Below are 114561 nucleotides of genomic sequence, written 5' to 3'. Positions count from 1 at the left end.
CGGCAACGCGCAGGCGGCCCTGCGCGTCCTTGCAGGCGAGCGGATGGGCGACCGCCTTCTCCATGTCCTTGACGGTGATCAGGCCGACGCAGCGATATTGCTCATCGACCACGAGCAGCTTCTCGATGCGATGCTGGTGCAGCATCCGCCGCGCCTCGTCCTGGCTGACATTCTCGCGCACCGTGACGAGACCTTCATGCGTCATCAGCTCGGAGACTTTTTGCCGGCGATCGGTCGCAAACCGCACGTCGCGGTTGGTGAGGATGCCGACCAGCTTGCCCGGCGTGGACTTGCCGGCGCCGGTGACGACGGGAATGCCGGAGATGCCGTGATCGCTCATCAGCTTGAGCGCGTCGTCGAGGCTGGCTTCGGGACTGATGGTGAGCGGGTTCACCACCATGCCCGACTCGTAGCGCTTGACCTGCCGCACCTGCGCGGCCTGCCCTTCAGGGTCGAAATTGCGGTGGATGACGCCGAGGCCGCCGGCCTGCGCCATGGCGATCGCCATGCGCGCTTCGGTGACTGTGTCCATGGCGGAGGCCATGATCGGGATGTTGAGGGGAATGGCGCGGGTGACGCGGGAACGGATGTCGACCTCGCCCGGCATGACGTCCGACAGGCCCGGCTTCAACAGCACGTCGTCGAACGTGAGGGCTTCGCGAATGCCTTGAAGTTGCACCGTGGCCATCTTGCCAACTCCTTCCAGCGGCCCTGCCGCAAATAGCTATGGATGAGCGCCGCCCTCGGCGTACCTTGCGGCAACGCCGGAGAATCGGAGCCCATCGGTGGGGTTGACGCGGGTCGATAGCACGGCTGAGCGACGAATCAAAGCAAATCGGACCGCTGGCCAGCCATGCACAGGCATTTTGGGTAAATCAGCGTGGATTGCCCGGCGGCAGGCCGTGCCGGCGGATCGCATCCACGACCTCCCGGTGACGCCGATCCTCCCGCTTCATGTGCACCGCGATGAGGGCGTGGGCCGACGGCACCGGAAGCAGGACGTGGAAGACCAGGCCCAAAATCGCGCAGACGACGCACAGCACGAGGTTGAGGATCGCCCCGAACGGCTGTCCGTTCAGGAGCAGCCCGATAGGCGGCAGCAGCGCGGCAAGCAGGTAGATCATCGCGCCGTCTCCGGCGCGGCGCGACGCCCCTGGGGGTCACACCGTTGTTACGCGGGATTTAGGTGCTATGCGTTGAACCGCAATGGTCCCGGGTCAGTGGTGGTGATAAGCCGCAATTCTCGCCATTCCTCCTGCTCTCCATTAACAATCCGTCATGGTCGACAAGCAACGCATCATTCCGCTGATCGTGGCCACTGCTCTCTTTATGGAGAACATGGACTCGACGGTGATCGCCACCTCGCTGCCGGCGATCGCGGCCGACATCGGCACCAGCCCGCTGACGCTCAAGCTAGCGATCACCTCCTATCTGCTGTCGCTTGCAGTGTTCATCCCGGCGAGCGGCTGGACCGCCGACCGGTTTGGCGCGCGCATGGTGTTCGCGATTGCCGTCGGGGTGTTCATGGTCGGCTCGGTCGGCTGCGCGCTGTCGACCTCGGTCACCGATTTCGTGTTCGCGCGGATCCTGCAAGGCATGGGCGGGGCGATGATGACGCCGGTCGGGCGCCTCGTGCTGCTGCGCTCGGTCGACAAGAGCGCGCTGGTCAACGCCATGGCGTGGGTGACGGTCCCTGCCCTGATCGGCCCCGTGATCGGCCCCCCGCTCGGCGGCTTCATCACCACTTACGCGTCCTGGCACTGGATCTTCCTGATCAACATCCCGATCGGACTGCTCGGCATCTTCATGGCCTTGCGCTTCATCGATCCCATCAAGAGCGAAGAACGGGAGCCGTTCGATCTCTATGGCATGGTGCTGGCGGGCATGGGACTTGCCGGCATTGCGTTCGGCCTCTCGGTCGCCGGTCTCAACCTGCTGCCCTGGAGCACGGTCGCCGCGCTGGTCGTCGGCGGATCGATCTCGATGACGCTGTATGTCCTGCACGCCCGGCGGACGGGATCGCCGGTGCTGGACTTTTCCCTGCTGAAGCTGCCGACGCTGCGCGCGGCCATTTTCGGCGGTTTCATGTTCCGGCTTGGCATCGGCGCGCTGCCGTTCCTGCTGCCGCTCCTGATGCAGATCGGTTTCGGGCTGTCGCCGTTCAAATCCGGTCTCGTGACCTTTAGCTCCTCGCTCGGCGCCATGGGCATGAAGGCGCTGGCGGCGCGCCTCATCCGGACCTTCGGCTTCCGCAATCTGATGACGGTGAACGCGATCGTCAGCGCATTCTTCCTCGCCGCCTGTGCGCTGTTCACGGTGACGACCCCGCTGCTCATCATCATGATCATCCTGGTGGTCGGAGGCTTTTTCCGCTCGCTCGAGTTCACCGCGATCAACACGGTGGCCTATGCCGACGTCGAGCCCCCGCAGATGAGCCGCGCCACCACGCTCGTCAGCGTCAACCAGCAGCTCGCGGTCTCCGCCGGCGTCGCCGTCGGCGCAGCGTCGGTGGAGACGACGATGTGGTTCAGCCATGTCAGCGAGCTCAACGCGACGGTGTTCGCGCCGGCCTTCATCGTGGTCGCGCTGACCTCGGCGGCATCGAGCTGGTTCTTCTGGCAGATGCCCGATGATGCCGGCCACGAGATCTCCGGCCGCAAGGCGGTGGAGATCGCGAGCCGCAAGGGTGCCGCAAAGAGCGCGGCAAGTGCCGCCGTCAAAACCGCAACCGAGGATACCCAGGACGCCCGCGACCAGCGGCTGGGTTAGTCCCACCTCGTCGTCGCGAGAGCTCCTCGCAATGACGACGTTTGCGGCTACGTTTCCGCACCACCCCGAAATCCCGTCGCCAGCACGTAGCGCTCCGACGAATCCTGCCGGCTCGCGGCGGGCTTGACGTGACGCACCGTCGCAAAGTCGCGCTTGAGCTGGGCGAGCAGATCGGCGTCGGCGCCGCTCTGGAACGCTTTGGCCAGGAACGTCCCTCCGGGCTTGAGCACGTCGCAGGCGAAGGCGGCCGCGGTCTCGATCAGGCCGACGATGCGGAGCTGGTCGGTCTTGCGGTGACCGGTGGTGTTGGCGGCCATGTCGGACATCACAAAGTCGGCGCCGCCGCCGAGCATGGCCTTGAGCTTTTCCGGGGCGTCGTTGTCCATGAAGTCGAGCTGGGCGAACTCAACGCCGGCAATCTCGGGCATCTCCAGCAGGTCGATCGCGACGACCTTGCCTTTTCCATCGACCGAGCCGACGCGCTTGGCGGCGATCTGGCTCCAGCCGCCCGGCGCGGCGCCGAGATCGACCACCGCCATGCCGTGTTTCAGCAAACGATATTTGTCGTCGATCTCGAGCAGCTTGAAGGCGGCGCGCGAGCGATAGCCCAGCGACTTCGCCTTCACCACATAGGGGTCGTTGAGCTGCCGCTCCAGCCAGAGCTTCGACGACAATTTGCGCTTGCCGCCGGTCTTGACCTGGACATGCAAGCGGCCGGTGGTGTCTTTCGCCATCTCACCAGCTCCTGAGCGCGCCGTCCTCGCGCATCATCTCGACCAGCATGCCCTCGCGCAGGCCCCGGTCGGCGACGCGCAGGCGTGGCAGCGGAAAGGCGCGGCGGATCGCGTCGAGAATGGCGCAGCCGGCCAGAACGAGATCGGCGCGCTCGACGCTGATGCAGTTGTTGTTCGCGCGCTCCTCGTAACTCATGCCGAGCAGCTTGCTGATGGTCGCGGTGAGGTCGGAATCGTTCATCCAGACGCTGTCGATCCGGCGGCGGTCGTAGCGCGCGAGGTTGAGATGGATGCCGGCGAGCGTCGTCACCGTGCCCGAGGTGCCGAGCAGATGCATGTCGGCGAGATCGCCGCCATGCTGTTCGGCGAAGGGGGCGATGTGTTGGGCGACCTCGTGCTCCATCGCGGCATAGATCTCCGGCGTCACGTCACGGCCACCGAACTGCTCTGCGAGCGTGACCACGCCGAACGGGATCGACATCCAGGCCTTGATGCGCGGCTCCGGATTTGCGGCGTCCCGCTCGATCCGCACCAGCTCGGTCGAACCGCCGCCGATGTCGAACAGGATCGCGCCGCGCCCCCTCGGATCGACCAGCGGCGAGCAGCCGAGCACGGCGAGCGCAGCCTCGGTCTCGCGGTCGATCACCTCGAGCTCGATGCCGGTCTCGGCCGCGACGCGGCTGCGAAAACCCTCGGCGTTCGAGGCCGCGCGGCAGGCCTCGGTCGCGATCAGCCGCAGCCGCCGCGCCTTTCTCAAATTGATCTTGTCGCGGCAGATGCTGAGCGCGGCAATGGCGCGCTCGATCGCGGCCTCGCTGATGCACCCCGTCGCCGAGACGCCCTCGCCGAGCCGGATGATGCGCGAGAAGGAATCGACCACGCGAAAACCGTCTTGGGTCGGGCAGGCGATCAGGAGCCTGCAATTGTTGGTGCCGAGGTCCAGCGCCGCGTAGACGCCGGTTCCCGGCGCTAGCGCGGCGACGGCCGGTTCGGGGGCCAACGCCACCGCCGCCATCGACCCCTCGAGCTCACTGTGCGGCGCATGGCCGTCGCGGAGCCGCGTGTGGTCATTCATACAAACTTTCTTTCCGCGGCCCAAGGGGCCGATCTGGAATTGCTTTTTCGCCTGAAACATTAGCAGCGCGGCAGGTCTGCGCAACAACGCATCACATAGGACCATGCCCATTCGTGCGTTGTCGTGAACGGGGTGGTGGGTTATTTTTGGAGGGTCCGGTCCTCTAGGCGCCCCCCAAACCGCGCAATTGCCGGCTTTTCAGGTCAATTCCATGCAAGAACACACCAAATCGTCCACGCTCGAAAACGCTATTGCACTGCAAAAATATGGTGTCGGACAACCGGTCCGCCGCAAGGAGGACGACACGCTGGTGCGCGGCAAAGGCCGCTACACCGACGATTTCAACCTGCCGGGCCAGGCCCATGCCGCGATCGTCCGCTCGACCCATGCCCATGGGGTGATCCGCGGCATCGGCCTTGATGCCGCCAAGGCGATGCCGGGCGTGCTGGGGGTATGGACCGGGAAAGACCTCGATGCCGCCGGCTACGGTCCCTTCACCTGCGGCCTGCCGCTGAAGAACCGCGACGGCTCGCCCCTGCTCCAGACCAACCGCCAGCCGCTCACAACCGACAAGGTCCGCTTCGTCGGCGATCCCGTCGCCTTCGTGGTGGCGGATACCCTGGCCCAGGCGCGCGACGCGGCCGAGGCCGTCGAGCTCGATATCGAACCGCTGCCGGCGGTGACGGATCCCGAGGAAGCCGCCCAGCCCGGCGCGCCGCAGCTTTACGACCACATCCCGAACAATGTCGCGCTCGACTACCATTATGGCGACATGGACAAGGTGAACGCAGCCTTCGCCAGCGCCGCCCATGTCACCAGGATCGACATCGAGAACACCCGTGTCGCCGTGGTCTCGATGGAGCCGCGCGTCGGCCTTGCCTCCTACGACAAGAAGACCGAGCGCTACACCATCCAGATGCCGACGCAGGGCGTCGCGGGCAACCGCGCCAACCTCGCCAAGAACCTGAAGGTGCCGAACGAGAAGGTGCGCATCCTCACCGCCAATGTCGGTGGTTCCTTCGGCATGAAGAACGTCAACTATCCCGAATACATGTGCATCCTGTACGCGGCCAAGGAACTCGGCCGCCCGGTGAAGTGGCTGGACGAGCGCTCGACCGCCTTCCTCTCCGACAGCCACGGCCGCGCGCAGAAGATTCATGCCGAGCTGGCGCTCGATGCCGAGGGGCATTTCCTCGCGGCGAAGCTGTCGGGCTACGGCAATCTCGGAGCCTACATCACCGGCGTTGCGCCCGGCCCGCTTTCGCTCAACACCGGCAAGAACTTTTCCAGCGTCTACCGTACGCCGCTGATGGGCGTCGACATCAAGACGGTCTTGACCAACACCACGCTGATGGGCGCCTATCGCGGCGCCGGCCGGCCCGAGGCGAACTACTACATGGAGCGGCTGATCGACCGCGCCGCCGACGAGATGGGCATCAACCGGCTGACGCTGCGCAAGCGCAATTTCATCAAGCAGAGCCAGATGCCGTTCCCGGCCTCCTCCGGCGTCACCTATGACAGCGGCGACTTCCAGGCGGTGTTCAACAAGGCGCTCGACATCTCCGACCACGAGAATTTTGCCAAGCGCAAGAAGGAGAGCAAGAAGGCCGGCAAGCTGCGCGGCATCGCGGTCGGCTCCTACCTCGAGGTCACCGCGCCGCCGAGCCCCGAGCTCGGCAAGATCGTGTTCGATCCCGATGGCTCGGTGCAGCTCATCACCGGTACGCTCGATTACGGCCAGGGCCATGCCACGCCGTTCGCGCAGGTGCTGTGCGAGCAGTTAGGGGTGCCCTTCGACAGCGTCAAGCTGGTGCAGGGCGACAGCGACATCGTCCACACCGGCAACGGCACCGGCGGTTCGCGCTCGATCACCGCAAGCGGCATGGCGATCGTGGGCGCCGCCAAGCTCGTGATCGAAAAGGGCAAGCGCGCCGCCGCGCACATGCTGGAGGCCTCCGAGGCCGACATCGAATTCGAAGGCGGCAGCTTTACGATCGCCGGCACCGATCGCAGCATCGACATCATGGAACTCGCCAAGCGCATGCACGACGGCAAGATGCCGGAGGGCGTGCCCGACAGCCTCGACGTCGACCACACCAGCGAGCCGGTGCCCTCCGCCTTCCCGAACGGCTGCCACGTCGCCGAGGTCGAGATCGACCCGGACACCGGCGTCGTGCAGATCGTGCGCTACAGCGCGGTCAACGATTTCGGCACGGTGATCAATCCGCTGCTGGTCGCGGGCCAGCTCCATGGCGGCGTCGTCCAGGGAATCGGCCAGGCGCTGATGGAGCAAATCCGCTACGACGAGAGCGGCCAGCCGATCACGGGCTCGCTGATGGACTACGCGCTGCCGCGCGCCGAGGACGTGCCGAACATGACGGTAGGCGACCACCCGGTGCCGGCCACGACCAATCCGCTCGGCAGCAAGGGCTGCGGCGAAGCCGGCTGCGCCGGCAGCCTGTCGACGGTCGTGAACGCCGTGATCGACGCGCTCTCCGACTACGGCATCAAGCACATCGACATGCCGCTGACGCCCGAGCGCGTCTGGCGCGCGATCCAGGACGCGAAGGGGGCGGCGTAAGACTGCTATTCACCTCTCCCCGCAAGCGGGGCGAGGTGAGGAAACTACGCCGCCGCCTGCTCGCGCGGCTGGTAGATCGCGGTGTGCTGGCAATGCGCCAGCGGCGTCGTGCCGTTGGCGACGACCAGCGCGTCGAACTCGACGAAGCGGTGACCCTTCTTCTCGTAATTCGCCGTGACCCTGGCCCGCGCAGTGATCTCATCGCCGGTGCGCGCGGCTGACAGCAGCTGCATGCGGCTGCCGACATGGATCCACGGCCCCAGGATGGTGTTGTCCACCAGCACGCGGTTCATCACGCGCTGGATCAGGCCGGGATGGCCGAGCCCCTCGCGCGCGAAGATCGGATCGGTCTCCCTGATGTCGGCGAGATAGCCGGCCGCGTCCTGTCCGGCCCAGCGGCGCGGTGTCGTTCCGAACCATTTGCCAGTCTCGAACGTCGCCGGGCTGACCGGCTTGCGCTCGGCGATAGCGGGAACATCGACATAGTCGCTCAGCGAAACCACGGGCGCGACCGCCGGCAGCGACGCCGTCCCGGTGGCGCAGAGCTCAGTACGGCTGAACACTTCGATCGTGAGCAGGCCGTTGTGCTCGGTGGCGTCGACGTCGGCGGTCTCGCCGTCATAGACCGGCTTGATGAAGCGGGCCTCGACCAGCCCGCGCGTCAGGAAATCGCGGCCCCGGCGAGCCAGCGGCACGTGCATCATGTAGGCGAAGACGTCGACGCCCGGGACCAGTCCGCCGGAAAAGCCGAAGCGGCGCGCCACCCTGTCGTCATGCATCTTGTTTTCTGATTGTTTCGCGGTGTTGTAGGCCTCGACGCGCCAGGTTTCGAGCCGGTTCGGCATGGCTTGGCTTTCCCCAAATTCTTGTTGCTTCGGGCCGATCGTAGGCCCCAGGGAACACCGGTCAATCCCCTCGCCTTTGCGGCCCGAATGGGGTACCACGCGGCGAATGACCGACACGACCACCCGCATCTATGTCGACGCCGACGCCTGTCCGGTGAAGGACGAGATCTACCGCGTTGCCAGCCGCCACGGCGTGCCCGTGAGCGTGGTTGCCGGCAATTTCATCCGGGTGCCGCAGGACCCGATGATCGAGCGCATCGCCGCCGGTGCCGGCATGGACGCTGCCGACGACTGGATCGCCGAGCGGGCCAGGCCGGGCGACGTGGTCGTGACATCGGACATTCCGCTCGCCAGCCGCTGCGTGAAGGCGGGTGCCGACGTGATCGCGCCGAACGGAAAACCGTTCACGGAAGAATCGATCGGAATGACGCTGGCGGTCCGCAATTTGATGACGGATTTGCGCTCGGCCGGCGAAGTCACCGGCGGCCCGCGATCGTTCGCGCCACGCGACCGCTCGACGTTTCTCTCTGCGCTCGACCAGACGCTGCGCCGGATCCAGCGTCGCCGCGCCGATCAGGCCGCAACGAGCCAGAATTCGAGTCAAGGCTGACATGGCGCCGCCGCTGATCCAACTCAAGGACATCAAGCTCACCTTCGGTGGCACACCGTTGCTGAACGGCGTCGAACTCAACGTCGCGACTGGCGAGCGGGTCTGCCTGATCGGCCGCAACGGCTCGGGCAAGTCGACGCTGCTGAAGATCGCGGCCGGCATCGTCGAACCCGACGGCGGCACGCGGTTTGTCCAGCCCGGCGCGACCGTGCGCTATTTGCAGCAGGAGCCGGATTTCGGCGAACACAAGACCACGCTCGCCTATGTCGAGGCGGGCCTCGCGCCGGGTGACGATCCCTACCAGGCACGCTATCTGCTCGAGCAGCTAGAGCTCACCGGTAACGAAAACCCCGAAAACCTCTCCGGCGGCGAGGCGCGTCGCGCGGCGCTGGCGAGCGTATTGGCGCCCTCGCCCGACATCCTGCTGCTGGACGAGCCGACCAACCATCTCGACCTCTCCACCATCGAGTGGCTGGAAAAGGAGCTAGACAGCCGGCGCAGCGCGCTGGTGCTGATCAGCCATGACCGCCGCTTTCTCACCAATCTATCGCGCTCGACGGCGTGGCTCGATCGCGGCCGGATCAAGCAGATCGATCGCGGCTTTGCGTCGTTCGAGACCTGGCGCGACGAGGTGCTCGCCGAGGAAGAGCGCGACCAGCACAAGCTCGACCGCAAGATCGTCGACGAGGAGCACTGGCTGCGCTACGGCGTCTCCGGCCGGCGCAAGCGCAACGTCAAGCGGCTCGGCAATCTGCACGCGTTGCGCGACCAGCGGCGCAATTATCGCGGCACCGCAGGCAGTGCCAGTCTCGCCGCCGCCGAGGCCGAGCAATCCGGCAAGCTGGTGATCGAGGCGAAGGGCGTCACGAAAGCCTATGGCGAGCGCAAGATCGTCGAGAATTTTTCGACCCGCATCCAGCGCGGCGACCGGCTCGGCATCATCGGACCGAACGGCGCCGGCAAGACCACGCTGGTCAATCTTTTGACCGGCGGCGCACAGCCCGACTCCGGCACCATTCGGCTCGGCGCCAATCTTGAGATAGCGACCCTCGACCAGCACCGCGAAAGCCTCGATCCCAAATCGACGCTGGCCGAAGCGCTCACCGGCGGCCGCGGCGACCAGATCATGGTCGGCGGCAAGCCGAAGCATGTCGTCGGCTACATGAAGGACTTCCTGTTCGCACAGGAGCAACGCGGCACGCCGGTCGAGGTGCTCTCGGGCGGCGAGCGCGGCCGGCTGATGCTGGCGCGCGCGCTGGCGAAACCGTCGAACCTTCTGGTGCTGGACGAGCCGACCAACGATCTCGATCTCGAAACACTCGACGTGCTCGAAGACATGCTCGGCGACTACGAGGGCACCGTGATCCTGATCAGCCACGACCGCGACTTCCTCGACCGTGTCGTCACCTCGGTGTTCGCGCCTGAGGGTAGCGGCAAATGGACCGAATATGCCGGCGGCTACAGCGACATGCTCGCGCAGCGCGGCGCTGACCTCAAGCGCGAGACGGCGAAGGCGCAAGCCCCGGCGGAGAAGAAAGAGGATCGGCTCGCAGCACCCGCCTCTGCGCCCAAGCGGCGCTTGAGCTTCAACGAGAAGCACGCGCTGGAAACGCTGCCGAAGATGATGGAAAAATTGCAGGCCGATATTGCAAAATTGCAGCGGGTGCTCGACGATCCAAACTTGTACGCCAAGGATCGCAAAAAATTCGACGACACGTCCGCCGCCATCGCCAAGGCGCATGACGAAATGTCCGCCGCGGAAGAGCGCTGGCTCGAACTAGAGATGCTTCGCGAAGAAATTGAACAGGCCTGACCCATGACAACTCCCCTCGCCGCAAAGATCGCCCGCGAATACGGCACGCCCTGCGCCGTCATCGACATGGACAAGGTCGAGCGCAACATCGCGCGGATCCAGAAGGCCTGCGACGACGCCGGCGTCGCGAGCCGACCCCACATCAAGACGCACAAGAATCCGACGATCGCGAAGATGCAGGTCGCGGCCGGCGCCAAGGGCATCACCTGCCAGAAGCTCGGCGAGGCCGAGATCATGGCCAATGCCGGCATCGACGACATCCTGATCAGCTACAATCTCCTCGGCGAAGAGAAGATGGCGCGGCTCGGCGCGCTGCAGGCCAGGGCCAACATGACGGTGGCCGCGGACAATTCGACGGTCGTCGCCGGCTTGCCCAGGGCCGCGGCGGCGTCGGGCCGTCCGCTCTCGGTCGTGGTCGAATGCGATACGGGACGCAAGCGCGCCGGCGTAGAGACCCCAACGCAGGCGATTGCGCTGGCGCGCGAGATCGCTGCGTCCAAGGGGCTGCACTTCGCGGGATTCATGCTCTATCCGACCGAGACCGGCTGGGCCGACGCCCAAAAGTTCTACGACGAGGCGCTGGCCGGCGTGCGCGCACACGGGCTGGACGCCAAGATCGTCTCCACCGGAGGCACGCCGAACCTGAAGAATCTCGGCAAGCTCAATGGCGGCACCGAGCATCGCTTCGGGACCTATATCTATAACGACCGCATGCAGGTCGCCGCCGGCGTCGCCACCTGGGACGACTGCGCGCTGCATATCTATTCAACCGTGGTGAGCCGCGCCGCGCCCGAGCGCGGCATTCTCGACGCCGGCTCCAAGACGCTGACATCCGACACCGGCGGGCTCGACGGCCACGGCCTGATCCTAGAGCATCCCGAAGCCAAGATCGCGCGCTTCGCCGAGGAGCACGGTTTTCTCGACCTCTCCCGCAGCAACACCAGGCCCAATGTCGGCGACGTCGTCCGCATCGTTCCCAACCATGTCTGCGTCGTCGTCAACATGATGGACGAAGTCGTGATGGTGCGCGGAGAAGAGATCATCGGCACGCTGCCGGTGGCGGCGCGCGGGAAATTGCGGTAGGCGCGGCCTCCTCAATCGTTATTGCGAGGAACGAAGCGATGAAGCAATCCAGATTGTCACCGCGGAAAGACTCTGGATTGCTGCGCTGCGCTCGCAATGACGGCAGTTAGCACTTCAGCCACTCCAGCACGCCCCTGCCCGCGGCAGCTCCCGTCGCGAACGATGCCTGGAGCAGATAGCCGCCGGTCGGCGCTTCCCAGTCCAGCATCTCGCCGGCGGCGAATACGCCTGGCAATTTGCGCAGCATGAAGCGTTGGTCGAGCTCATCGAAGGCAATCCCGCCTGCGGTCGAGATCGCGCGATCGATCGGGGCAACGCCGGTGAGCTGAACCGGAATTGCATTGATCAGATGGGCGAGATCGGCCGGCGAGAACGATGCCAGCGGCCGGCCGGATGCAATGGCGGCCTCCTGCATCAGGCCGATGCCGACCGGCGACACTTGCGCCGCCTTGCGCAGGAAGTTCGCGAGCGATTGCTTGCCGCGCGTGCCCGACAGTCGCTTGGTCAGCGCGGCAGCGTCGAGGTCGGGCCGGAGTGCGATCGTCAGCGTCGCCTGCCCGAGACCCAGCACCGCCTCACGCAGCTCCGCCGACAGCGCGTAGATCGCGCCACCTTCGATGCCGTTGCGCGTGATCATGGCTTCGCCGCGCACCGCGTGTGCACGAACAGTCAGCGCCACGCCCTTGAGCGGCTGGCCCTCGAAACGATCGCGGAACAATTCGGACCATGCGACGGTGAAGCCGGAATTCGCCGGCCGCAGTTTTGAGACGGCAATGCCTTTTGCTGCGAGGACACCGACCCAGCTGCCGTCCGAGCCGAGCCGCGGCCAGCTTGCGCCGCCGAGCGCGAACACGGCGGCATCGGCCGCGATGGCAAGCGCGCCCTCAGGCGTTTGAAACTGTAGCCGCCCCTCATCATCCCATCCGGTCCAGCGGTGCCGAAAGGCAAACCTTACGCCGCCAGCATCGAGACGCCGCAGCCAGGCCCGCAGCAAGGGCGAGGCCTTGAAAGCCTTCGGAAACACGCGCCCGCTGCTGCCGACGAAAGTCGGCTCGCCAAGGGCCTCGCTCCAGGCGCGCAGCGCATCCGGTGAAAATGCGTCGATCGCAGCTTGCAGCCTTGGCGCGGCCTCACGGTAGCGCGCCATGAACTGCGGCAGCGGCTCGCTGTGGGTGAGGTTGAGCCCGCCCCGGCCCGCCATCAGGAATTTGCGGCCCGCGGACGGCATCGCATCGTGCACGGTGACGCGGGCGCCGCCTTGCGCCAGCACCTCCGCCGCCATCAAGCCAGCGGGGCCGGCGCCGATGACGGCGACGGCCGTCAGAGCTTTACCCCGGCTCGCGCTGCAGCCTGCGCCACATATTTCTGCGTCTGCTCGAACGCCCCTTGCAGCGCCCTCGCCTTCGACATGTCGCTGATCTCGGCAAAATGCGCCGCGATCGCATCCGGCGTCCACTCGGCCTCGGGCAGGTTGATACCTTCGCTCTCCAATATCTTGATCACGGCGAAGGAGCCGGCACCGGCGCCCATGATGGTGCGGGTCGGCGCGTCCTCGCTGAGCATGTACTCGACCGCGGGCGTGATCGCGTTCGGCTTCATCAATTGCAGTGCCTGCGGCGGCAGCAGTTCCTCGGTCATGCGGGTCGCCGCCGTCGGCGAGATGATGTTGACTCGGATGTTGATCTTGCGGCCTTCTTCCGCCAGCACGTTCATCAGGCCGACCATGCCGGACTTGGCCGCGCCGTAATTGGCCTGGCCGAAATTGCCGTAGAGGCCGGAGGACGACGTCGTCAGCACGATGCGGCCGTAGTTGCGGTCGCGCATGCCGGCCCAAACCGCCTTGCAGCAGTAGAAAGTGCCGACGAGGTGCACATCGAGCACCTTCTGGAAGTCGGCGGCTTCCATCTTGCCGAACGACTTGTCGCGCAGGATGCCGGCGTTGGCGCACATCAGATCGACGCTGCCCCACTCCCTGGTGGCGCGCTCGACCATGGCCGTGACCTGCTCGAAATTGGAGACGTCGGCGCCGTCGGCCATCGCGGTGCCGCCGGTTTTACGGATCTCCTCGACCACGGTCTCCGCTGGCGACAGCGAGCCGCCGCTGCCGTCACGCGCGCCGCCGAAATCATTCACAACCACCTTGGCGCCGCGGCTGGCCAATCCCAGCGCATGCGCGCGTCCCAGGCCATTGCCCGCGCCGGTGACGATGGCGACGCGTCCGTCGAACCTGATTGCCATGAGTAAAGTCCTGTTCTTCCCTTTCCTTCTCCCCGTGTGGGAGAAGGTGGCGCGAAGCGCCGGATGAGGGGTCTCTCTCCAAAGATGTGCTCGCGGAGAGAGACCCCTCACCCGCCTCGCGTTCCCCGAGGCACCCTCTCCCACAAGGGGAGAGGGTACGAGCGCACCAATTTGGACAGCTTTTGAGCAGCGATGGGTTGCCGGGTCAAGCCCGGCAACGACGCCTCAGGTCAGGCAAAATAGATCAACCCGAGCCAGTCTGCGACCAGCGCGGGCTTGTCCTCGCCCTCGATCTCCACCGTCACGTTGGTGCGGGACTGCAATTCGTTCGGCTTGCGGAGCTTGCCTTCCGTCAGAACGAAACGGCCGCGGACGCGCTTGCCCGAGCGCACCGGAGAGATGAAGCGCAGCTTGTCGAAACCGTAATTGACGCCCATCGTGGTGCCGGCGATCACGGGCATCACCTCATAGGACATTATCGACAGCAGCGACATCGTGAGGAAGCCGTGCGCGATGGTGGTGCCGAAGGCGGTCTCCTTCCCGGCTCGCTCAGGGTCGACGTGAATGAACTGGTGATCCTCGATCACGTCGGCATAGGTGTCGATGCGGGGCTGGTCGATCAGGTGCCACGACGATACGCCGATCTCCGTGCCGACCATGCCCTGATAGGCATCCAGCGTAATCGGCGGCTTCTTCCAGACTTCGTTCACTTAGGTCTCACTCCGTGTCTTCGGCAGCTCCGGAAAGTCCTCTTCGCGGAATTCCCGGCCGCGCAGGGGATCGCTGCGGTCGTCCTCGCGCTCTAGCCGCCGGAGCTGAACGCGGCGGATCTTCCCCGAGATCGTTTTCGGCAACTCGGTGACGATTTCGAGGCGGCGGATGCGCTTGAACGGCGCAAGGCGCGTATGCAAATGTTGGAAGATCGACAGCGCCGTCGCCGGCGAGCGCTCGGCGCCCGAAATCAGCAGCACGAAGGCTTTGGGGATCGCGAGCCGGATCGGGTCCGGGCTCGGCACCACGGCGGCTTCCGCAACGAGCTCGTGCTCCAGCAGCACGCTCTCCAGCTCGAACGGGCTGATGCGGTAGTCCGATGACTTGAACACGTCGTCGGAACGGCCGACAAAGGTGAGATAGCCGTCGTCGTCCGCAAAGACGACATCGCCGCTACGATAGAGATCGCCTTCCGCGCCGGAAAGCTTGCCGTCGTCGCCCTGATACCCCTGCATCAGGCCGGCGGGGCGGTTCGCGCCGAGCACCAGAGCCACCTCGCCCTCCTTGGCCGGATAGCCGTCGGCATCGCTCACCTGCACGCGATAGCCCGGCAGCGGCCGGCCCATCGAACCGACCTTGATCGTCTGGCCCGGCGAGTTACCAGCGAGCGCAGTGGTTTCCGTCTGGCCATAGCCGTCGCGGATGGTGAGACCCCAGGCGGCCTGCACCTGGTCGATCACTTCGGGATTGAGCGGCTCGCCCGCGCCGCAGACCTCGCGCAAGCTCACCTTGAACGCAGCGAGATTCTCCTGGATGAACAACCGCCACACGGTCGGCGGCGCGCACAGCGTGGTGACGCCGCAGCGGCCGATGGTGGCGAGCAGGCCCTTGGCGTCGAAACGCGGCTGGTTGACCACGAACACGGTGGCGCCCGCATTCCACGGTGCGAAGAAGCAGCTCCAGGCGTGCTTGGCCCAGCCGGGCGAGGAGATGTTGAGGTGGACGTCGCCGGGCTTCAACCCGATCCAGTACATGGTCGAGAGATGCCCGACCGGATAGCTGCGCTGGCTGTGCCGCACGAGCTTTGGTTTAGCAGTGGTGCCCGAGGTGAAATAGAGCAGCATCGGATCGTCGGCGTTGGTTGGGCCATCCGGCGCAAAACTCTCCGACGCTTTTGCGGCGTCATCGTAGGCAAGCCAGCCATCGGACGACGCGCCGACCACGACGCGGACGACATTCTCCACGCCAAGGCTTGCGAATTTCGCGACCTGATCTTCGGCGGCCACGACCGCTTTCGCCTTGCCGCGATCGAGCCGGTCGCGGAGTTCATCGGCGGTGAGCAGCGTCGTGGCCGGGATTACGACGACGCCGAGCTTCATCGCCGCCAGCATCGTCTCCCACAGCGGAACCACATTGCCGAGCAGCAGCAGCAGATGATCACCGCGCTTGAGGCCGTGCGCGCGGAGGAAATTCGCGACCTGGTTTGAGCGCTTCGAAAGCGCCGCGAAGGTCAGTTTTGTCTGCTTGTCCTGCGCGGCATCGACGATCCAGAGCGCGGGCCGATCCTTGCTCTCCGCGTTCGCCGCCAGCTCGGCATCGAACCAGTCGAGCGCCCAGTTGAAGGGAACCGGATCGGGCCAGCGGAAGCCCCTGACCGCTGTTTCGTAATCCGTGCGGTTATGAAGCAGAAACGCGCGTGCTTCCTGAAATGTCGTCATCAAGCTTTCCCGGCTAGCCCCCTAACGTGCTTGATAATTCCGGAAAAATCCACCCCGCCTTGGCCAGCCTTGTCGAAGGCCTGGTAGATTTCCTGCGCATGCTGGCCGAGCGGCGTTGCAGCGCCCGCGGCCTTGGCGGCGTCCTGCGCCAGCGTCAGATCCTTTACCATCAGCGCCGAGGCAAAGCCCGGCTTGTAGTCGTTGTTGGCGGGCGAAGTCGGCACCGGGCCCGGGACCGGGCAATAGGTCGTCAGCGACCAGCACTGGCCCGACGAGGTCGATGCGACGTCGAACAAGGCCTGATGCGAGAGCCCGAGCTTTTCACCGAGCGCGAACGCCTCGCTCACCGCGATCATGGAAATGCCGAGGATCATGTTGTTGCAGATCTTTGCCGCCTGGCCCGCGCCGGCGCCGCCGCAATGCACGATCTTCTTGCCCATCTTCTCCAGCACCGGCTTGGCCGCCGCGAACGCGCCTTCCTCGCCACCGCACATAAAGGTGAGCGTCGCGCCCTTGGCGCCGCCGGTGCCGCCGGACACCGGCGCGTCGACCGAGAGCACGCCGTGCTTGCCGGCGAGCGCATGCGCCTGCCGGGCGCTCTCGACGTCGATGGTGGATGAGTCGATGATCAGCGCGCCCTTCGCCATGGCGGGCAAGACCTCGTTCCAGACGCCGAGCACGTGCTTGCCGGCCGGCAGCATGGTGACGACGACGTCGGCACCCTTTACCGCGCCCGCAGCGCTGTCGGCGATGCCAGCGCCGTCGGCCTTGGCTTGCGCGCGCGAGGCTTCGACGAGGTCGAACGCCACCACCTTGTGGCCGGCCTTGACCAGATTGGCGGCCATCGGGCCACCCATGTTGCCGAGACCGATGAATGCGATCGTGGCCATTGTCGTTCCTCCGCTTGAGACTGTTGTTAATTGAACTTGAGTTCGTCGGCGCCGATCTCGGCAAGATACGGCGCAAGCATCCCGGGCGTCACATCCTCGATGCGCGGCGGCGACCAGGTCGGATTGCGGTCCTTGTCGATCACGGCGGCACGGACGCCCTCGCGAAAATCGTCGCTGCGGAAGACCTCCAGCGCGGCGCGATATTCACGCACCAGACATTCCTCCAGGCTCGAGGCGGCGCGCGCCAGCCGCAGCAGCTTCAGCGTCACCACCATGCCGCGCGGCGATTTCTCGTTCAACGTCTTCAGCGTGACCTGCGCGAACTCCGACCCGTCGCGTTTGAGCGCAGCGAAGATGTCCTCCATGCGGTCGAAACCGAACAATGCGTCGATCGCCGGCTCCTTGGCAGCGACCGGCCCTGCAGTCTCGCCGGTCGCAAAACCGTTGATGAGCTTGGTGAGTTCGGCCGCTGTTGCACCCGTTCGAACCCTGGTCAGCGCCTCACGCAGCACCGGCCACTTGGCCGCCGGCACCACGGCGTCGGCGAACCTGGCGTGGATCGCGTCTGGCCCATTCATGGTCTGGCCGGTCAGGCCAAAATAAGTGCCGATCTCGCCGGGCGAGCGCGACAGCAGCCAGGTGCCGCCAACGTCCGGGAAGAAGCCCAGCCCGACCTCGGGCATCGCGAGCCTGGTGCGATCGGTGACGATTCGGTGGCTGGCATGGCCGGAGAGGCCGACGCCGCCGCCCATCACGAGGCCGTCCATGAACGCGACATAGGGCTTCGGAAATCTCGCGATCCGCGCATTCATGACGTATTCCTGGCGCCAGAACCGCGCGCCGAGGTCGCCACCTTCGCGCGAGCTCTCCCAGAGCCCGCGGACGTCGCCGCCGGCGCAGAGGCCGCGCTCGCCCGCGCCTTCCAGCACGATCACCGCGACTTCTGGATCGGTCTCGAACCGATCGAGCGCCGCGTCGATGCCGATGGACATCTCCAGCGTCATGGCGTTGAGCGCCTTGGGCCGGTTGAGCCGGATCACGCCCGCCGCGCCCTCGCGGCGAACGATGAGGTCGCCCTCCTCCACCGCCGTCATCGCGCCCCCTCGATCAGTTTGCGCGCCACGATGAGCCGCATGATTTCATTGGTGCCTTCGAGGATCTGGTGCACGCGCAGATCGCGCACGATCTTCTCGATGCCGTATTCGCTGAGGTAACCGTAGCCGCCGTGAAGCTGCAGCGCCTGGTTGGCCACCTCGAAACCGGCATCGGTGCCGAACCGCTTGGCCATCGCGCAGAGCATGGTGGCGTCGGGGTCCTTGCGATCCAGCGCCGCCGCGGCACGCCACAGGAAGGTGCGGGCGGCCTCGAGCTCGATTGCCATGTCGGCGAGCTTGAATTGGAGCGCCTGGAATTCGTCGAGACGTTTTCCGAACGCCTTGCGCTCCTTCATGTAGGCGCGCGCCTTGTCGAGCGCGGTCTGCGCGCCACCAAGCGAGCAAGCCGTGATGTTGAGGCGACCGCCGTCGAGGCCGGCCATCGCGATCTTGAAACCGACGCCCTCCTCGCTCAACCGATTGGCCACCGGCACGCGGGCGTTCTCGAAGATCACGGCGCGGGTTGGCTGCGCATTCCAGCCCATCTTGCGCTCGTTGGCGCCGAACGACACGCCCGACGTGTTGCCGTCGATGACGAGGGTCGAGATGCCGCCGGGGCCGTCGCCGCCGGTGCGGACCATCGCGACCAAAAGGTCGGTGCCGCCGGCGCCGGAGATGAACTGCTTCTGACCGTTGAGGACGTAGTGATCGCCCTCGCGCACCGCGCGGGTGCGCAGCGCCGCCGCGTCCGAGCCCGCGCCCGGCTCGGTCAGGCAGTAGCTCGCGATCAGCTCCATGGTGCAGAGCTTTGGCAGCCATGTGTGGCGCTGGGTGTCGCTGCCATAAGCATCGATCATCCAGGACGCCATGTTGTGGATGGAGATGAAGGCCGAGGTGGTCGGACAGCCTGTCGCCAGCGCCTCGAAAATCAGCGCCGCGTCGAACCGGGTCATGGCGGAGCCGCCGACGTCGTCGCGGATGTAGATGCCGCCCATGCCGAGGGTTGCGGCCTCGCGCATCACGTCGACGGGGAAATGCTTCTCCTCGTCCCAGCGCAGCGCGTGCGGCGCGATCTTTTCCACCGCAAACGCCAGCGCCATGTCACGAACCGCGACCTGATCCTCGTTCAGAGCGAACTGCATGCTGGGCTGCTCATATTTTCTCGTCATTGCGAGCGACGCGAAGCAATCCAGACTTCCTCCGCGGAAAGACGCTGGATTGCTTCGTCGCTACGCTCCTCGCAATGACGGCCGAGGGGATCACTTCATCAGCGGGATCGAGAACTCCGCACCTTCCTTGACGCCGGACGGCCAGCGCGAGGTCACCGTCTTGGTCTTGGTGTAGAAGCGGACCGAGTCGGGACCGTGCTGATTGAGATCGCCAAAGCCCGACTTCTTCCAGCCGCCGAAGGTGTAATAGGCGATCGGCACCGGGATCGGCACGTTGATGCCGACCATGCCGACATTGACCTTGGCCGCGAAGTCGCGCGCGGCGTCGCCGTCGCGGGTGAAGATGGCAACGCCGTTGCCGTAGTCATGTTCAGATGGCAGCGCCAGCGCTTCCTTGTAGTCGTGCGCGCGCACGACCGAGAGCACCGGGCCGAAGATCTCTTCCTTGTAGATCCGCATGTCCTTGGTGACGTTGTCGAACAGCGAGCCGCCGAGATAGAAGCCGTTCTCGTAGCCCTGCATCTTGAAGCCACGGCCATCGACAGCAAGCGTGGCGCCTTCCTTGATGCCGATATCGATGTAGCCCTTGACCTTCTCGACCGCCTCGCGCGTCACCAGCGGGCCGTAGTCGGCCGACGGATCGATCGAGGTGCCGATCTTGAGCGACTCGACGCGCGGGATCAGCTTTTCCATCAGGCGGTCGGCGGTGGACTTGCCGACGGGGACCGCGACGGACACGGCCATGCAGCGTTCGCCGGCGGAGCCGTAGCCCGCACCGATCAGCGCGTCGACGGCCTGGTCCATGTCGGCGTCCGGCATGATGATGGCGTGGTTCTTGGCGCCGCCAAAACACTGGCAGCGCTTGCCGGTCTGGGCGGCGCGCTCGTAGATGTACTGCGCGATCGGCGTCGAACCGACGAAGCCGACGGCCTTGATATCGGGATCGTCGAGGATCGCGTCGACCGCTTCCTTGTCACCGTTGACGACGTTGAGGATGCCGGCCGGCAGACCTGCCTCGATCATCAGTTCGGCCAGCAGCATCGGCACGCCGGGATCGCGCTCCGAGGGCTTCAGGATGAAGGCGTTGCCGCAGGCAATCGCCGGGGCGAACTTCCACATCGGGATCATCGCCGGGAAATTGAACGGGGTGATGCCGGCGACGACGCCGAGCGCCTGACGCATGGAATAGATGTCGATGCCGGGCCCGGCGCCTTCGGTGTACTCACCCTTCATCAGATGCGGGATGCCGCAGGCGAACTCGGCGACCTCGAGGCCGCGCTGGATGTCGCCCTTGGCGTCGGGAACGGTCTTGCCGTGCTCGCGGGCCAACAGCTCGGCGAGCTTGTCGTAGTCGCGCTGGACCAACTCGACGAATTTCATCATGACGCGGGCGCGGCGCTGCGGATTGGTCGCAGCCCATTCCGGCTGGGCGGCACGGGCATTCTCGACCGCGGCGCGGACCTCGGCCTTGGACGCCAGCGCCACCTTGGCCTGGACGTCACCGGTCATCGGCTCGAAAACGTCGGCGGTGCGGCCCGAGGTGCCCTTGACCTCCTTGCCACCGATGAAATGTCCGACTGAACGCATGGAATGATCTCCTTGAGGCGAGCTTGAACGCTTTGACAAATCCTATCGACCTGCATTTTATAGGATTCAAGTCTGAGATAATGCACCATAGATGTGCGAAAATGCTGGATCAAGGCGCTATCGATTGGGACGACTTCCGCTTCGTGCTGGCCATCGTGCGGGGCGGCTCGGTGTCGGCTGCGGCAAAACAGCTCGGCGTCGACCATGCCACCGTGATCCGCCGCGTCGACCGGCTGGAAAAGCACCTCTCGGCCAAGCTGTTTGACCGGCGGAAGACCGGCTATCTGCTGACCGAAGCCGGCCAGCGCGTCGCCGACAGCGCGGAAGCGATGGAATCGACCATCGTCGCCAACCAGGAGCAGGTCGGCGGCTCGGTGGCGCGGCTGACCGGCACGGTACGGATCGGCGCGCCCGACGGCTTCGGCACCGCGTTCCTGGCGCCGCGGCTGGCGCCCTTCGCCGACCGTTACCCGGACCTCGACCTGCAACTTGTGGCCACCGCCCGGCTGTTCAGCCTCTCCAAGCGCGAGGCCGATATCGCCATCAGCCTGACCATGCCGAAGGAAGGCCGCATCGTCGGCCGCAAGCTGCTCGACTACCGCCTCGGGCTCTATGCCGCGCCGGCCTATCTCGATCGCTTCCCGAAAATCACCTTGCGCGAGGCGCTGCCGCAGCACCGCTTCGTCGGCTATATCGAGGAACTCCTGTTCACGCCGGAGCTCGATTATCTGCCGCAGGTCTCGCCGCGGATTTCCGCGCGCTTGCGCAGCGCGAATCTGATCGCGCAGCTCAATGCCACGCTCGCCGGCTTCGGCATCGCGGTGCTGCCGCACTTCATGGCGGGCGACTATCCTCAGCTCGTGCCGGTGCTGGCGGACGAGGTCTCGATCACGCGGACGTTCTGGATGCTGATGCACGCCGACAGCAAGGATCTGGCGCGGATCAGAGCGGTGGCGGATTACATCGGCGAGATCGTGGAGCGCGACCGGGCGTTGTTTGCGGGACGATGAAGCCTAGTTCTGCTTCGCCTTCCTGGCAGTCGTCACCTTCGTCTCACGCCGCGCGCCGTCAAGCGCACTGTCCTTGCCCGTCTTCAGCACCTCGTCCGACAGTTCGCTCGATCCGGCGATTCGCGCGAGCAGCATGGTGCCGGCCATCGTCGCCAGGGTCGCGATCGCCTGCTTGCGTGCGGCCTTCCGCGGCAGATTGGGGATGAAATCGGTCATCATCTCGATCATCTCGTCGAGCTTGCCGGCAAAAGCCTTGCGCGTCTTCGGGCTCTCGCGGGCGATCTCGGCGCCGAGCGAGGGGATCGAGCAGCCATGGCCGGGATTGTCGCGGTGCAGCGCGGAGAGATAGCTCTCCGCGATCAGCGCCAACCGCTTGTCGGGAGCGGCCTCGCCGGTGAGCTTGCGCCAATGGTCCATGGAGCGATCCATGGCGTAGGCGAAAGCCTCGATCACCAGCGCCTCGCGGGAATCGAAATGGGCGTAGAAGCCGCCATGGGTCAGACCCGCCTCCTTCATGAGGTCGGCGACGCCGATGCCGTGAGCGCCCTTTTCGCGCAGCCGCACGGAGGCCTTCTTCACGATGCGATCGTGAGTTTCCTGCTTGTGTTCCCGGGAGTAGCGCATGCGGCTCTCATTGAATGTCGGAGGTCATCTAATAACATGGATATCGGCCAGACGGCGCATTAATTCCCGGTAAAATTGTTGCCGATCATGGAAAAGGTCGCCGTTGCGTGCACCGCAAGTGCCCCCTTACCGTCGCGGACGAAGCCCTCGGTGTAACTGGTCTGGCGTCCCAGCTTGATCACGTTGCCTTCGGCGGAGATCAGCCCGGACCGGACCGAGAGCGGGCGCAGGAAGGTCATTTTCAGGTCGAGGGTGACGGACCCCTGCCCGGACTCCAGCCTGGTCGAGATCGCACAACCCATGGCGGTATCGACGAGCGCGGCGGCTGTGGCCCCGTGCAGGAGGCCGATGGTGTTCTCGAGATCCTCGCGCGGCTCCAGTTCCATGACGATTCGGCCCGGCTCGACCACGGCCATGACGAAGCCGATCAGCTTCGCAAAGGGTGGCGGCGGCAGCCGGCCGTCGCGGATGCCCCGCATCGCGTCCATGCCCGACAGGCCCATCGCCACTTTCGCAACAGGCGCAGGCACCTGCCAGTCCACCACCCGCTCACGCCGGCCCGCAGGCGAAAACAGGTCGAGTTGATCGTTAGGGGTCATGGCGGCCTCTTTGTATGATTGACGTCATACTATGCTGCGGACTTCGCACTGGCAACTCCCGTCTCGTCCGCTTGACAAGCCGGGCGTTTCGGCCCGGAAGTGATCCCGACGGGTGCGCCTCGCGCTGGTCCACGAAACTTTCGAGATGCCACGATGGAAATGCTCAACAACCACTGCGGCGTGACGCGCGATGCGCGCGGCGTCATTCATGTCGCGATCTGCAACGCCGGTTCGCTGAACATTTTGGGCTCGCCCGTCACCGATGCGCTTCGCGAAGGCTTGCAGCAGCTCTCTTCCGATCGCAGCATCCGGGTTGTGGTGCTGCGCGGCCAGAGCGAGAAGAGCATGATCGGCGGCGCCGACATCAAGGAGATGGCTAGGCTCGACCAGAAGTCCGCCGAGACCTTCATCAGCCGCCTGCGCGACCTCTGCGAGGCCGTGCGCGCCTTCCCGGCCCCCATGATCGCACGCATGCCCGGCTGGTGCCTCGGCGGCGGGCTCGAGGTCGCGGCCGCCTGCGACTTCCGGATCGCGGCGCATGATGCGCATTTCGGCATGCCGGAGGTGCGCGTCGGTATTCCCTCTGTGATCCACGCCGCGCTGCTGCCGCGCCTGATCGGCTGGGCCCGCGCGCGCTGGCTGGTGATGACGGCGGAAAACATCGACGCGCCGACGGCGCTGGCCTGGGGACTGGTCGACAAGGTCGCGCCGGAGGGCGGGCTCGATGCCGAGGTCGAGCACCTCGTAAATGCGTTGCTCGAATGCGGCCCCGAGGCGCTACGCTCGCAGAAGGCACTGCTGCGGCAGTGGGAGGAACTGCCGCTGACCGAGTCGGTGAACCTCAGCGTCAAGGTGTTCGGCGAGTCGTTCCTGACGGACGAGCCGACGCGGCTGATGCAGGCATTTGTGAACCGGAAGCGGTAGGGCCGCCTCCTCCGTTCGAACGAGCAATTCTCATCCGAACCACGACAATTTCTCATGCCGGGCGCAGTTGCATTTTTTGCGTCGCATCATATGATGATCATAATCCAACATCATCGCAGGGAATTTCGTCATGGCCGAAGCTGCCGATCCCGTCGTCATCGTCTCCGCCGCCCGCACCCCGCTCGGCCGCTTCATGGGCGAATTGTCGCCGCTGGCCGCCCACAAGCTCGGATCGCATGTGATCGGCGCCGCGCTCGAACGCGCCAGGCTTTCGCCGGAAAAAGTCGACGAGGTCTTCATGGGCTGCGTTCTTCCCGCCGGTCAGGGTCAGGCCCCGGCGCGCCAGGCTGCCCGCGCGGCCGGCCTGCCCGACGCCACCGGCGCGACCACCGTCAACAAGGTCTGCGGCTCCGGCATGAAGGCGACCATGCTGGCGCACGACATCATCCGCGCCGGCTCGGCGGAGATCGTCGTCTCCGGCGGCATGGAGAGCATGAGCAACGCACCATATCTCCTTGCGAAGGCGCGTGGCGGCTATCGCGCCGGCCACGACCGCATCATCGACCACATGATGATGGACGGGCTGGAGGACGCCTACGAGACCGGCCGCTCTATGGGCGATTTCGGCGAGGCCACTGCAGAGGCCTATCAGTTTACCCGCAAGGACCAGGACGCCTACGCGATGGAGACGCTGAGCCGCGCGCGCAAGGCGGTCGAGGGCGGTGCGTTCAAGGCGGAGATCGCGCCGATCACGCTGAGCGAGAAAGCAGGTCCTCGCATCATCGCCAATGACGAGCATCCACTGAAGGTCGATCCTGCAAAGATCCCCGGGCTGAAGCCGGCGTTCCGCGCCAATGGCACCATCACGCCAGCGGCTTCTTCTGCCAATGCCGACGGCGCCGCCGCGCTGGTGCTGGCGAAACGCTCGCTTGCGGATCGCAGCGGCCTGCCGGCTCTGGCCGAGATCAAGGGCCATGCCACCCACAGCCAGGAGCCGCAATGGTTCACCACGGCGCCGATCCCGGCGATCCGCAAGCTGCTCGACAAGATCGGCTGGAGTGCCGGTGACGTCGATCTGTTCGAGATCAACGAAGCCTTCGCCGTAGTGGCGATGGCGGCACAACGCGACCTCGGCATCCCCCGCGACAAGCTCAACGTCAACGGCGGCGCCTGCGCGCTCGGCCACCCCATCGGCGCCACCGGCGCGCGGCTGATCGTGACGCTGCTGCACGCGCTCGAGGCGCAAAACCTCAAGCGCGGCGTCGCGGCGCTCTGCATCGGCGGCGGCGAAGCCACCGCGATCGCGGTGGAGCGTTTGCCGCACTGACGTAAAGTCTGAAAATGAGGGAACTCTGTCATTTCCGACAGACGACTCCCGTGCCATTCTGCAACCTCACGCGGGTGTTTCGAAGCCCGCCAATCAACGTTGAGGCCCGATGATCTCGAACTGGCTCGCGGCAGCACTCGGCCGCCGCAATATCCACTACGGCTGGGTGATGGTCGGCATCACCTTCCTCACCGCGCTGATCAGCGCTGGCACGGTCGGCGCGCCCGGCGTGTTCATCGTTCCGCTCCAGCAGGAGTTCGGCTGGAGCACGGCGGAGATCTCCTCCGCGCTGTCGATCCGATTCATCCTGTTCGGACTGATGGCGCCGTTCGCCGCAGCGCTCTTGAACCGCTACGGCCTGCGCAACGTGACGCTCACCGCGCAGCTCATCGTGGTCTCGGCGCTGGTGCTCTCGCTCGGCATGACCCAGGTCTGGCAGCTCGTCGCGCTGTGGGGCGTGGTGATCGGCATCGGCACCGGCATGACCGCGCTGGTGCTTGGCGCGACCATCGCGACGCGATGGTTCGCGGCGCGGCGCGGCTTGGTCGTCGGCATCATGACCGCGAGCGTCGCGACCGGCCAGCTGGTGTTCCTGCCGCTGCTCGCAAGCCTGACCGAACGTTTCGGCTGGCGGCTTGCGCTCGGCTTCGTCTGCATCGCGCTTGGCGTTTCCGCCCTCGCGGTCCTGCTCGCGATGCGCGATAGGCCGAGCGACGTCGGCCTGCGCCCGTTCGGCGACGAGGGCACCGCACCCCTGCCCGCGCCGCCGGCCAGCCACGGCTCGATCACGGGCGTGGCGCTCGGCACGCTGCGCGACGCCTCGAAGTCGAGCGCGTTCTGGGTTCTGTTCGCGACGTTCTTCGTCTGCGGTGCGTCCACCAACGGTCTCGTGCAGGTGCATCTGATCCCGATGTGTCTGGATTTCGGCATCCCGCAGGTGCAGGCCGCGGGCCTGCTGGCGGCGATGGGCATCTTCGACTTCTTCGGCACCATCATGTCGGGCTGGCTGTCGGACCGCTACGACAACCGCTACCTCTTGTTCTGGTATTACGGCCTGCGCGGGCTCTCGCTGATCTTCCTGCCGTTCAGCGACTTCTCGTTCTACGGCCTGTCGATCTTCGCGATGTTCTACGGGCTCGACTGGATCGCCACCGTGCCGCCCACGGTACGGCTCACCGCGCAGAAGTTCGGGCCCGAGCGTGCCAATCTGGTGTTCGGCTGGATCTTTGCCGGCCACCAGCTTGGCGCCGGCACCGCCGCCTTCGGCGCCGGTTTCTCGCGGACGGTCTATCAGAGCTACCTGCCCGCGTTCTTCATCGCCGGCGCGCTCTGCGTCTTCGCCTCGCTGATCGTGCTGACGCTGTCGCGACAGCCAAAGCCCGAGCCGAAGCCGGCAATGGCCTGAGCGACCACACCCACCGGGCCGGCGCGCCGGCTCGGTCCGCCGGACAAATGGAAATATCTCTGCGAAGCCCAGCCAATGCATCATCTTCTGGCGCGCATGCGCCGTCCGGTCGGCAGATCCTCTGGCGCCAACCTAGATGCGTTATGGCTTCGTCGAGGTGTACCTGCGCAACCGCTCGGCACACCAAACCGCAAAAATTGCAGCGAAAGACAGACAGAAAAATATGACCGTCCAAAGCATCGCGTTTGACGCGTTTGTCATGACGTCTCTCCCGGGTTTCCAACGAGACAGTCGCAGACAATTGGACGGGTGGTATTGTGTTAGATCAATTTGATCCAGGTACTCCTCGGCAGCGAACTCGTCCTCCGCCGGCAAAGCTGCCGATGGTCCCACGAGGCCCGGCGGCTATGCTCGGTTCGATCACGACGCACCCGAGCGTTTGGTTTCCGCGGCAATTCGAAAGTTCGAGCTGGCGGTGCCGAGTGCCGCGGCGAGTTCGTCGATGTGGTAGGGCTTCGGCAGGATCTGGACGCCGGCCATTTCGGCGTCGCGAACCGCGGCCTCGGCGTATCCGCTGGTCAGCAGGACCGGGATGTCGCTTCGCCTTCTCTTGATCTCCCGCGCAAGCTCGACGCCGTTCATGCCGCCCGGCATCATGACGTCGGAAAACACGAGATCGACGGAGCGGCCGTCCGCCAGAGCACCGAGAGCCGCCGCGGCGCTGGCCGCGCGCGTGACGTCGTAGCCGAGCTGCTCAAGCATCTCGCTGACCAGCGCGGCGACCTCGTCGTCGTCCTCGACGAGGAGAATCTGGCCATGATTGGCCTTCTTGGGCCGGGCCCTGTTCAGGTCGATGAGATGGCGTAAACCGGAAGGAATATTGTTGGATCGCGGCAGATAGAGCTCGATGCTAGTGCCCTCGTCGACCGTCGATTTTATGCGAACCATCCCGCGCGACTGCGTCGCAAATCCATGGACCTGGGCAAGCCCCAGGCCCGAACCCTTGCCGACATCCTTGGTCGTGAAGAACGGTTCGAAGACCCGGGCCAGGGTTTCGGGGCTCATGCCAACGCCGGTATCGACCACCGACAGACGAACGTAATCGCCCGCGATCTCACCCTCGTTCAGGCCGGCCAGGTTCTCGCCGCAAACAAGGATCGTGCCGCCGTTAGGCATCGCATCGCGGGCGTTGACCGCCAGGTTGAGGACGACCAGCTCGAGCTCTCCCGGATCGACCTCCACCGGCCAAAGGCCATCCGGAAAATCGAACTCGACGTGAACGTCGCCGCGCAGGCTGCGGTCGAGCAATTCGCGCATTCCGCCGATCTGCGCCGCGATGTCGACGGCCTCGGGCCGGAGCTTCTGCCGCCGCGAGAAAGCCAGAAGCTGCCTGGTGAGGCCGGCACCACGCTGCGCCGCCTGAACCATGCCTTCCAACAGTCGACGCCTCCGGTCAGGATCGGTCTGCCGGTCCAGCATATCCAGGCCGCCGGAGATCACCATCAGCAGATTGTTGAAGTCGTGAGCCACTCCGCCGGTCAACTGTCCAATGGCTTCGATCTTCTGGGCCTGACGAAGGGTCTCCTCGACGCGGGCGCGCTCTTCCATTTCGGTCCGCAGATGCTTGTTGGCCTCCTCGAGCGCGCCGGTGCGCTCGACCACGAGCTTCTCGAGCTGCTGAGCCGTCCGCTCGCGCGCCTGCAGCAAGGTTCGAATCTCATATTGCCGCCGGCGCGCCCGCATAGCGGACTGAACCGCGCTGGTCAGCGTGATCGGCTGAACCGGGCGCTCGAGCAGCGAGACGTTGCGGAGCGTCTCCACGATGCTGCGGCGCCAGGCCACCACCGCCGGCTGCTCGCGATGGCTGGTGAGGATGACGAACGGCAGGTCGGACCAGGGCGGCTGCCTCTCGATCCACTGTGCCAGCGGCTGGGTATCCTTCCCGAACAAGCCCTCCTCGGCCAGAAAGACCGCGCCCACGCCGGCGGACATCTCGCCGACCAGTTCAGGCAGGCTTCGACAATTGATCGCTTCAAGTGCCGAATTGCGGAACAGCTCGACCGATGCCGGTCCATCGCGGCCGATAGGAGCAAACACGAGGACGCAATGATCGCGGTTAGCGCTCATTCCGCCGGCCCTTCCGGTATCTCCGTGCCCGTGTATCGCGGATTGCCGGAGAAGATGCCGCTGAACCCTCTCAGCGGAGGACCGAGCGTGATGCCGGCGCCGCCGAGACGAAACTCGCGGATGGAATTTTCATGATTTCCGCTGCGCTTCTTCACGACCGAGAGGGCACGCCGCACCGTTCCGCTGACCTCGAAATAGCGCAGCATGAGCACGGCATCGCTCAAATAGCTGATATCGAGAGCCGTCTCCATCGGACCGACCAGCCCGTGCTGAGCGAGGATCAGGATCGTCAGCACGCCTTGTTGTGCAAGATAGCTCAGGAGCTCGTGCATCTGCAGGATGAGAAACCGCTCGTCCGGCATCGCGTTCAGATAGCCGTTCAGACTATCGATGATGACAATTCTGGCGTTGTCCCTTTCGACGCTCTTGCGCACGTTGGCGGCGAACTCCCCGGGGGAGAGCTCGGCGGGATCGATCTGTTGAAATCGGATGAGCCCCGACTGCAGATAGCCTTCAAGAGGGAGCCCAAGCGTTCGAGCCCGTGCTTCCACGGTCCCGCGACCTTCATCGAAGGCAAAGAACACGGCATGCTCACCGCGGTTTGCCGCCGCGATCGCATAGGTCAGCGCGAGAGACGATTTGCCGACACCGGCGGCGCCCAAGAGAAGCGCGCTGGTGCCGCGCTCGAGCCCTCCTCCCAGGAGCTGGTCGAGCTGCGCATTGCCGCTGGGCGTGAATTCGCCGACAAACGAGGCGTGATGTTCCGCCGCCACCAGACGCGGGAATATCCGCACGCCGCCCGCTTCGATCGTGAAATCGTGGAAGCCGCCGCGAAACCGGATGCCGCGCATCTTGATCACGCGAAGGCGCCGGCGCTCCGCGCCATAGTCGATGGCGAGCTGTTCGAGCATCACGACGCCATGGGCGATCGAATGGAGTTGCAAATCGTCCTGGGAGGACGAGAGGTCGTCGAGGAGGATGACCGTGCAATTGCGGTTGGTGAAAAAGTGCTTCAAGGCCAGAACCTGGCGCCGGTACCGGAGCGGGTTCTGCGCGAGGAGGCGCAGCTCGGACAGGCTGTCCAGCACCACGCGCGTGGGATTGATCCGCTCGACCTCCTTGAAGATCAGGCCGGTGGTTTCGCTCAGCTCCATTTCGGCGGGATGGAACACGGTGAGCTCGCGATCCGGATCGAGTGTCGTTTCCGGCGGCACCAGCTCGAAGATGTCGACGCCTTGCAGCGACCAGCCGTGGCGCCGCGCCACCAGCATCAGCTCACGCTTGGTTTCCGACAGGGAGACATAGAGCACGCGTTCACCACAACGGGCGCCCTCGAGGAGGAATTGAAGCGCCATGGTGGTCTTGCCCGAGCCGGGCCGACCCTCGTAGAGGTACATGCGATTGGGATCGAGCCCGCCATAGAGGATATTGTCGAGGCCGTCGCTGCCGGTCGAGATCCTGGGCAGATCACCGGCGTCGCTGGCCTGGGCCCCGCTCGATGGATCGATCATTGAACCCCCTGTTCCATCTCTACAAGGCGCGCTCCGGCCCGTCGCTGGTCGCGCAGGCTGACGACCCGTTTCAAGCCGAAAGGCGAGATTTGGAAAAGAACGCCGAAGGCGGGTTCCGGGTTCCGTGTCACGGCGCATGCCCGGATTGTCATCTGTGGACAGTTCCGGCTCTCGCCCACCGAGGGATTTGCGTGTCGAGACGGCGGCCCGCTACGGCGAAAGAAAACCGCTGCAGCCTACGGCATCATTGCCGCCGCGATCTTCTCCGCCGACATCAGGACCGGGAAGTTGGTGTTGGCGCAGGGCACCACCGGGAAGATCGAGGCGTCGACGACGCGCAGGCCCTGCACGCCCTTGACCCGGCCCTCCGGATCGACCACCGCCATCGGATCGTCGGCGCGGCCCATGCGGCATGAACAAGAGGCGTGCCACACGCCGATGGTCGCCTTGCGCACGAAGGCTTCCAGCGCCTCGTCGTCGTTGATGACGTCGTCGAAGGTGAAGCCTTCGACCACGAATTTGTCGATCATGTAGTGGCGCAGCGCCGCCGGCCCGTCCATCAGCGCCGCGGCGATTTTCGTCAGCATCCTGTTCCTGGTGTTAACCACGCCGATCTTGCGCACGCGATCGGTGTAGGACGCCGGAAACGGCTTGTCCGTCACCGCCCTCACGGCGTCGCTCATCTGCACGGCCGCCATCTTGCGGAAACCGCTCATCAGGCGATCGAGGTCGCGCCGGTCGGACAACAGGTTGAACTCGACGATCGGCTCGGCTTCCGGATCGCGCGAGGCAAGCTTGACCTGTCCGGTCTCGGAATAGGTCTTGTTGACGAACGTCAGCAGCGATCCGATCTGGGCGCCAACGGCGTGCCAGGCCGACTTGCTGAGCACGACGACGAACATGTCGCCCTTCGGCACGCCTGCGAGCCCGGACGAATAACGCAGGCCAAGCTGCATGTGGCGCCTGGTGTGCTCGTTCATGCGCGCGCCGCGGCGGACAAAGGACGACAGCGAGATCGACGGATGATCCATCAGGCGCTGGCCGACGCCTTGCAGGCTCATCAGCACGGGAATCCCGAGATCCTTGAGATGACCGACCGGGCCGATGCCGGCGCGGAGCAGATGCGCCGGCGAATGGATGGCGCCGCTGGAGAGGATGATCTCGCGGGCGCGGAATTCCTGCGCGCGGCCGTCGACCACGGCCTTCACGCCGACGCACCGCGTGCCCTCGAACAGCAACTCCCTGACTTGCGTATTGGTCGAGATCGTCAGGTTGGTGCGCTTGCGCGTGTCGCGATCGAGATAGCCCATCGCGGCCGAGACGCGTTGCTCGGCCTGGTTGGAGTGCGTCACCGGGAAATAGCCGTCGACGAACTCGCCGTTCTGGTCGGCTACGAATCGATGGCCGGCCTGCTGGAAGGCCTCGGCGAATGCCTGCGAGTGCCGCGTCCAGTGCTCCCTGGGGATCCGGCGGACCGGAATCCGGCCATCCTTGCCGTGGTACGGTCCGTCGAAATCGAGGTCGCGCTCGACCTTCTTGAAGAAGGGCAGCACGTCGTTCCAGCGCCACCCCGCGGCGCCCCGCGCGTCCCATTCGTCGTAGTCGGTCGGCGCGCCGCGGTTGGCCATCTGGCCGTTGATCGACGAGCCGCCGCCAAGCACCCGCGCCTGCTCGTATTTGCGCAAAGGCGGGCGCCCCTCGTTCGGATTGTTGTGGCTGACGATCTGGGTCGTGACCTTGAGCTCGGTCCAGTGGAAGCGCGGATCGAAATAAGCCGTGCCCGGATAGCTGTCCCTGATCTCGGCCGGCTCGTTGCCGGGCGGCGTGTCCTGTCCGGCCTCGCACAACAGGACCTTGTTGGCGCTCCTGGCGGAGAGCCGGTGGGCCAGCACGGACCCCGCCGAGCCGCCGCCCACGATAATGAAGTCGTACACGATTGGCGTTTCCCTCTTGTTCTTGTCCAGAGAGGGTAGCGCGATATTCTTCCGGGGTCACGCCGCCGCGTCGCCTTCGCGGCTTGCGTTGATCGCGCCGTCTGGAGCGCTAGCAGGTCTTCTGCTGCAGATGCTGAACGCACGTGCATGTCGTCGTCGCCGGATATTTCACGTCGTAGTATGGGAAGGTCGACGTCGTCGGGCTGTTCGTCGAGCAGCGCGGGAACAGGTAGTAGCTGTCGGTCAGCTTCACCGTGCCGCTGATGGTGTAGCCGAGGTTGGGCGTATAGTCGTAGGACACCTCGCTCAGGATGAGCGAGATGTTGGCGTTGTTGGGATTGCTCGGATTGGTCGCGGTGAACTGGGACAGGGTCATCTGCTGACCCACGGTTCTCGCCCCCGACGAGCTGGTCGACTTGCTCCATTGGACCGTCGCGTTGCCGTTGCTGTCGGTCGAGACTTCGGAGACCGTGATCGTCATGATGGAGGCGCCGCTGCTGTTCTTGACGGCATAGGGCGCCATGATGGCGCTCGCAGCCCCGAGGATGCTGTCCATCTGGGTCGAGGTGACCTGCGTGTTCTGCGTGATCATGTCGGCGACACTATGCGCGGTCGCGCTGACCTTGACGTTCATCGCCAGCCCGTTTCCGAGCTCGACGCCGCCGACATAGAGCAGCAGCATGAAGGGCGCGACGATGGCGAATTCCGTCGCCGCAACGGCGCGAACATCGGTGCACAGGTGCCGGGCGCGAGACGACAGGGCGGCAATCATTAGGTAGCTCCTGGCTCGTTCTGGAACGCGGCCGACGACATGATCAGCCGGTTGCCGTTCGAAAGATTCGAGAGGTTGAAGCCGAGTGGCCCGAGGAACACCGGCCATTGGTACATCACCCGGAGCACGACGATATCGCCGGCATCGCCTGGATCGTACTGCCAGGCGTTCTTGACCGCACCCGTGGCATCGAAGGTCAAGCTCGGCATGCCTGTATTGGCGGAAGACCACGTATTTGCCACCTGCAGATCGACCATCAGGTCGCTGCAGTTGAACAGGATCACGATCTGATCGCAGACCTTTTGCTTGAACACATCCTTTGTCAGCTGCGCCGACTGAACCTGTCCCGTCATGACGAGACGCGCCGATTGCTGCACCACGGTTTCGAGCAATTGCTGGGCAAAGAACACGAGAAAGGTCTGAATGAGCGCGATGACGAGGGCGAGGAACGGCGCGGCAACGAGCGCGAATTCGACGGCCGTGGCCCCCTTGCTGTCGGCAGCGAAAGCGGCGCAGCGATTGCGACGTGTCTTCGTTGTCGTGGCGTCCCGTACGGTCATGGTACGCTCTCTATTGCACGAGGCTGGCGGTGCTTGACGCAACCTTGAGGAAGAGGTTCGTCAGCGCCGCGGAAATGTCGCCGCCGGTCTGCACGCTCGCATACAGCCCCGGCGATGCGCATGACTGCAGCCGCTGTGCGATCATGCCCGTGGACGAGGATGGATTGTTGAACTGCGCGATGCGGCTGTTGTACCAGCTGTCGGTCGTCAGTTGCAGATACTCGGTGTAGAGGACCGCGATGCGAATGCCGCGATTCTTGATCGTCGTGCAGACCGTCGTGTCGAGCGCCTGCTGGCAGCGCACGGTCGAGCTGCTGCCCGTCGGGAGCGGATAGGTGGCGGCTGCGTCACAGGTCCCGGGCTTCGGCATCAGCTTGTCTTCGACGCCGTCGGTGACGAGGAAGACCACCTCCTGCGGCGTATCGCCCGACTGGTTGGTGCCGGTGCCCGGCGCAGGCATCACGTTGTTGACGCCCGTGAGTCCGCCCGAGATATCCGTGCCGTAGTCGGTGGAGTAGACGCAGGCGCCCTTGCTGTCGACAATGATGCAGTTCTGGTGATCGACCGTCATCAGCTGAATGTTGGCGATCTTCGTGCCGGCGGTGGTCGGGGTGGTCAGCGTCTGGATCGTGTTCAGGCCGTAGTCGAAGGTGTAGATGGCGGCCTTGTAGGTCGTGTTGTTGAGCGCCGACATGCACTGCATCACGCCGCCCGACACACCCGACTGCGGGCACGTCCAGGGGCCGACCAGCAATTGCGTGACGGCATTGCTCACAAGATCGATGCGCAGCGTGATGTTGTTGGCGCGGGCGATCGTGAGGTTGTCCTTCGTCGAGGAGGACGCACCGCTGTCCTTCTGGGGGTTCGTCTCGTGGCAGGCGAACGCGCAGTTCTTCGAGCCGCCAGGCTGGTTCTTCGTGGCGGTGATCATGTTGTTGATATCGGTCTGGGTCGCGGCGATCGCCATCGACGGCGAGTCGTCCAGCAGCAGATAGAAGTTCATGTTGGGCGCGCTGGAGGCCTTCGCCGTCGCGGAGCCGTTGACCTGCCAGGTCTGCTTGCCGAGAACGCCCGGGAAATTGTTGATGGACTGGGCTGTGTAGGCAACCGTGATGGTCCGCGCGAGCCCAGAATCGGTGACGGTGACCGTCGGTGTCGGGGTCGCGGACAGCCCGGGAAGATTCGCCTTCGCCGCGAAGACGGCTTCCGCCGTCGCCTTGACGACGGCGTTGTCGGTCTGCGTCAGCATCGCCGGCCTCACGGCCGCGATCGCGGCCGCATCAGCCGCCGCGTTCAATTGCTCCCGCTTGCGCAGCGCCTGCGTGTAGTCGAGCGCCATGCCGAGAAGAAAGATGGTGGGGATCATCACCAGCGCGAAGATGATGGCGACGTTGGCCTTCCGGTCTCTCACGAAACGAAGCATTGCGCGGCGGAGCATGAGTTTCATCCTGGCTGCCGTCGCTACGGCAGCGGCCCTTCCCCTGAAATCAACGAAAAGACTGCCGGGTTTCGATCCCGGCAATCGTTGTCATGGGCGGAATATGCGGAGGGCTGTCTTAATCAAGACTTACGAGCCATCCGCAACATGGGCTGCAACAGGTTGGATGTATCATATTGAGAAGGCATCATTAACGTGGGTTAAACGCGATCGCAGAGTCGGGGCGGTATACGGCAACGGGGCCGGCCGGCCCATTGCCGCCCCAGGGACAAGCGATGCCGGCCCGGCCGCGCGCCGCCTCCCGGGCAGGTCGCAAGCGGCGGACTCCCGCCCCACCCATGGCAAATCGGCCTTTCGGACCGATTCGGGACTTTCGGATGCCCGCCTCCGTGGCGCGCTACGGCCTGATCGTCATGTTCTCCGGCGGTCCGGCCTTGCGCAGCGGCTCGGCCAGCCTTGCAAACTCGCACAGCAACGATCTCGTCTTCCTGGGATCGATGATCTCCTCGACCCAGAATTTCTCGGCCGAGCGGAACGGCGAGCGGAGCTTGTTGAGACGCTCCTCGATCTCCTTGAGCTTGGCCGCCTTGTCCTCGGCCGCGTCGATGTCGGCGCGGTAGGCGGCTTCGATTCCGCCTTCGAGCGGGAGCGAGCCCCAATAGGCCGACGGCCAGGCATAGCGGATCGAGAACCGGTCGGCCGGCTGATGCACAACGCCGGCGACGCCGAACGCGTTGCGCAGGATCACGGTGCACCAGGGCACGGTGGTTTGGTTGACCGCCGCCATGGCGCGGACGCCGTGGCGGATGGTCGCCGCCTTCTCGGCATCGAGGCCGATCATGAAGCCGGGGCAGTCCATGAGATAGACGATCGGCAGATGGAAGGTTTCCGCGAAGTCGACCCAGCGCACCACCTTCTGACAGGCATCCGCCGTCCAGGAGCCGCCATAGTGAAAGCTGTCGCTCGCAAGGAGCAGCACCGCCCTGCCCTCGAGTCGCGCCAGCCCGACGATGACAGGCTTGCCGAAATTCTTTGCGACCTCGAAGAACGAGCCCTTGTCGACGACGGACTCGATGATCGGGCGCATCTTGTAGACCTGCTTGCGGTTTCGCGGCACCGCATTCATCAGGGCTTCCTCGGTGCGCTCCGGATTATCGGTGCAGGGCAAGGTCGGCGGCAGCTCATGAACCGATGACGGCAGATAAGACAGAAAGCGCCGCGTGCAGGCGAAAGCCTCTTCCTCCGTGTCGACGGCATGATCGACCGCGCCGGCGCGGGTCTGGATGTCCGCGCCGCCGAGCTCCTCCTTCGAGAGGTCCTGCCCCAGCGCCTTCACCACCGGCGGCCCGGCGACGAACATCGCTGACTTCCGGGTCATGATGGAATAGTGGCTGGCGGCCAGCCGCGCCGCACCCAAGCCCGCAACCGAGCCAAGGCCGAGCGCGACCACCGGCACACGCGACAGATTTTCGGTCGTGAAGCGATACCAGCGGGTGCCGCCGATGCCGCCAGGCAAATTCGCGGCCCCCTTGGTCTCGATGGTCTTGACCGAGCCGCCGCCGCCGGAGCCTTCGATGATGCGGACGATTGGCAGACGGAAGTCGTGCGCCATCTCCTCCGCCATCAGGGGCTTTGCGGAAATGGACGCATCGGCCGAACCGCCGCGCACGGTAAAGTCGTCGCCGACGACGACCACTGTGCGGCCGTCGATGCGCCCGCGGCCGAACACGCAGTTCGCCGGCGTCAGCTTCTTCAGCTCGCCGCCGGAATCATATTCACCGATGCCGGAGACGGCACCGATCTCGTGAAAGCTGCCCTTGTCGATCAGTCCGTCGATGCGCTCCCGAACAGTCAGCCGGCCCTGGTCATGCTGACGCTTGACCTTGTCAACGCCGCCCATCTCCCGCGCGAAGGCTTCGCGCCGGGCGAGCTCGTCGAGTTCCGGCTTCCAGTTCATCCACTCCCTCCGAATTGATCGGCTTGTTATTGTTGTGCACGGCCATCGCGACCGGTTTGCGCGAGATACGAGCGTTGAAGACGTCGCCTTCCGCGCCTTCGAGCAGGCTGCCGAGCGAGCGGCCGAGCGCGACCATCAGCGGCGCGACTTCGGCATGCAGACGCTGCTCGTCATACATCGCGGACAGAAGACCGATCGTGATCACCACGAAGGTCTGGTACTGCGGCGACCAGATCGGCACCGCGAGGCCGTTGATGTGCGGGCTCCACAGGCCGCAGGCCGTGACGTAACCGCGCTCGCGCAGCGACTGCCGGTTGGCCTCGATGCGGGGCCGCAGGATTTTTACAGCCTCGGGAGCTTCCCGCTCCATGTCCGCGATGAATGCATCACCGAGCTCGGGCGCCAGCGCCGCGGTGTAGGCCGCGCCCGCAGCGGTCGAGGCCATCGAGATGCGACTGCCGGTGCCCTCGTGCAGGCCGAGCGCAGAGGCCGAGCGCGCGAACTGGAGATAGACCAGATGGAAGCGATCGGGCACGACGAAGCCGACGGTGCCCGGCAGTTGCTCGGCCACTTCCTGCAGGCGCTGGCGGATCATGCTGCGCAGTTGCGCGCCCTTCATCATCGAGGCGCTCATCGCGACCGCGCTCGGGCCGATGCGATATTTCTGGTCGCGCGGCAGATAGACGAGTTGGCCCATCCGCGTCAGCGTGTGCGTGAGCCGCGACACCGTCGAGCGCGGCAGTCCACAGCGATTTGATATCTCGAGATTGCCGAGCCTGGCCTCGTGGCCCTCGAAGCATCGCAACACGTCGAACGCGCGCGACACCACCTGGATGACATCACCCTCACCGGCGTCGCCAGCGAGTGCTCCTTGCCTACTCAACCGCTCTGAACGTCGTCCCATGTTCCCTACCGCTTGTTCCGCTGTGCGGAATTAAATTCCACTTGCAGACGACGCTACCTCAGGCATTTTGCGGCGACAACAAAAAGGCGATGGCATGCCAGAAATTAAGATCGTCACGGAGATCGCCGGACGCGTCTGCGCAACTCCCGTGCAAGTTGGAGGAACCGTTGCGGATGGCGACGACGTTGTGGTGGTCGAGGCGATGAAGATGGAGATACCGGTGCCCTCGCCCGCGAGCGGCACGATCACATCGTTGCTGGTGAAGCTCGACGACGTCGTGGCCGAAGGACAGGCGATCGCGATCGTCGCGAACTGACTGCTTATCTCGAGGCTTCCGCGACAATCTGTCAGCCTCGTTCCTCCGCGCGCGGTACAGCGTTGCCATCGCCTGATCGCGGTGACATGATCTGTTTCAAACAAAAATATGTTTCAAACAAAGAACGAAATCTTCGTGGCGAAAGCGAAGACGATGGGAGGGAAATATGTCTCGTGGGCTGATGTTGCTCGCGCCTGCCTTGGTTGCGGGCGTTTCTTTTGCGTCTACACGCTATGCAATGGCCGATGACATCAAGCTGCCGGCGACATTGACGTTCACCGCCTATGACACCGGCACCGCCGGATTCAACATCGCGGTCGGCGTCGGCAAGATGATGAAGGACAAATACTCGACCGACGTGCGCGTGCTGCCGGCCGGCAACGACGTCGCGCGCCTCGCACCGCTGCGCGCCAAGCGCGCGGCCTCCGCGGCAATGGGGTCGGGCAGCTATTTCGCACAGGAAGGCGTGTTCGAATTCGGCTCCAGGGAATGGGGTCCGCAGCCGCTCCAGATCCTGCTCTCGTCGGTCGACTGCAATTGCGGCACGCTCGGCGTTGCCGCCGATACCGGCGTGAAGGACTTGAAGGACCTCAAGGGCAAGCGCGTCGGCTTTGTCGTCGGCTCGCCGGCGCTGAACCAGAACTCGCTCGCGGTGCTCGCCTTCGCAGGGCTGACGCAGAAGGACGTCAAGATCGTCGAGTTCGCAAGCTACGGCGCGATGTGGAAGGGCCTGATCAACAACGACACCGACACCGCCTTTGGCACCACCATCACGGGCCCGGCCAAGGAAGCCGAAACCTCGCCGCGCGGCCTGGTCTGGCCGCCGCTGCCGGCCAAGGATAAGGAAGGCTGGGCGCGGATGCAGAAGGTCGGCTCGTTCTTCTTCCCGCAACTTGCAACCTGCGGCGCGGGTATCACGCCGGACAAGCCGATCGAACTCGGCAACTACCCCTACCCTATCTTCGTCGCCTACGCCTCGCAGCCGGCCGACCAGGTCTATGCGATCACCAAGGCGATGATCGTGAACTACGATTCCTACAAGGATTCCGCGCCCGGCGCCGGTGGGCTTGCCGCCGACCGGCAGACCAAGAACTGGGTGGTGCCGGTGCATCCCGGGGCGGTGAAGGCGCTGAAGGAAGCCGGGCAATGGAGCGAGGCGCAGGACGCCTACAACAACAAGCTGATCAAACGCCAGGAGGTGCTCGGCGCGGCATGGGCCGATTACGGCAAGACCAGCCCGCCTGCGGATGACAAGGCCTTTCTCGACGGCTGGATGAAGGCGCGCGCCGCTGCGCTCGCCAAGGCCGACATGCCGAACGGCTTCGACGAATAATCGTCAGCGGTCAATTGCCCACGCGGGGTCGATCATGTCGTCTGCTTCCGTCTCCACCGCCCCGCAGGACGTGGCCAAGCGGGTCGTGTTCGACGATCCGCACGGCGCCGCCGCCAACATGCAGGAAGCCGAGGTCACGCGCGTCCGCAGCTTGCGCGGTGCCTGGCGCTGGACGCTCGTCATCGCGACCGCGGCGACGATTCTTCTTTGCATCAATCAGCAATTCTCGCTGCGCTTCTTCGTCGGCTACACCCAGCTCAACACGGAGTACTTTTATCTCCTGATCGCCCTGATGCTGCCCTTCACATTCGTGATCTTCCCGGGCACCGAGCGCGCGCCGCTCGACCGCATTCCCTGGTACGACCTCGTCTTCTTCCTTGTGACTTTTGCCGCCGCGCTGCTGCTGATGTCGAACGTGCGCAAGGCGGCGGAGGCCGGCTGGGAATTCGGCGGCGCGCCGAATACCGTGATCGCCGCGGGTCTCGTGATGTGGGTGATGCTGATGGAGGCGCTGCGCCGCACCGGCGGCTGGAGCCTGCTGCTGAGTGTCTTCCCCTTCACGGTCTATCCGCTGTTCGCGGAGTCCGGCTGGCTCGGGCCGTTCCGCGGCACGCAATCGACGCTGGAACAGGCGACCGCCTATCACGTTCTGTCGGGCGAGAGCCTGCTCGGCATTCCCATCCAGGCCTTCGCCGACACCGTGATCGGCTTCCTGGTGTTCGGCACCGCGCTGATGATGACGGGTGCCGGAAAATTCTTCATCAATCTCGCCTTCGCGCTGTGCGGCACCTTTCGCGGCGGCGCGGCCAAGGTCTGCATCTTCGCCAGCGGCCTGCTCGGCATGATGTCGGGCTCGATCATCTCCAACGTGCTAACGGCCGGCACCATGACCATTCCTGTCATGAAGAAGAGCGGGTTCCGCGCCTCCTATGCCGGCGCGATCGAGGCCTGCGCCTCGACAGGCGCGGTGCTGGCGCCGCCGGTGATGGGGGCGACCGCCTTCGTCATCGCGCAGTTCCTCAATGTCAGCTACGCCGACGTCGCGCTCGCCGCGGTTATTCCGGCCGCGCTCTATTACATCGGCCTGTTCATGCAGGTCGATTCCTACGCCGCGCGGCACGGGCTGAAGGGCATTCCGCGCGCCGAGCTGCCGCGTGTCTTGGATACGATCAAGGACGGCTGGTACTACGTCTTCGTCATCGCGCTGCTGATCGTCATGCTGCTCTACTTCAAGCGCGAGAGCCACGCGCCGTTCTATGCCACCGCGCTGCTGCTGGTTCTCAACCAGCTCTTTTCCAGGGACACGCGCTGGACGATGGCGACCATCGGCAAATTCCTCGAGGTCAACGGCCGCACCTTCGTCGAACTGGTCGGAATTCTCGCCGGCTGCGGCCTTTTGATCGGGGCGTTCTCGATGACCGGCGTGGTGTCGAGCCTTGCCAACGATCTGCTGCACATCGCCGGCGACAATCCGTTCCTGCTGCTCGGCATGTGCGCCCTCACCAGCCTCATTCTCGGCCTCGGGCTGACGACGACGGCCTGCTACATCTTCCTCGCCATCCTGGTGGCGCCCGCGCTGGAGAAGCTCGGGCTGAACAGGATGGCCGTGCACATGTTCATCTTCTACTGGGGCATGCTGTCGTCGATCACCCCGCCGGTCGCGATCGCGTCCTTTGCGGCGGCCGGCATCGCCGGCTCGCCGGCGATGAAGACGGGCTGGGAATCGATGTGGGTCGGCAGCATCATCTACTTCATCCCGTTCTTCTTCGTGCTCAATCCGGCGCTGGTGCTGCAGGGACCCAGCCCCTATCTCGCCGCTCTCGGCCTGATGGGGCTGGCGGCGTTCGGCACCCTCTTCATCTGCGGCGGCATCCAGGGCTATCAGCCCTTCGTCGGCGACCTGCGCGGCGCCGGCGCACTGGAATGGCCGATCCGCGTGCTGCTGGTGATCGGCGGCTTTGTGGTGGCGACCCCGGGCGGCGGCATCATGCCGCTGTCGCAGATGCAGGTGACGCTGCTCGGCCTCGCCATCCTCGGCCCCACCGTGTTGCTCGCCCTGCTGCTGGTCCGTCGGCAGACCATGGTGCCGAACGGGTTGCGCGTGCCCTGATTGCGTTGCACAAAGAGAGGCGATGGAACCGCTTTCGCCGCTCGCCTCCGCCTGGACCCGCTCGAAGCCGCCCTTGCTGCGGTTTCTGGACAATTGTCTCAACGAATTCTCGGCCGAGACCGCAGGCAGCGTGGCCGACTACATTCCCGAACTCAGCAAAGCCGATCCTGCCTATTTTGGCATCAGCCTCGCGACGCTGGACGGGCATGTCTATGAAGTCGGCGACAGCCGGGTGCCCTTCACCATCCAGTCGATGTCGAAACCGTTCGTGTTCGCGCTGGCGCTGGATCTGCTCGGCGCAAACAGGGTCGAGAGTGCGATCGGCGTCGAGCCCTCGGGCGATCCCTTCAACTCGATCCGCCTCAACTCGGAGAATCATCCGTTCAACCCGATGGTCAATGCCGGCGCGATCGCCTGCACCGGGCTGATCTACGACAGCAAGGGCCCTGACGCGTTCGAGCAGATCCGCCTCGCGCTCAGCCGCTTTGCGGGCCGCGATCTCGCCGTGGACGAGGCGGTCTATGCCTCGGAGAGCCAGACCGGCGACCGCAACCGGGCCATCGGCTATCTCCTGAAGACGAATGCGGTGATCTCGGACAACGTCGCAGCCGTGCTCGACGTCTATTTCCGGCAATGCGCGGTGCTGGTCACCGCGCGCGACATCGCGGTGATGGCGGCAACGCTCGCCAATCGCGGCGTCAATCCCGTCACGGGCGAACAGGTGCTGAGCGCCTACGCGATCTCGCGCACGCTGTCGGTGATGACGTCGTCGGGCATGTACGACTATGCCGGCGAATGGATCTACCGGATCGGCATTCCCGCCAAGAGCGGAGTCGGCGGCGGCATTCTGGCCGCGCTGCCTGCCCGCCTCGGGCTCGGCAGCTATTCGCCGAGGCTCGACAAGCACGGCAACAGCGTGCGCGGCATCAAGGTGTGCGAAGCCTTGTCCTCGCACTACGACCTGCACATGCTCAACCGCAGCGACGATGCGCGCAACGCCGTCATCGCCGACTACGACATCGGCAAGAGCCCGTCGCGCCGTGTCCGCCGGCCTCAGGAGCGCGACATTCTCGCGACGCATGAGCAGGAGGTAAGGATCATCGAGCTGGTCGGCACGCTGTCACTGTCGGCGGTCGACTACGTCTCGCGCCGGCTTGCGGGCCGGCCGCGGCCGCAATTCGTGATCTTCGATCTGCACCGCGTCACCTCCACGACACGGGCCGGCGCACGGCTCGTGGCCGAGGCGTTCGCGGAACTCGCCGCGCTCAATGTCACGGTGGTGCTGTCAGGCGTCAGGCGCGCCTCGAAAGAGTGGAATACGTTGCGGGAATGGACCGCGGAGCTGAAGAATGTCCGCGACTTCTATCTGCTCGACACCGCGATCGAATGGGCCGAAGACCAGATCGTCTACCGCTACGGCGGCTCGATCGATTTTCACGAGACCACCGAGCTTGCCGAGCAGCCGCTGCTCGAAGGGCTCAGCGCGGAAGAGCTGACCGACCTCGCCTCGATCTGCACGATCCGCACCTATCAGTCCGGTGCAAAGATCCTCACCACGGGCGATCCCGCCGATGCTCTGTTCTTCCTGCGCAGCGGCGCGGTGCATGTCACGCTTCCCGACGGCGTGCGGCTGGCGACGCTCACCGCCGGCATGGCCTTCGGCGAAATGGCCCTGATCGAGACCACCCGCTCCGCCGACGTGTTCGCGGACATGGCGGCGACCGCGTTCGAGGCGCCCCTGAAGGACTTCGAGCGCTTCCGCGAGCAGCACCCGCGGGCCTCGGAGCGCATCATGCGCAATTTGGCGCAGCTCCTCGCCGATCGCCTGATTGTCGCCAACGCCAAGGTGGATATTCTGACGTCGGCTTGAGCGCGCGCCTCGTCCTTCGAGACGACCGCTTCGCGGTCTCCTCAGGATGAGCCTAAGCGGCATCAGCACTCGTTGAAACCACCGCCGCGCGCTCGGTCCTCATCCTGAGGGCCCGGCTGCGGCGGGCGTCTCGAAGGATGGCCACAAGGAAAATCGTTCCCTCTAGCGGCTTGCCGCCTCGCTGATCCGCCGCCTGATCTTGGCGGCGCTGGCCTTGAGCAATTCGGATGGCTGCTGGCCGGTCGCGGCGCACAGGCAGGCCCAGTAATAGATGACGTCGCCGAGCTCTTCGACGAGACCAGCCTTGTCGAGCCAGTCATCGCGCAGCAGCTTCTTGATGTGCTCGGCGACCTCGCCGGATTCGCCGGCGAGGCCGAGCCCGAGATAGGACAGCCGCTCGTTGGACGGATGCTCATCGACTTTCGCAACGCTGGCGGCCCAGGCCGCATATTCATCGATCGTCATCGGCATCCCTCGCCGCAGCTATGGATCAGCCCACCACTTCCGTGACCGGCTGAAGATCGATCTCGAACGTCTCCAGGAACTTTGACGTCATGATGTAGAAGCCGACCGAAAGCTGCAGCTCGACCAGTGCGGCGGGCGTCAGCTTCGATGCGATCGCCTTGAAGGTCGCCTCGGTCGGCTTGTTCAATTTCACGATCTCGTCGGTGAAGGCGAGCGCGGCACGCTGGGTTTCGTCGAAGCACTTGGCGGCCTGCCAGTTCTCGAGCGCCTCGTTCTGCTCGTCGGTCACACCGACATTCTTGCCGATGCGCTTGTGCGCGACGATCTCATACGGCGCCTCGCACAAAATGCCGGTGCGGGTGATGGCGAGCTCGCGCACGATGGGGTCAAGCTCGCCCTTGTGGCGGATGGCGCCGCCGAGGCGGCAGTATTGCTCAAAATAGCTCGGCGAATGCGACATCATGCGGAAAATGTTGGCATTGCGATTCTTGTCGAGGATTTCGCGGGTGCGGTCGGATGCCCTGGACGGGTCGCTGTAGTTGATGCGGGCCATGATTTTCCTGAAGATTTTCCCTGAGCCTTTGATGCTTTTTGTCGTTAGCGGCGAAAGTTCCAGGAAACTCTATTCTTGCGCGTCCGCAGGAGCAACAACATCGAGTCAAAATGCCGCCGCATTGCTGATCGACCTTGGCACAGTCGATATTCGCCGCGTGGGGACAAATCGCGGTGAGTACTCGCAAGGGGTGTTCCGAGTAAAAACAATTGGCCGTCGGGTGCGCTAGCCGCGCAACGATGAGTCACGCCCAAGTCTAGGGAGAAAATGGCATGAAGGAAGCCACAAAGGGGGCGGCCTCGGGAGCGCTCGCGCATATGCTGGCGGTGACGGCGATGCTCGTCATCGCCAGCATCTTGTTCTACGGGCGCTACTAAGCGCTTTACGAGTTTTCGTCATTCCGGGGTGGCTCTCGCACAGGCCAGGCCCAGAATACCCGTTCCAGGCTCGGTCTCTCAGGACCGCCCCCGAATGACGAATCCCGCTATTTCCCCTTCGAGAAGAACGGCACCAGTTTTCCGGCAAAGGGCCTGAAGCCCGCGATCACTTCGTCGCCGATGGCGAGACCGTTCTCGCCATGCGCCATCATGCGAAAACCCTCGGCGCAATCGACCAGCAGAATGTTGTAGGGCACGTGCGCGCGCGTCTCTGGGGTCGCGGCGCGGCAGACCAGCGAGGTCGCGTAGACCCTGCCCTTGCCGCTGGCACGCGCCTCGCGCGGATCGGATGCGCCGCAGGCCGCGCAGAAGCCGCGATGGAAATATTGCACATGGCCGCATGAAGCGCAGGCCTGGTAGATGATGGCTTCTTCGCCCCTGGTCCAATCCGCCAGACGTTCGCTCATCGCACCCGCTCCAGGAACATGCTGACATGGGAGGACAACACGCCGCCGTCGCCGTGCAGGAGCGCGATCGAGGCGTCGCGCACCTGGCGATTCGCCGCCCGCCCGGTCATCTGCAAATGCGCCTCGACCAGGTGCGCCATGGCTCCGCCGACGCCGCAATGGCCGTAGCTGAGCAGGCCGCCATGGGTGTTGAGCGGCATCGCGCCGTCGCGGCTGAAATGACCTGATCGCACGCGTGCCGCCGCCTCGCCCCGGCCCGCAAGGCCGAGGTCTTCTAGCAACATGGCGAGGGTGATCGTGAAACTGTCGTAGATCGCGGCGTAGCGCACGTCGGAGATCGCCAGCCCCGTGGCCTCCCTGGCGCGGGCGATGGAAATCTCGGCGCCGAGCTCGCTTAAGCCGGGCGCGACCGTGACGTGCTGATGGGTGTGGGCCTGGGCACAGCCGCGAATACGCACGCCGGCCTCGCCGGTGCTCTCGCGGCCGATAACGAACGCCGCACCACCATCGGACACCGGACAGCAGTCCAGCAACTTCAACGGCATCGCCACCGGTTTCGAGGCCATGACATCGGCGATGGTGATGGGATCGTGGAATTGCGCGCCGGGATGGGTGCAGGCGTGCGCGCGCATCAGCACGGCGAACTCGGCGAGGTCTTCTTCGGTCACGCCGTATTCGTGCATGTAACGAGTGGCGACCAGGCCGTAATAGGCGGGAATGGTCGGGCCGAGCGGCACCTCGTAGTCGGGATGGCCGACCTGCGCCAGCGCTTGGATCGAAGCGTCGCGGCTCTGCCCGGTCAGGCGGTTCTCGCCGGCGACGACGAGGACGTTGCGGGCAACGCCTGCCCCGACGAGGTGATGGGCAAGCATGGTCATCGCGAGCCCGGTGGCGCCGCCGACCTGCACGGCGTGGGCGTAGGACGGGCGGATGCCGAAATGCTCGGCGAAGACGGTCGCCAGCATGATGTGCGGCGAGACGGTGGAATAGCCGCAGAGGATGCCGTCGATATCAGGACGCTTCAGCCCGGCGTCGTCGAGCGCGGCCTGCGCGGCCCTGCTCATCAGGTCGAGCGAGGACGAGCCTTCATGCTTGCCGAAGGACGTGAGGCCGACGCCGGTGACGAAGCTCATGGGCGCACCTGTGCATCGTCATTGCGAGGCGGCGAACGGGTGACGCCGTCGCGGACCATGGCGGCGATCTCGTCCGCGGAATAGCCGATCTCGCGCAGAATCTCCGCGCCGTGCTCGTTGAGCTGCGGTGCGAGCCGCACCGGCTCGGCCCCGGTCTCCGACCACGTGGCGGTCACCTTCATGCTGCGGATCGGGCCTTCGGTCGGATGGTTCACAACCGGGAAGAAGTTGGTGGCCTCCAGATGCTCGTCGTGCAGCATCGAGGCGAGGTCGTGCATCGGCATCACCGGTACATCGGCCCTGGTCAGCAGGTCGATCCATTCCGCCGTGGCGCGCGTCTCGAAGATGCGCGCGAGCTCGGCATAGACGACGTCGATGTTGGCGGCGCGGCCCGCGAAGGTCGCGAATTTGGGATCGGCGCGCAGATCGTCGCGGCCGGTTGCCTTGAAGAAATTTTCCCACTGCTTGTCGTTGTAGACGATGACGCTGAGATAGCCGTCCGAGGTCTTGTACGGCCGGCGGTCGCGCGAGAGGTGGCGGGCATAGCCGCCCTTGTCGAGCGGCGGCTCGTAGGTGAGACCGCCCATGTGGTCGCCCATGACGAAGCCCGCCATGGTCTCGAACATCGGGATGTCGACGCGCTGGCCGCGGCCGGTGCGGTCGCGGTGCACGAGACTGGCGCAGATCGCGCCGACCGCGGTCAGGCCGACGATGCGGTCGACCAGCGCGTTCGGCACGTAGCGCGGCACGCCGTCGCCGGTTTGCGCCATCAAGGCGGGGAGCGCCGTGGCGCCCTGGATCAGATCGTCATAGGCGGGTTTGGCGGCATAAGGCCCGTCCTGGCCGAAGCCGAATACGCCGGCATAGACCAGCCGCGGATTGATTTCGGAGACGACGTCATAGCCGAGCTGAAGCCGCGCCATCGCCTGCGGGCGGACGTTGTAGACGAGAACGTCGGCGTCCTTGAGCAGCCGCAGCACGGCCTCGCGCCCCGCAGGCTTCTTCAGATCGAGGCAGATCGAGCGCTTGCTGCGGTTGGTGTTGAGGAACACCGGGCCCATGCCGGCATGGCGCATCGGACCGATCAGGCGGGTGACGTCGCCGTCGAGCGACTCCACCTTGATCACGTCGGCACCGTAATCGCCGAGCATCTGGGTCGCATAGGGCCCCATCAGCACGGTGGTCATGTCGACGACCTTGATGCCCTTGAGCGGCCCCATTCGTTCACTCCCGATTGCGCGGGCTCACATGGGCCCCGCGATTTCGGTCCAGCTAACGGCAGCGACGCCGGGCGCGCAAGGGCAGCCGGCGTATGGCCGCATGCGCAGCGATGCGGCCGCTATTTCTTCTGACGGGATTCGCGAACCTTGAGGAGGCGGTCGAGCTCCTCATTCTGCTGGTTGATGCGGTCGGCGATGCGCGACTCGCTCTGCTCGCCGGAAGCAGCCGCGGCCTGCTCGATGAGCTGGCGGATATTGTCCTCGAGGATCGCGATGCGGTCGTTGAGTGCGTCCATCGACAGCGAGTCTTCGTAGTCATTGCTCATGATGCTTTTCCGCAAATCAATCAGGAGCCGCAGGGTGGGCCAAGCGAAGCGTGCCCACCATGATTTAACGCAAGGAAAACGGTGGGCACGGCGCTTTCGCGCCTTTGCCCACCCTGCGAGGGCTTACTTCAACGGCTCCAGCACGGAGACGTAGTTGGCAACCGCCGCACCGCCCATGTTGAAGATGCCGCCAAGCTTGGCGTTCTTGAGCTGCATACCCTCGGGCGCCTGGCCGGCAAGCTGCATCGCGGTCATCACGTGCATGGAGACGCCGGTGGCGCCGATCGGATGGCCCTTGGACTTCAGACCGCCGGACGGATTGACCGGCAGCTTGCCGTCCTTGAGGGTCCAGCCCTCCTTGATGGCACGGGCGCCCTGCCCCTTCGGCGTCAGGCCCATCGCTTCGTATTCGATCAGCTCGGCGACCGTGAAGCAGTCGTGAGTCTCGACGAAGGAGAGATCGGAAAGCGTAACGCCCGCCTTTTCCAGCGCGCGCTGCCAGGCGACCGTGCAGCCCTCGAACTGAAGGATGTCGCGCTTGGACATCGGCAGGAAGTCCTGGGCGTGCGCGGTGGCGCGGAACCCGATCGACTTGCTCATGGTCTTGGCGGTCTCGGCATCGGCCAAGATCAGCGCAGCGGCACCGTCGGAGACGAGCGAACAGTCGGTGCGCTTCAGGGGGCCGGCGACGTAGGGGTTCTTCTCGCTCTCGGAACGGCAGAAATCGAAGCCGAAATCCTTGCGCATCTGGGCGTAGGGATTGGCGACGCCGTTCTTGTGGTTCTTGGCCGCGATCAGCGCCAGCGCATCGGACTGGTCGCCGTATTTCTGGAAGTAGCCGCTGGCGATCTTGCCGAACACGCCGGCGAAGCCGCCGACGGTGTCACCGTCCTCGGGCAGATAGGACGCCTTCAAGAGGTTCTTGCCGATCTCCGGACCCGGCGTGCGCGTCATCTGCTCGACGCCGACGACCAGCACGATTTTCGCGGCCCCCGCAGCGATCGCGCGCAGACCCTGGTGCACGGCAGCGGATCCCGTGGCGCAGGCGTTCTCGACGCGGGTGGCCGGCTTGAAGCGCAGCTTCGGATCGGCCTGAAGCACCAGCGAGGCGGTGAAATCCTGCGGCGAGAAGCCGGCGTTGAAGTGACCGAGCACGATCTCGTCGACGTCACCGGCCGAGATGCCGGCATCGGCCAGCGCCTCGTTGGCGACCTTCACCACGAGGCTTTCCACGGTCTCGGTGTCGAACTTGCCGAACGGCGTATGCGCCCATCCGACGATGCTGGCTGACATGGTCTTCTCTCCCTGGGGTCGTCTGATCTCAAATCCTGCCTGAGCTAAGTCTTAGCCCAGGGATGGCAAGACTTCACGCGGCTTTCAGCGCCTCGAGGGTGCGCTGGCAGATGGCAGTTATGCCGGCCCAGTTCCCGGCCTTCACCTCCGCCGCCGGGCACAGCCAGGAACCGCCGACCGCCACCACGTTGGGCTCGGCCAGCCAGCTCCCCGCATTGGCCTCGCCCACCCCGCCGGTCGGACAGAACCGCACGTTCGGGAACGGGCCGCCGAGGGCGCGCAGGCCCTTGATGCCGCCGGCCTGCTCGGCAGGGAAGAATTTTGCGACGTCGAGGCCGTAGGAAAGCGCCATCATCAGTTCGGACGCCGTGGCAATGCCCGGGGCAAACGGCAAGGAGCTGTCGGCCGCGGCCTTGAGGAGATCGGGGGTCAGGCCCGGGCTGATGCCGAACGCGACGCCGAGCTTCTCGACACGGGTGAAGTCGGCCGGATTGAGAATCGTGCCAATGCCGACGACCGCCTCGGGCACCTCGGCCATCATCGCCCTCGCGGCCTCGATCGCAACAGGGGTGCGCATGGTCACCTCCAGCGTGCGGACGCCGCCGGCAACCAGCGCTTTCGCCAGCGGCACGGCATCCTGGATCCGTTCGATGGTGAGGACAGGAATAACGGTCGCGGCCTTGAACAGTGCGACGAGGTGGTTCTGTTGGGCAGTCGTGGTCATCGCTATCACTTCTTCACTTGGTCGCCTGACGCGTGGGTGCCGGCCGGTGCCGTTTCTTCGGCGGCATGGCATAGCCCGGAATGATGGCGCCGGGATAGCAGATCACGAGGCTGGCGAGGCGATGGCCGGCCTGGGCCGCCTCGACCGGATCGGAACCGGCGAGCCGGGCGGCGATATAGGCCGCGGCAAAGCTGTCGCCGGCCGCCGTGGTGTCGGCCACGGGCCTCGTCATGGGCTCGGCGTGCACCTCGCTCGTGCCGCCGGGGAAGCGCAGCAGGCTGACGGGCTCGGCGAGGCGGAACACCAGCTCGGGCGTCGGGATGCGCGCCATAAGTTGCTCGGGGCTCTCGCCGGGATAGAGCGCGAGCAGGTCTTCCGTCGAGGTCAGCACGATGTCGGCAGCCGCGAAGGCCGCGGCAAACACCTCGCGCGCGACATCGCGATCGGGCCAGCCGCGCGCGCGGAAATTGGTGTCGAACACGAAGCGCGTGCCGAGCAGGCGTGCGCGCTTGATCGCCGCGAACAGGCGCTCGCGCCCGGCCGCGTCGTAGATCGAGAGCGTGATCGCGGAGAGATAGGTGATGTCGTAGCTCATCAGCGAGTTGAGGAGCTCGTCGGTCTCCGGCAGGTTCATCAGAAGGCGCGCCGCCGCGCTGTCGCGCCAGTGGAAGAACTGGCGCTCGCCCTTTGCATCGAGCTGAATCATGTAGAGGCCGGGCAGCTTGCCCGGCAACCGCACGACGCGGCGGGTGCCGACGCCCTCGGCGGTCCAGGCCGCGATCATCTCATCGCTCAAGGCGTCATCGCCGAGGGCGGTGAGATAATCGACCTTGACCTCGAGCCGCGCCAGATAGACCGCGGTGTTGAGGGTATCGCCCCCGAAGCCGCGCGAATACAGCCCGCCGCCCTGCCCCTGCCCGCCGGACTGGCCGGCGGAATGTCCTCCCTGGGCCTGCCGGAGCTCGACCATGCATTCGCCGATGCAAGCAACGCTCGCCATCACTTTACCCGCTCAGCCGGAGATCAGGCGACGAAATTGCCGCCGAGCTCGTCTTCGATGTGAATGCGGATGATGTCGTCGAAGGTTTTCTCGGCGGTGGTGAAGCCGAGCTCGAGCGACCGCTTTGCATTGAAATTGCGCGGCCAGCCGCCGACGATGCCGACGATGAACGGATCCGGCTCGCGCTTGATGCGGGCAGCGACCTTGTCGCCGGCGACCCGTTTCAGCGCCGCGATCTGCTCACCGACCGTGGCCGACAGGCCCGGCATGGTCAGGTTGCGGCGCGGGCCGACCGTGGCAAGATCCATGGTGCCGGCATGGAGCAGGAAGCCGACGGCGGAGCGCGGCGTGGCGTGCCAGTGGCGGACGTCCTCGGAGACCGGCAGCACGACCTCCTTGCCGGCCAGCGGCTCGCGCAGGATGTTGGAGAAGAAGCCCGATGCCGCCTTGTTGGGCAGGCCGGGCCGGATGCAGATGGTCGGCAGGCGGATGCCGATGCCGTCGAGGAAGCCGCGGCGCGAATAGTCGGCGAGCAGCAATTCGCCAATCGCCTTCTGGGTGCCGTAGCTGAGCAGTGGCGTGTGGAAGAACTCGTCGCCGATGGCGTCCGGGAACGGCGCGCCGAACACCGCGATCGAGGACGTGAACACCACGCGCGGCTTGTAACCGCCGCCGGCGAGCCTGACGGCATCGAGCAGCATCCGCGTGCCATCGAGATTGATACGGTAGCCTTTGTCGAAGTCGAGTTCGGCTTCGCCGGAGACGATGGCAGCCAGATGAAAGATCACGTCGGGACGGCCGGCGATCAACTTTTCGGCGGCGCCGGGGACGGCGAAATCGCCCGACACGGTCTCGACGGCAAAGCCAGCCTTTTCCGGCTTCTTCGGCTCGACCACGTCATGCATGGTCAGCTTGGTGATCTCGCTCTTGCCGAGCCGGCCGTCGCGCAGCAGCCGTTCACAGAGTTTGCGGCCGACCATGCCGGCGGCGCCCAGAACCAGAATGTGCAAGAGCCTACTCCTTCTTATTGGCCGGAGCGCGCCGCCCTTGGCAGTTCGTCCTGGCGTGCTCTCAAGGCAGGCCCCGCGATCATTCCTTCACGGCGCCGGTCATCGCCGACACATAGTACTCTACGAAGAAGGAATAAAGGATAACTACGGGGACCGAGCCGGTCAGGGCCGCGGCCATCAGCGCGCCCCAATGGTAGACGTCGCCATTGACGAGCTCGGTGATCGCGCCGACGGGGATGGTCTTGTTCTCGGACGAGGAGATGAAGGTCAGCGCGTAGATGAACTCGTTCCATGACAACGTAAAGGCGAAGATGCCCGCCGAGATCACCCCCGGCAGCGACAGGGGCAGCGTGATCTTGGTCAGGATCTGGAGCCGCGTCGCCCCGTCGATCAGCGCACACTCCTCCAGCTCATAGGGGATGGTGCGGAAATAGCCCATCAGCAGCCAGGTGCAGAACGGGATCAGGAAGGTCGGATAGGTCAGGATCAGCGCCAGATTGCCGTCGAACAGGCCGACCTGGAATACGATCGTCGCCAGCGGAATGAACAGGATCGACGGCGGCACCAGGTAACCGAGGAAGATCGCCAGACCGACGTAGCGCGAACCCTTGTAGCGCAGCCGCTCGATCGCATAGGCCGCGCAGACGCTGGCGAACAGCGAGATGCAGGTCGAGGACACCGAGACGATCACGGTGTTCCACATCCATTGCGGATAGTCGGTTTCGATGAACAGCTTCTTGATGTGCTCAAGCGTCGGATGCACGATCCAGAACGGATTGTACTTCTCGTAGTCGTACATCTCCGCGTCCGGCTTGAACGTCGCGATCGCCATCCAATAGAACGGGAACAGCAGGAAAACCATGATCAGGCCGAGCGGAAGATAGACGCGGAGAAACCTCCGCGGCAGGCTTTCCAAATAGGACATTCCGACCGTTTGGTCGTCTGCGGTGCTCATGATCAGTCCCTTCCGCCCTGCTGCCAGCGGGAGCGCTGAAGTCCGAAGAAGCTCAACAGGATCGCCGCGACCAGGAACGGGATCATCGCATTCGAGATCGCCGCCCCCTCGCCGAGATTGCCGCCGGTGATGGCGCGCTGGAACGACAGCGTCGCCATCAGATGCGTGGCATTGATCGGCCCGCCGCGCGTGATGGTGTAGATGAGCTGGAAGTCGGTGAAGGTCATCAGCACCGAGAACGTCATCACCACCGCGATGATCGGCGACAGCATCGGCAGCGTGATGTGGCGGAAGCGCTGCAAATTGGTGGCGCCGTCGAGATTGGCGGCCTCATAAAGCGAGGGCGAGATGGTCTGGAGCCCGGCAAGCAGCGTGATCGCGACGAAGGGTACGCCGCGCCAGATGTTGGCGACAACCACCGACCAGCGCGCATTCCAGGGATCTCCGAGGAAGTCGATGTAATGCGTGATCAGGCCCGCCTTGATCAGCACCCAGGAGATGATCGAGAACTGGCTGTCGTAGATCCACCAGAACGCGATCGCCGAGAGCACCGTCGGTACCACGAAGGGCAGCAGCACGATTGCCCTGACGATCGACTTGAAAGGCAGCCGCTCGTTGAGCAGCAGCGCCAGGTAAAGTCCGATGGCGAATTTCACGATGCTGGCGGCCACCGTGTAGAAGATGGTGTTGAACACCGACAGCCAGAACACGGAGTCCTTGGCCAGCGAGACGAAGTTTCCGAAGCCGATGAAGCGCCCGACCCCGCCGATCTTGGTATCGGTCATGCCGAGCCAGAGCCCCAGCGCCAGCGGGTAAGCCAGAAACAGCACGAGGATAGCGATAGCCGGCACCATGAACATCGCGCCGAGAAAGTTCCGGCTCTCGAATGCTCTGGTCCACAGGCTGCTGCGCTTGACTTGGGCGACGCCATGCTCGGCCATAACTGCCATCTCGGACTCCTTTCACCGAACGAAGACGGCGGCGTCCAGCGAACTGGACGCCGCCGTCTGTGGCTGATCAGACCTGGTAGTAGCGCTTGGCTCGCTCGGCGGCCCGCGCCGCAGCTTCCTTCGGCGTGACCGAACCGGTCGCCGCTTCAGCGAACATATCAACCACGACGAAGTCGCCCATGACGGCGGCCGAGGCGTAGCCGAGATCGCCGGCATAGCCGTTGTCGCGGCAACGCTTCAGGCAGTCGCGATACGGCGTGATCTTGGGATCGGAGGTCCAGACCGGATTGTCGTTGTAGGCCGGCAGCGGCGGCGAGACATAGCCGTTGGAGGCGACTTCCCAAGCGTCGTAGTTCTCCTTGTCCATCATGAACTTGATGAATTCCTTGACCGCCTTCGGATACTTCGAGTGCTTGTAGCCGTAGTAGACGAGCACGTTCTGCTGCTCGGTCGGCACGCCCACCGGCCCGATCGGCATCGGCGCGTGGTCCATGTCCTTGGCGATCTCTTGCTGCTTCGGATCGGGGGAGTTCTTGCCGACCGTCCAGATCGAGATGCCGTTCAGGGTCAGACTGAGTTCGCCGTTGAGGAACGCCTTGTTGTTATTCGAGTCGTTCCATGACAGCACACCCGGGATAAACGTCGCATAGAGCTGCTTGACGTATTCGAGCGCCGCAATGGTCTCCGGCGAGTCGATCACGACCTCGTTCTTGTCGTTGACGACCTTGCCGCCGAACGCCCATAGCGCCCACTGGCACCAGCCGTTGGCATCGCCGGTGGCATGGCCGAGCGCGAAGCCGGCCGGCGTGTTGTTCTTCTTCAACGCCTGGCAGAGCTTGAGGAAGCCGTCGGTATCCTTCGGGAATTGCTCGAAGCCTGCAGCCTTCATGTGGCTGATGCGGTAGTTCAGGCAGCCGCCGGTCGCGCCCTGGGGAATGGCGATCCAGCTGTTGCCCTTCTTGCCGTAACGCTCGGCAACCGGATACCAGCCGCCATATTTGGCGCCGAGATAGTCGGCGACGTCAGTCATCTCGATCAGCTTTTCCGGGAACTTGAAGGGATCGTCGAGCGTGCCGATGATCAGATCGGGACCAGCGCCGACATTGGCGGCAACCGCGGCCTTCGGCCGGATGTCATCCCAGCTCTCGGCTTCAAGCTTCACCTTGACGCCGGTCTTCTCGGAGAACTTCTTGGTCTGCTCGGCGAACTTGTCGTACTCGGCCTGGATGAACTGCTTCCAGCGCAGCACGCGAATGGAGGCATTCGGCTCCGGCGTGTTGGTCCACTCCGCAGCGCGGACCGGGACGATGCCCGGGCCGGCGAGCAAGGCTGCGCCGCCCAGGCCGGCTTTAAGCACACTTCTCCTGTCGAAATTGCTCATCGTTCTCTCCCTGAATTTTTATGTTTGTATTTGGTCGTTCTTTTAAGTCGCTACACGTCGCTACATGCGCTTGCCTGTCGTCTCGTCGAACAGGTGAACCAGCGACGGGTCGGGCTTCAGCTTGACCTTGTCGCCCGGATTGAACTGGTGACGCTCGCGGAACACCGCGACGACCTGCTCGCCGCCCACCTTGGCGAACACCTGCGTCTCGGAGCCCGTCGGCTCGACCACGATGATCTCGGCATCGGCGCCGTCGTCGGCGATGGTGAAATGCTCGGGCCGCACGCCATAGACGACAGGGCGACCGTCGGACGCCGCCGGCGCGTTCAGGAGCGGCAGCTTGACGCCGTTCGGACCCTCGAAAGTCGCAACGCCGTTGACGCGCACATGACCCTTGAGGAAGTTCATCGCGGGCGAACCGATGAAGCCGGCGACGAACTGGTTCTCGGGCTTGTCGTAGAGCTCGAGCGGGGTGCCCATCTGCTCGACGATGCCGTCATGCATGACGACGATCTTGTCGGCCATGGTCATGGCCTCGATCTGGTCGTGGGTGACGTAGACCGTCGTGGTCTTCAGCCGCTGGTGCAGCTCCTTGATCTCGGTGCGCATCGCGACGCGCAGCTTGGCGTCGAGGTTCGACAGCGGCTCGTCGAACAAGAACACCTGCGGATCGCGCACGATGGCGCGGCCCATCGCGACGCGCTGGCGCTGGCCGCCGGAAAGCTGGCGCGGATAGCGCTCGAGCAGCGGCGACAGCGCCAGGATCTCGGCGGCGCGCTTGACGCGCTTGTTGATCTCGTCGGAGCCCGCGTTGCGCAGCTTCAGCGAGAAACCCATGTTCTCGCCGACGGTCATGTGCGGATAGAGCGCGTAGTTCTGGAACACCATCGCAATATCCCGCTCCTTGGGCTGGATATTGTTGACGACGCGGTCGCCGATCGAGATCGTGCCGGAGGTGATGTTCTCGAGGCCTGCGAGCATGCGCAGAAGCGTCGACTTGCCGCAGCCGGAGGGGCCAACCAGGACGACGAACTGGCCGTCCTCGATCGGAATCGAGACGCCGTGCAGGACTTCAAAATTGCCGAACGATTTCCGCACGTCGCGGATTTGCACAGACGACATCTAGCTCCCTCCTCGAAAGTCCACGACGCCTTTCGCGCCGCGACCGTCTTGTTTTTTCAGACTTCACCGATCGAAGCCCGATCTTAGCGGGCGACATTGTCGGCAGTTTGTGCGGTTTTGGCAATTTGTCTTTGGTTAGTCTGTGCTGGTAGCGCTGTCAACGTTCCTTTGTTTGCGGGAGTGAGTGTGTTATGAGCAACAAATGGGTCGAAAGCGCACCAAGTCAGGCAAAATCCGGCTGGCGGAAGTCGCCGAGCTTGCCGGCGTCAGCCCGATCACGGCGTCCCGTTTCTTCCGCAATCCCGAGGCGCTGTCGGTCGCCAAGCGGACGCGGGTCGAGAGCGCGGCCAAGGAGCTCGGCTATGTGCCGAACCTGGCGGCACGCGCGCTGGCCTCGCAACGCACCGAGGTGATCGGTGTCTTGATTCCGTCACTGACCAACAACGTGTTTTCCGACGTGCTGCGCGGCATCTATGACGCTTCCGAAGGCAGCCCGTACTCGATCCAGCTGTCCAACACACGTTACAGCATTCTCCAGGAAGAAAAGCTGCTGCGCCTGTTTCTTGCGCAGAAGCCGGCCGGGCTGATCGTCACCGGCATCGACCAGACCGCGGAATCCCGCGCGATGCTGGAGGCCGCCGATTGCCCGATCGTGCAGATCATGGAGATCGGGCCTGATCCGGTCGACATGATGATCGGCTTTTCACACTACGATGCAGCGCGCGCGGCGATTGCGCATTTGTTCGCGCAAGGCCACCGCAAGATCGGCTTCGTCGGCGCGCGGATGGATCCGCGGGTGCAGCGGCGGCTGGACGGATATGTCGCGGCCATGAAGGACGCGGGACTGTTCGAACAGCGCCTCGTCGTCACGACTTCGACACCGACCTCGGTGACGCTCGGCGGCGCCCTGTTCACCGATCTCTTGGCGCGGGCGCCCGGCATCGACGCGGTGTTCTGCGCCAATGACGACCTTGCGCTCGGTGTGCTGTTCGAATGCAGGCGCCGGGACATAGCGGTGCCCGAACAGATCGCGATCGTCGGCTTCAACGATCTGGAATTCATGGCATCCGCCGTCCCGACCCTCACCAGCGTACGCACCAACCGCTACGAGATGGGCAGAACGTCCGCCACCATGCTGATCGATGCGATCGAGGGACGGCGTCCCGAGCAGCCGGTGCTCGACCTCGGCTTCAAGGTGATCGAACGGCAAAGCTCGTCATCACGGCGCGCGGACAGCAAGCCGGCCGCGTCCGGAACGGGTGCGGCGAACAAAATGGTAGCGTTACCAAGTAGCCATGACTAGTATCGGATTTGTGAGGAATCGACCCGCCACCGGGCAGGCAGACCATCGCTCGCGCCGTTGGGCATCGCACAAGCCGACACCATAAAACGGACGTCAGTAAAACGGACGTCAGTGCGTTTGCATTGCAGGAGAAACCAATGACAAAAAAGCCAACCAATGGGCATGCCCCCGCCGGCAACGGCGCTCGCCGCCACCTTCGCTCGCAGGAATGGTTCAACAACCCGCATAATCCGGGCATGACCGCGCTCTATATGGAGCGCTATCTGAACTACGGCCTGACCCGAACCGAGCTCCAGTCCGGCAAGCCGATCATCGGCATCGCCCAGACCGGCAACGACCTCTCCCCCTGCAACCGCCACCATATCGAGCTGGCGCACCGCGTCCGCGAAGGCATCCGCGAGGCCGGCGGCATCGCGATGGAATTCCCGACCCATCCGATCCAGGAGACCGGCAAGCGCCCGACCGCGGCGCTCGACCGCAATCTCGCCTATCTCGGCCTGGTCGAGATCCTCTACGGCTATCCGCTCGACGGCGTCGTGCTGACCACCGGCTGCGACAAGACCACGCCGGCCTGCATGATGGCGGCGGCCACCGTCAACCTGCCCGCGATCGTGCTGTCGGGCGGCCCGATGCTGAACGGCTGGCACAATGGCGAGCGCACCGGCTCGGGCACCATCGTCTGGAAGTCGCGCGAGCGCCTCGCCGCCGGCGAGATCGACTACGAAGAGTTCATGGAGATCGTCGCGTCTTCGGCGCCCTCGGTCGGCCATTGCAACACCATGGGCACCGCCTCGACCATGAACGGGCTTGCCGAAGCGCTCGGCTTTTCGCTGCCGGGCTGCGCGGCGATCCCCGCGCCCTACCGCGAACGCGGCCAGATCGCCTATGAGACCGGCAAGCGCGCCGTCGAGATGGTCTGGGAAGACCTCAAGCCGTCGGACATCCTGACCCGCAAGGCGTTCGAGAACTGCATCGTCATCAACTCGGCGATCGGCGGCTCGACCAATGCGCCGATCCACATCAATGCGCTGGCCCGCCACATCGGTGTCGAGCTGTCGATCGACGACTGGCAGAAATTCGGCCACGACGTGCCGCTGCTGGTCAACATGCAGCCGGCCGGCTTCTATCTCGGCGAGGAATTCCACCGCGCCGGCGGCGTGCCGGCGGTGGTGCGCGAGTTGATGAAGCACAAGCGCATCCATGAGGACGCGGTCACCGTCAACGGCCGCGGCATCGGCGAGAACTGCGCCGATGCGCCGAAGCCCGACAACGACGTGATCTGGGCTTACGACAAGCCGCTGGTGAAAGACGCCGGCTTCCTGGTGCTGAAGGGCAATCTGTTCGATTCCGCGATCATGAAGACCAGCGTGATCTCCAAGGAATTCCGCGACCGCTATCTCAACAACCCGAAGGACCTCAACGCCTTCGAAGGCCGCGCCGTCGTGTTCGAGGGTCCCGAGGATTACCACGAGCGGATCGACGATCCCGCGCTCGAGATCGACGAGCGCTGCGTGCTGTTCATCCGCGGCACCGGGCCGATCGGCTATCCCGGCGGCGCCGAGGTCGTGAACATGCAGCCGCCGGCGGCGCTGATCAAACGCGGCATCCTGTCCCTGCCCTGCATCGGCGACGGACGCCAGTCCGGCACTTCCGGTTCGCCCTCAATCCTGAACGCTTCGCCGGAAGCCGCCGCCAATGGCGGGCTTGCGATCCTCAGGAACGGCGACAAGGTGCGCATCGACCTCAACAAGGGCAGCGCCAACATTCTCATCTCCGACGACGAGGTGAAGAAGCGCCACGCCGAGCTCAAGGCCAGTGGCGGCTTCAAGCATCCGCCGAATCAGACGCCGTGGCAGGAGCTTTATCGCAACACCGTCGGCCAGCAGTCGACCGGCGCCTGCATGGAGCTCGCCACGCGCTACCAGAACGTCGCCGGCACGTTTGGCGTGGCGCGGGATAATCACTAGCACTGTCATTCCGGGGCGCGACGAAGTCGCGAGCCCGGAATCCATCTAGCCATCGAATCCGTCGCATAATGGATTCCGGGCTCGCGCCAAGAGGCGCGCCCCGGATCGACGGCAAGAAATTCAGAGGAGAAAAACAAAATGGCAGACCGCCTCAAGGGAAAACGCGCCGTCGTCACGGCTGCAGCCGCCGGCATCGGGCGCGCATGCGCGATCGCATTCGCGCGTGAAGGCGCCACCGTCATCGCCACCGACATCAACGAGAGCGGCATCGCGAGCCTTGCCAAGGAAGGCATCGCCGAGACGGCAAAACTCGACGTCCGCAACACCGCCGACGTCAACGCCTTCGCCAAGCGCATCGGCAAGGTCGACATCCTGCTCAACGCGGCAGGCTTCGTGCATCACGGCACGATCCTGGAGTGCTCGGAAGAGGATTTTGATTTCTCGTTCGACCTCAACGTCAAGTCGATGCACCGGACCATCCGGGCATTCCTGCCGGACATGCTCGCGGGCGGCGGCGGCAGCATCGTCAACATCTCGTCCTGCGCCGCGCTGCGGCCGCCGGCCAACCGTTACGTCTACAGCGCGTCCAAGGCCGCGGTGTCACTGCTGACGCGCGCGGTCGCGCTCGACTTCATCACCAAGGGCATCCGCTGCAACAGCATCTGCCCGGGCACCGTCGAGACGCCCTCGATGCTCGACCGCGCCGCCGCGCAGGGGCCGCAAGGCAAGGAGATGTTCGTCTCCCGCCAGAAGATGGGCCGGCTCGGCACCGCCGACGAGATCGCGTCCATGGCGGTCTATCTCGGCAGTGACGAAAGCGCCTTCACCACCGGCGTCGACCTCGTCGTCGACGGCGGCTACATGCTCTGACGGTCAAGGGCTCCTCGCATGAACAAGATCGATCTCGACGGCCGCGTCGCCATCGTCACCGGCGGCGCGCAGGGCTTTGGTCGCGCCATCACCCAGCGCTTCGTCGCCTCAGGCGCCAAGGTCGCGATCTGGGATTTCGACTCTGCTCTCGCCGAGAAGACCGCCAAGGAGATCGGCGACAATGTCCGCGTCTTCAAGGTCGACGTCACCGACACCGCAGCCGTCGAGCAGGCCCGCGATGCGACGCTGGCCGCCTTCGGCAAGATCGACATACTGGTCAACAATGCCGGCATCGCCGGCGTCAACAAGCCGGTCTGGGAGACCGATCTCGAGGAGTGGCGGAAAGTCCTGCGCATCAACCTCGACGGCCCCTTCATCTGCTGCAAGGCGATCGTGCCCACAATGCTCAAGCAGAAATACGGGCGCATCGTGAACATCGCCTCGATCGCCGGCAAGGAGGGCAATCCGAACGCCTCGCACTATTCGGCGTCCAAGGCCGGCCTGATCGCGCTGACGAAATCGCTCGGCAAGGAGCTCGCTGCACATGACATTCTGGTGAATGCGGTGACGCCGGCGGCGGCAAAGACCGCGATCTTCGACCAGATGACGCAGCAGCACATCGACTTCATGCTGTCGAAGATTCCCAAAGGCCGCTTTGTTCTGGTGGAAGAGCTCGCCGCGATGGCGGCCTGGCTCGCATCCGAAGATTGTGCCTTCTCCACCGGCGCGGTGTTTGATATTTCCGGGGGACGGGCGACGTACTGAGGCAGTACCGCCCGCAGGGGCGGACCATGCGGCTTGAGCGTCGGGATTTCGTGAAGCTCGCAGCGGGCGCAGCCGCGCTGCCGCTGCTGTCGTCGACGACGCTCGCGCAACTGACGCCCACCCCGCCGAGCATCCGTCCGCCCTCGCCGGCCGAGCGCGGCGCCATGGCTCGGCTCGCGCACAGCTTCATGGACAGATACGGCGTGCCGGCGCTGTCCGTTGCGATCGGCTATGCCGGCACTGTTGTCCATGAGGACGCCTTCGGTCTTGCAGATACCGAGCGGAACGAGGCCGTGACGCCGCGGCAGCTGTTCCGGATCGCCAGCGTCAGCAAGATGATCACCTCGGTCACGATCTTCCGCCTGATCGAGGAGAACCGCCTCAAGCTGACGGATCGCGTGTTCGGCCCGGGCGCGCTGCTCGGCACCGATTGCGGACAGCCGCCCTACTCCGCCGGCATCGACCAGATCACGCTCGAGCATCTCTTGACCCACACCGCCGGCGGCTGGAGCAACGACAACCGTGATCCCATGTTCACCCATCCGCGGATGGACCATGCCGAGCTGATCGCCTGGACGCTCGCCAACCGGCCGCTGGAGCGGACGCCGGGCCAGCATTACGCCTATTCCAATTTCGGCTACTGCGTGCTCGGCCGCGTGATCGAGAAGCTCACCGGCCAGCCCTATGCCGAGCATGTCCGCACCGACGTGCTTGCACGCTGCGGCGCCACCGACATGACGATTGCGGGCAACACCCGCGACCAGCGCCAGGCCGGCGAAGTCGTCTATTACGGTCAGGGCGAAAATCCCTACGGCATGAACGTCCGGCGGATGGATTCCCATGGCGGCTGGATGGCGACGCCGACCGACCTCGTGCAGTTCCTGATGCATGTGGACGGCTATTCTCGGCCGTCGAACATCCTGCGGCCGCGCACCATAGAGGTCATGACCACCGCGCCCAGCTACAGCCCGGACTATGCCAAGGGTTTTTGCGTCAACAAATTCGGCAATTGGTGGCACAATGGCAGCCTGCCGGGCACGAGCACGATTGCCGTGCGCACCCATGGCGGCTTCTGCTGGGCCGCCCTCACCAACACAAGGCGCGGGAATTCCAACATGGATGGCGATCTCGACAACCTCAACTGGAGCATGGCGCGTCAGGTCGCCGAGTGGCGGGTCGCATGATCCGGGAAGGTGGATGCCTGTGCGGCGCGGTGCGGTTCAAAGCGGAGGGCGAGCCGCTCAACGTCCGCATCTGCCATTGCCGCATGTGCCAGAAGGCGATGGGATCGCCCTATTTCGCCCGCGCGCAGTTCGACCAGCGCGCGCTGACGGTCGAGGGCGATACCGGGCGCTATGCGTCGTCCGAGAACATCGACCGCGTGTTCTGCAAGCGCTGCGGCACGCGCCTGTTCTCCTGGCGGCGCAACGGCACGCTGGCGGGCGTTGCGCTCACGACCTTCGACGACCGCAACGCCTTTGCGCCGACCGAGCACATCTGGGTCTCGGAAAAGCTCGCCTGGCTGAAGCTCGACGACGGCCTGACGCAATACCCGGGGACGATCCCGACATAGCTCGCCCCGGCGGGATCGGCAGGCCCGACCGATCATCTGCAGCGTGGCATTTCGGACCTGGCCGCCCTATGTTGAGGTGAAGCGTTGCTGCACCACCGGTTTGGCTGGGACGGCTAACAAGGCCGCGGGCAAACCGGGACGGACGAGCCGTGAACATCTCTTTTTATGACCTGTCGGTGTGGGTGCTGCCGCTGGTGCTCGCCATCACCTTCCACGAGGCCGCGCACGCTTTCGTCGCGAACCGCCTTGGTGACAACACGGCCCGGCAGCTCGGCCGCGTCAGCTTCAATCCGCTGCGCCACATCGACCCGTTCGGCACCCTGATCCTGCCGGCGATGCTGCTGTTCGCGCATTCGCCGTTCCTGTTCGGCTATGCCAAACCGGTGCCGGTCAACTTCCGCAACCTCAACAACCCCAAGCTCGACATGGTCTGGGTGGCGCTGGCCGGGCCGGTCACCAACATCCTGCTGGCGCTCGTCGCGGCTCTGGCCCTGCACGCCCTGCCCTTTGCACCCGCCGGCTCGGCGCAGTGGATTTTCGACAACCTCAAGAACGCGCTGCTGATCAACGCGGTGCTGGCGGTGTTCAACATGATGCCAATCCCGCCGCTCGACGGCGGGCGGGTCGCGGTCGGGCTGCTGCCTCGTCCGCTCGCCTTGCCGCTGGCCCGGCTCGAGCCGTTCGGGATGCTGATCCTGATCGGTCTCCTGATACTGCTGCCGCTGGCGGGCTCCCAGTTCGGTCTAAATCTTGATGTTATTTCAGCAATACTGCGAACGTTGACCGGTTATGTGATTCAGGCTGTTCTCTTCCTGACCGGCAATGCGTAGTTGAACAGCGCCACCCGAACACAAGCCGAAGGGCCCGAGGCCGACTTGGTCAAAGCTGCCGATATGCTGATCGCGCGACGCGCCGATACCCGCGCCCGCGCGGATTTTGCCACCTGGAGGATGATGGCCAAGCTCAACGGGTCTTCCGCGCTGCCTCCGGAGGCGCAGGAGTTTCTCGTCAGCTACAAGAACCTGCTGGCACAGATGGACGAGGGTGATGCCACCGAGGCCACCATCGGCGCGATCTACAAGGCCTATTATGCCGAGATGGGCGGCGCCGGAACCCCGCCCGACGTCCGCATTCGCGCGGCCGAGCCGGCAGCGGACAATGTTACCGCCTTCCGCCGGCCAGCTCCGAAGCCGAAGAAGGCTGCCTTCTTCGCCGCGACGGCATCCGGTGGAACCCAGAAACGGCCGCTCCCGGTGGCGCTGATCTTCGCCTGCCTGGTCGTGGTCTATGTCGGGATCCGGCTCTACTGGCGCTGAGCCGTCTTCTTCTTTTTCTTTGCGTCCGGCGGCGTGAAGATGATGTCGACGGTGCGCTCGAACCGATCTTCGGTCAGCCCGGCAGGCGGCTGCGGGATCGGATCGGACTTGCGGACGATCGAGACCGCGGCAGCATCGTAAGCTGCGTCTCCGGACGATTCCACGACGTCGACCGAAAGGACGTTGCCCCGCCGGTTGATCGCGAAGCTTACCTTCACCTTCTGATTTTTGGGCTCCTTGCCTTCCGGATTGACCTTGTGGGCCGCCAGGTGCGCGCTGATCTTGCGGTTCCAGTCGGCCGTTATCTTCAAGATGTCCTTGCCGATGCCCAGCACGGGCGCCAAGGCCTTCTCGGCTTCGCGCGCGTCCTCATCGAGTGTCTGCCGTGCGGTCGCAACCGACTGCGGCGAAGCCTCCGCAGCGGGAGTTTCGACCGCCGCGATCTTCGGATCCTCGTCCTGCGGCTTCTTCGAGATATTTTCGGTGACGACCCGATCGGGATCGTCGACCTGCTGCGACTGATCCTTTGGCAGCTCGGTTTCCTTGGTCTCGGCCTTCTGCTCGGGAAGCGCCTGCTGCTCCTGCATCGCTTCGCTGTCCGGTCCCGGCGGAAGGTCGGCGTCAGGCGCCTTCGGCGACGCCATCTCGACGGCGAACTCCGCGCCGGCCGCGCCCAGGCCATCGTCGACGTCATCGGTCTTCAGGTGCGCCAGCGCGAGCGCGGCACCGCCCAGATGGAGCGCGAGCGCTGCCACCGCTGCCAAAATCCAAAGCTTCCGGGATGGTCTGGATTCGTCAGACATGGCGGGCCTCTACGGCTGAGCGGCGCCTGCCGCAGGCGCCCCCGGCGCGCCTTCCAGCGCGACCAGCTTGACCCGCGTATAGCCGCCCGAGCGCAGCAGCTCCATGACGCCCATCAACTCCCCATACGGCACCGACTTGTCGGCGCGCAGGAAGACATACTTGTCCTTGCTCATGTCGGACAGGCCGTCGAGGGTGCCGAGCAGCTCGGCCCGGTGGACCGGGTTTTCCCCGATCGCGAGCGTCAAATCGGGCTTGATGCTGAGATAAGTCGGCTTGTCCGGCTTCTTCTGCGGCGTCGCGCTCGATGTCGGCAGATCGATCGGCAGATCGACGGTCGAAAGCGGAGCTGCGACCATGAAGATGATCAGCAGCACCAGGATGACGTCGATGAACGGCGTGACGTTGATGTCATGCGTTTCCGAGAAATCGTCGTCGTCGTCGTTGTCTGCGAGCGAAACGGCCATGGTTCACTCCGCCGCGCGCGAATGCACGCTGCCGTGGCTGCGGTCGAGATCGCGCGAGAGTAGCCGCCCCGCCGCACCCGAGGCACGGCTGACGAGCTCGAGATAGCTCTTCGTCACCCGCGAGAAGTGGTTGTAGATGATGACGGCGGGAATGGCGGCGACCAGACCGATCGCGGTGGCGAGCAGCGCCTCGGCGATACCGGGCGCGACGACGGCGAGGTTCGTGGTCTGCGACTTCGAGATGCCGATGAAGCTGTTCATGATGCCCCACACCGTGCCGAACAGGCCGACGAAGGGCGAGGTCGAGCCGATGGTCGCGAGCACGCCCATGCCGACGCGGATGCGCCGCGCCTCCGCGCGCACGATCTCGGAAAAGCTCGAAGCGGCGCGCTCCTTGATGCCGGCATCGCTGGACAGGCCGGCCGACATCCGCGCCTCGCGCAGCGCCGCCGCCAGAAAGGACGGCAGGATGCCCTCCTTGGCGCCGAGCGCCATCTGCGCTTCCGCGAGCGAGCGCGCTTCCGCGATCTTCTTCAGCGCCGAACGAAGCCTGGTCGAGGCGACCGACAGCTCGATCGACTTGGCTATCAGCACCGTCCAGGTCATCAGCGATGCAAAGGCGAGCCCGATCATCACCGCCTTCACGATGACGTCCGCCGACTGGAACATCACCCAGGGCGACAATTCCTTCATGGCCGGCGCAACGCCGGCCGCCGTATCGGACTTTGCCGCCGCCGGTGCGGTGACCGAGGAAACCGCAGGCGCCGCGGCTGGAGCGGCAACCGGGGCCGGGCTGACCGCAGACGGCTGAGCCGTCGATTGGACGGGTGCCGCGGGCGCTGTTTGTGTCTGGGCAGAAACGGGGGATGCGAGCCAGGCGGCCGCCAGCATCAGAGCTGCGGCAAGGCTTGCTTGGAAGGACATGATCTTCATACTTCGGCCCAGTAGCGAATGAGGTTGTGATAGATACCCGTCAATTTGACCGTTTCGGGATCGTCACGCCCGAGCCGTTCCACCAGCGCCTGAATCGCGGTGTCGAGGTCAAAGATCATGCTCCGGGCTTGATCGTCCCGTATCATGCTCTGAAGCCAGAAGAAAGACGCGACCCGCGTTCCCCTCGTCACCGGGGTGACCAGATGCAGACTGGTCGAGGGATAGAGCACGCAGTCCCCGGCTTGCAACTTGACTTCGTGGGATCCGTAGGTGTCCTCGATCACAAGTTCGCCACCGTCATACTCTTCCGGCTCGGCCAGGAACAGCGTGACCGACAGGTCTGTGCGGATGCGAAGGCCGGTCAGGCGGTCGCCGCGGATCGCATTGTCGACGTGCAGGCCGAAATGGTGGCCGCTGCTGGCCGCATAGCGGTTGAACAGCGGCGGGAAGATCTGCAGCGGTACAGCCGCCGCGACGAAACGTGGATTCGATGTCAGCGCCGTGATGACGCGGTTGCCGAGCTTGCGCGCGACCTCGCTGTCCGGCGGCAATTGCTGGTTGCGCTTGACCATCGCCGACTGCGAGCCGGCGGTGGAGCGTCCGTCCTCCCATTCGCTGGCGTCCATGATGCGGCGGAAATCCGCCACATCATCCTTGCTGAGAACGCCAGACAGGCACGTCAACATGATCAGAACTTCGCCGTCGTGATGAGGTAGAACGCCCGTCCCGGCGCGACCGCGACGAACGGCACCGCGCTGCGATAGAGCGTGTCGTAGTAGAGCTTGTTGGTGAGGTTCTGGGCGTAGAACTTCATGGTCCAGTTCTTGTCGATCTTCTTCTCGACGAACGCATCGAAGCGCCAGTAGCTCGGCAGCTCGTTGCCGGTATTGGCCGCGAACGTGCCGCCATAGACCTTCGAGCGATAGACCGCCTGCCCGCCCAGCTCCCAGCCGTCGTCGAACTTGTATTTGGTCAGCATGCTGAACGACTGATGGGCCACGTTGGCAAGCTGCAGGCCGAGATTTGAGGCAACGCCGCTCTGCGTGACCTTCGATTGCATCAGCACCAGGCCGCCGAAGATGCTCCAGCGGTCGGTGATCTTGCCCTCGGCCTCGATGTCGATGCCTTGGATCCTGTAGGCAGCGCCCGAGGTCAGCAGGCCGCTGACGGTCTCGCGCGCATTGTCCTTCGTGGTCTGGAACAGCGCGGCGCTGACAAGCAGGTGGCGGTCCGCCAGCTCCCATTTGGTGCCGATTTCGGCAGCCTTGTTGCGTTCGGGCCCGAGCAAGATGGTCGAGTTGGCGGGAACACCGCCGTAGTCGGTGCCGGTCGCGTCGAGCTCCGAGCCGAACGGATTGGCCGAGGTCGCGTAGGCTGCATAGAGGCTGCCGATCGACATCGGCTTGTAGACCAGACCGACGTTGTAATTGACGAGATCGCTGCTTTGCTTGAGGTAGGCCGAGTTTGTCGACGAACTCTGGCTGTAGCCGTCGTAGCGCACGCCGCCATTGACGATGATGGTGTCCTGCCAGTTCGCGGTGTCCATGACGTAGACGCTGCTAGTGTTGACGCCGTAGCGCGTCGGATTTCCAACCAGCGACGGCGTGTTGCTGAAGGGAATGTTGGTGTACTGCGGCGAGTAGAGATTGACCCCCGTGACCGCCCCGTTGCTGGTCGAGCCGCCGCCGAACAGTTCGGACGAAAGGCCGGTGTACCGATCGATCGAGATGTTCTCGTTCGTATATTCCACGCCGAACACCGCGGTGTGCTTGACCCCGCCGGTGTCGAGCTTGAACGTGGCCTCGTTCTGGTTGGCCCACACGTCCACGTTCTGGTAGCGGCTCTGTGCGCTCGCTGTCGTGGTCCAGAGCAGCGGATTGGGGCTGGTCGTGTTCGGGTTCTGCGGCAGCGTGCCGATATAATTCAGCAGCGAGTGCTCGCCGCGCACCTTGCTGCTGAGTGTAATGGCCTCGTTGACCTTGTATTCGATCGTCCCGGTACCGAAATCCTGCCGCGCGGTCTGGAAGTCGCGGTTGAGGAAGCCGTACCAGGTGCCGCGCGGAATGCCGGCCGACGTCACCGGGACATTGCCCTGCTTGTAATAGGGCACGCCGAAATCCGGCAGGCCGCTGAGGTCTGTGTGGACGTAGTTCGTCGTGATCTTGATGTCGTTGGTCGGGGTGTACTTGGTCGAGATGAACGAGCCCCAGCGATCATCGGTCACGTAGTTGCGGCCGGCGACGTTGGCGTCCTGGAACAGGCCGCCAACACGCACCGAAAAAGTCGGGTCGATGACCTGGTTGACGTCGAGCGTGACGCGCTTGGTCCGGTCGGTGCCGAACTCGGTGTCCATCCGCTTGAAGTTGACGTCGCCGGCCTGCTTGGTGACGATGTTGATGGCGCCGCCGGCGGTGCCGCGGCCGGCGTAGGACGAGGCCGGGCCACGCAGAATCTCGATCTGCTCGGTGAAGAAGTTTTCGCGGATCGAGACCGCGGGATCGCGGATGCCGTCGATGAAGACGTCGTTGCGCGCATCGAAGCCGCGGATGAAGAAACGGTCGCCGAACGCGTTGCCGCCTTCCCCCGATCCCAGCGTCACGCCGGCGGTCGAGCGCCCGATCTCCTTCAGCGTCGTGGCGTTCTTGTCCTCGAGCACTTCCTTGCTGAGCACGGTGATGGTCTTCGGCGTGTTCAGCATCGGCTCGGGAAACTTGCCGGAGGCCTGGACATGGTCGACCTTGTAGGGCGCCGCCGGATCGGAATACGGATTGCGGTCGACGTCGCCGGCGGGGACGGTGGGAGCGGCCTGCTGCGCCGCCTGCTGACGCTGCGCGGCGCGACGAAGCGCATTGCGTGCGCGGACCTGATCCGGCGTCGGCTTCGAGGCCGTCGGGCGCGGACGCTGAACCGGCGCATCGACCGTGACCGGCGGCAGGTTCGACTGCTGCGCTTCCGCGCCGCTCGACACCGATGCTGCCGCGATCAGACCCGCAACAGCGGAGACCTTCTTGCCGGAAACGCTCGTGAACTTTTCATCGAATGCTGCGACCGAACGCAACGACTTCGGTGCGACCACCTGCCCCATTACCACACGCCCCATATTCCTGTTCGTCCATTCAATTCGATGAACGATTGGAGTGTTGGTATCGGCCGCAAAATAGCGGGTCAATGCGAGCAAGCCGCGAGAACCCCTTGAATAAGTCCAGATCAAAACGATTCTAAACTGCAGTTTGAAATCGTTCTAAGGCAGGATTGGATTCGTTCTAAAGAGACCGCGAAAAATGCCGCGAGATCACTATCGCGTTCGAATCGTCAGTCGCTGCTCGGTGGCTTCATCAGCGAGAACAATTCATCGACGGTTTTCTGCGCGACGGCGCGCACGCGATCGCTGTTGTCCATGCCGGCGATGTTGACGCCGCCAACCACGGCTTTGATCTCGTCGCGGAAGTCGGTGAGGAAGCGCAACGGATCACGCTGCTCGTTGGCGACGCGCGCGATCAGTCCCGTGATCAGAATCTGACACGCGATCAGCTTGCCGTTCAGTTCGTCCATGCCGCGCTCCCGTTGTAGCGCGCCGATATGGCCGATGCCGGATTTCCTGACAACCGAAACGGCCTCCGCACGATTTAGAACCGTTCTTGCGAACCGCCCCATCGCGGCTCCCGCGCGGCGCCGGCCTGTCCCGTGCACACCGCTTCCGGGCATTGCACAAGCTTTGCACGCCGGTCGTTCGTGGCGGGAAAATGCAGCACTGCACACCGTCGTGTCACGGAGCTGCCTAGACAGTGCAAAGCTTTCCAATTGTTTAGGATTCTCAACCGATAGTGCTGTTTACACTGGAACTTGGCGTGTATTATACAAGCCCGCTGGAACCCTATGATTGCCCCATAATTCGTAGCTCAGGGCATACGAGCCGACACGAGACGATATGAAAAAGTCCCGGCCGATCCTCTGGATTCTGATCATCGCGGCCGTGGCCTCCGCGGGTTACTATGGTTGGCGGAAATTCGGCTCGCCGGAGGCCGGGAAAACCCAGACCGCACAGAAGGGCCCGCCGCGCCCGTCCGCCGTGCCGGTGAGCGTTGCGCCGGTCCAGAAGATCGACTTTCCGGTCTACCTGACCGGTCTCGGCACGGTTCAGGGCTTCAACACGGTGCAGGTCCGCACCCGGGTGGATGGCCAGATCGACAAGATCGCCTTCACCGAAGGCCAGATCGCCAAGGAGGGCGAGCTTCTCGCCTCGATCGATCCCCGCCCCTATCAAGCCACGCTCGACCAGGCCAAGGCCAAGAAGGCGCAGGACGAGGCAAACCTGGCCAACGCCAATCTCGAACTCCAGCGCGCCATGAAGCTCGGCGAGTTCGCCACCGCGCAGCGGGTCGACACCCAGCGCTCGACGGTCGCCCAGCTCACCGCGCAGATCGCCGCCGACGATGCCGCCATCTCCAACGCGCAGACCCAGCTCGATTACACCCAGATCAAGGCGCCGATCACCGGCGTCGCCGGCTTGCGCCTGGTCGACGTCGGCAACATCGTCAACTCCTCGACGCAGACCGGCATCGTCACGATCTCGCAGGTCGAGCCGATCTCGGTGATCTTCACCGCGCCGGAGGATCAACTGCCCTACATCAGCGAAGGCCAGAAGGCCGGCGCGCTGAAGGTGATCGCGTTCACCACCGACGGCAAGAAGACGCTGGCCGAGGGCAAGCTCGCGGTCATCAACAACCAGGTCGACACCACGAGCGGGACTATCCGGCTCAAGGCGGTGTTCGACAACAAGGACCACGCGCTGTGGCCCGGTCAGTCGGTTTCGACGCGTCTTCTGGTCCGGACGTTGAGGGATGCCACCGTGGTTCCCGACGACGCTGTCCAGCATTCGACCAACGGCCTCTACGCCTACACTGTGAATCAGGACAACAAGGCCGAACTGCACAAGGTCAAGGTCAGCTATGCCATCGACGGTCGTTCGGTGGTTGAGGAAGGACTCAGCCCAGGGCAGCAAGTCATCACCGGCGGGCAGTTCAAGGTACAGCCCGGAAGCCTCGTCACCTCGGCGGTCGCAAGCTCGGATCCGGGTCAGAACAAGGTTCGACAGGAATGACAGGCGGCGGGATTTCGGCACCTTTCATCCGTTATCCCATCGGCACCTCGCTGCTGATGGCCGGCATTCTATTCGTCGGTCTCGTCGCCTACCCCCTGCTGCCAGTCGCGCCGCTGCCGCAGGTCGACTTCCCGACCATCCAGATCACCGCGAACCTGCCGGGCGGCAGCCCCGAGACCATGGCCTCCTCGGTGGCGCAGCCGCTGGAGCGCCAGTTCGCGCAGATTCCCGGCATCGCCCAGATGACGTCGACGAGTTATCTGGGAACGGCGTCGGTCACCATTCAGTTCGATCTCAATCGCAGCATCGACGGTGCCGCCAACGACGTGCAGGCCGCGATCAATGCGGCGTCGGGTCAATTGCCGAAGAATCTGCCCTCGCCTCCGACCTATCGCAAGGTGAACCCCGCGGATTCGCCGATCCTCATTCTGTCGGCCACCTCGGACATGCTGCCGCTGACCACCGTCAGCGACTCCGTCGATGCGCAGCTGGCGCAACAGATCAGCCAGATCTCCGGCGTCGCGCAGGTCATCATCGGCGGCCAGCAAAAGCCGGCCATCCGCATCCAGATCGATCCGGCCAAGCTCGTCGCCAAAGGGCTGTCGCTGGAGGACGTGCGCAGCCAGATCGCGATCACCACGGTCGACAGCCCGAAGGGCAACATCGACGGCGCGAAGCGCGCCTACACGATCTACGCCAACGATCAACTGACGCAATCCAAGGACTGGAACGACGTCATCATCGCGTACCGCAACGGCGGCCCGCTGCGTATCCGCGACATCGGTCAGGCCGTGACCGGGCCCGAGGACGCCAAGCAGGCCGCCTGGGCCAATGGCAAGCGCGGCGTGTTCCTCGTCGTATTCAAGCAGCCCGGCGCCAACGTCATCGAGACCGTCGACAAGATCAAGGCGGCCCTGCCTCGCCTGGTGGCGGCAATCCCGCCCTCGATCAAGATCGAGGTGATCAGCGACCGCACCCAGACCATCCGCGCCGCGGTCGAGGACGTCCAGTTCACGCTGCTGCTGACCATCTTCCTCGTGGTCATGGTCATCTTCATCTTCCTGCGCAGCTTCTGGGCGACCGTCATCCCCGCCATTACCGTGCCTCTGGCTCTTCTGGGCGCCTGCTCGCTGATGTGGGTGTTCGGCTATACGCTGGACAATCTCTCCCTGATGGCGCTGACGATCGCGGTCGGCTTCGTGGTCGACGACGCCATCGTCATGCTCGAAAACATCTCGCGCTACGTCGAAGAGGGCGAATCGCCGATGGCCGCCGCCTACAGGGGCGCGAAAGAGATCGGCTTCACCATCGTCTCGATCAGCATCTCGCTGGTCGCCGTGCTGATCCCGCTGCTCCTGATGGGCGGCATCATCGGGCGCCTGTTCCGGGAGTTCGCCGTCGTGCTGGCGATGACCATCTTCGTGTCGATGATCGTCTCGCTGACGCTCACCCCGATGATGGCGTCGCGCTTCCTGCGCGCTCATGGCGAGGTCAAGCACGGCCGCTTCTATCAGTGGAGCGAGAACGCCTTCGACGCGATGCTGCGCGGCTACGAACATGTTCTGGACATCGCGCTGAGCTGGCGGCGGACGACGCTCTTCATCTTCTTCGCGACCCTCGCCCTGTCGGTCTATCTCTTCGTCCTGATCCCCAAGGGCTTCTTCCCGCAGCAGGACAACGGCCTGATCACCGCGACGTCGGAAGCGTCGCAGGACATTTCCTTCGCGGCGATGAAGGAGCGGCAGGAAGCGGTTGCCAAAATCGTCCAGGCGGATCCGGGCGTTGCCACCATCGCCATGGCGATCGGCGGCAGCGGCAGGGCCGGCAACAACGGCAACCTGTTCATCACCTTGAAGCCGCGCAGCGAGCGTGATGCCACGGCCCAGCAGATCATCGCGCGCCTGCGTCCCCAGCTCGAGAAAGTGCCGGGCGTCCGCCTGTACATGCAGGCCGCGCAGGACGTCCGGCTCGGCGGCCGGCCGACGCGGACGCAATTCGAGTTCACGCTGCAGGATGCGAACCTCGCCGAGCTCAACGAATGGGCGCCCAAGATCCTTGCGAAGATGCAGACGCTGCCGGAATTGCGCGACGTCGCGACCGATCAGCAGACCCAGGGCACCACCGTCCAGCTCAAGATCAACCGCGATACTGCGTCCCGCTACGGCATCCAGCCCCAGCTGATCGACGATACGCTCTATGATGCATTCGGCCAGCGTCAGGTCACGCAGTATTTCACCCAGCTCAACACCTACAAGGTGATCCTGGAAATCCTGCCGGAAATGCAGGGCAGCCTGGAAAGCCTGAACAAGCTCTATCTGAAGTCGCCGTTGACGGGTGATCAGGTGCCGCTGTCGACGTTCGCGACCTGGACCACCGATCCGGTTCGCCCGCTCTCGATCAGCCATCAGGGTCAATTTCCAGCAACCACGATCAGCTTCAACCTGGCGCAGGGCATGGCGCTCGGCCAGGCTACCCAGGCGGTGCAGAAGGCGATGGCCGACCTCGGCGCGCCGCCCACGCTCAATTCAAGCTTCCAGGGTACCGCACAGGCGTTCCAGCAGTCACTCGGCACCGTGCCGCTGCTGATCCTCGCTGCACTGGTCGTGGTCTACCTGATCCTCGGCATCCTCTACGAGAGCTACATCCACCCGATCACGATTCTGTCGACCCTGCCCTCGGCCGGCGTCGGCGCATTGCTGATCCTGATGGCGGCCGGCTTCGACTTCAGCCTGATCGCGCTGATCGGCATCATCCTCTTGATCGGCATCGTGAAGAAGAACGGCATCATGATGGTGGACTTCGCCATCGCCGCGGAGCGCGACGAGCACAAGACGCCGGCGGAATCGATCCGCCAGGCCGCGGTGTTGCGCTTCCGTCCGATCATGATGACGACGATGGCCGCCCTGCTCGGCGGCGTGCCGCTAATGCTCGGCCACGGCACCGGCGCCGAGATCCGCCAGCCGCTCGGCTACGCCATGGTCGGCGGCCTGATCGTCAGCCAGGCGCTGACGCTGTTCACCACGCCGGTCGTCTATCTCTATCTCGACGAACTCAACAACTGGTTCTCGGGCTGGGGCCGCTCAGGTGACGGCGAAGGCGACGCGGCGGTCGAGCACGGCACCGTTAAGGAAGCTGCCGAGTAGCGGCTTGCACGGCGCTTCCGGCGACGCTACAGCGATGGCCAAGGTTCACGCCAACGCGGTTTCGCCATGCTCATGCAATCCAGACTTGCCGCCCTTGCCGCAGCCCTCCTGTTGTCGACGGGCGCCGCGTACGCCCAGCAGGGCGCCAAGAAGAACGCAGCTCCCGCCCCGGCGGCCCAGCCTGCGCCGGCTCCGACGCAAGCACAGGCTGACGGCGCTCCGGCGCAGCAGCCCGGCTGGGTCGTGCGCTGCACCAGCATCAGCCGCGACGCGCCGCTCGAATGCGCGATGGAGCAGAACGCGGTGTTGACCAAGACCGGCCAGACCATCGTCCTGATCAACATCCGCATCGCGCCCGACACCCGCACGCCGGTGGCGCTGCTGCAATTGCCGCTCGGCCTCAACCTTCCCATCGGCGCCAAGCTCCAGGTCGACGAAGGCAAGACGGTCGATCTCCAGATCCAGACCTGCGAGAACCGCGGCTGCTACGCCTCGACGCCGATCGCGGCGGACCTGCTGGGCGCTTTGAGGTCCGGCAAGCAGTTGAAGGTCTCCTTCCAGAACATGGCGAAGGAGACGATCGCGATCCCGATGCCGCTGAACGATTTTGCGGCCGCCTACGACAAGATCAAGTAAGGACCCGCTAGCAATCCGAAGTGCGATCCGGCGGCTGCCGCCGTTCCGGATCGCGTCTCGGCGTGCACTCACCCCGCCATCTCGCGTGCCCGCAGCAGCGTCGTGAAGCCGCCATAGATCATGCGCTTGCCGTCGAACGGCATGCCGTCCAATTTCAGCCGTGGGTCCGCCATCACCTTCTTGTTGACGGCGTCGCGAGTCTCGCGGTCGCGATAGACGATCCAGGAGAACACCACGACCTCATCCTCCTTCGCCATCACGGCCCGCGGAAACGAGGTCAGTTCGCCATAGGGAACGTCGTCGCCGATGCATTCGACGTAATCGAGCGCGCCGTGCTCCATCCAGATCGCGCAGGCCGGTTGCGCGAGCGCCTTAGTAGGCCTCGATCTTGTCCTTCGGCACGGCCAGCACGAAACCATCGACATAGGGCATCACGGATCTCCTTGGGTTGTGTGTCCCAAGGACGATGGAGCGCGCGGCGATCCGACCCCGGCGACGCCATTTCAGATGAGGCAAACCGCCACGCGCGGCGGCGGGATCGGATGCAGGTCTCGAGAAAAGTGCCAGAATTGGCTGGGGAACCTGGATTCGAACCAAGACAAACAGAGTCAGAGTCTGTTGTGCTACCGTTACACCATTCCCCAACGGAATAGCCGAACAAATTCAATTACTTATTGATCTGCCCGGCTGTGGCCGGAAGCGCGTTTGGCGCAAATCACGGCTCAGGCGTGGCAGCGTTCTACCCGCTCGGCTCTGGGCTGGCAAGCGCTGCGGTGGATGGTCAGCCGACTCCTCGCGCCTAGTCGATCTTGATGTTGGCGGCCTCGATCACCTTCTTCCAGCGCTCGGTCTCGGAAGCGATGTAGGCCTTGAACGGTTCGGAATCGACCGCGACCGCGACGGCGCCGAGCTCGGCCATCTTCTGCACCGTTTCCGGCTGCTGCATGTAGGCGCGGATCTCGGCCGAGAGCTTTTCGACGATCGGCTTCGGCGTCGCCGCGGGAACGAAGAAGCCGTGCCAGGCCACGGCCTCGAAGCCGGGCAGGAATTCGGCGACGGCGGGAACCTCGGGATCGAAGGCGGCGCGCTTGGGCGTTGCGGTCGCGAGCATCGCGAGCTGGCCGGTCTTCACCTGCGGCAGCAGCAGCGGCACGTTGTCGAAGGCGAGATCAATCTGGCCACTGAGAAGATCCGTCAGCATCTGGCTCGAGCCCTTGTAGGGCACGTGCACCATCCTGGTGCCGGTCATCTGCTGAAACAGCTCGCCGGCGAGATGCTGCGAGGTGCCGACGCCGGCCGAGCCGAACGAGACCTTGTCAGGATTCGCCTTCAGGTAGGCGATCAGCTCCGGCACGGTGCGCGCCTTGATCTTGTTCGGGTTGACGACGAGCACGTTGGGCACGACGCTGATCTGGGCGACCGCCACCAGATCCCTGTCCGGCTGGTAGCTGAGCTTCGGCCCGTAGAGCGTGGGGTTGATCGCGAGCGCGGACGTGCTGGCAAGCCCGAGCGTGATGCCATCGGGGGCAGATTTTGCCAGCCGCGTCACGCCGAGGATCGAGCCTGCGCCGCCGACATTCTCGACCACGAACGGCTTGCCGAGCTTCATTTGCAGATGATTGGACACCATGCGCGCGAAGATGTCGGCGGTGCCGCCAGCGGCGAAGGGTACGATCACCGTCACCTGCTTGGACGGATAGCCGTCCTGCGCCTTCGCCGGCGACGTCGCCAGCAGCATCGCTGAGGCAAGAACAAGCAAGATCGATTTCATCGAAGTTTCCTCTGTTGTCATTCTGTTATTGGTTGGCTGCCGCGCGCGGCAGCCACCGCTAGAACGCGACCTCGTACATGTTCAGGATCGCGTCCCGCCCGAGGTCGCGCGGATTGTTGTCGAGCAGACGCCGAATGGCGTGCGCCTCGTCGGCCATCACGCCGAGATCATTCTTGGGAACGCCGAGCGCGGACAGCCGCATCTCGATGCCGAGATTCTTGCAGAACTCATAGGTCGCCTCGAACGCAGGCTTTGCGTCGTCATGCGCCGGCAGGCCGAGTGCCGCCAGTACCGCCGCCGTCTTCGCTTCGACCGCCGGCATGTTGAAGGCCAGCGTGTGCGGGAAGATCACCGCGCAGGCGAGCCCGTGCGCCACATGATGGCGCGTGCCGAGCGGGTAGGCCACCGCGTGGCCGGCGGTCGTGTTCACCGGCCCGAGGCAATAGCCGCCATAGAGCGAGGCCAGCGCCAGACCGGCGCGCGCCTCGCGGTCGCCGCCGTCGGCCACCGCGCGCCCGAGATATTGCCCGACCAGCCGCGCGCCTTCGAGCGCATAGAGATCGATCACCGGATGCGCCTTGCGACTGGTATAGGCCTCGACGCAATGCGCCAGCGCGTCGACACCGGTGGCCGCGGTGACCTCCTTCGGCACGGTCATCGTCAGGTCCGGATCGACGATGGCAATATCAGCCAGCATGAAGCGGCTCTGCACCGCCTGCTTGTTCTGGCTGACGGGATCGGTGACGAGCGCGCGGGTGCCGGCCTCGCTGCCGGTGCCCGACGTGGTCGGGATCTGCATCAGCGCGACGCTGCGGCCGGCCACCTTCTCGGGACCGACGATGTCGGCAAACGCCACATCCGATGTACAGAGAACGGCAACCAGCTTGGCGAGATCCATCGCGCTGCCGCCGCCGAAGCCGATCACGAGATCGGGTTTGACCTCGCGCGCCATCGCCACGGCCTTTTCGAGATTGGGCAGGTCGGGTTCCGGCTTGACCTCACCGAACAGCTTCACTGCGCCCGGCAGCGCCAGCGTGTCGACGCGGCGTGCATTGAACGGGTCGGAGATCACCAGCGGCCGCTTGGCGCCGATGCGCTCGGCGAAGCGCACCGCTGCGGTGATCGTGCCGCAGCCGAACTCGAGGACGGTGGGGCGAAGGATTTCGATGGGCGTGAAGGCGTTGGTCATCGTGCGCTCGATCTCGTCATCTGGATGCAGAGGCGCCGGCGGCCAGCCGCTCGGCATAGTCGATGGCCTCGATCAGGCTGTGCTCGTTGGCGATGCCCTTGCCGGCGATGTCGAAAGCGGTGCCGTGATCGACGGAGGTGCGGATGATCGGCAGGCCCAGCGTGATGTTGACGCCGGAAAGCTCCTGCCAGCGGCCCGTCGCGGGATCGATCTGGAAGCCGAGCAGCTTTACGGGGATGTGCCCCTGGTCGTGATACATCGCGACCGCGGCATCGTACTGGCCGGCGCGCAGCTTGACGAAGATGGTATCGCCCGGCACGGGGCCGACGACATCGAGGCCGTCGGCGACCGCCTTGGCGATCGTAGGAGCCGACACGTCGATATCCTGCCGGCCGAACAGGCCGCCCTCGCCAGCATGCGGATTCAGCGCGGCGACGGCGATCTTCGGCTTGGCGATGCTCAGCCGCAGCAAGGCATCGTTGGTGAGGTCGATCACCATGCGCAAGCGCTCCGGCGTCAGACGCTTCGGCACATCCTCCAGCGCCACATGGGTCGAGACGTGGCTGACGCGCATGTTGCCATGGGCGAGCAGCATCACCGAGCCGCGCACACCGGTCAGATGCGCCAGCATCTCCGTATGGCCGGGGAAATGATAGCCGGCCTTGTTGAGCGCTTCCTTGTTGAGCGGTGCCGTGACGATCGCGGACGTCCGTCCGGCCTGCGTCAGACGCACGCCCTGCTCGATCGCCTTGTAGGCGAAACGGCCGCCGTCGGCGCTGAGCACGCCGGGCTTGATCGGATCGCCTTCAGCGTCGGCTTGCAGGTAACAGAGATTGGGCCATTCGCGATCGTCGGCTGCCACCTGCGGGATCGCAACGCCCGCGCCGAGCGACGCCTTCGCGCCGTCGAGTGCCGCGCCGCTGCCGATGATCAGCAGACGCAGATCGCCCGTCGCGATCCGGTCCTTCAGCGCGACGCAGGCCTTGACGATGATCTCCGGCCCTATCCCGGCCGGATCGCCCATGGTGATGGCAAGATGGCGAGAGGTCATGTCGGACCTTCCATGTTGAGCAAATGATTGGTCCGGAGCAGATCGCGCCAGAGCTCGCTGGTGCCGAATGCGCCGGATTTCGAAACGACATCGACGCCGGCCCAGCGGCCGCCCCGCAGGATCGAGCGCGGCAATCCCGGCACGATACGTCCTGTCACCTGCAGCGCCTGCGCGCCGAGAGCGACGCATGCGGCCTTCAAGGTCTCTCCACCGGCAACGATCAGCGTGCCCGGCGGTTCAAGTGCCGCAATCAGGGCCGTCATTTCACGCGCGATCCGCCGCGCCGCCTCGGCGCGGGTCAGGCCATTGGGAAGAGAGAATTCGACCAGCGCCACGCGGTCGGCGGCCAGCTTGCGCCGGACCCGCGCTGCGCCCTCACCTTCAGTGAGCGCGACGGTGGCGCCCCCACATGCCGCAAGCTGCGCTGCGGTAGTCGCTTGGTCTGAGCCGAACAGCCCCAGCACCGGCAGCTTCAGATGGTCCGGCGAATCGGCGCGATGGCTGCGGGCGAGCGCCCCGGCCAACCCGCCGCTGCCGCACCACAGTACGGGCCCGGGCATGCGCCGTCCGATTTCGACGACACGATCGAGGTCAATATCGCTCTCGGCATCAAAGACCTGAACGCCGCCTTGCGACAGCGTATCGGCCGCGCCCTGCCGCGCTTCGATGCCCTCGCGTTGCATTTGGGTCAGGAGATTGTCGCCGACACGATGCCAATCGCCTTGCACCGTACGCGCAAATTGCTGGCCACCCACGGTGCGGCGCCCCTGATAGTCGAAGGCCGGCGCGACCACGCACGAGGTCCAATGGCGGCTACGCAGGCAGGCGCCAAGCTCGGCCGCCCACGCGCCACGAAGCAGGCTGTCGACCTTCTTGTAGGCGATCGTTCCGCTCTGAAGCAGCGGCGCAAGCCGTCCGACGATCTCGATGCTCTCGGCCTTCGACCGCTCGCGGCTGCCGCTGTCGATCGCGAGACTCCCGGAATCCAGCGGTGCTGACGCTTCCGGCCAGGTGACGTTGAACGGTCCGCACAGGCCGACGAACTCCGCAGCGGTGTCAAGCGCACCGGTGAGATCGTCGGCAAGCAGGCGGACGCTCGTCATCGTCATGCCGCTCCCGCGCCAAAAATCTTGCCGGGATTCATCAGGCCGTCGGGATCAAGCAGTTGCTTGATGCCGCGCATCAGCTCGATATCGAGCGAATCGGCAACGCGGGCAAGCCGGCCACGATTGGTGATCCCGATGCCATGTTCGGCACTGATCGCCCCACCCTGTGCCGCGGTCTCGTCGTCGACGATCTCGTTGATCTGCGCCACCAGCGCGGCCGTGGTGCCGGGATCCTGGCAGTATGCGCGGTCGACCAGGGCGATCACGTGGATGTTGCCGTCGCCGATATGGCCGTGCATGACGACGCGCGCATGCGGCACGGCGGCCTTGATCCTCGCATCGACCTTGGTGACGAAGGCCGCCTGACGCTCCAGCGGCACCACGCTGTCGTGCGAGACGACATAGCCGCTGCGCTTGTTGCCCTCGGACACGCTGTGCCTGACCGCCCAGATCGCCTTCGCCTGCGCAAGGTTGGACGCGAGAATGACGTCATCGGCAAGCCCTGCATCCATCGCCTCCGCCAGCGCCGCAGCAAGCAGCTCGTCGAGGTCGACGCCCGCGAGCGTGTCGGTCAGCTCGACGATCAGATACCACGGCGTCGTCAGCTCGAACGGGATCGTGACATCAGGCACGGTCTGCGCGATCGCCTCAATCTGCGACCGCGACATGATCTCGAGGCTGCCAAGCCGGTCGCCGACTGCACCGCGCAGGCGTTGCATGATCTCGAGCGCCTGCTCGACGCCCTGCAATTTCAAGAGCGCCAGAGCCGAGCTGCGCGGCGGCGCGAACAGTTTCAGCACTGCCGCGGTGACGATGCCGAGCGTGCCCTCCGCACCGATAAAGAGCTGCTTGAGCGCATATCCGGTATTGTCCTTGCGCAACGCGCGCAGGCCATCGAAGACACGCCCGTCGGGCAGCACGACCTCCAGCCCGAGCACAAGATCGCGCGTCGGCCCGTAGCGCAGCACGGCCGTGCCCCCTGCATTGGTCGAGATGTTGCCGCCGATCTGGCAGGAGCCCTCGGCACCCAGGCTCAAGGGGAAGTGACGATCGACGGCCCGGGCCGCATTCTGCACCTCGGCGAGAATACAGCCAGCCTCCACGGTAATCGTGTTGGCGAGCGGGCTGACGTCGCGCACGGTTCGCATGCGATCGAGCCGGATCACGACATTGCCCGCACGATCGTCCGGAGTCGCGGCCCCGCACATCCCGGTGTTGCCGCCTTGCGGCACGATCGTAAGTCCTTTCCCGGCGCAGTATTTGACGACGGAAGCAACCTCGGCGGTCGAGCCGGGCTTCACCACCGCGACGGCACGGCCGTGATACCGCCCGCGCCAGTCCACCACATAGGGCTCCTGGTCGGGCCCGGATGCGATGACGTGCTTGTCGCCAACGATCGCAGCGAGCCCGCTCAACGCATCATGGAAAGGGTCGAACATCGGATCGCCTCGTCGCCCGTGCCAAGCCTAGACGGCAACGGCAGCGAATGCAGCCGCATCCGCGAGCAGCTCCTTCGCCTCGGCAGGCGGCAAGGACTCCAGCGGCGGCCGCAGGCGCTGCCAACCGGCGTGGCCGGTGCGATCGGCCACCAGCGCCTTCAGCGAGGCCATCTGCGGGAAGCGCGAGACCAGTTCGCGCGCTTTGACGATGCGCGCCTGCGCCGCCTTGAGCGCCGAGTCGTCGTCGCTATCGCCAAAATGCCCGTAGACATGGGCAAGGTCGCGCGCGACGAGATTGGAGGTCGCGGTGATGCAGCCCGCGCCGCCCTTGCGCAGCAGCGGCAGCAGCAGCGGATCGGCGCCGACCAGGACCGCAAAGCCCGGGAAGCGTTCGACCATCGCGGTCATGTTGACGAAGTCGCCGGAGGAGTCCTTGATGCCGGTGAAGGTGGACGGATAAGCCGCGCGCAGCCGCTCGATCAGCGCATGCGAGATCGGCTGCGCCGACATCTGCGGGATGTGATAGAGCACGACTTTGAGCCTGGCATCGCCGATGCGCTGCACGACTTCGCTGTAGGAGGCGAAGATGCCGTCGTCGGTAACGCCCTTGTAGTAGAACGGCGGCAGCATGACGACGGTCTCGACGCCGACCGAGAGCGCGTGGCGCGTCAGCGCAATGGTCTCGCTGAGCGCGGCGACGCCGGTGCCGGGCAGCAGCCGCTGCGGCGCGATGCCGGCGGCGACCACCGCCTCGAGCAGTGCGGTGCGCTCGGTGGCCGAAAAGGAGTTCGCCTCACCGGTCGTGCCGAGCAGCGCGATGCCGTCGCAGCCTTCGTCCAGCAGATAGCGGCAATGCGCGACGAAGCGAGCATGATCGGGGGCGAGCTCAGCGTCGAGCGGCGTCAGCGCGGCGGAGAAGACGCCATGAGGGTGCAGCGATGATGTCGACAAACTTCCTCCGATCGTCAAATCGATGTTGTTCGGAATGCGAACATTTGTTATTGGCTTGGCCTGTCGTAAAATCAGCTCGCCGCCACGTCAAGGGCGACGGCTACCCTGGCGGGGCATTCGAGCATGGCCAAGGCCACAAAGCACAAATCTGAAGCTAGCCCGAAGAATGCCAAGAATTACGTCGCTTCGGTCGGCAAGGCCTTCGCCGTGCTCAAGAGTTTCAGCAGCGAGGCCTTCGAGCTGACCCTGAGTGAGATTGCCGCACGTGCCGATCTCGATCGCGGGACGGCATTTCGGCTGATCCAGACCCTGGTCGAGCTCGGCTATGTCCAGTCCGTTCCGCAAAGCCGCCGGTTCCGCCTCGGGGTTGCCTGTCTCGACCTCGGCTATAGCGTGCTGTCGCACGGCTCGTTGCGGCCGATCGTCGAGCCGCTGCTGCGCGACCTCGTGCCCGAAGTAGGCGATGCGGCCTCGCTCGGGATCCTCGATGGCGGCGACGTGGTCTATCTCGCACGCATCGGCGCGGGTCTCGACCGTCACAAGATGGATCGCCGTCCGGGCACGCGCATTCCCGCCTACAGCGCTGCGCTCGGGCATGTCATGCTGGCGCATCTTGCGCGGGACGAGCAGATCGAACGGCTGGAAGCGCGCCCTCGGGTGAAATTGTCCGAGCGAACGCTGACCGATCTTGATGCTTTGCTCGCCCGGCTCGATCAGGTGAAGAAGAAGGGCCACGCCGTCTCCGACGGCGAGAACGCCTACGGCTTGCGTACGCTGGCAACGCCGATCTTCGACGCCCAGGGTGTTGTGATCGGAGGGTTGAGCGTCACCATCGACGCGATGCGCATGGACATGCCGGCCTTTCGCGACCAGGCGCTGCCGCGACTGATGCAGGTGACGCGCCAGGTGCAGGATATTGCGATCAAGTCGGGATTATCGGGCTGAGGGCAGCGACTAGATCACGATGCGGTCGAAGTCGGCGGCGATCCGGGTGTTCGGAAAGATTCTTGCCGCTTCGGCCAGGATCTCTTTGTCGTCGTAACGTCCCGACATATGGGTCAGCACGAGCCGCCCGACATTGTTCGCGGCCGCAAACGCGGCTGCTTCTGCTGCGGTGAGATGGCCGTAGTCCCGCGCGGTCGACGCATCGCGATCGAGGAACGTCGCCTCGATCACCAGCAAGTCGGCGCCAGCGACGTATTGCGACAGCCCCTCGGTGGTCTCGGTGTCGCCGATCACCACAAGCCTCCTGCCGCCGCTCGGCGGCCCCAGCACCTCCTCCGGATTGATCGTTCGGCCGCCTTCGATCACGACCGGTCGTCCTTCGGCCAGTTCTCTGCGCAAGGGACCGTCGGGGACACCAAGGGTCGTGAGGCGACCGGACAACAGATGGCGGCGCGAGGTGCTTTGAAAGGAAAAGCCGAAACTGTCGGTGTCACGATGGCGGACCGGAAAGCAGTCGATGGTGAAGTCTCCGGCGTCGATGACCTGTCCTACGGTCAGCGCTGCGAACGCCACCGGGATCGGCGCCCTGCCCTCGCCCCACAGGCCTGCGAGCATGCGGGCGACGGTGTCGAGCGTACCCGGGCCGCCATGAATGGTCATCGCGTCGGAGTTCTGCCGCAAGCCCAGTGTCGAGAAGAGGCCGGGGATACCGAGCACGTGATCGAGATGAGCGTGCGTCAGCAGGATGCGGTCGAGCCGCCGAAATCCGGCGCCACTGCGCAGCAATTGGCGCTGCGTGCCCTCGCCGCAATCAACCAGGATGCGCTTGCCCGCGGCCTCCACGAGGAGAGCCGGATGGTTGCGCTCCGCTGAGGGAACGCTTGCCGAGGTCCCGAGAAATGTCAGGGCGAACATGATCGTCAGTGTCCAGCGAACGCCGCTTCCCCCGACGACACCTCAACGGTCCGCAGCGGTGGACGGCCTCACCGCCCCCAATGCCACGCGATGAGCAGCGCGTACAGGCCCATCGACGCCGCGTAGAGCGCGGCAAGCAGCGCGTATCCCGCGATCTGGCGTCCGAGCGCCGCCTTCGGCCTGATCCACCAGCCGAGCGCCCTGAAGGCGGCGGGCACCAAAAGCCAGCCGAGAAGCTGGGTGCTGACGAGATTGCCGACGAACAATGACAACCAGACCGGCATGCCGTGACTGTCGATCAAGGGCGCGCTGACAAAATAGCCCCAGAGGTAGACCACGGGATAGAGCACCAGGAGTACGATGAGGTTGCTCTTCCAGATCAGGCCGGGTCCTTGCTCCGACGCCTGGACCTTGCCGGCCGGGAACCAGAAATTGAAGCCGTAGCTCGCCCGCTTCACGTTCATGCCGGCGTTGAAGCGCGCGCCCTCCTTCAGCAGCGTCTGCCGCAACGGCGAGTCGAGCCACGCGTTGAGGTTGGCGTCACTGTCGAACGACAGGATGATGATCCATTCGTCGTGCAGGCCCGGAATTGGCCGCTCGATCTTGTGGCGCAGGAATCCCCTGAACTCGGCCTCCGCGGCCTGGATGCGCAGCTGCCATTTGAGGAAGGCATCCTCGAGTCCATCGGGGACCTTGAAGGAGATGACGGCGGAGACCACACTGTCGCGCGCGACGCCGGTGTCGGGCAGGATGTGGACGTCCTCCGAACCGACGAAGAAACGCTGCACCTCTGCAATCAGGCGGGCGCGCACATCGCTCTGAAGCCAGGCGCGTGCGGCGGCGGGGCTTGCGAAACGCAGGATCGTCACCCAGTCCACATGCGCCGGCGGCTGCGGCGGCACCACCTCCTGCCCCAGGAAGCCGGGCCATGCCTTGAGCACCTCGCCCACCTCGCCGTTCCACCGTGCGAACGCGGCAAAACCGTCGTCGGCGATGCGACGCTGGATGACGAGGGCGACCGGCTGCCCGGCTGTATCAGGAGATTCGCTCATCGCGGCCGTCCGCTTCAGCTCTTCTTGTAGAGACGCTTGCCCATCACCCAGGTCTCGTCGACGCAGCGGTCGTCGCCGACCATCATGACGGCGAACAGCATGCTCGCGGCCTCGTCCATCGTGCGCGGCCCATTGCCGTCGGCGATCAGCGACTGGTGCCACGCTTGCGCGGCTTGCCCGCCGTTCGGATCGAGCGCGACGAAATCGGCCTCCTTGCCGGGCTCGAAATTGCCGAGCTTGTCGTCGATGTAGAGCCCCTCGGCGCCGCCGAGCGTGATCGACCAGAAGCCGCGATAGGGCGAGAGCTTGTTGCGTTCGGCCTCGGCGAGATCCTTTCGCGTCGGGTCGATGCTGCCGTCGAGCAGCGTGTTGTTGCACATGCCGACCTTGTAGGCGTCGTCGAGCACGGAGATCATCGAGAAGCGGTTGCCGCCGCCCACGTCGGTGCCGAACGACATCTTCACGCGGTGCTCCGGATCGGTGGCGCGGCCGAGGCGAAACAGGCCGCTGCCGAGGAACAGGTTCGAGCACGGGCAGAACACCACCGCCGCGCCCTTCTTCGACATGCGGCGAAACTCGTTGTTCGAGAGATAGACGCCGTGGCCGCCGGAGAATTTCGGACCGACCAGGTCGAACTTCTCGTAGACGCCGAGATAGTCCCGGCAATCCGGATGCTCGACCAGCACGCCGCTGCATTCGGCCGGATTCTCGGAAATGTGGGTGTTGACCCAGCAGTCCGGATGCTCGTGCTTGAGGCGCTGGCACACCTTGAGCAGCTCCGGCGAGGCGCCGAAGGCGAAGCGCGGCGTGATGGCGTAGAGGTTCCGACCCTTGTTGTGGTACTGCGCGATCAGCCGCTTGCTGTCGCGATAGAAATTCTCGGGCGTATCGACATAGTCGGCCGGCGCGTTGCGATCGATGCCGGTGAGGCCGGCGATCACGCGCATGTTGCGGCGGGCTGCTTCGTCGAACAGCTCCTCGGTCGAAACCGGTGAGGAGCTGGTGAAGGCCTGGCACGTGGTGGTGCCGGAGGCGAGCAGCGTGTCGAGAAAGCGCTTCACGCCCTCGCGCGCGTAGTTGCGGTCTTTGTATTTCATCTCTTCCGGGTAGACCCACATCTGGAGCCACGGCAGCAGCTGCTCGCCATAGGCGCCGAGCACGCGCGTTTGCGGCAGATGGATGTGACCGTCGATGAAGCCCGGGACGATGATGCGGTCCTTGATGTGGCTGATCTGGACGCCGGGATGTGCGGCCGCGATCGTCTCGTAGGGACCGAACGCCTTAATGATTCCGTCGGTGACGACCATGAGACCGTCCTGGTGAAAGCGTGCGGCGGCCTGCTCGTTGCCGACGTGCTTCCAGGGATCGTCGACGAAGTCGAAGAACGTGCCGCGAATACCGACGGTGGTCATGAATTGGTTCCTTCCCTAGGTCTGTGTGGCTGTCGCGCCGAAGGCAGCGAGATCGCAAGCAGCGTGCCCGCAACGGCGCAGAGGCCGAGATAAAGCCATCCGATCGGCGCCTGCGTTGCTTCCGGCAGCACCGCCGCGATCGCCATGACGCCGCTCACCGCGAGATAGCAGAGCGCGCTGATCAAACCGCCGATCAGGCCGTGGTCGCGCTCGAACAGGCCGAGCGCCATGCCGTACATCATCGGGCACAACACGCCGCAGCCGCCGAGCACCAGCGCGCCGCCGATCGTGATCGAAGCGAAATCGAGACCGAGGGTCATGCCGGTCGCGGCCAGCACGGCAGCGCCCGCAACAAACAGCGCGAAGGCGCCAAAGCCCATCACACGGGCCGGCATCCAGTGCGCGAAATGCGCGCAGCCGAGCTCGCCGGCGAGATTGACGCCGCCAAGGCCGAGCGCGACGAGGCCGTAGATGGAAGCCGAATAGCCAAGGCCGGTCTGGTAGAAGAACGGCGCGACGACGCCGAACGCCAGTTGCGCGCTGGCCGCCGCGGCAAACACCAGCACGAAGGCCAGGAAGCCCGGACGGACCAGCGCCCCGCGCAGAATGCCGGCGGTACGGCGCGGATCGAACGGCGCGCGCCGCTCCACCGGCAACGTCTCGGGCAAGAGCAGCGCGACGATCGCGGCAACGATGGCCGCGGCGATGGCAATGACGACGAAGACGCCGCGCCAGGATGTCAGCTCGACGATGAATCCGCCCGCCGCCGGCGCAAGCACCGGCGCCAGCCCCCAGGCGGCCCCAAGCAGGCCGGAGATCGCCGCGAGCTCGCGGCCGCGAAAACAATCGGCGGCAATCGCATAAGCGACGACGAGACAGGTGCAGCCGCCGACGCCTTGCAGGAAGCGCAGCGCAAGCAGCAGCGAGGCGCTGGTCGCCAGCGCGCACGCGATGCTCATCGCGATGAGCACGGCGAACCCCGCAAGCAGAACGTGGCGGCGGCCGAGCGTATCGGAGGCGACGCCGACCGGCACCAGCGCCAAAGACATGCCGAGCATGTAGGCGGTGACGGTGTTCTGCATCGAGGCGGGATCGGCGGCGAGATCGACCACCATCTGCGGCAGGCCGGGCGTATAGGCATCGAGCGGGATCTGGCTGAACGGCACGACGCACAGCAGGATCGGCACGATCCCGCGCTTCGCGCAACCGGCGTCCGAAGCAAGTGCAGTCATGAAGCAACGCCCCCACAGTGCCCGCCCCGTCTTTTCGTGCACGCGTTGAGACGCGACGATGCAGGTTGCGGATCTTGACGCGCGGGAGCGTGCCAGAACTGTGTATAAAAACCCTTAGGGGTTCCCGTTCAATCCTGGCGGCTAATGCCCGGACCCTGTGGCGTGGTGACGCTCCGACAAAAAATGCGAAAACAACCCCATGCACAGTAGAGATCGGATCGAATCATTGACCTTTCCTTAACTTCTGTAAAAGCGAAATATTCACTTGCGCCGTCGGGCAAAACAGGCGCAGACTTGCATTATCCCCAATCGTGAGTTCGCCGCTGCACCGGACCATTAGCCGTACGGAAGGCATCGCGGTTTCGGATGATGCGGTCCCTCGACCGGCAAGCAGGTCTGGTGTCCGCGGCACCCACCTCCCCATGCCCTTGCAAAATCGCACGTTCGGCGCCCCGAGCAATCTGCAGCGGGGATGGCCTCGACACAGCGATGAGATACATTGGAGTTCATGATGAACGCAGACGCCGCCGACTTGAACTACGGCTCGATCAGCGCGCTGCTGAGCGCCCTGCACGCGCGCAAGGTGTCGGCATCGGAATTGCTCGAGCACACGATCGGACGCATCGAGGCGCTGGACGGGCGCATCAATGCCGTCATCGTTCGCGATTTCGATCGCGCAAGGGACGCCGCGCGCGCCGCCGATGCCGCGCTTGGCCGCGGCGAGCGGCTTCCACTGCTCGGCATCCCCATCACCTTGAAAGAGCCGTTCAACGTCGCCGGCCTGCCGACGACATGGGGCTTTCCGCATTTCAGCGACTTTCAACCGGCGGAAGATGCCCTCGTCGTCTCGCGGCTGAAGGCGGCGGGCGCCGTCATCATCGGCAAGACCAACATCCCGATCGGTCTGCGGGATTTCCAGAGCTACAACGAGATCTACGGGACGACGAGCAACCCGTGGGACCTCGGCCGGTCGCCGGGCGGTTCCTCGGGCGGATCGGCCGCGGCACTGGCCGCGGGCTTCGGTCCGCTCTCGATCGGCTCGGATATCGGCGGCTCGATCCGGGTGCCCGCGCATTTCTGTGGGGTGTTCGGACACAAGCCAAGCCTCGGCCTGGTCCCGCTGCGCGGATACAGCCTGCCGCCGGCTCCTCCCGTCCCGGGTCAAGGTGATCTCGCGGTCGTCGGGCCGATGGCGCGCACCGCCTCGGACCTCGCATTGTCGCTCGATGTGATTGCTGGCCCCGACGAGACGCGGGACGGGATCGGCTATCGCCTTGCGCTGCCCGCCCCGCGCCACAACGACCTCAAGGATTTCAGGATCCTGGTGATCGATACCCATCCGCTGATGCCGACGGGTGATGCCGTGCGTTCGGCCATTGGGCGGTTGGCGGAACGGCTCGAACGTTCAGGCGCGCGGGTCGCGCGCGCGAGCATTTCGCTGCCCGATCTCGTCGAATCCGCGCGGCTCTACATGAAACTGTTGAACGCCGCGCGAAGTCCGCGCCTGACACCGGCCGCCCTCGCAGAGGCGCAAGGAGTTGCCGCGGCGCTCTCGCCCGACGACCACAGCCTGCAGGCTGAGCGCGCCCGCGGCTGGGGCATGCTCCATCGCGAATGGCTGGCGACCGACGCGGCCCGCCTGCAGCTGCAGCAACGGTGGCAGCAGTTCTTCCGCGAGTTCGACGCAGCGATCTACCCGGCCGCGGCCGTGCCGGCCTTTCCGCAAGACCAGTCCGAGCCGTTCGACGCGCGACGGCTCGACATAGATGGAAAGCTCTACAACTACTCGGATGCGTGCTTCATCTGGGCCGATCCCGCCTCGACCTGCGGACTGCCGGCAACCGCCGTCCCGATCGAGCGCACGCCGTCGGGCCTGCCGATCGGCGTCCAGATCATCGGGCCTTATCTCGAGGATCGCACCACGATTGCGCTGGCCGGCCTGATCGAACGCGAATACGGCGGCTTTGTCCCGCCGCCGTCGCTGGCTGCAATGCAATCCGCAAGATAAATCAGGTTCTATCAGCCGACTGCGCTTCCACCGCCTGAACGGCGACGCTCGCCACCTGCCGCAGCGCCTCGCGATCGGAGCCCGAGGACGCCATCACGCCCATGCCGACGGAGACCGCCGAGACATAACGCGCGAGCGCGGCGGGATCCGAGGTCGGCTTGAGATCGCCTTCCGCCTTGGCGCGGATGAAGCGGTCGCGCAGCTGGTCTTCGTTCTCGGCGCGGCGGGCGGCGAGCTCGAAGGGGACGTTCTCGGAGCCGCTGCCGCAGGCGATGCCGCCCTGCACGAGCAGGCAACCGGGCGGATTGGCCGGATCGGTCTGCTTTTCGGCGATGCCCATCAGCATTCGTTCGGCGACATCGCGGGCGGTCGGAGCCGCCACCACCTCGTCCATCCAGACATTGCGCAGTTTGGTGTAACGGTCGAGCGCGGCCTTCAGCAGGCCTTCCTTGTTGCCGAAGCAGGCGTAGAGGCTGGGCGGATTGATGCCCATCGCCTCGGTGAGCTGGGCGATGGTGGCGCCCTCATAGCCATGGCGCCAAAACACTTCCATCGCCAGGTCCAACGCCGTCTCGGCGTCGAATTCGCGGGGGCGTCCCATGCCCATGTGCCTGTCTCCTCGGGATTCGCGTTCAGCCTGAGCCTTAACGCCAAATCCTATCTATTTGTTCTAGCTTTATTTTCTCTGCCGCTTCCAATTCTTGCGGTATGCCGCTACAATTTTCTTAGTGAATGGTACATAAGTATCTTGCACTGCGGCATCCAGCTCCACATCTGTAGTGAACACTACATATCTGGAGCGCGCAAATGCATCCCTCCCAAAATACCGTCCGCACCGGTCGTTTCCGCCGCCTTCTCGGCGGCGTCGCCATTGTGGGCGCCCTCGCCGCAGCCGGCACGATCGCGACCGGTCATTATTTCCGTGCAGCCCAGGCGACGGCAACGGCCGCCGCGGCCGAGCAAGCCGTCTCCGTCACCGTCGCGATGATCGAGCCGCGGCAGACCGTGCTGTGGGACGATTTCTCCGGCCGGCTGGAAGCCATCAACCGGGTCGACCTGCGACCGCGCGTGTCCGGTGCGATCATGTCCACCAACTTCACCGAAGGCGCGCTGGTGCAGGCAGGCGACGTTCTGTTCAAGATCGATCCGGCGCCTTACGCGGCCGAGGTCGACAAGGCCAACGCGCAGCTCGAGGCGGCGAAAGCGCGCGTCGTGTTCACCCAGAGCGAGCTGGAGCGCGGCGCACAGCTGGTCGGCAACGCCGTGGTCACGCGCCGCGACTACGACCAGCGCGACAACGCCAATCGCGAAGCCATCGCCAACGTGAAGGCCGCCGAGGCGACGCTCCAGACCGCAAAGCTCAACCTCGACTACACCGAGGTGCGCGCGCCGGTCGACGGCCGTGTCGGCAAGTTCGAGATCACCGTCGGCAATCTCGTCGCCGCCGGTACCGCCTCCCCGGTCCTGACCTCGCTGGTCTCGGTCAACCCGATCTACGCCTCGTTCGACGCGGATGAAGAGGTGGTGCTGCGGGCGCTGAACTCGATCGCGGATGCCTCCGGCCAGCGCGGCAAGCTCGACCAGATCCCGGTCGAGATGGCGACCTCCGGCGGTCTCTCCGCGAAGGGTCACATCCAGCTCATCGACAACCAGGTCAACGGCCAGAGCGGCACCATCCGTGTCCGCGCGGTGTTCCAGAACGAGGACGGGCGTCTCATCCCGGGCCAGTTCGCCCGCGTGCGCATGGGCCAGCCGAAGCAGCAGACGCTGGTCTTGATCGACGAGCGCGCGATCGGCACCGACCAGGACAAGAAGTTCGTGATGGCGGTCGGCGACGACAGCCGCGCGGTCTACCGGCCGATCACGCTCGGCGGCTCGGTCGACGGGCTGCGTATCGTGACGGCGGGGCTGAAGACCGGTGACCGCATCATCGTCAACGGCCTCCAGCGTGTGCGCCCGGGCGCCCTCCTCAAGACCGAGGTCGCCGCAATGGGCGCGCGCGGGCCGCAACAGGCTTCCAACCACAGCAACCAGGACGTGGTGCAGCGCTGACAAACTCCGTCATTCCGGGGCGCGCGTAGCGCGAACCCGGAATCTAGAAGTTTAAGAACTCCGAGCACATCACCTCGAGATTCCGGGTTCGCGGGCTTTGCCCGCGCCCCGGAATGACGGCGGAGCTGTGTGGAGACGACCAAGATATTGCCCAGGGGCAAAGCCATGAATCTCTCAAAATTCTTCATCGATCGTCCGATTTTCGCCGGTGTGCTGTCGGTCCTGATTTTCCTCGCCGGCCTGATCTCGCTGTTCGCGATGCCGATCTCGGAATATCCCGACGTCGTGCCGCCCTCGGTGCTGGTGCGCGCGACCTATCCCGGCGCCAATCCGAAGGTGATTGCGGAGACGGTGGCGACCCCCATCGAGGAGCAGATCAACGGCGTCGAAGGCATGCTCTACATGTCGAGCCAGGCGACCACCGACGGCGCGATGACGCTGACGGTGACGTTCCGCCTCGGTACCGACCCCGACAAGGCGACGCAACTGGTGCAGAACCGCGTGCAGCAGGCCGAGCCGCGCCTGCCGGCCGTGGTGCGCCAGCTCGGCATCATCACCAAGAAGTCGTCGCCCGACCTCACCATGGTCGTGCATCTGCTGTCGCCGAACGGCCGCTACGACATGACTTACTTGCGCAACTACGCCGTGCTCAACGTCAAGGACCGGCTGGCGCGGATCGACGGCGTCGGCGACGTCCAGCTCTATGGCGCCGGCGATTATTCGATGCGGGTCTGGGTCGATCCGCAGAAGGCCGCCGAGCACGGCCTGACCGCGAGCGACATCGTCAAGTCGATCCAGGCGCAGAACGTCGAGGCCGCCGCCGGCGTCGTCGGCTCCTCCCCGAACGTCAGGGGCATCGACCTGCAAATGTCGGTCAATGCGGAAGGGCGGCTCGCCAACGAAGAGCAGTTCGGCGATATCGTGGTCAAGACCGGCACGCGCGGCGAAGTGGTGCGACTGCGCGACGTCGCGCGGATTGAGCTCGGCGCGTCCGAATACGGCCTGCGCTCGCTGCTCGACAACAAGCAGGCCGTCGCAATCCCGATCTTCCAGGCGCCGGGCTCCAATGCGCTGGAGATTTCCGACCATGTCCGCGCCACCATGGCCGAAATCAAGAAAAACATGCCGGAAGGCGTGTCCTACCAGATTGTCTACGATCCCACCCAGTTCGTGCGCTCCTCGATCGAGGCGGTCATCCACACCCTGCTCGAGGCGATCGCGCTGGTGGTGCTGGTCGTGATCCTGTTCCTGCAGACCTGGCGCGCTTCCATCATTCCCCTGCTGGCGGTGCCGGTGTCGATCGTCGGCACGTTCGCAGTGATGCACCTGTTCGGCTTCTCCATCAATGCGCTCAGCCTGTTCGGCCTGGTGCTCGCGATCGGCATCGTCGTCGACGACGCCATCGTCGTGGTCGAGAACGTCGAGCGCAACATCGAGGGCGGGCTGTCGCCGCGCGATGCCACCTATCAGGCCATGCGCGAGGTCTCCGGTCCGATCATCGCCATTGCCATGGTGCTGATTGCCGTGTTCGTGCCGCTCGCCTTCATCTCCGGCCTCACCGGGCAGTTCTACAAGCAGTTCGCGCTGACGATCGCGATCTCGACCGTGATCTCAGCCGTCAACTCGCTGACGCTGTCGCCGGCGCTGTCCGCGCTGTTGCTCAAGGGCCACAACGAGCCGAAGGACAGGCTGACGATCATCATGGAGAAGGGCCTCGGCTGGTTCTTCCGCGGCTTCAACAAGGCCTTCACCCGTTCGTCGGAGAATTACAGCGGCGCCGTCACCAAGGTGATCTCGGGCAAAGCCGCGGTGATGGGTCTCTATGTGGTGCTGGTCGGCCTCACCGCCTTCCTGTTCCAGCAGGTGCCGAGCGGCTTCGTGCCGGGCCAGGACAAGCAATATCTGGTCGGCTTCTCACGGCTGCCCGATGGTGCAGCGCTCGATCGCACCGAAGAGGTGATCCGCAAGATGAGCGACATCGCGCTGACCCAGCCCGGTGTCGAGAGCTCGGTCGCTTTCCCGGGCCTGTCGATCGCCGGCTTCACCAACTCATCCAACGCCGGCATCGTGTTCTCGACGCTGAAACCGTTCGACGAGCGCAAGGGTCCGGCCCTGAGCGGGAATGCCATCGCGGCCGATCTCAACAAGAAATACGCCGGAATCCAGGAAGCCTTCATCGCGATGTTCCCGCCGCCGCCAGTCAACGGCCTCGGCACGATCGGCGGCTTCAAGCTGCAGATCGAGGACCGTGCCGGTCTCGGCTATGAGGCACTGAACGAGGCGACGAAGGCATTCATGGCGGCGATGCAGAAGGCGCCGGAGATCGCCGGTGTGTTCTCGAGCTTCCAGGTCAACGTGCCCCAACTGTTCGCCGACATCGATCGCACCAAGACGCTCCAGCTCGGCGTGCCCGTGACGGAGGTGTTCAACACGCTGCAGATCTATCTCGGCTCCTATTACGTCAACGACTTCAACAAATTCGGCCGCACCTACTCCGTCTATGTCCAGGCCGACGCACCATTCCGTGCGCGGGCCGACGACATCAGGCAATTGAAGGTGCGCTCGTCCTCCGGCGACATGGTGCCGCTGTCGGCGCTGCTGAAGATTCGCCAGAGCGCGGGACCGGAACGTGCGATCCGCTACAACGGCTTTCTGTCGTCCGACATCAACGCGGCGGCCGCGCCCGGCTTTTCGTCCGGCCAGGCGCAGGAGGCGGCGACGCGGATCGCAGCGGAGACGTTACCGCCGGGCTTTGCTTTCGAATGGACCGACCTGACCTATCAGGAGTTCATTGCCGGAAATTCCGGACTCTGGGTGTTCCCGCTGGCGATCCTGCTGGTGTTCCTGGTGCTGGCGGCGCTCTACGAGAGCCTGACCCTGCCGCTCTCGATCATCATGATCGTGCCGATGGGTCTGCTCGCCGCGATGTTCGGCGTCTGGATCTCCAAGGGGGACAACAACGTCTTCACCCAGATCGGATTGATCGTGCTGGTGGGACTCTCGGCCAAGAACGCGATCCTGATCGTCGAATTCGCGCGCGAACTCGAGTTCGCAGGCCGCACGCCGATCCGGGCCGCGATCGAGGCGAGCCGGCTGCGGCTCCGCCCGATCCTGATGACGTCGATGGCGTTCATCATGGGCGTGCTGCCGCTGGTGCTCTCGACCGGCGCGGGCTCTGAGATGCGGCGCGCCATGGGCGTCGCCGTGTTCTCCGGCATGATCGGCGTCACCGTGTTCGGCCTGTTCCTGACGCCGATTTTCTACGTGCTGCTGCGGACCGTCACCGGCATGAAGCCGCTGGTGCATCACGGCAGCGGCTCCAGCGTGGCTCCGGTCCAGGAGCTACATCACGAAGGCGCAGGCCACTAGATCAGGGAAATCCCCGAGACCAGCAGCAGCACGAGCACGGTCTTGCGAAAGACCGTCTCGTTGACCCGGTGAAACGCGATCACGCCGAGCGCAGAGCCGGCGAACAGCGCCGGCAGGCTGATGGCGAGATCGATGAACACCTTTGACGACAGATCCTGATGTCCCACCAGCAGCGCGATCGCGAAGACCTGCATCGCGGCGATGAAGGGCTGCACCAGACCGCGCTGCTCGCTCTTGGGCACGCCGCGCATGTCGCACCAGATGGTGGGAATCGCACCGGGCATCGCGGTCAGGCCGCCGACCAGCCCTCCCCCGAACCCGATCAAGGCGACCCAGTGCCGGCCGACAGCCTCGCCGGCCGTCACCAGCGTCGGCCGCAGCAGCATGTAAGCGGCGTACAGCGCGACGATGATGCCGAAGCCGCGCCGGAGCAGATGCGTATCCGTGCTCTGGAGCAGCGATACCGCGATGGGAACGCCGATCAATCCGCCTACGATCAGCAGCAGGCTGCCTTCCCAGCGGATATTGCGCCGAAGTGCCCAGAGGTTGGTGGCCTGCACGCCGATGCTGCACGCCATCATCAGCGGCACGGCTTCGAGCGGCTGAAACACCCGGAGCAGAATGGCGCCCGCCACCGCCGAGAAGGCAAAGCCCGACAGCCCGGAGACGAAGGCGCCCGCGAACACGGCGACGCTCAGCAGGATCAGAGTCGTGATATCAGGCACAAACCGTCCTCCGGTCAATCGTAGGGAATTTGCGAGACGCGGATTTCGGCGCTGTCGGTGCAAACGGCCGGTTCGCGTGGAAATGACGCCTGCATCGCGTGGGCGTGGGATCGCTCCAGCATCGCGAGGCCGACCAGTTGGAGGGTGACGAGCGCCGCGGTCAGCGCAATCGCCACGATGTTGACGTTACGCACGTTCGAACGTGGGGTGGCCGGTCGCGCGCTGGCGCGGATCAACTCCGTTGGCATTCTCAAAAATATCCTCTTCGCGCCGAGACGGGACTCATTTCGTTCAAACACGATTTTTCGTCCGGCTGCCCCAGCAGATGGCGATAGCGTCGCAGCACGCGCCGCGCGTCGATTTCCCGCTGCTCGCGGAAGGCCGCGCCGATTGCCGTGACGATATCGCTGAACCTGGCTGCCAGACCGGGTGACGCCGTTGGCATGACAATCTCCTCTCAACCTGTACGAGAGATTGGCGGGATTCACTTCCGCTTGCAGTGGGTTGCTTCACACAGATGTCTGAAACGTCGAACAACCGATCGTGTGACGTCTAGTAGAAGAGAACGCGGAAAATCGCGTCATTCGATCGAACGACGCGCGATAACTTTCTAATGATGCTTCTGTTTGAACCTATCGCGAGCTGCAGCGACTCGCCTGCGCTTGCCGTGCGCGTCAGTGCACGAGCGGATTGGAGAATCCGGCCGCGAGCTTGACGAGATCGGCCTGACGGGAGACGCCGGTCTTGGCGAAAACGCGATGCAGATGCGTCTTCACCGTCGTCTCCGCGATGCCGAGCGCAACCGCCGTCTCCGGAACGCCGCCGACCTCGACGATCGACTGCAACACCCTGAGCTCGGCAGGCGTCAGATCGAAGGTGCGGTCAATCAGGCCGGCGCATGAGCGTCCGTCGAGTTCCGCCTTCCACAGAAACAGGGCGCCGACGGCCGAGCTGCGCTCCGCCGCGCCTTCACGCTGCAGCGACGGCAGCGCGATGACGTGAGCGACGTAGTAGGAACCGTCATGCGACATCAGCGGAATTTTCCGCCCCGAAGCCGCCGCCAGGGCAACCTCGCCTGCATCGCGGAAGATGTCGCGCAGAGCCGAACTTGCAGCGGAGGACCGTGCCACGAGCCGGCCCGCGACGGACCGCAGCACATCATCGGCGGCCAGGATCGTGTCTGCCGCCGGGTTGCTGTGGACGATATGGCAGGCGGGATCGAGCAGGATGACGCCGGCATTGAGCCGGTCCACCACGTCGGCGAGCGCGATCGCACGCTGCTGCTTCCGCTCGATCGCCCGGTTGATCAGCAGCGCCCGGCTCGCATGCGAAACCAGGAACTGCATCCGCGCCCGCTGCCCGGCGTCGAGCATGTCCCGGCCGGGGATCACGGTCATCAGCATTGGACACGGCGACTTCGACTGCTCCAGCACCACGTTGGCGACATCGACGCAGCCCTGCGGACGCAGCCATTCCTGGTAGAAGCGTCCGCGGCGGTACTCGTCGAAATTCACGAGGTCGGGGATGTTTCGGACCTCGCCGTAACGCGGCAGCCTGGCGAGCGGATCGTAGCGGGAGTAGGTCTCGGCATAGAGCTGAATGTAGTGCGGATCGACGCCGCAGTAATAATGCGTCGCGCCGGACTTGCTGACCGGGTCCTTTGAAATCAGGCCGCAGGCCTGGCTGCCGATGAACGCATTGAGCTTGACGACGACATCGCTCCACAACTCCGGGTGGAGACCGGCGTCATAGATCGTCTCGATCAACTCGGACTGTTTTGGAGGACGGGGCATCGGAACAGCTAATGGTGACACATGGAGATAGCGAAATGTTCTTCATGCCCGGCGGCCTAGGTGAGTCACTCGCGAGAGCAAAAGGTTCAACTCCGGCAACGGTCCATCGATCAGTGAACGAGCGGATTGGAGAATCCCGCTGCAAGCTTGACGAGGTCGGCCTGGCGGGAAACGCCGGTCTTGGCGAACACCCGGTGCAGATGCGTCTTCGCCGTCGTTTCTGCGATGCCGAGCGCAATCGCCGTCTCCGGGACGCCACCGACCTCGACGATCGACAGGAACACGCGCAGTTCGGCCGGCGTCAGATCGAAGGTCCGCGCGATCAGATCGCCATAGGACTGGCCGCCGAGAGAGACCTTCCGCAGGAGCAGCGCACCGACGGCATCGACCACGCGCTCGCTGCCGTTCCGCAGCACGGACGACAGCGGCAGGATATGCGCGACGTAGCGCTCGCCACTGGGTGAAAGCAGCGGAAACGCATGTCCCCTTGCGGCAAGCAGGGCCATTTCATTGCGGGCCGCGAAGACCTCCCGCAGCGTCTGGTTGGCCTCGGGGCTGCCGGTCACGAGTTGCCCGGCGACGGACCGAACCACCTCGTCGGCCGCAAGCAAGGCATGGCCTGCGGAATTCGCGTGCACCACCCGGCAGAGGGCATCGAGCAGGAAGATACCGGATGCCAGATTGTCCAGGACGTCCGCCAGCGCCGTCGCCAGCGTCAGTTGGGACGTGATGGCGCGGTTGATCAGCAGCGCGCGGCTGGCATGCGGCACGACCAGCGAGAGGCGGTGCTTCATCGCCGGATCCACCATCCGGCGGCCCGACAGCACCGTCATCATCACGGGGCAGCTCGCATTCGACTTGTCGAGCACGACATTGGCCGCATCGCTGCAGCCCTGCGGCTGCATCCATTCCTGGTAAAAGCGCCCTCTCCGATATTCCTCGAAATTGACCAGATCCGGAATGCTGACGATCTCGCCATGCGGCGGCAGCACCGTCAGCGGATCGAACTTCGAATGGGTCTCGGAATAGAGCTGGATGTAGTGCGGGTCCGCGCCGCAATAGTAATGGGTGACGCCGAATTTGCTGATCGAATCCTTGGAAAACAGCCCGCAGGCCTGACCGCCGACGAAGTCGCGGATGCCGGTGACGACGTTATTCCACAGCGACGGCTCGAGTCCGGCGTCATAGATGGACTCGACGAGTTCGGGCAGCTTCCGAGCTTCGTGCATGGTTTGAAATGGCCTGAGTGATCAATATCACCAAGCATACCACAACCACAGCATGCGACATCCTCCGATCGGAGGACACGCCGGCCGGGCGGATGGAGCCCGGCCGGCGGGCGTCGCGCGAGAGCCGCCAGGGCTGGATGCCGGCTCAGAACGCGACGCGAACGCCCCCCTCGCCGTGCCGGTGCGGAATCCGCAGCAGGCGCCGGCTGACGGTCGCAACGAGCCTTCGTTTCATTTTCATTCCCCAGTCGAGGCCCACTCGCGCGCGGGCGTGCTTCAGCCGGCCTTCTCCGATCGGAGAGGGCCGATGCAGCGAAATCGGAATCGCCGATCTCCACGGTAGAAACGTCTGCCGCGCTCGACTTGGACGGAGGCGGCCGGACTTCGTCCCGGAACGAACCAGTGCCGTTTTGCCGGTCACTGGTGCACAGTTGCGACACTGTCGCCGGGACGCTCACGCCTCGTCCCAGCCGACCTTTTCCGCATTCTCCGACCAGACCGCGGCGCGATAGATCTCGCGCCCGCCGGCGTCTCTCACGCGGATGCAGGCATCGCGGTCGCGCAAATCGTCACGCCAGACGAACAGATGTCTGGCCATCTCGTCGGCCACCACGAATGTCGCGTTGGCCTGCTCGAAGACCATGCCGCCGGGGTCGATCTTCACGACATTGCCGACCATGAGGTCGAAGAAAAAACGGCGCATTCAACACTCCGGCTGCCGACGCCGCACGCAAGGCGGTGGTCATGACTTCGCGATCAGGGATCGGCCAGATCCCTGCCCGTCGATTGAAATTGGTTTGAAATCAGTCGCGACAGCTACGGCATCTCGCCGCTCCTGACGTCGCTTGGCGTCGCGTTGTAGGTCCGCCGGAAGCAGCGGTTGAAATAGGAGAGATCGCCGAAGCCGACATCGTAGGCGATCGAGCTCACGGTCCGCTCGGCGAATTCGGGCTCGCGCAGCATGCGATGGGCGCGCTTGACGCGCTGATCGATCAGGAAGGAGGAGAACGTCTTGCCGTCGGCCTCGAACAGGCGCTGGAGATAACGCGGCGTGACGCCGAGTTCCTGGGCAACCGTGGCCACCGAGAGATCCTGCCGCCAGCAATTGTTGGCGATGGAGACTTTCGCCTTCTGCAGCCGCGCCGCCTTGACGCCGCGCCGCCCGGCCAGCTCCAGCGGCTCGCTGGTGGCACCGAGGACGATTGCCAGAAGATCGTGCAGATGCCCGACCCCGAGCTGCCGCAAATGGGGCATCGCGAATACCTTCTCCCGCACCAGCGTCACCGCGTAATCGACCAGCAATCGAAGTCCCGTCGAGCTCTCCGGCATGACACGCATCACCGCATCATCGACATCCACGATCATCGGCGACAGCACGCGTCTCGGCACCCGCAGCGAGAAGCAGCTGCCCAGTGACAATCGCTCGAACGTCGTGACGTCCTCCGCGCTCGTCAGGACCGCCTCTCCCGCACGAAGACTCAGATCATGTCCTCGCTCGGATATCCCGAGAACGCCCGACCTGTTCACGATCAGGGCGAGGCTGTCGTCGCCGTCGGCCACCAGTTGCCTGGTGCGAATGACCCGCGCTCCGCACAATCCTCCGATCAACAGCTGGGCTTCCGGCAAGACGTGGGACGTGAAGCTCGCCGCGGCCGGTCTTCCCTCCCTTGCCTCGACCTCCGCTTTCAACACCCCACGGCAATAGAAGTCGCGAAGCAGCGGGATGCGTTCACCTTCGGGAATCTCGTTCGTGGAAACATTGAGAACGGAAAAATCAACCATGCTGTTCACTGCAATCTCTCCAGCCACGAGCAGGCCCAGCCACGCGCTGCTGTTTCCTCACACGCGCGCTCGATGCCGACACGGCATCTCTTCGCGGCGTACGCTGCTCTCGCTCTTCTGGAGCGCGATATACGAAAGTATCAAATGACGCGCGTCCTGCATTCGGAGGACCCGGTAGCTGGGTTCATCACAATGGATTGAGATTGCGGCACGTAACGGCGAACCATGTGAAATGGATCACACGGCGTCGTCACCGAAGCTCGTTCGCTGTGCGAAAGGCACGGCAAAGCCGGCGGCGATCTTCACCAGATCGGCCTGCCTGCCGGCTCCGGTCTTCTCAAACAGACGACCGAGATGCGTCTTCACCGTCGTCTCTGCGATGCCGAGCTTTGCCGCGATGTCGGGAACACCACCTATTTCGATGATGGCCATCAGTACACGCAGCTCGGATGGCGTCAGCCTGAAGGCCGCTGCGATCGCGTCGGCCGCGAGCGACGGCATCGTCGAGGCCTTTTGAACGAAAAGCGCCGTGGCAGCAATATCTCGCGACAGGCTGCGATCGCGCTTCAACGGACAGGCGTGAAGCAGGTAGTGCTGCCCATCAACCGACGTCGCAAGCTCGATCTGACGGCGAGCAGCGGAACGGGTTCCGACGTCTGAATCGATTTCGCACAGGCTGCGGAATATCTTGTCGGCCTGGGTGTTGCGGGCCACGATCCGATCGCCGACCATTGCGAGCAGATTGGCATCGGCGAACAACCGGCGGCATGCGGCGTTGGCATGCACGACCCGGCCGTCTGCATCGAGCAGGCAGATCGCCGTGCTCAACCCATCGAGGACATCGGCAAGGTCGTCCACGGTATGCGCGCGCGCCCTGATCTGCCGGCCCATGATCCTCGAACGCTGGAGGTGCGGAGCAAGCAGCCGCATGCGCTCTCGCATCGGCTCATCGACCGTTCCGCGCGACCGGTGGCGCAACACCTGCAGGATCGTGGTCCGCACGTCCGACTTCTCGAGTGCGACGGTCGCAAGGTCGATCGCCCCTTGCGGTTCCATCCACTCGCGATAGAAGCTCGTCGCCAGAAAATCGGCATGAGGCATGACGTCGGTTACGCCGATCGTCTGCTCGGCCGCGATCGTGAGGTGGCGGTCGAGCAGAGGGTCGAGCTCCACATAACGGTCGCGATAAAGCTGGCGAAAGCGGGATTCGGTACCAAAATGCTGGTGAATCTCGATCGAGAGCCTGGCTGAATCCCTCGACAGGATGGTCGCGGCACACCCGCCGACGAAATGCGAAACCTGCTCCAACGCCCCGCTGCGCAGCGCGGGATTGACCGCCGCATCGTAGATCTCCCCGACGAGGGACGAGAACCGGTTTGCGTGGAGGATCGTCATCGGCCGGACGACGCAATCGGCGTGTTGCCCGCGCGAAAAAGAGAGCTCGCGATCCGGGATCCGGGGGAGGAGACGGACCGGTCGACCGTCCCCTTCGAGGAGGAGAAATCGTTGCAGCGAAATGCTGGAATATCGAACATCGTCCTTGCGTAACGTCAACCGCAGGATGCGGCTTGGACGTTTTCGCCAAAGACTAGGATAAATGCGAACAGCGCGCGGACTGTGTGCGATGGGTCACGCGCCGGCGCACGCTGAAGAGTCCGTTGCCGGCGATCCTGCTGCCTTCGCAGCCGGCCCCGGCAATTTACTTCCGATTCTCCTCGCAGAATTTGAGCGCCGCCAGCGCTTCGCCGGCACGCGGGATCTGCATCTCGATGCTGTCCTCGTCGTCGTCCTCGAAATCGAGCGAGAGACGCTTCGCCTTGGACAGCCGGTCCATCATCGACTGATCGTATTCGAAGATGCCGCGCACCGTGGTCTTGTCCATGACCTCCCACTTGGCCTTCTTCATGATATCGGCGTCGTCGGTGCCGACATCTGCCCGGAGGATCTCTCCGACCTTGTCCCACTCCCAGCCGTCATAGATCATCACGATGACAATGGCCTTCTCGGAATAGGTGATGACGATGACGTACTCCCGGTTCTCGTCTTCCTTGTCCTTGTAGCCGCGGCTGGCGTTGCAATGCGTGTCCTGCGTACGCTTCTCGATGGTCCAGTCGCCGACCCTGGATTGCTGCGCCAGCACCGGCCCCGCGCTCAAGGCGCCCGCGAGCACCCCGGCGGCGAGAAGGAATTTTTTCATGTCAGCCTCCAGCGTGTTCCCCACGCGAAGATGACCATCTCTATTTGCAACCCGCAAGGGTTTCAGGCGCCTGCATGGAGTAGCCCATGCCCTACGTCCGCCGCGGCACGATCGCGATCGGAGTAAACGTGTAAACCTCCTCGCCGCTCTGGTTGAACATCGTCCATTTGACCAGCGCGATGCCCTGCGGCTTCGACCTCGACGGCGTCAGGCTCATGACCTCGCCGATCAGATGCAGGCGGTCGTCGGGCCTCACCGGGACCGTCCAGCGCAGCCCGTCGACGCCGGCGCCGATCAGCGGATGCGGACCGAAGGGTCGGGTCTGGATCGCGAGGTTCATCGCGATCGCGGCGGTGTGCCATCCCGAGGCAGCAAGGCCCCGAAACAGCGTCTCCTTGGCGGCCTCGTGGTCGAGATGCATCGGCTGCGGATCGAACTCGGCTGCGAAACGCTTGATGTCGGCCTCGGTGACCTGAACTTCCGGGGATTTGAACCGCATTCCGACGGTGAGATCGTCGAACCACTCGACCTGCGCCATGATTCTGCCTCGCAATGGGATGCGCCGCGACCGCGGCTGAAAGAATTGAGGAAGAGTGGGGATGTAGCGGCTCCGCAGTGCACAAACCAGCCCCGGGTTCCCCACGAAACCCGTTTCCCGATGCGACGAAGCACGCCTGAAACAGATCGCTGATTATCTCGTTATCAAAATCAAAACAGGGACGGCCGTCATGCAGTTCTTTCTCGACCTGATCTGGGATTATTCCTGCTGCCAGCACCTCCTCGCCCTGCAACCGCAGGAGGACCAGCCATGATCGAAGTGATCTCAGCTCTGCTCGCCCTTTGCAGCATCGGCGTTTTTGCGGCGCACGCACTGGACGCCTATCGCACCACGCACTCCTGATCGAAAACGCCTAGAACGGCCGCCGGTAGAAATGCTCCGAATGCGTTGCCGGCGGAAACCTGTTGGCGAGCGCGAGAGCGGCCTTCTCGTCCGTCTCGAGGGCGATTTTCTGTGCGAGCATGACGTCGCCAGGAACAAGAAAGCCCGACGGGACGAAGCACCAGCCCATCCTCGCAATTCCGGCTTCGTCGACCTCGTGGACATTTGCCGCCGTGCCGTAGTGGATGCGATAGGTCTTGCCCGTATCACAGCCGACGACATCGAAATACCGGTGCTGCTCGAATTGCGCGCGCTGCGCCGGTGACAGCCATTCGGTCAGAAGCCGGCGGCCGCGGGCATCCGGCGTGTTCTCGCCGAAGAAGCGCCGATAGAGCTCGCGCAGCGCATGCAGACGCGCACGCGCCGGCGCACGGAGCCAGACTGCCGCGATCATGGGCAGCTCAGATCAACCGCCGACCAGGCGAGGATAGAACAGCGTTTCCTGCACGGTCGGGTCGAATGATCGGATCCGCGTGACTTCGCCGGGCCCGGTTCGAAAGGCGGCGGTGAAGCCGGCTCCGGTCAGCTCCCGAAAGCGCTGTTCGGCCCGCGCCAGCGCTTCGGCATTGCCAGGATCAAACTCGTGGCGCGTGTCGCCAGTCTGGTCCATCACGATCTGGGTTGCCATAGTTGAGTCTCCTCATGCCCAGCCCTGAACCTGATCAAAGCAAACCTCGTGCCGTCGGTTCCTGATGGCAACAACTTTCTCGCGCCGGCGCATCACGCCTTGCTGAGCAAGAGCATTCTCAAGCGAAGTGGATGCCGGTCCGCGTCAAGAAACGCGTCCAAACAAGAATCCAGCGCCCCGTTCGAAACCGGGCTCTGGTCAGCGCAAGGCGGCCGCTCCTCCCCCCTCGTCGATCTGCCGTCCCATCAAGGCGATCGCCTTCTGATAGACGCCGGCGGCATTCCAGGCTTCGATGGCGACGAAATTCGGCTCGCCCGGCTGGTAACCGGCTCCTGCGCGCCAGCCATGGGCTTTCAGGAAATTCGCCGTCGAGTTCAGCGCATTGGCCGCAACCTCGAGATTGCCGGTGCCATAGGCCAGGATGTTCTTGGGCATGAACTGGGTCTGGCCGACCTCGCCATGCATCGAGCCGCGGGTTGCTCCCGACAGCGTGCCGCGATCGACCAGCTTCAGTGCGGCATAGAGCTGGTCGGTGAAGAATTCGGGACGGCGGCAGTCATAGGCGAGCGTCGCAATCGACGAGAGCATGTTCTGGTTGCCGCGCTGGCTGCCGAAGCCGGTCTCCATGCCCCAGATCGCGATCAGCGGCCCCGGCGGGACGCCATAGCGCTGCTGGATCGAGGCGAACAAGGCCGCCTGCGACTGCTTGAGCTGGCGCCCCTTGGCAACGATGGTGGTGGCGCCGCGCTTGGCCAGGAACTGGTCGAGCGACAGCGAGAAGCTGCGCTGGCCGCGGTCGGCCGCGATGGTGGCACTGGCGTAGTTGGTCTGCATCAACGCCGAGAGCGCGGTCTGGCCGATGCCCTTGCCCTGTGCTTCGGCACTGAACTCGCGCTTCCAGGCCTCAAAACCCGCCGGCGAGCTGCCGCATTGGGCGGCCTTGGCCACGGATGCCAGAGAGAGAAGCAGCGTGGTAGCACCGATCATGGCCGTCGCAACGGTCCTGCCCTTGGTCATTCCTAGTTCCTCTCACTTGCGGTGCGCGACCGGCTCGCGCGGGCGCATGATCCTACGTCGGCGCTGACCGCTCAAGCCCCAGCGGGCGCAACCGGCGCCCTGACATCGAGCCGATCGCCTACCCTCCGCCGTCATGATCGAGCAGGAAATCGACCATGATGCCCTGGTGTTGCTCGTACATGTCCGTTCCGGTGCCGGTCACGCAGCCGAGCTTTCGGGCGGCTGCGATGAAGGACGGGACTTCGGGCCTTGTGATCACGCAGCCGCAATAGGCCGACGGCGCAAGGCGTGTGACATCGACCGGCAGCGGATCGCCGTCCGTCATCCCGGCCGGGGTCGCATTGGCGACGAAGTCAAAGCCCGCGGGATCCGCCGTGCCGATCCGCACAGCCGACCTGCCGAGTCCGTTGAGCTGTCCAATCAGGGCGTCGCGGCGCTCCGTCGCGCTGTCATGAATGGCAAGCTCGCTCACGCCGGCCTCGACCAGCGCAAGTGCAATCGCCGATCCCGCGCCGCCGGCCCCGACCAGAAGTGCCCGCATTCCCTTCGGGTCTATCCCCTTCGCCCGCGCCGCGCCGACAAAGCCGAGGCCATCCACCATGTCGCCGTGCCATGAGCCGTCGGCACGTCGTCGCATCAGGTTCACGGTGCGCAGGAAATGCGCGCGCTCCGTCGCACTCGTGCAGGCCCGGTAACAGGCAAATTTGTGCGGGATGGTGACGACGATGCCGTCGAGATTCTTCAGGCGCGTCGCGACGGAGATGAAGTCGGGCAGATCCGCCGGCGCGACCTGAACGGGCATGAGAATTCCATCGTGCCCCCGCGCAGCAAAGGCGGCCGTCACGCCCGCGGGCGAGCGCACCTGCGCGATGGGATCGCCGATGATGACGTAGAGTCGCGTCGCGCCTGTCGGCGGCGGGATCATGCGGTTTGAGCCGGAGCCTGCGATCCGTCCCCCTCTCCAGCAGCTTCTGAAGTCAATTCCAGCCCGGCCAAATCGCCTTCTCTGCGCCATTTGTCGAGCAGCCGCAGGAACGCCACCGGCCCGCGCCAATACTGGCTGTTTCTTGCCGCGATCGGATCGAGCACGCCTTCATTGTTGTAATAACCGGGGGTGCATTCGGCGAGATAGGTCTGCCGGCCGAGCGCGGCTTTCACGACCTCCGCGACCCAGGCGTTCTCGGCGGCAAGCGTCGGCTCCAGCGTCCGGGCTTTGCGCTTGCGCGCTTCGGCGATCACATAGGCGATGTGCTGCGACTGCTCGTCGATGATGTGCGGGAAGTTGGCGCTCTGGCCCGCCTGCACCGTGACGATCAGGAAGCAATTCGGGAAGCCGCGGCTGTAGAAGCCGTGCATCGTCTTGACGCCGTCGCGCCAGCGCTCGGACAGACTGATGCCGTCGCGGCCATAGACTTCGAAACCCATGCGGCGGGCGTAGTCGGTGCCGACCTCGAAGCCGCTGGCATAGATCAGGCAGTCGAGCTCATAGGGCTTGCCGGCGACCACGACGGCATTCCCGGTGATGCGATCGACACCCTGCCCCTTGGTGTCGACCAGATGCACATTGGGGCGATTGAAGGTGTCGAGATATTCGTCGTGAAAGCAGGGCCGCTTGCAGAACGCCTTGTACCAGGGTTTGAGCGCCGAAGCGGCCGCTTCGTCCCTCACGATCGCATCGACGCGGGCGCGGATCTCCTCCATCTTGCGGTAATCGGCCTGCTCGATCACCTTCAGCGCCTCCTCCATCGAGGTCACCGGCTGCGGCTGGCGGCGCGGCGCCAGCAGGATCTCGCCGAGCAGGCCGGTCCAGCCGTCCTGCACCAGATCCTGTTCGAACGGCTCGCCCGAGATCACCGCGGTGAAATTGTCCATGCGCTCGCGCTGCCAGCCGGGCTTGAGGCTCTGCGCCCAGACTTGATCCGTCGGCCGGTCGTCGCGCACGCCGATCGCGGAGGGCGTGCGCTGGAAGACGTAGAGCTCCTTGGCCGACCGGCCGAGATGCGGCACGCATTGCACGGCGGTGGCACCGGTGCCGATGATGCCGACGCGCTTGCCGGCTAGGCCGGTGAGTCCACCTTCGGCCGTGCCTCCAGTGTAGGCGTAATCCCAGCGGCTGGTGTGGAAGCTATGTCCCGTGAAGCTGTCGATGCCGGGAATGCCCGGCAGCTTCGGACGGCTCAGCGGACCACCGGCCAGGATGACGAAGCGTGCGCTGATGCGATCGCCGCGATCGGTCTCGACCAGCCAGCGCGCCTCCGGCTCCTGCCACTCCATCCGCGAGATCACGGTTTGAAACAGGGCACGCTCGTACAGACCAAAGTGACGGCCGATGCGGCGGGAGTGTTCATGGATCTCGGGCGCCCGCGCGTATTTGCGCACCGGCATGTAGCCGGTCTCTTCCAGCAGCGGCAGGTAGATGTAGCTCTCGGTATCGCAGGCGGCGCCGGGGTAGCGATTCCAATACCAGGTGCCGCCGAAATCGCCGGCCTTTTCCACAATGCGGAAATCGTCGATGCCGGCCGCGCGCAGACGCGCGCCACAAAGCAGACCGCCGAAGCCGCCGCCGACGATGAGCACCTCGGTCTGTTCGCTGACGGCCTCGCGCGCAAATCCGGGATCGGCCCAGGGATCGTCGAGATAGCGCCCGAACGCGCCGGTCACCTCGACATATTGCGCCTTGCCCTCGGTGCGCAGGCGGCGATCGCGCTCGTCGCGATAGCGCGCACGAAGTGCGGCAATGTCGATGGTAGATCCGCCGGCTGCACCGGTCTTGTGTCTTTCCGCTGACATCGACTTCCTCCACGGCGAACGCTGCTTCGCCGGCAGCTCACCTCACGTTAGCCCTTAAAAAGTGACGCACGCAATCGCGTCTGCCGTTTTTTGCGTGAACGCCGCGTGACGTTCCGCTAACCTTCCGCGCAAATCACAAGCTTGCCATGCAACGACATGGCGATCCGGAGGAAACCATGCAGGGATTGATGATGGACATGCCGCTGCTGATCAGCGGTCTGATCCAATATGCCGCCGACTATCACGGCGAGGCCGAGATCGCCGCGCGCGAGATCGAGGGCGACATCCATCGCTACACCTATGCGGACGCCCATCCGCGCATCCAGCGCATGGCGCTGGCGCTCCAGCGGCTCGGCATGAAGAAAGGCGACCGTGTCGGCACGCTGGCCTGGAATACCCACCGTCATTTCGAGATGTTCTACGCAGCGCCGGGCATGGGCTACGTGCTGCACACGATCAACCCGCGGCTGTTTCCCGAGCAGCTCGTCTACATCGTCAATCACGCCGAGGACCGGCTGCTGTTCATCGACCGCGCCACGCTGCCGATCGTCGAAGCGATCGCGCCGCAATTGAAGACGATCGAGGCCTATGTCGTGATGTCCTCGCGCGAGCGGATGCCGGAGACGAAACTCGCCAACGTCCATTGCTACGAGGAGCTGCTGGACAAGGAGAGCGACGCCGGATTTGCCTGGCCGGAATTCGACGAAAAGTCGGCGTCCACCATCTGCTACACCTCGGGCACGACGGGCAATCCCAAGGGCGTGATCTACTCGCACCGCGCCGCGGTCCTGCAGACCATGACCTGCTCGAGCTTCGATTTCCTGCCGGGCCACGTCGAAGGCGTGCGCGAGGTGATGATGCCGATGGCCCCTCTGTTTCACGGCAATGGCTGGAACATGCCGTTCACCGCGCCCTATACCGGCTCGAAGCTGGTGCTGCCCGGCCGTAATTACGAGCCCGACAAGCTCTACGAACTGCTCGAGGGCGAGAAGGTGACGCTGTCGGCGGGCGTGCCGAGCTTCTGGTTGATCCTGCTCGACTGGCTCGGACGCACCGGCAACAGATTCTCGACACTGCGCGCGACGCTGTCGTCCGGCTCGGCGCCGCCGCGCGCGATGGTCGAGAAGCTCAAGCGCGACTACGGCATCGACTACATCCAGGCCTGGGGCATGACCGAGGCGCTGGGCTGCTCGATGCCAAGCTTGCGGCCCGGCTCCGAGCATCTCAGCGAGAAAGAGATATTCGACCGGCGCCAGGTCTCCGGCCGCGCCTGTTTCGGCACCGCCTTGCGCATTGTCGACGACGGCGGCAACGAACTGCCGCGCGACGGCAAGAGCGTCGGCCATTTGCGTGCCCGCGGTCCGTGGGTCGCCTCCGGCTACATGAAGCTCGACGAGGGTCTCGACCGCGACGGCTGGCTGATCACCGGCGACATGGCCGTGATCGACCGCCAAGGCCACGTCACGCTGACCGACCGCTCCAAGGACGTGATCAAGTCCGGCGGCGAATGGATCTCCTCGATCCAGCTCGAGGACGTCGCCCTGTCGCATCCCGATGTGCTGCAGGCCGCGGTGGTCGCCATCAGCCACGAGAAATGGCAGGAGCGCCCCCTGCTTCTCGTGGTCCGCAAGAAAGGCGCGACCGTCGACGGCAAGACACTGCTCGACCACATGCGCCCCAGGATCGCGAGCTGGTGGATGCCGGACGCCGTCGAATTCCTGGACGAATTCCCGATGACCGGCACCGGCAAGGTTCTTAAATCGGCGCTGCGCGAGAAGTTCAGGGAATACCGCGTCGGCTGAACCGCCGCGCGATCGCGCACCCGGCCTGTCCGTCGATCAAGGAGACGAAAGATGCTCTACCCGATGTCGCCCAAAGTCGCCGAGCTCAAGCGCAAGCTCGAAAGCTTCATGGACCGGAACATCTACCCGAACGAGGAGCGCTTCTATCGCGAGGCGGAGGAGCTCGGGCCGTGGAAGGTCTATCCGGTCGTCGAGGAGCTGAAGCCGCTGGCACGCGCCGAAGGCCTCTGGAACCTGTTCCTGCCGGACTCCCGCCACGGCGCAGGCCTGACCAATCTCGAATATGCCCCGCTCTGCGAGGTCATGGGCCGCTCGCATCTCGCGCCCGAAGTGTTCAACTGCTCGGCGCCCGACACCGGCAACATGGAGGTGCTGGAGCGTTACGGCACGGAGAAGGACAAGGAGCGCTGGCTGAAGCCGCTGCTTGCAGGCGAAATCCGCTCCTGCTTCGCGATGACCGAGCCCGCGGTCGCCTCGTCGGATGCGACCAACATCGAGAGCTCGATCGTGCGGGACGGCGACCATTACGTCATCAACGGGCGCAAATGGTACACGACCAACGCGACCGACCCGCGCTGCAAGATCTGCATCTTCATGGGCAAGACCGATCCCGACAATGCGGATCGCCACAAGCAGCAATCCATGATCCTGGTGCCGATGGACACGCCCGGCGTCGAGGTCAAGCGTCCCCTGCCCGTGTTCGGCTTCTACGGCGTGCCCGATCGCGCCTCCGAAGTCGTCTTCACCGATGTCCGGGTTCCGAAGGAAAACATGCTGCTCGGCGAAGGCCGCGGCTTCGAGATCGCGCAGGGCCGCCTCGGCCCCGGCCGCATCCACCATTGCATGCGGCTGATCGGGCTCTCCGAACGCACGCTGGAAAAGATGTGCCGCCGGGTGCGCAGCCGCGTCGCCTTCGGCAAGCCGGTCTCCGAGCAGACGGTGACGCAGGAGCGCATCGCGGAAGCCCGCATCATGATCGAGCAGGCCCGGCTGCTGACGCTGAACGCCGCCTATGCAATGGACACGGTCGGCAACAAGGTCGCCAAAGCCGAGATCGCGATGATCAAGGTTGCCGTACCCAACATGGCCTGCCAGATCATCGACTGGGCAATCCAGGCGCATGGCGGCGGCGGCACGTCGAACGATTTCGGATTGACCCAGGCCTATGCGACCGCGCGTTTACTTCGGCTGGCCGACGGGCCGGACGAGGTGCACAGGAACCAGATCGCGCGGTTCGAGCTGAAGAAATATTCGAACGCCTGAGAGAAGGGCTCGTCAGATAGCTCGGCGCTCTTCGTCCTCGCCTCAGTTCACCATGTAGACGTCGGGATCGGCGCTCGAGCTCGGCTTCTTGAAGGCGTTGCGCAAGGCGCCCGACAGCGGGACGTTGTAGTTGAGGCCGTTCGGCGGCGTCGGCGATTCCAGCCACCTCTTGTAGAGCACCTCGATCTCCGGGCTCGCATAGAGCTCGGCCGTGGCGCGATCGGCGAGTGCCTTGAACGGCGCATCCTCCCGCCGCAGCATGATCCCGTAGGGCTCAGGTTTCGAGAGCGTTTCTTCGCTGATCATGAACAGCGCCGGCTCCTTCGAGCGCGCGATCGCGACCGCGAGCTGAACGTCGTCGAGCGCATAGGCCTGGGCGCGGTCGGTCTCCAGCAGCAGGAAGGCCTCGGCCTGGTCCGTAGCCGGCATGATCTTGATGCCGAGATTGCGCTCGGTGTTGACCTTGGCGAGCTGGGTCAGGTTGACCGATCCCGCCACCGCCGTCACCGCCTTGCCCTTGAGGTCGTCGATGGTGTTGATCTTCGCGGCCTTCTTGGCGGCAAACCGGGTCGCACTGAGGAAATGCGTGTTGGTGAAGGCGACCTGCTTCTGGCGATCGGCGTTGTTGGTGGTCGCCGAGCAATGCAGGTCGAGCGTCCCGTTGACCATCAACGGAATCCGGTTCGACGACGTCACGGCCAGATAGTCGACGGCGATGTCGGGCATGCCGAGCTGCTTTTTCACGGCGTCCACGATCTTGAGGCAGATGTCCATCGCAAAGCCGACCGGCTTCTGGTTGCCGTCGAGATAGCTGAACGGCACCGACGCTTCCTGATAGCCCAGCGTGATCTTCTTCGTTTCCTTGACCTTCTGGAGCGTGCCCGACAGGTCTTCGGCCGAGGCAGCAGTCGCAAGGCATGTGAGGGCCAAAAGAACGGTGGGAAGACGCATCGGGGACTCCTCAAGGCGATTATGGGCTGCGCCGGCGCGCGGCCGCGCACGGTGTACCCCAGGGCCGAACCAATCACCAGACGAGGTTCCGACTATCAGCTATCGCGGTTTTATATCGGCCGAGAAAGGCGGCATCATGGCTCCTCCCTATTCGCAGGTGAGCTGCTGCTCGAACCAACCGGATAGTCGCTCAGACAGCGGCGGCCACATCCGCTGGAAATTCGACAGCTTGCCGACGTTGGCGCGGTACATCGCACGCAATTCCCGCTCGATGGCCGGAAGGTCGACGCCGGCGCAGACCCCGTCCCTCACGATCGTCTTGCCCGCAACCACGACCTCCTTCACCAGCGACGCATTGCCCCGCGCGAACAGCAGCGCCATGGGATCGACGGGCATGATCCGGTCGCGATCGAGCCGGTCGAGGTCGGTCACGACGTAGTCGGCCGGGTTGCCGGCGACGAGCTCGCCGCTGCCCGGCGCACCGGTGGCACGACGGCCGTTGCGGACGGCGAGCGCGAACAGCTCGGCGGGCGTCCATGTCGCCTTGAAGCCGAGGCCGCCATGGACCATCTGCACCAGCCGCATCTCGCGCAGGATGTCGTCGTCCTCGTCCAGCGCCAGCCCGTCGACACCGACAGCGATGGCACAGCCGCATCTGTGGGCGGCGGCGATCGGCGCCAGCCCCGAGCGCAGATGCATGTTCGAGCTGAAATTGGTGACGATACGCGTACCGGAGGCTGCGATCATCTCGAGCTCGTCCGGACGGGCGTGGATGCAATGCGCCAGCGTCAGCCGCTCCGAGAGGAAGCCGATGTCGCGCAGCCAGCGCACCATGTCCGGAAAATACTGATCGGCCCAGGCGCGCTGATACACGGTCTCCAGCAGATGCATGTGGATGCGGCGACCGGTTCGCTCCGAATTCTCCGCCACCGCCTCGAGCAGCGGCTTCGAGCACCATTGCACACCGGCAGGCCCGAGTTGCACGTCGACCATGGGGCCGGCGATGGCAGCGGCAATCGCGTCGGTCAGCTCGATATAGGCCGCTGGCGACATCGGCGCGCGGATGAACAGCTCTTCGATGGTCTTGCGGTCATCGCTTGATAGTCCCGATAGCACCGGTTCGGCGTCGCCATAGACGATCGGATTCCGGTCACGCACCGCAATCGCAAAGCCGATGCGGAGGCCGACGTCGGACGCGGCTCTCGCGACAGCCTTGGCTTCGTCGACCAGAGGCATCGTTCCGCTCGGACGTGTGTAATGCACCATCATGGCGGCGCAGCCGGCCTTCGCCGCCCGCGCCAGCGCGGAGGCCGCGGTCAGATAGGGATCGACCGGCGTGCCCAGCGCGGTCCGCAGGATCCAGCTTTCCAGGGGCATGCCGACCGCGCCGAAGGACGACGCGGTCGCGCGGGCATGATCATGCGCATTGATGAAGGCGGGAATGACGAAGGAGCGAGGGCTGA

102 protein-coding genes, 1 tRNA gene and 1 pseudogene (2 of these 104 running past the window's edge) are annotated in these 114561 nt (G+C 64.8%); 31 read left to right on the top strand and 73 right to left on the bottom strand.

Features of this window, described 5'->3' with window-relative positions; translation table 11 throughout:
- Together guaB and JQ572_RS13475 are read right to left on the bottom strand one after the other, a co-directional pair.
- On the bottom strand, nucleotides 1–688 hold the beginning of the coding sequence (gene guaB / locus JQ572_RS13480; RefSeq protein WP_211383477.1) for an IMP dehydrogenase. The gene continues 806 nt to the left of window position 1, outside the view; only the first 688 of its 1494 coding nucleotides appear in the window; its start codon is at nucleotides 686–688; the stop codon falls past the left edge of the window.
- 187 nt (nucleotides 689–875) lie between these two features.
- Entirely contained in the window at nucleotides 876–1124 is a 249-nt protein-coding gene (locus JQ572_RS13475) for a hypothetical protein (protein ID WP_211383476.1), read from the bottom strand.
- Nucleotides 1125–1278: 154 nt separating this feature from the next.
- Here JQ572_RS13475 and JQ572_RS13470 point away from each other — a divergent pair, with 154 nt between their 5' ends.
- The gene (locus JQ572_RS13470) at nucleotides 1279–2769 is read left to right on the top strand and encodes an MDR family MFS transporter (protein WP_211383475.1); all 1491 of its coding nucleotides are present in this window, start codon (nucleotides 1279–1281) and stop codon (nucleotides 2767–2769) included.
- 47 nt (nucleotides 2770–2816) lie between these two features.
- Here the strand turns inward: JQ572_RS13470 and JQ572_RS13465 are convergent, their stop codons facing one another.
- Complete coding sequence (locus tag JQ572_RS13465) at nucleotides 2817–3503, bottom strand: RlmE family RNA methyltransferase (RefSeq protein WP_211383474.1); 687 nt, start codon at nucleotides 3501–3503, stop codon at nucleotides 2817–2819.
- 1 nt (nucleotide 3504) lies between these two features.
- Entirely contained in the window at nucleotides 3505–4578 is a 1074-nt protein-coding gene (locus tag JQ572_RS13460) for a Ppx/GppA phosphatase family protein (RefSeq protein ID WP_211383473.1), read from the bottom strand.
- A 211-nt stretch (nucleotides 4579–4789) separates the two neighbouring features.
- Between JQ572_RS13460 and JQ572_RS13455 the strand changes: the two genes are divergently transcribed.
- Nucleotides 4790–7159 (top strand): xanthine dehydrogenase family protein molybdopterin-binding subunit, encoded by a 2370-nt coding sequence (locus tag JQ572_RS13455; RefSeq protein WP_211383472.1) that lies wholly within the window; start codon nucleotides 4790–4792, stop codon nucleotides 7157–7159.
- Between the two features lie 44 nt (nucleotides 7160–7203).
- On the opposite strand, the gene JQ572_RS13450 is transcribed toward JQ572_RS13455, so the two are convergent.
- Nucleotides 7204–8004 carry a hypothetical protein gene (locus JQ572_RS13450; protein WP_211383471.1) on the bottom strand — a complete coding sequence of 267 codons (801 nt, stop codon included), beginning with the start codon at nucleotides 8002–8004 and terminating at the stop codon, nucleotides 7204–7206.
- Between the two features lie 106 nt (nucleotides 8005–8110).
- Here JQ572_RS13450 and JQ572_RS13445 point away from each other — a divergent pair, with 106 nt between their 5' ends.
- From JQ572_RS13445 to JQ572_RS13435, 3 genes are read left to right on the top strand one after another with little or no spacing between them, the layout of a single operon-like run.
- Nucleotides 8111–8614, top strand: a complete 504-nt coding sequence (locus JQ572_RS13445; RefSeq protein WP_211383470.1) for a YaiI/YqxD family protein — start codon at nucleotides 8111–8113, stop codon at nucleotides 8612–8614.
- 1 nt (nucleotide 8615) lies between these two features.
- Complete coding sequence (locus JQ572_RS13440) at nucleotides 8616–10427, top strand: ABC-F family ATP-binding cassette domain-containing protein (RefSeq protein ID WP_211383469.1); 1812 nt, start codon at nucleotides 8616–8618, stop codon at nucleotides 10425–10427.
- A gap of 3 nt (nucleotides 10428–10430) precedes the next feature.
- On the top strand, nucleotides 10431–11510 hold the full coding sequence (locus JQ572_RS13435; protein WP_211383468.1) for a D-TA family PLP-dependent enzyme: 1080 nt from the start codon (nucleotides 10431–10433) through the stop codon (nucleotides 11508–11510).
- A gap of 106 nt (nucleotides 11511–11616) precedes the next feature.
- Here JQ572_RS13435 and JQ572_RS13430 read toward each other — a convergent pair whose 3' ends face one another.
- The 8 genes from JQ572_RS13430 to JQ572_RS13395 form a co-directional block, all read right to left on the bottom strand.
- On the bottom strand, nucleotides 11617–12834 hold the full coding sequence (locus JQ572_RS13430) for a BaiN/RdsA family NAD(P)/FAD-dependent oxidoreductase (RefSeq protein WP_211383562.1): 1218 nt from the start codon (nucleotides 12832–12834) through the stop codon (nucleotides 11617–11619).
- Entirely contained in the window at nucleotides 12831–13748 is a 918-nt protein-coding gene (locus tag JQ572_RS13425; protein WP_211383467.1) for an SDR family NAD(P)-dependent oxidoreductase, read from the bottom strand. Before JQ572_RS13425 ends, JQ572_RS13430 begins: the two co-directional genes overlap by 4 nt.
- A gap of 230 nt (nucleotides 13749–13978) precedes the next feature.
- Entirely contained in the window at nucleotides 13979–14458 is a 480-nt protein-coding gene (locus tag JQ572_RS13420; RefSeq protein ID WP_211383466.1) for a MaoC family dehydratase, read from the bottom strand.
- Nucleotides 14459–16177, bottom strand: coding sequence for an AMP-binding protein (locus JQ572_RS13415; RefSeq protein ID WP_211383465.1), 1719 nt, complete (start codon nucleotides 16175–16177; stop codon nucleotides 14459–14461).
- Entirely contained in the window at nucleotides 16177–17067 is an 891-nt protein-coding gene (gene mmsB, locus JQ572_RS13410; protein ID WP_211383464.1) for a 3-hydroxyisobutyrate dehydrogenase, read from the bottom strand. The genes JQ572_RS13415 and mmsB overlap by 1 nt, the downstream gene beginning before the upstream one ends.
- A 26-nt stretch (nucleotides 17068–17093) precedes the next feature.
- Nucleotides 17094–18161, bottom strand: coding sequence for an enoyl-CoA hydratase/isomerase family protein (locus JQ572_RS13405; protein WP_211383463.1), 1068 nt, complete (start codon nucleotides 18159–18161; stop codon nucleotides 17094–17096).
- A complete protein-coding gene (locus tag JQ572_RS13400) occupies nucleotides 18158–19303 on the bottom strand; it encodes an isobutyryl-CoA dehydrogenase (RefSeq protein WP_211383462.1) in 1146 nt (381 codons plus the stop codon). The genes JQ572_RS13405 and JQ572_RS13400 overlap by 4 nt, the downstream gene beginning before the upstream one ends.
- A gap of 117 nt (nucleotides 19304–19420) precedes the next feature.
- On the bottom strand, nucleotides 19421–20917 hold the full coding sequence (locus JQ572_RS13395; RefSeq protein WP_038946438.1) for a CoA-acylating methylmalonate-semialdehyde dehydrogenase: 1497 nt from the start codon (nucleotides 20915–20917) through the stop codon (nucleotides 19421–19423).
- 101 nt (nucleotides 20918–21018) lie between these two features.
- Between JQ572_RS13395 and JQ572_RS13390 the strand changes: the two genes are divergently transcribed.
- Entirely contained in the window at nucleotides 21019–21927 is a 909-nt protein-coding gene (locus JQ572_RS13390; RefSeq protein ID WP_211383461.1) for a LysR family transcriptional regulator, read from the top strand.
- A gap of 3 nt (nucleotides 21928–21930) precedes the next feature.
- Here JQ572_RS13390 and JQ572_RS13385 read toward each other — a convergent pair whose 3' ends face one another.
- Together JQ572_RS13385 and JQ572_RS13380 are read right to left on the bottom strand one after the other, a co-directional pair.
- On the bottom strand, nucleotides 21931–22551 hold the full coding sequence (locus tag JQ572_RS13385; RefSeq protein WP_211383460.1) for a TetR/AcrR family transcriptional regulator: 621 nt from the start codon (nucleotides 22549–22551) through the stop codon (nucleotides 21931–21933).
- A gap of 59 nt (nucleotides 22552–22610) precedes the next feature.
- Nucleotides 22611–23150, bottom strand: a complete 540-nt coding sequence (locus JQ572_RS13380) for a PaaI family thioesterase (RefSeq protein ID WP_211383459.1) — start codon at nucleotides 23148–23150, stop codon at nucleotides 22611–22613.
- Between the two features lie 153 nt (nucleotides 23151–23303).
- Here JQ572_RS13380 and JQ572_RS13375 point away from each other — a divergent pair, with 153 nt between their 5' ends.
- The 3 genes from JQ572_RS13375 (at nucleotide 23304) to JQ572_RS13365 (ending at nucleotide 26806) form a co-directional block, all read left to right on the top strand.
- Entirely contained in the window at nucleotides 23304–24074 is a 771-nt protein-coding gene (locus JQ572_RS13375; protein ID WP_211383458.1) for an enoyl-CoA hydratase, read from the top strand.
- A 130-nt stretch (nucleotides 24075–24204) separates the two neighbouring features.
- Entirely contained in the window at nucleotides 24205–25401 is a 1197-nt protein-coding gene (locus tag JQ572_RS13370) for an acetyl-CoA C-acyltransferase (protein WP_211383457.1), read from the top strand.
- Between the two features lie 109 nt (nucleotides 25402–25510).
- Nucleotides 25511–26806: an MFS transporter gene (locus JQ572_RS13365; RefSeq protein ID WP_211383456.1), complete on the top strand. Its 1296-nt coding sequence runs from the start codon at nucleotides 25511–25513 to the stop codon at nucleotides 26804–26806.
- Nucleotides 26807–27226: 420 nt separating this feature from the next.
- On the opposite strand, the gene JQ572_RS13360 is transcribed toward JQ572_RS13365, so the two are convergent.
- From JQ572_RS13360 to JQ572_RS13325, 8 genes are all read right to left on the bottom strand, one after another.
- Nucleotides 27227–28933: a response regulator gene (locus JQ572_RS13360; RefSeq protein ID WP_211383455.1), complete on the bottom strand. Its 1707-nt coding sequence runs from the start codon at nucleotides 28931–28933 to the stop codon at nucleotides 27227–27229.
- The gene (locus JQ572_RS13355; protein WP_211383454.1) at nucleotides 28930–30444 is read right to left on the bottom strand and encodes an ATPase domain-containing protein; all 1515 of its coding nucleotides are present in this window, start codon (nucleotides 30442–30444) and stop codon (nucleotides 28930–28932) included. Before JQ572_RS13355 ends, JQ572_RS13360 begins: the two co-directional genes overlap by 4 nt.
- Nucleotides 30445–30680: 236 nt before the next feature.
- Complete coding sequence (locus tag JQ572_RS13350) at nucleotides 30681–32378, bottom strand: GMC family oxidoreductase (RefSeq protein ID WP_211383453.1); 1698 nt, start codon at nucleotides 32376–32378, stop codon at nucleotides 30681–30683.
- A 109-nt stretch (nucleotides 32379–32487) separates the two neighbouring features.
- A complete protein-coding gene (locus tag JQ572_RS13345) occupies nucleotides 32488–33150 on the bottom strand; it encodes a TadE/TadG family type IV pilus assembly protein (protein ID WP_211383452.1) in 663 nt (220 codons plus the stop codon).
- Nucleotides 33150–33710, bottom strand: coding sequence for a TadE/TadG family type IV pilus assembly protein (locus JQ572_RS13340; RefSeq protein WP_211383451.1), 561 nt, complete (start codon nucleotides 33708–33710; stop codon nucleotides 33150–33152). Before JQ572_RS13340 ends, JQ572_RS13345 begins: the two co-directional genes overlap by 1 nt.
- 10 nt (nucleotides 33711–33720) lie before the next feature.
- A complete protein-coding gene (locus JQ572_RS13335; RefSeq protein WP_211383450.1) occupies nucleotides 33721–35148 on the bottom strand; it encodes a TadE/TadG family type IV pilus assembly protein in 1428 nt (475 codons plus the stop codon).
- Nucleotides 35149–35545: 397 nt separating this feature from the next.
- Complete coding sequence (locus JQ572_RS13330) at nucleotides 35546–37105, bottom strand: acyl-CoA carboxylase subunit beta (protein WP_211383449.1); 1560 nt, start codon at nucleotides 37103–37105, stop codon at nucleotides 35546–35548.
- Nucleotides 37035–38009 (bottom strand): IclR family transcriptional regulator, encoded by a 975-nt coding sequence (locus JQ572_RS13325; RefSeq protein WP_211383448.1) that lies wholly within the window; start codon nucleotides 38007–38009, stop codon nucleotides 37035–37037. The genes JQ572_RS13330 and JQ572_RS13325 overlap by 71 nt, the downstream gene beginning before the upstream one ends.
- Nucleotides 38010–38103: 94 nt before the next feature.
- Between JQ572_RS13325 and JQ572_RS13320 the strand changes: the two genes are divergently transcribed.
- The 4 genes from JQ572_RS13320 to glsA all read left to right on the top strand — a co-directional run bounded on the left by JQ572_RS13320 (nucleotide 38104) and on the right by glsA (nucleotide 43638).
- The gene (locus tag JQ572_RS13320) at nucleotides 38104–38325 is read left to right on the top strand and encodes an acyl-CoA carboxylase biotin carboxyl carrier protein subunit (protein WP_028181345.1); all 222 of its coding nucleotides are present in this window, start codon (nucleotides 38104–38106) and stop codon (nucleotides 38323–38325) included.
- A gap of 166 nt (nucleotides 38326–38491) precedes the next feature.
- Entirely contained in the window at nucleotides 38492–39658 is a 1167-nt protein-coding gene (locus JQ572_RS13315; protein WP_211383447.1) for a TAXI family TRAP transporter solute-binding subunit, read from the top strand.
- Between the two features lie 34 nt (nucleotides 39659–39692).
- On the top strand, nucleotides 39693–41768 hold the full coding sequence (locus tag JQ572_RS13310) for a TRAP transporter permease (protein ID WP_211383446.1): 2076 nt from the start codon (nucleotides 39693–39695) through the stop codon (nucleotides 41766–41768).
- 22 nt (nucleotides 41769–41790) lie between these two features.
- Nucleotides 41791–43638: a glutaminase A gene (gene glsA, locus JQ572_RS13305; protein WP_211383445.1), complete on the top strand. Its 1848-nt coding sequence runs from the start codon at nucleotides 41791–41793 to the stop codon at nucleotides 43636–43638.
- Nucleotides 43639–43800: 162 nt separating this feature from the next.
- Here the strand turns inward: glsA and JQ572_RS13300 are convergent, their stop codons facing one another.
- On the bottom strand, nucleotides 43801–44103 hold the full coding sequence (locus JQ572_RS13300; protein ID WP_211383444.1) for a nucleoside triphosphate pyrophosphohydrolase family protein: 303 nt from the start codon (nucleotides 44101–44103) through the stop codon (nucleotides 43801–43803).
- 25 nt (nucleotides 44104–44128) lie between these two features.
- The gene (locus tag JQ572_RS13295; RefSeq protein ID WP_211383443.1) at nucleotides 44129–44656 is read right to left on the bottom strand and encodes a carboxymuconolactone decarboxylase family protein; all 528 of its coding nucleotides are present in this window, start codon (nucleotides 44654–44656) and stop codon (nucleotides 44129–44131) included.
- On the opposite strand from JQ572_RS13295, the gene JQ572_RS13290 reads away from it, so the two are divergent.
- A complete protein-coding gene (locus JQ572_RS13290; protein ID WP_211383442.1) occupies nucleotides 44655–44885 on the top strand; it encodes a hypothetical protein in 231 nt (76 codons plus the stop codon). The genes JQ572_RS13295 and JQ572_RS13290 overlap by 2 nt on opposite strands.
- A 255-nt stretch (nucleotides 44886–45140) precedes the next feature.
- Here JQ572_RS13290 and JQ572_RS13285 read toward each other — a convergent pair whose 3' ends face one another.
- The 12 genes from JQ572_RS13285 to JQ572_RS13230 form a co-directional block, all read right to left on the bottom strand.
- The gene (locus JQ572_RS13285) at nucleotides 45141–45500 is read right to left on the bottom strand and encodes a Zn-ribbon domain-containing OB-fold protein (protein ID WP_211383441.1); all 360 of its coding nucleotides are present in this window, start codon (nucleotides 45498–45500) and stop codon (nucleotides 45141–45143) included.
- On the bottom strand, nucleotides 45497–46633 hold the full coding sequence (locus JQ572_RS13280) for a thiolase family protein (protein ID WP_211383440.1): 1137 nt from the start codon (nucleotides 46631–46633) through the stop codon (nucleotides 45497–45499). The genes JQ572_RS13285 and JQ572_RS13280 overlap by 4 nt, the downstream gene beginning before the upstream one ends.
- Nucleotides 46630–47853 carry a CaiB/BaiF CoA transferase family protein gene (locus JQ572_RS13275; RefSeq protein WP_211383439.1) on the bottom strand — a complete coding sequence of 408 codons (1224 nt, stop codon included), beginning with the start codon at nucleotides 47851–47853 and terminating at the stop codon, nucleotides 46630–46632. Before JQ572_RS13275 ends, JQ572_RS13280 begins: the two co-directional genes overlap by 4 nt.
- A gap of 119 nt (nucleotides 47854–47972) precedes the next feature.
- Nucleotides 47973–48179, bottom strand: coding sequence for a hypothetical protein (locus JQ572_RS13270; RefSeq protein WP_211383438.1), 207 nt, complete (start codon nucleotides 48177–48179; stop codon nucleotides 47973–47975).
- A 123-nt stretch (nucleotides 48180–48302) separates the two neighbouring features.
- Complete coding sequence (locus tag JQ572_RS13265) at nucleotides 48303–49472, bottom strand: acetyl-CoA acetyltransferase (protein WP_211383437.1); 1170 nt, start codon at nucleotides 49470–49472, stop codon at nucleotides 48303–48305.
- A 73-nt stretch (nucleotides 49473–49545) separates the two neighbouring features.
- Nucleotides 49546–50196, bottom strand: coding sequence for a bifunctional 4-hydroxy-2-oxoglutarate aldolase/2-dehydro-3-deoxy-phosphogluconate aldolase (gene eda / locus JQ572_RS13260; RefSeq protein WP_211383436.1), 651 nt, complete (start codon nucleotides 50194–50196; stop codon nucleotides 49546–49548).
- Nucleotides 50197–50209: 13 nt separating this feature from the next.
- Nucleotides 50210–51196 (bottom strand): sugar kinase, encoded by a 987-nt coding sequence (locus JQ572_RS13255; protein ID WP_211383435.1) that lies wholly within the window; start codon nucleotides 51194–51196, stop codon nucleotides 50210–50212.
- Nucleotides 51197–51219: 23 nt separating this feature from the next.
- A complete protein-coding gene (gene denD, locus JQ572_RS13250) occupies nucleotides 51220–52206 on the bottom strand; it encodes a D-erythronate dehydrogenase (protein WP_211383434.1) in 987 nt (328 codons plus the stop codon).
- A 79-nt stretch (nucleotides 52207–52285) separates the two neighbouring features.
- On the bottom strand, nucleotides 52286–53161 hold the full coding sequence (locus tag JQ572_RS13245) for a carbohydrate ABC transporter permease (RefSeq protein WP_211383433.1): 876 nt from the start codon (nucleotides 53159–53161) through the stop codon (nucleotides 52286–52288).
- A 2-nt stretch (nucleotides 53162–53163) separates the two neighbouring features.
- Nucleotides 53164–54111: a carbohydrate ABC transporter permease gene (locus JQ572_RS13240; protein ID WP_211383432.1), complete on the bottom strand. Its 948-nt coding sequence runs from the start codon at nucleotides 54109–54111 to the stop codon at nucleotides 53164–53166.
- 67 nt (nucleotides 54112–54178) lie between these two features.
- Complete coding sequence (locus JQ572_RS13235; RefSeq protein WP_211383431.1) at nucleotides 54179–55492, bottom strand: ABC transporter substrate-binding protein; 1314 nt, start codon at nucleotides 55490–55492, stop codon at nucleotides 54179–54181.
- Between the two features lie 60 nt (nucleotides 55493–55552).
- Complete coding sequence (locus JQ572_RS13230; RefSeq protein ID WP_211383430.1) at nucleotides 55553–56614, bottom strand: ABC transporter ATP-binding protein; 1062 nt, start codon at nucleotides 56612–56614, stop codon at nucleotides 55553–55555.
- Nucleotides 56615–56816: 202 nt separating this feature from the next.
- Between JQ572_RS13230 and gntR the strand changes: the two genes are divergently transcribed.
- From gntR to JQ572_RS13190, 8 genes are all read left to right on the top strand, one after another.
- Nucleotides 56817–57917, top strand: coding sequence for an HTH-type transcriptional regulator GntR (gene gntR, locus JQ572_RS13225; protein ID WP_211383429.1), 1101 nt, complete (start codon nucleotides 56817–56819; stop codon nucleotides 57915–57917).
- A gap of 137 nt (nucleotides 57918–58054) precedes the next feature.
- Nucleotides 58055–59884, top strand: a complete 1830-nt coding sequence (locus JQ572_RS13220) for an IlvD/Edd family dehydratase (RefSeq protein WP_211383428.1) — start codon at nucleotides 58055–58057, stop codon at nucleotides 59882–59884.
- A 138-nt stretch (nucleotides 59885–60022) separates the two neighbouring features.
- Nucleotides 60023–60754, top strand: coding sequence for an SDR family oxidoreductase (locus tag JQ572_RS13215; RefSeq protein WP_211383427.1), 732 nt, complete (start codon nucleotides 60023–60025; stop codon nucleotides 60752–60754).
- Between the two features lie 18 nt (nucleotides 60755–60772).
- Nucleotides 60773–61519 carry an SDR family NAD(P)-dependent oxidoreductase gene (locus JQ572_RS13210; protein ID WP_211383426.1) on the top strand — a complete coding sequence of 249 codons (747 nt, stop codon included), beginning with the start codon at nucleotides 60773–60775 and terminating at the stop codon, nucleotides 61517–61519.
- Nucleotides 61520–61545: 26 nt separating this feature from the next.
- Nucleotides 61546–62703, top strand: coding sequence for a serine hydrolase domain-containing protein (locus JQ572_RS13205; protein ID WP_211383425.1), 1158 nt, complete (start codon nucleotides 61546–61548; stop codon nucleotides 62701–62703).
- Nucleotides 62700–63092 (top strand): GFA family protein, encoded by a 393-nt coding sequence (locus JQ572_RS13200; RefSeq protein WP_211383424.1) that lies wholly within the window; start codon nucleotides 62700–62702, stop codon nucleotides 63090–63092. Before JQ572_RS13205 ends, JQ572_RS13200 begins: the two co-directional genes overlap by 4 nt.
- A 149-nt stretch (nucleotides 63093–63241) precedes the next feature.
- Nucleotides 63242–63922 (top strand): site-2 protease family protein, encoded by a 681-nt coding sequence (locus JQ572_RS13195; protein WP_211383423.1) that lies wholly within the window; start codon nucleotides 63242–63244, stop codon nucleotides 63920–63922.
- A 63-nt stretch (nucleotides 63923–63985) separates the two neighbouring features.
- Nucleotides 63986–64408 (top strand): hypothetical protein, encoded by a 423-nt coding sequence (locus JQ572_RS13190; protein WP_211383561.1) that lies wholly within the window; start codon nucleotides 63986–63988, stop codon nucleotides 64406–64408.
- On the opposite strand, the gene JQ572_RS13185 is transcribed toward JQ572_RS13190, so the two are convergent.
- The 6 genes from JQ572_RS13185 to JQ572_RS13160 all read right to left on the bottom strand — a co-directional run bounded on the left by JQ572_RS13185 (nucleotide 64396) and on the right by JQ572_RS13160 (nucleotide 70161).
- On the bottom strand, nucleotides 64396–65211 hold the full coding sequence (locus JQ572_RS13185; RefSeq protein WP_211383422.1) for an energy transducer TonB family protein: 816 nt from the start codon (nucleotides 65209–65211) through the stop codon (nucleotides 64396–64398). The genes JQ572_RS13190 and JQ572_RS13185 overlap by 13 nt on opposite strands.
- Before the next feature lie 9 nt (nucleotides 65212–65220).
- Nucleotides 65221–65676 (bottom strand): TonB system transport protein ExbD, encoded by a 456-nt coding sequence (gene exbD, locus JQ572_RS13180; protein WP_211383421.1) that lies wholly within the window; start codon nucleotides 65674–65676, stop codon nucleotides 65221–65223.
- Nucleotides 65677–65679: 3 nt separating this feature from the next.
- Nucleotides 65680–66609 carry a tonB-system energizer ExbB gene (gene exbB, locus JQ572_RS13175; RefSeq protein WP_211383420.1) on the bottom strand — a complete coding sequence of 310 codons (930 nt, stop codon included), beginning with the start codon at nucleotides 66607–66609 and terminating at the stop codon, nucleotides 65680–65682.
- A complete protein-coding gene (locus JQ572_RS13170) occupies nucleotides 66606–67295 on the bottom strand; it encodes a Fe2+-dependent dioxygenase (RefSeq protein ID WP_211383419.1) in 690 nt (229 codons plus the stop codon). Before JQ572_RS13170 ends, exbB begins: the two co-directional genes overlap by 4 nt.
- A 2-nt stretch (nucleotides 67296–67297) precedes the next feature.
- Nucleotides 67298–69694, bottom strand: coding sequence for a TonB-dependent receptor (locus tag JQ572_RS13165; RefSeq protein ID WP_211383560.1), 2397 nt, complete (start codon nucleotides 69692–69694; stop codon nucleotides 67298–67300).
- A 227-nt stretch (nucleotides 69695–69921) separates the two neighbouring features.
- A complete protein-coding gene (locus JQ572_RS13160) occupies nucleotides 69922–70161 on the bottom strand; it encodes a hypothetical protein (RefSeq protein ID WP_063983861.1) in 240 nt (79 codons plus the stop codon).
- 376 nt (nucleotides 70162–70537) lie between these two features.
- On the opposite strand from JQ572_RS13160, the gene JQ572_RS13155 reads away from it, so the two are divergent.
- From JQ572_RS13155 to JQ572_RS13145, 3 genes are all read left to right on the top strand, one after another.
- Nucleotides 70538–71710, top strand: coding sequence for an efflux RND transporter periplasmic adaptor subunit (locus tag JQ572_RS13155; protein WP_211383418.1), 1173 nt, complete (start codon nucleotides 70538–70540; stop codon nucleotides 71708–71710).
- Entirely contained in the window at nucleotides 71707–74853 is a 3147-nt protein-coding gene (locus JQ572_RS13150) for a multidrug efflux RND transporter permease subunit (RefSeq protein WP_211383417.1), read from the top strand. The genes JQ572_RS13155 and JQ572_RS13150 overlap by 4 nt, the downstream gene beginning before the upstream one ends.
- A 66-nt stretch (nucleotides 74854–74919) precedes the next feature.
- Nucleotides 74920–75489 carry an invasion associated locus B family protein gene (locus JQ572_RS13145; protein ID WP_211383416.1) on the top strand — a complete coding sequence of 190 codons (570 nt, stop codon included), beginning with the start codon at nucleotides 74920–74922 and terminating at the stop codon, nucleotides 75487–75489.
- A 68-nt stretch (nucleotides 75490–75557) separates the two neighbouring features.
- Here the strand turns inward: JQ572_RS13145 and JQ572_RS13140 are convergent.
- From JQ572_RS13140 to JQ572_RS13105, 8 genes and pseudogenes are all read right to left on the bottom strand, one after another.
- Nucleotides 75558–75921 (bottom strand): annotated as a pseudogene (locus JQ572_RS13140) (DUF1428 domain-containing protein).
- A gap of 138 nt (nucleotides 75922–76059) precedes the next feature.
- A tRNA-Gln gene (locus tag JQ572_RS13135) sits at nucleotides 76060–76133 on the bottom strand.
- A gap of 155 nt (nucleotides 76134–76288) precedes the next feature.
- Nucleotides 76289–77260, bottom strand: a complete 972-nt coding sequence (locus tag JQ572_RS13130; protein WP_249128970.1) for a Bug family tripartite tricarboxylate transporter substrate binding protein — start codon at nucleotides 77258–77260, stop codon at nucleotides 76289–76291.
- A gap of 58 nt (nucleotides 77261–77318) precedes the next feature.
- On the bottom strand, nucleotides 77319–78449 hold the full coding sequence (locus JQ572_RS13125; RefSeq protein ID WP_249128969.1) for an iron-containing alcohol dehydrogenase: 1131 nt from the start codon (nucleotides 78447–78449) through the stop codon (nucleotides 77319–77321).
- Nucleotides 78450–78465: 16 nt separating this feature from the next.
- Entirely contained in the window at nucleotides 78466–79500 is a 1035-nt protein-coding gene (gene pdxA, locus JQ572_RS13120) for a 4-hydroxythreonine-4-phosphate dehydrogenase PdxA (protein ID WP_211383413.1), read from the bottom strand.
- Nucleotides 79497–80603, bottom strand: a complete 1107-nt coding sequence (locus JQ572_RS13115) for a four-carbon acid sugar kinase family protein (RefSeq protein WP_211383412.1) — start codon at nucleotides 80601–80603, stop codon at nucleotides 79497–79499. Before JQ572_RS13115 ends, pdxA begins: the two co-directional genes overlap by 4 nt.
- Before the next feature lie 2 nt (nucleotides 80604–80605).
- Nucleotides 80606–82045, bottom strand: a complete 1440-nt coding sequence (locus JQ572_RS13110) for an FAD-binding oxidoreductase (protein WP_211383411.1) — start codon at nucleotides 82043–82045, stop codon at nucleotides 80606–80608.
- A gap of 27 nt (nucleotides 82046–82072) precedes the next feature.
- A complete protein-coding gene (locus tag JQ572_RS13105; RefSeq protein WP_211383410.1) occupies nucleotides 82073–82996 on the bottom strand; it encodes a dihydrodipicolinate synthase family protein in 924 nt (307 codons plus the stop codon).
- Between the two features lie 123 nt (nucleotides 82997–83119).
- Between JQ572_RS13105 and JQ572_RS13100 the strand changes: the two genes are divergently transcribed.
- Complete coding sequence (locus tag JQ572_RS13100; RefSeq protein WP_211383409.1) at nucleotides 83120–83941, top strand: IclR family transcriptional regulator; 822 nt, start codon at nucleotides 83120–83122, stop codon at nucleotides 83939–83941.
- Nucleotides 83942–83950: 9 nt separating this feature from the next.
- Here JQ572_RS13100 and rnz read toward each other — a convergent pair whose 3' ends face one another.
- The 4 genes from rnz to JQ572_RS13080 all read right to left on the bottom strand — a co-directional run bounded on the left by rnz (nucleotide 83951) and on the right by JQ572_RS13080 (nucleotide 88552).
- Nucleotides 83951–84856 (bottom strand): ribonuclease Z, encoded by a 906-nt coding sequence (gene rnz, locus JQ572_RS13095; protein ID WP_211383408.1) that lies wholly within the window; start codon nucleotides 84854–84856, stop codon nucleotides 83951–83953.
- Nucleotides 84857–84924: 68 nt separating this feature from the next.
- A complete protein-coding gene (locus tag JQ572_RS13090; RefSeq protein ID WP_211383407.1) occupies nucleotides 84925–85908 on the bottom strand; it encodes an antibiotic biosynthesis monooxygenase in 984 nt (327 codons plus the stop codon).
- 14 nt (nucleotides 85909–85922) lie between these two features.
- Nucleotides 85923–87320, bottom strand: a complete 1398-nt coding sequence (gene guaD / locus JQ572_RS13085) for a guanine deaminase (RefSeq protein WP_211383406.1) — start codon at nucleotides 87318–87320, stop codon at nucleotides 85923–85925.
- Nucleotides 87317–88552, bottom strand: coding sequence for a multidrug effflux MFS transporter (locus tag JQ572_RS13080; protein WP_211383405.1), 1236 nt, complete (start codon nucleotides 88550–88552; stop codon nucleotides 87317–87319). Before JQ572_RS13080 ends, guaD begins: the two co-directional genes overlap by 4 nt.
- 511 nt (nucleotides 88553–89063) lie before the next feature.
- Here JQ572_RS13080 and JQ572_RS13075 point away from each other — a divergent pair.
- On the top strand, nucleotides 89064–90560 hold the full coding sequence (locus JQ572_RS13075) for an amidase (RefSeq protein ID WP_211383404.1): 1497 nt from the start codon (nucleotides 89064–89066) through the stop codon (nucleotides 90558–90560).
- 1 nt (nucleotide 90561) lies between these two features.
- On the opposite strand, the gene JQ572_RS13070 is transcribed toward JQ572_RS13075, so the two are convergent.
- Complete coding sequence (locus tag JQ572_RS13070; protein WP_211383403.1) at nucleotides 90562–91167, bottom strand: TetR/AcrR family transcriptional regulator; 606 nt, start codon at nucleotides 91165–91167, stop codon at nucleotides 90562–90564.
- A 200-nt stretch (nucleotides 91168–91367) separates the two neighbouring features.
- Between JQ572_RS13070 and JQ572_RS13065 the strand changes: the two genes are divergently transcribed.
- Together JQ572_RS13065 and JQ572_RS13060 are read left to right on the top strand one after the other, a co-directional pair.
- Nucleotides 91368–92612: an efflux RND transporter periplasmic adaptor subunit gene (locus tag JQ572_RS13065; protein WP_211383402.1), complete on the top strand. Its 1245-nt coding sequence runs from the start codon at nucleotides 91368–91370 to the stop codon at nucleotides 92610–92612.
- Nucleotides 92613–92777: 165 nt separating this feature from the next.
- Nucleotides 92778–95981 (top strand): efflux RND transporter permease subunit, encoded by a 3204-nt coding sequence (locus JQ572_RS13060; RefSeq protein ID WP_211383401.1) that lies wholly within the window; start codon nucleotides 92778–92780, stop codon nucleotides 95979–95981.
- Here JQ572_RS13060 and JQ572_RS13055 read toward each other — a convergent pair.
- From JQ572_RS13055 to JQ572_RS12985, 15 genes are all read right to left on the bottom strand, one after another.
- Nucleotides 95978–96706 (bottom strand): sulfite exporter TauE/SafE family protein, encoded by a 729-nt coding sequence (locus JQ572_RS13055; protein ID WP_211383400.1) that lies wholly within the window; start codon nucleotides 96704–96706, stop codon nucleotides 95978–95980. The two genes, JQ572_RS13060 and JQ572_RS13055, sit on opposite strands and share 4 nt — an antisense overlap.
- 14 nt (nucleotides 96707–96720) lie before the next feature.
- A complete protein-coding gene (locus tag JQ572_RS13050) occupies nucleotides 96721–96954 on the bottom strand; it encodes a hypothetical protein (RefSeq protein ID WP_211383399.1) in 234 nt (77 codons plus the stop codon).
- Between the two features lie 2 nt (nucleotides 96955–96956).
- Nucleotides 96957–97151: a hypothetical protein gene (locus tag JQ572_RS13045; protein ID WP_249128967.1), complete on the bottom strand. Its 195-nt coding sequence runs from the start codon at nucleotides 97149–97151 to the stop codon at nucleotides 96957–96959.
- Nucleotides 97152–97380: 229 nt separating this feature from the next.
- Nucleotides 97381–98499: a helix-turn-helix transcriptional regulator gene (locus JQ572_RS13040; RefSeq protein ID WP_211383398.1), complete on the bottom strand. Its 1119-nt coding sequence runs from the start codon at nucleotides 98497–98499 to the stop codon at nucleotides 97381–97383.
- Nucleotides 98500–98609: 110 nt separating this feature from the next.
- Nucleotides 98610–99728, bottom strand: coding sequence for a helix-turn-helix transcriptional regulator (locus tag JQ572_RS13035; protein WP_211383397.1), 1119 nt, complete (start codon nucleotides 99726–99728; stop codon nucleotides 98610–98612).
- Between the two features lie 454 nt (nucleotides 99729–100182).
- Nucleotides 100183–100431, bottom strand: a complete 249-nt coding sequence (locus JQ572_RS13030; RefSeq protein ID WP_211383396.1) for a DUF6894 family protein — start codon at nucleotides 100429–100431, stop codon at nucleotides 100183–100185.
- Nucleotides 100432–100544: 113 nt separating this feature from the next.
- Entirely contained in the window at nucleotides 100545–101510 is a 966-nt protein-coding gene (locus JQ572_RS13025; protein ID WP_211383559.1) for a helix-turn-helix transcriptional regulator, read from the bottom strand.
- 237 nt (nucleotides 101511–101747) lie between these two features.
- Entirely contained in the window at nucleotides 101748–102905 is a 1158-nt protein-coding gene (locus JQ572_RS13020) for a helix-turn-helix transcriptional regulator (protein WP_211383395.1), read from the bottom strand.
- 304 nt (nucleotides 102906–103209) lie between these two features.
- The gene (locus JQ572_RS13015) at nucleotides 103210–103707 is read right to left on the bottom strand and encodes a hypothetical protein (RefSeq protein ID WP_211383394.1); all 498 of its coding nucleotides are present in this window, start codon (nucleotides 103705–103707) and stop codon (nucleotides 103210–103212) included.
- Between the two features lie 91 nt (nucleotides 103708–103798).
- Nucleotides 103799–104245: a MaoC family dehydratase gene (locus JQ572_RS13010; RefSeq protein ID WP_211383393.1), complete on the bottom strand. Its 447-nt coding sequence runs from the start codon at nucleotides 104243–104245 to the stop codon at nucleotides 103799–103801.
- A gap of 373 nt (nucleotides 104246–104618) precedes the next feature.
- A complete protein-coding gene (locus JQ572_RS13005; RefSeq protein WP_211383392.1) occupies nucleotides 104619–105041 on the bottom strand; it encodes a hypothetical protein in 423 nt (140 codons plus the stop codon).
- 12 nt (nucleotides 105042–105053) lie between these two features.
- A complete protein-coding gene (locus JQ572_RS13000) occupies nucleotides 105054–105275 on the bottom strand; it encodes a hypothetical protein (RefSeq protein ID WP_211383391.1) in 222 nt (73 codons plus the stop codon).
- Nucleotides 105276–105473: 198 nt separating this feature from the next.
- A complete protein-coding gene (locus JQ572_RS12995; protein ID WP_211383390.1) occupies nucleotides 105474–106292 on the bottom strand; it encodes a lytic murein transglycosylase in 819 nt (272 codons plus the stop codon).
- Nucleotides 106293–106410: 118 nt separating this feature from the next.
- Entirely contained in the window at nucleotides 106411–107217 is an 807-nt protein-coding gene (locus JQ572_RS12990) for a shikimate dehydrogenase family protein (protein ID WP_211383389.1), read from the bottom strand.
- Nucleotides 107214–109082 carry a flavin-containing monooxygenase gene (locus JQ572_RS12985; RefSeq protein ID WP_211383388.1) on the bottom strand — a complete coding sequence of 623 codons (1869 nt, stop codon included), beginning with the start codon at nucleotides 109080–109082 and terminating at the stop codon, nucleotides 107214–107216. Before JQ572_RS12985 ends, JQ572_RS12990 begins: the two co-directional genes overlap by 4 nt.
- 176 nt (nucleotides 109083–109258) lie before the next feature.
- On the opposite strand from JQ572_RS12985, the gene JQ572_RS12980 reads away from it, so the two are divergent.
- Together JQ572_RS12980 and JQ572_RS12975 are read left to right on the top strand one after the other, a co-directional pair.
- Complete coding sequence (locus tag JQ572_RS12980; RefSeq protein WP_211383387.1) at nucleotides 109259–110884, top strand: long-chain fatty acid--CoA ligase; 1626 nt, start codon at nucleotides 109259–109261, stop codon at nucleotides 110882–110884.
- A 51-nt stretch (nucleotides 110885–110935) separates the two neighbouring features.
- The gene (locus JQ572_RS12975) at nucleotides 110936–112147 is read left to right on the top strand and encodes an acyl-CoA dehydrogenase family protein (protein WP_211383386.1); all 1212 of its coding nucleotides are present in this window, start codon (nucleotides 110936–110938) and stop codon (nucleotides 112145–112147) included.
- A 42-nt stretch (nucleotides 112148–112189) separates the two neighbouring features.
- Here JQ572_RS12975 and JQ572_RS12970 read toward each other — a convergent pair whose 3' ends face one another.
- Nucleotides 112190–113098 carry an amino acid ABC transporter substrate-binding protein gene (locus JQ572_RS12970; protein WP_211383385.1) on the bottom strand — a complete coding sequence of 303 codons (909 nt, stop codon included), beginning with the start codon at nucleotides 113096–113098 and terminating at the stop codon, nucleotides 112190–112192.
- A 147-nt stretch (nucleotides 113099–113245) separates the two neighbouring features.
- Nucleotides 113246–114561, bottom strand: the 3' portion of a protein-coding gene (locus JQ572_RS12965; RefSeq protein ID WP_211383384.1) for an amidohydrolase family protein. Its footprint extends 121 nt past the window's final position; 1316 of the gene's 1437 nt are visible here — the last part of the coding sequence; the start codon falls outside the window, past its right edge; it ends in the stop codon at nucleotides 113246–113248.

The sequence above is a fragment of the Bradyrhizobium sp. SZCCT0153 genome, from assembly GCF_018129995.1.
Classification (GTDB): domain Bacteria; phylum Pseudomonadota; class Alphaproteobacteria; order Rhizobiales; family Xanthobacteraceae; genus Bradyrhizobium; species Bradyrhizobium japonicum_G.
Note: the sequence above shows the minus strand (reverse complement) of the source record. Positions and strands in the feature narration are given on the sequence as shown.

Bases quoted from the DNA above. Each gene is read 5' to 3' on its own strand.
- JQ572_RS13145 (WP_211383416.1), top strand. From the start codon at position 74,920: ATGCTCATGCAATCCAGACTTGCCGCCCTTGCCGCAGCCCTCCTGTTG.
- JQ572_RS13470 (WP_211383475.1), top strand. From the start codon at position 1,279: ATGGTCGACAAGCAACGCATCATTCCGCTGATCGTGGCCACTGCTCTC.
- JQ572_RS13425 (WP_211383467.1), bottom strand. From the start codon at position 13,748: ATGGCAATCAGGTTCGACGGACGCGTCGCCATCGTCACCGGCGCGGGC.
- JQ572_RS13190 (WP_211383561.1), top strand. From the start codon at position 63,986: ATGCTGATCGCGCGACGCGCCGATACCCGCGCCCGCGCGGATTTTGCC.
- JQ572_RS13450 (WP_211383471.1), bottom strand. From the start codon at position 8,004: ATGCCGAACCGGCTCGAAACCTGGCGCGTCGAGGCCTACAACACCGCG.
- JQ572_RS13150 (WP_211383417.1), top strand. From the start codon at position 71,707: ATGACAGGCGGCGGGATTTCGGCACCTTTCATCCGTTATCCCATCGGC.
- JQ572_RS13385 (WP_211383460.1), bottom strand. From the start codon at position 22,551: ATGCGCTACTCCCGGGAACACAAGCAGGAAACTCACGATCGCATCGTG.
- JQ572_RS13000 (WP_211383391.1), bottom strand. From the start codon at position 105,275: ATGGCAACCCAGATCGTGATGGACCAGACTGGCGACACGCGCCACGAG.
- gntR (WP_211383429.1), top strand. From the start codon at position 56,817: ATGGGTCGAAAGCGCACCAAGTCAGGCAAAATCCGGCTGGCGGAAGTC.
- JQ572_RS13285 (WP_211383441.1), bottom strand. From the start codon at position 45,500: ATGAGCGAACGTCTGGCGGATTGGACCAGGGGCGAAGAAGCCATCATC.
- JQ572_RS13090 (WP_211383407.1), bottom strand. From the start codon at position 85,908: ATGAGCGAATCTCCTGATACAGCCGGGCAGCCGGTCGCCCTCGTCATC.
- eda (WP_211383436.1), bottom strand. From the start codon at position 50,196: ATGACCACGACTGCCCAACAGAACCACCTCGTCGCACTGTTCAAGGCC.
- JQ572_RS13160 (WP_063983861.1), bottom strand. From the start codon at position 70,161: ATGGACGAACTGAACGGCAAGCTGATCGCGTGTCAGATTCTGATCACG.
- JQ572_RS13215 (WP_211383427.1), top strand. From the start codon at position 60,023: ATGGCAGACCGCCTCAAGGGAAAACGCGCCGTCGTCACGGCTGCAGCC.
- JQ572_RS13125 (WP_249128969.1), bottom strand. From the start codon at position 78,449: ATGACCAACGCCTTCACGCCCATCGAAATCCTTCGCCCCACCGTCCTC.
- JQ572_RS13230 (WP_211383430.1), bottom strand. From the start codon at position 56,614: ATGTCGTCTGTGCAAATCCGCGACGTGCGGAAATCGTTCGGCAATTTT.
- exbD (WP_211383421.1), bottom strand. From the start codon at position 65,676: ATGGCCGTTTCGCTCGCAGACAACGACGACGACGACGATTTCTCGGAA.
- JQ572_RS13075 (WP_211383404.1), top strand. From the start codon at position 89,064: ATGAACGCAGACGCCGCCGACTTGAACTACGGCTCGATCAGCGCGCTG.
- JQ572_RS13435 (WP_211383468.1), top strand. From the start codon at position 10,431: ATGACAACTCCCCTCGCCGCAAAGATCGCCCGCGAATACGGCACGCCC.
- pdxA (WP_211383413.1), bottom strand. From the start codon at position 79,500: ATGACCTCTCGCCATCTTGCCATCACCATGGGCGATCCGGCCGGGATA.
- JQ572_RS13245 (WP_211383433.1), bottom strand. From the start codon at position 53,161: ATGAGCACCGCAGACGACCAAACGGTCGGAATGTCCTATTTGGAAAGC.
- JQ572_RS13440 (WP_211383469.1), top strand. From the start codon at position 8,616: ATGGCGCCGCCGCTGATCCAACTCAAGGACATCAAGCTCACCTTCGGT.
- JQ572_RS13040 (WP_211383398.1), bottom strand. From the start codon at position 98,499: ATGCCCCGTCCTCCAAAACAGTCCGAGTTGATCGAGACGATCTATGAC.
- JQ572_RS13020 (WP_211383395.1), bottom strand. From the start codon at position 102,905: ATGACGATCCTCCACGCAAACCGGTTCTCGTCCCTCGTCGGGGAGATC.
- JQ572_RS12995 (WP_211383390.1), bottom strand. From the start codon at position 106,292: ATGACCAAGGGCAGGACCGTTGCGACGGCCATGATCGGTGCTACCACG.
- JQ572_RS13115 (WP_211383412.1), bottom strand. From the start codon at position 80,603: ATGACGAGCGTCCGCCTGCTTGCCGACGATCTCACCGGTGCGCTTGAC.
- JQ572_RS13280 (WP_211383440.1), bottom strand. From the start codon at position 46,633: ATGAGCTTCGTCACCGGCGTCGGCCTCACGTCCTTCGGCAAGCATGAA.
- JQ572_RS13475 (WP_211383476.1), bottom strand. From the start codon at position 1,124: ATGATCTACCTGCTTGCCGCGCTGCTGCCGCCTATCGGGCTGCTCCTG.
- JQ572_RS13405 (WP_211383463.1), bottom strand. From the start codon at position 18,161: ATGACGGCGGTGGAGGAGGGCGACCTCATCGTTCGCCGCGAGGGCGCG.
- JQ572_RS13185 (WP_211383422.1), bottom strand. From the start codon at position 65,211: ATGTCTGACGAATCCAGACCATCCCGGAAGCTTTGGATTTTGGCAGCG.
- JQ572_RS13030 (WP_211383396.1), bottom strand. From the start codon at position 100,431: ATGCGCCGTTTTTTCTTCGACCTCATGGTCGGCAATGTCGTGAAGATC.
- JQ572_RS13355 (WP_211383454.1), bottom strand. From the start codon at position 30,444: ATGATCGATCCATCGAGCGGGGCCCAGGCCAGCGACGCCGGTGATCTG.
- JQ572_RS13110 (WP_211383411.1), bottom strand. From the start codon at position 82,045: ATGTTCGACCCTTTCCATGATGCGTTGAGCGGGCTCGCTGCGATCGTT.
- JQ572_RS13240 (WP_211383432.1), bottom strand. From the start codon at position 54,111: ATGGCAGTTATGGCCGAGCATGGCGTCGCCCAAGTCAAGCGCAGCAGC.
- JQ572_RS12985 (WP_211383388.1), bottom strand. From the start codon at position 109,082: ATGTCAGCGGAAAGACACAAGACCGGTGCAGCCGGCGGATCTACCATC.
- exbB (WP_211383420.1), bottom strand. From the start codon at position 66,609: ATGAAGATCATGTCCTTCCAAGCAAGCCTTGCCGCAGCTCTGATGCTG.
- JQ572_RS13060 (WP_211383401.1), top strand. From the start codon at position 92,778: ATGAATCTCTCAAAATTCTTCATCGATCGTCCGATTTTCGCCGGTGTG.
- JQ572_RS13080 (WP_211383405.1), bottom strand. From the start codon at position 88,552: ATGACTGCACTTGCTTCGGACGCCGGTTGCGCGAAGCGCGGGATCGTG.
- JQ572_RS12975 (WP_211383386.1), top strand. From the start codon at position 110,936: ATGCTCTACCCGATGTCGCCCAAAGTCGCCGAGCTCAAGCGCAAGCTC.
- JQ572_RS13395 (WP_038946438.1), bottom strand. From the start codon at position 20,917: ATGCGTTCAGTCGGACATTTCATCGGTGGCAAGGAGGTCAAGGGCACC.
- JQ572_RS13170 (WP_211383419.1), bottom strand. From the start codon at position 67,295: ATGTTGACGTGCCTGTCTGGCGTTCTCAGCAAGGATGATGTGGCGGAT.
- JQ572_RS13445 (WP_211383470.1), top strand. From the start codon at position 8,111: ATGACCGACACGACCACCCGCATCTATGTCGACGCCGACGCCTGTCCG.
- mmsB (WP_211383464.1), bottom strand. From the start codon at position 17,067: ATGGCCACGATCGCATTCATCGGTCTCGGCAACATGGGTGGCCCGATG.
- JQ572_RS13295 (WP_211383443.1), bottom strand. From the start codon at position 44,656: ATGGCCCGCATCAACTACAGCGACCCGTCCAGGGCATCCGACCGCACC.
- JQ572_RS13340 (WP_211383451.1), bottom strand. From the start codon at position 33,710: ATGACCGTACGGGACGCCACGACAACGAAGACACGTCGCAATCGCTGC.
- JQ572_RS13130 (WP_249128970.1), bottom strand. From the start codon at position 77,260: ATGAAATCGATCTTGCTTGTTCTTGCCTCAGCGATGCTGCTGGCGACG.
- JQ572_RS13165 (WP_211383560.1), bottom strand. From the start codon at position 69,694: ATGGGGCAGGTGGTCGCACCGAAGTCGTTGCGTTCGGTCGCAGCATTC.
- JQ572_RS13345 (WP_211383452.1), bottom strand. From the start codon at position 33,150: ATGATTGCCGCCCTGTCGTCTCGCGCCCGGCACCTGTGCACCGATGTT.
- JQ572_RS13015 (WP_211383394.1), bottom strand. From the start codon at position 103,707: ATGAAAAAATTCCTTCTCGCCGCCGGGGTGCTCGCGGGCGCCTTGAGC.
- JQ572_RS13235 (WP_211383431.1), bottom strand. From the start codon at position 55,492: ATGAGCAATTTCGACAGGAGAAGTGTGCTTAAAGCCGGCCTGGGCGGC.
- JQ572_RS13375 (WP_211383458.1), top strand. From the start codon at position 23,304: ATGGAAATGCTCAACAACCACTGCGGCGTGACGCGCGATGCGCGCGGC.
- JQ572_RS13310 (WP_211383446.1), top strand. From the start codon at position 39,693: ATGTCGTCTGCTTCCGTCTCCACCGCCCCGCAGGACGTGGCCAAGCGG.
- JQ572_RS13415 (WP_211383465.1), bottom strand. From the start codon at position 16,177: ATGACGACATTTCAGGAAGCACGCGCGTTTCTGCTTCATAACCGCACG.
- JQ572_RS13155 (WP_211383418.1), top strand. From the start codon at position 70,538: ATGAAAAAGTCCCGGCCGATCCTCTGGATTCTGATCATCGCGGCCGTG.
- JQ572_RS13300 (WP_211383444.1), bottom strand. From the start codon at position 44,103: ATGACGATCGATGAATATGCGGCCTGGGCCGCCAGCGTTGCGAAAGTC.
- JQ572_RS13290 (WP_211383442.1), top strand. From the start codon at position 44,655: ATGATTTTCCTGAAGATTTTCCCTGAGCCTTTGATGCTTTTTGTCGTT.
- JQ572_RS13360 (WP_211383455.1), bottom strand. From the start codon at position 28,933: ATGAGCGCTAACCGCGATCATTGCGTCCTCGTGTTTGCTCCTATCGGC.
- JQ572_RS12970 (WP_211383385.1), bottom strand. From the start codon at position 113,098: ATGCGTCTTCCCACCGTTCTTTTGGCCCTCACATGCCTTGCGACTGCT.
- JQ572_RS13070 (WP_211383403.1), bottom strand. From the start codon at position 91,167: ATGGGCATGGGACGCCCCCGCGAATTCGACGCCGAGACGGCGTTGGAC.
- JQ572_RS13200 (WP_211383424.1), top strand. From the start codon at position 62,700: ATGATCCGGGAAGGTGGATGCCTGTGCGGCGCGGTGCGGTTCAAAGCG.
- JQ572_RS13455 (WP_211383472.1), top strand. From the start codon at position 4,790: ATGCAAGAACACACCAAATCGTCCACGCTCGAAAACGCTATTGCACTG.
- JQ572_RS13465 (WP_211383474.1), bottom strand. From the start codon at position 3,503: ATGGCGAAAGACACCACCGGCCGCTTGCATGTCCAGGTCAAGACCGGC.
- JQ572_RS13255 (WP_211383435.1), bottom strand. From the start codon at position 51,196: ATGGCGAGCGTTGCTTGCATCGGCGAATGCATGGTCGAGCTCCGGCAG.
- JQ572_RS13365 (WP_211383456.1), top strand. From the start codon at position 25,511: ATGATCTCGAACTGGCTCGCGGCAGCACTCGGCCGCCGCAATATCCAC.
- JQ572_RS13275 (WP_211383439.1), bottom strand. From the start codon at position 47,853: ATGGGGCCGCTCAAGGGCATCAAGGTCGTCGACATGACCACCGTGCTG.
- JQ572_RS13210 (WP_211383426.1), top strand. From the start codon at position 60,773: ATGAACAAGATCGATCTCGACGGCCGCGTCGCCATCGTCACCGGCGGC.
- JQ572_RS13270 (WP_211383438.1), bottom strand. From the start codon at position 48,179: ATGAGCAATGACTACGAAGACTCGCTGTCGATGGACGCACTCAACGAC.
- guaD (WP_211383406.1), bottom strand. From the start codon at position 87,320: ATGACCACCGTCGGTATTCGCGGCACGTTCTTCGACTTCGTCGACGAT.
- JQ572_RS13320 (WP_028181345.1), top strand. From the start codon at position 38,104: ATGCCAGAAATTAAGATCGTCACGGAGATCGCCGGACGCGTCTGCGCA.
- JQ572_RS13220 (WP_211383428.1), top strand. From the start codon at position 58,055: ATGACAAAAAAGCCAACCAATGGGCATGCCCCCGCCGGCAACGGCGCT.
- JQ572_RS13330 (WP_211383449.1), bottom strand. From the start codon at position 37,105: ATGAACTGGAAGCCGGAACTCGACGAGCTCGCCCGGCGCGAAGCCTTC.
- JQ572_RS13005 (WP_211383392.1), bottom strand. From the start codon at position 105,041: ATGATCGCGGCAGTCTGGCTCCGTGCGCCGGCGCGTGCGCGTCTGCAT.
- JQ572_RS12980 (WP_211383387.1), top strand. From the start codon at position 109,259: ATGCAGGGATTGATGATGGACATGCCGCTGCTGATCAGCGGTCTGATC.
- JQ572_RS13400 (WP_211383462.1), bottom strand. From the start codon at position 19,303: ATGCAGTTCGCTCTGAACGAGGATCAGGTCGCGGTTCGTGACATGGCG.
- JQ572_RS13380 (WP_211383459.1), bottom strand. From the start codon at position 23,150: ATGACCCCTAACGATCAACTCGACCTGTTTTCGCCTGCGGGCCGGCGT.
- JQ572_RS13035 (WP_211383397.1), bottom strand. From the start codon at position 99,728: ATGCACGAAGCTCGGAAGCTGCCCGAACTCGTCGAGTCCATCTATGAC.
- JQ572_RS13050 (WP_211383399.1), bottom strand. From the start codon at position 96,954: ATGCCAACGGAGTTGATCCGCGCCAGCGCGCGACCGGCCACCCCACGT.
- JQ572_RS13205 (WP_211383425.1), top strand. From the start codon at position 61,546: ATGCGGCTTGAGCGTCGGGATTTCGTGAAGCTCGCAGCGGGCGCAGCC.
- JQ572_RS12990 (WP_211383389.1), bottom strand. From the start codon at position 107,217: ATGATCCCGCCGCCGACAGGCGCGACGCGACTCTACGTCATCATCGGC.
- JQ572_RS13065 (WP_211383402.1), top strand. From the start codon at position 91,368: ATGCATCCCTCCCAAAATACCGTCCGCACCGGTCGTTTCCGCCGCCTT.
- JQ572_RS13100 (WP_211383409.1), top strand. From the start codon at position 83,120: ATGGCCAAGGCCACAAAGCACAAATCTGAAGCTAGCCCGAAGAATGCC.
- JQ572_RS13460 (WP_211383473.1), bottom strand. From the start codon at position 4,578: ATGAATGACCACACGCGGCTCCGCGACGGCCATGCGCCGCACAGTGAG.
- JQ572_RS13025 (WP_211383559.1), bottom strand. From the start codon at position 101,510: ATGGTTGATTTTTCCGTTCTCAATGTTTCCACGAACGAGATTCCCGAA.
- glsA (WP_211383445.1), top strand. From the start codon at position 41,791: ATGGAACCGCTTTCGCCGCTCGCCTCCGCCTGGACCCGCTCGAAGCCG.
- JQ572_RS13265 (WP_211383437.1), bottom strand. From the start codon at position 49,472: ATGTCAGCCAGCATCGTCGGATGGGCGCATACGCCGTTCGGCAAGTTC.
- JQ572_RS13045 (WP_249128967.1), bottom strand. From the start codon at position 97,151: ATGCCAACGGCGTCACCCGGTCTGGCAGCCAGGTTCAGCGATATCGTC.
- JQ572_RS13315 (WP_211383447.1), top strand. From the start codon at position 38,492: ATGTCTCGTGGGCTGATGTTGCTCGCGCCTGCCTTGGTTGCGGGCGTT.
- JQ572_RS13390 (WP_211383461.1), top strand. From the start codon at position 21,019: ATGCTGGATCAAGGCGCTATCGATTGGGACGACTTCCGCTTCGTGCTG.
- rnz (WP_211383408.1), bottom strand. From the start codon at position 84,856: ATGTTCGCCCTGACATTTCTCGGGACCTCGGCAAGCGTTCCCTCAGCG.
- JQ572_RS13335 (WP_211383450.1), bottom strand. From the start codon at position 35,148: ATGCTCCGCCGCGCAATGCTTCGTTTCGTGAGAGACCGGAAGGCCAAC.
- JQ572_RS13325 (WP_211383448.1), bottom strand. From the start codon at position 38,009: ATGGGACGACGTTCAGAGCGGTTGAGTAGGCAAGGAGCACTCGCTGGC.
- JQ572_RS13010 (WP_211383393.1), bottom strand. From the start codon at position 104,245: ATGGCGCAGGTCGAGTGGTTCGACGATCTCACCGTCGGAATGCGGTTC.
- JQ572_RS13370 (WP_211383457.1), top strand. From the start codon at position 24,205: ATGGCCGAAGCTGCCGATCCCGTCGTCATCGTCTCCGCCGCCCGCACC.